The sequence below is a fragment of the Marivirga aurantiaca genome (assembly GCF_016679925.1).
Lineage (GTDB): Bacteria > Bacteroidota > Bacteroidia > Cytophagales > Cyclobacteriaceae > Marivirga > Marivirga aurantiaca.
Window position 1 is genome coordinate 173,015 of the sequence record NZ_JAEQBW010000001.1, and the last position, 115,343, is coordinate 288,357.

The 115,343-nt window shown below is 36.3% G+C and carries 109 protein-coding genes, 2 other RNA genes, 1 CRISPR repeat array and 1 riboswitch (2 of these 113 running past the window's edge); of the genes, 53 read left to right on the forward strand and 58 right to left on the reverse strand.

All coding sequences use genetic code 11. From position 1 onward, the window contains the following. Window positions 1-72, forward strand: the end of a protein-coding gene (gene aceA / locus JKA74_RS00695) for an isocitrate lyase (protein WP_201429229.1). Its footprint begins 1,203 nt before the window's first position; the window shows 72 of its 1,275 coding nt (coding positions 1,204-1,275); its start codon lies off the left edge, out of view; its stop codon occupies window positions 70-72. Between the two features lie 326 nt (window positions 73-398). Here aceA and JKA74_RS00700 read toward each other — a convergent pair whose 3' ends face one another. From JKA74_RS00700 to JKA74_RS00775, 17 genes are all read right to left on the reverse strand, one after another. Beyond that, entirely contained in the window at window positions 399-1,763 is a 1,365-nt protein-coding gene (locus JKA74_RS00700; RefSeq protein WP_201429230.1) for an MBL fold metallo-hydrolase, read from the reverse strand. Window positions 1,764-2,014: 251 nt separating this feature from the next. Further along, window positions 2,015-4,249, reverse strand: a complete 2,235-nt coding sequence (gene katG / locus JKA74_RS00705; RefSeq protein ID WP_407659035.1) for a catalase/peroxidase HPI — start codon at window positions 4,247-4,249, stop codon at window positions 2,015-2,017. Between the two features lie 387 nt (window positions 4,250-4,636). Beyond that, complete coding sequence (locus tag JKA74_RS00710) at window positions 4,637-4,849, reverse strand: hypothetical protein (protein WP_201429232.1); 213 nt, start codon at window positions 4,847-4,849, stop codon at window positions 4,637-4,639. Then, a complete protein-coding gene (locus JKA74_RS00715; protein WP_201429233.1) occupies window positions 4,846-5,160 on the reverse strand; it encodes a rhodanese-like domain-containing protein in 315 nt (104 codons plus the stop codon). The genes JKA74_RS00710 and JKA74_RS00715 overlap by 4 nt, the downstream gene beginning before the upstream one ends. Continuing rightward, window positions 5,157-5,423, reverse strand: coding sequence for a rhodanese-like domain-containing protein (locus JKA74_RS00720; protein ID WP_201429234.1), 267 nt, complete (start codon window positions 5,421-5,423; stop codon window positions 5,157-5,159). The genes JKA74_RS00715 and JKA74_RS00720 overlap by 4 nt, the downstream gene beginning before the upstream one ends. An 88-nt stretch (window positions 5,424-5,511) precedes the next feature. Continuing rightward, the gene (locus JKA74_RS00725; RefSeq protein WP_201429235.1) at window positions 5,512-5,718 is read right to left on the reverse strand and encodes a YgaP family membrane protein; all 207 of its coding nucleotides are present in this window, start codon (window positions 5,716-5,718) and stop codon (window positions 5,512-5,514) included. Between the two features lie 168 nt (window positions 5,719-5,886). After that, window positions 5,887-6,474 (reverse strand): TlpA family protein disulfide reductase, encoded by a 588-nt coding sequence (locus JKA74_RS00730; protein WP_201429236.1) that lies wholly within the window; start codon window positions 6,472-6,474, stop codon window positions 5,887-5,889. A 230-nt stretch (window positions 6,475-6,704) separates the two neighbouring features. Next, a complete protein-coding gene (locus JKA74_RS00735) occupies window positions 6,705-8,348 on the reverse strand; it encodes a bifunctional metallophosphatase/5'-nucleotidase (protein ID WP_201429237.1) in 1,644 nt (547 codons plus the stop codon). A 23-nt stretch (window positions 8,349-8,371) separates the two neighbouring features. Beyond that, complete coding sequence (locus tag JKA74_RS00740; RefSeq protein ID WP_201429238.1) at window positions 8,372-8,788, reverse strand: DsrE family protein; 417 nt, start codon at window positions 8,786-8,788, stop codon at window positions 8,372-8,374. A 127-nt stretch (window positions 8,789-8,915) separates the two neighbouring features. Continuing rightward, window positions 8,916-9,311 (reverse strand): DoxX family protein, encoded by a 396-nt coding sequence (locus JKA74_RS00745; RefSeq protein ID WP_201429239.1) that lies wholly within the window; start codon window positions 9,309-9,311, stop codon window positions 8,916-8,918. A 154-nt stretch (window positions 9,312-9,465) separates the two neighbouring features. Continuing rightward, the gene (locus tag JKA74_RS20685) at window positions 9,466-9,774 is read right to left on the reverse strand and encodes a hypothetical protein (RefSeq protein WP_236587468.1); all 309 of its coding nucleotides are present in this window, start codon (window positions 9,772-9,774) and stop codon (window positions 9,466-9,468) included. Window positions 9,775-9,968: 194 nt separating this feature from the next. Further along, entirely contained in the window at window positions 9,969-10,382 is a 414-nt protein-coding gene (locus tag JKA74_RS00750) for a YeeE/YedE family protein (RefSeq protein ID WP_201429240.1), read from the reverse strand. A 27-nt stretch (window positions 10,383-10,409) separates the two neighbouring features. Next, window positions 10,410-10,985: a YeeE/YedE family protein gene (locus tag JKA74_RS00755; protein ID WP_201429241.1), complete on the reverse strand. Its 576-nt coding sequence runs from the start codon at window positions 10,983-10,985 to the stop codon at window positions 10,410-10,412. Between the two features lie 173 nt (window positions 10,986-11,158). After that, on the reverse strand, window positions 11,159-12,361 hold the full coding sequence (locus JKA74_RS00760; protein WP_201429242.1) for an MFS transporter: 1,203 nt from the start codon (window positions 12,359-12,361) through the stop codon (window positions 11,159-11,161). Between the two features lie 224 nt (window positions 12,362-12,585). Beyond that, window positions 12,586-13,959, reverse strand: a complete 1,374-nt coding sequence (locus JKA74_RS00765; RefSeq protein ID WP_201429243.1) for an OprD family outer membrane porin — start codon at window positions 13,957-13,959, stop codon at window positions 12,586-12,588. A 53-nt stretch (window positions 13,960-14,012) separates the two neighbouring features. Next, window positions 14,013-15,428, reverse strand: coding sequence for an MBL fold metallo-hydrolase (locus JKA74_RS00770; protein ID WP_201429244.1), 1,416 nt, complete (start codon window positions 15,426-15,428; stop codon window positions 14,013-14,015). Window positions 15,429-15,601: 173 nt separating this feature from the next. Next, the gene (locus JKA74_RS00775; protein ID WP_236587469.1) at window positions 15,602-16,519 is read right to left on the reverse strand and encodes a DUF58 domain-containing protein; all 918 of its coding nucleotides are present in this window, start codon (window positions 16,517-16,519) and stop codon (window positions 15,602-15,604) included. Between the two features lie 125 nt (window positions 16,520-16,644). On the opposite strand from JKA74_RS00775, the gene JKA74_RS00780 reads away from it, so the two are divergent. From JKA74_RS00780 to cas6 (JKA74_RS00795), 4 genes are all read left to right on the forward strand, one after another. Next, complete coding sequence (locus JKA74_RS00780) at window positions 16,645-16,989, forward strand: DUF3276 family protein (RefSeq protein WP_201429245.1); 345 nt, start codon at window positions 16,645-16,647, stop codon at window positions 16,987-16,989. Window positions 16,990-17,055: 66 nt separating this feature from the next. Beyond that, on the forward strand, window positions 17,056-18,147 hold the full coding sequence (locus JKA74_RS00785; RefSeq protein ID WP_201429246.1) for an AI-2E family transporter: 1,092 nt from the start codon (window positions 17,056-17,058) through the stop codon (window positions 18,145-18,147). Between the two features lie 12 nt (window positions 18,148-18,159). Continuing rightward, window positions 18,160-19,257: a redox-regulated ATPase YchF gene (gene ychF, locus JKA74_RS00790; RefSeq protein WP_201429247.1), complete on the forward strand. Its 1,098-nt coding sequence runs from the start codon at window positions 18,160-18,162 to the stop codon at window positions 19,255-19,257. Between the two features lie 278 nt (window positions 19,258-19,535). Further along, window positions 19,536-20,324, forward strand: coding sequence for a CRISPR-associated endoribonuclease Cas6 (cas6, locus tag JKA74_RS00795; RefSeq protein ID WP_201429248.1), 789 nt, complete (start codon window positions 19,536-19,538; stop codon window positions 20,322-20,324). On the opposite strand, the gene JKA74_RS00800 is transcribed toward cas6 (JKA74_RS00795), so the two are convergent. After that, window positions 20,302-21,624: a type IX secretion system plug protein gene (locus JKA74_RS00800; RefSeq protein WP_201429249.1), complete on the reverse strand. Its 1,323-nt coding sequence runs from the start codon at window positions 21,622-21,624 to the stop codon at window positions 20,302-20,304. The two genes, cas6 (JKA74_RS00795) and JKA74_RS00800, sit on opposite strands and share 23 nt — an antisense overlap. 48 nt (window positions 21,625-21,672) lie before the next feature. On the opposite strand from JKA74_RS00800, the gene JKA74_RS00805 reads away from it, so the two are divergent. After that, window positions 21,673-22,221, forward strand: coding sequence for an RNA polymerase sigma factor (locus JKA74_RS00805; protein ID WP_201429250.1), 549 nt, complete (start codon window positions 21,673-21,675; stop codon window positions 22,219-22,221). Then, complete coding sequence (locus JKA74_RS00810) at window positions 22,205-23,710, forward strand: hypothetical protein (RefSeq protein WP_201429251.1); 1,506 nt, start codon at window positions 22,205-22,207, stop codon at window positions 23,708-23,710. Before JKA74_RS00805 ends, JKA74_RS00810 begins: the two co-directional genes overlap by 17 nt. Window positions 23,711-23,783: 73 nt before the next feature. On the opposite strand, the gene JKA74_RS00815 is transcribed toward JKA74_RS00810, so the two are convergent. The 9 genes from JKA74_RS00815 to JKA74_RS00855 form a co-directional block, all read right to left on the reverse strand. Then, entirely contained in the window at window positions 23,784-24,209 is a 426-nt protein-coding gene (locus tag JKA74_RS00815; protein ID WP_201429252.1) for an arsenate reductase family protein, read from the reverse strand. A gap of 77 nt (window positions 24,210-24,286) precedes the next feature. Then, window positions 24,287-24,976, reverse strand: a complete 690-nt coding sequence (locus tag JKA74_RS00820; protein WP_201429253.1) for a DUF6048 family protein — start codon at window positions 24,974-24,976, stop codon at window positions 24,287-24,289. Continuing rightward, on the reverse strand, window positions 24,963-25,601 hold the full coding sequence (locus JKA74_RS00825) for a hypothetical protein (RefSeq protein WP_201429254.1): 639 nt from the start codon (window positions 25,599-25,601) through the stop codon (window positions 24,963-24,965). Before JKA74_RS00825 ends, JKA74_RS00820 begins: the two co-directional genes overlap by 14 nt. 89 nt (window positions 25,602-25,690) lie before the next feature. Continuing rightward, window positions 25,691-26,317, reverse strand: a complete 627-nt coding sequence (locus tag JKA74_RS00830; protein ID WP_201430158.1) for a DUF4159 domain-containing protein — start codon at window positions 26,315-26,317, stop codon at window positions 25,691-25,693. Window positions 26,318-26,351: 34 nt separating this feature from the next. Beyond that, a complete protein-coding gene (locus tag JKA74_RS00835) occupies window positions 26,352-26,999 on the reverse strand; it encodes an HAD family hydrolase (protein ID WP_201429255.1) in 648 nt (215 codons plus the stop codon). Window positions 27,000-27,064: 65 nt separating this feature from the next. Then, window positions 27,065-28,171 (reverse strand): DNA-processing protein DprA, encoded by a 1,107-nt coding sequence (gene dprA, locus JKA74_RS00840; protein ID WP_201429256.1) that lies wholly within the window; start codon window positions 28,169-28,171, stop codon window positions 27,065-27,067. 3 nt (window positions 28,172-28,174) lie between these two features. Then, window positions 28,175-28,513, reverse strand: coding sequence for a MerR family transcriptional regulator (locus JKA74_RS00845; protein WP_201429257.1), 339 nt, complete (start codon window positions 28,511-28,513; stop codon window positions 28,175-28,177). A 6-nt stretch (window positions 28,514-28,519) separates the two neighbouring features. Next, complete coding sequence (locus JKA74_RS00850) at window positions 28,520-29,725, reverse strand: CapA family protein (protein ID WP_201429258.1); 1,206 nt, start codon at window positions 29,723-29,725, stop codon at window positions 28,520-28,522. Window positions 29,726-29,795: 70 nt separating this feature from the next. After that, entirely contained in the window at window positions 29,796-30,773 is a 978-nt protein-coding gene (locus JKA74_RS00855) for a M23 family metallopeptidase (RefSeq protein ID WP_201429259.1), read from the reverse strand. A gap of 164 nt (window positions 30,774-30,937) precedes the next feature. On the opposite strand from JKA74_RS00855, the gene alaS reads away from it, so the two are divergent. The 3 genes from alaS to JKA74_RS00870 are packed head-to-tail and all read left to right on the forward strand — an operon-like array spanning window position 30,938 to window position 36,160. Continuing rightward, entirely contained in the window at window positions 30,938-33,571 is a 2,634-nt protein-coding gene (gene alaS / locus JKA74_RS00860) for an alanine--tRNA ligase (protein WP_201429260.1), read from the forward strand. 3 nt (window positions 33,572-33,574) lie between these two features. Beyond that, on the forward strand, window positions 33,575-35,035 hold the full coding sequence (gene gatB / locus JKA74_RS00865) for an Asp-tRNA(Asn)/Glu-tRNA(Gln) amidotransferase subunit GatB (RefSeq protein ID WP_201429261.1): 1,461 nt from the start codon (window positions 33,575-33,577) through the stop codon (window positions 35,033-35,035). A 12-nt stretch (window positions 35,036-35,047) separates the two neighbouring features. Further along, window positions 35,048-36,160: a TlpA family protein disulfide reductase gene (locus JKA74_RS00870; protein WP_201429262.1), complete on the forward strand. Its 1,113-nt coding sequence runs from the start codon at window positions 35,048-35,050 to the stop codon at window positions 36,158-36,160. A 143-nt stretch (window positions 36,161-36,303) separates the two neighbouring features. Here the strand turns inward: JKA74_RS00870 and JKA74_RS00875 are convergent, their stop codons facing one another. The 11 genes from JKA74_RS00875 to JKA74_RS00925 form a co-directional block, all read right to left on the reverse strand. Further along, window positions 36,304-36,954: a Crp/Fnr family transcriptional regulator gene (locus JKA74_RS00875; protein WP_201429263.1), complete on the reverse strand. Its 651-nt coding sequence runs from the start codon at window positions 36,952-36,954 to the stop codon at window positions 36,304-36,306. Window positions 36,955-36,972: 18 nt separating this feature from the next. Then, window positions 36,973-38,316: an alkaline phosphatase family protein gene (locus JKA74_RS00880; protein WP_201429264.1), complete on the reverse strand. Its 1,344-nt coding sequence runs from the start codon at window positions 38,314-38,316 to the stop codon at window positions 36,973-36,975. 91 nt (window positions 38,317-38,407) lie between these two features. Continuing rightward, entirely contained in the window at window positions 38,408-41,608 is a 3,201-nt protein-coding gene (locus JKA74_RS00885) for a TonB-dependent receptor (RefSeq protein ID WP_201429265.1), read from the reverse strand. A gap of 555 nt (window positions 41,609-42,163) precedes the next feature. After that, window positions 42,164-42,562, reverse strand: a complete 399-nt coding sequence (locus tag JKA74_RS00890) for a hypothetical protein (RefSeq protein WP_201429266.1) — start codon at window positions 42,560-42,562, stop codon at window positions 42,164-42,166. 149 nt (window positions 42,563-42,711) lie between these two features. Further along, complete coding sequence (locus JKA74_RS00895; RefSeq protein WP_201429267.1) at window positions 42,712-44,775, reverse strand: TonB-dependent receptor; 2,064 nt, start codon at window positions 44,773-44,775, stop codon at window positions 42,712-42,714. Between the two features lie 26 nt (window positions 44,776-44,801). After that, complete coding sequence (locus JKA74_RS00900) at window positions 44,802-45,515, reverse strand: tetratricopeptide repeat protein (RefSeq protein ID WP_201429268.1); 714 nt, start codon at window positions 45,513-45,515, stop codon at window positions 44,802-44,804. A gap of 67 nt (window positions 45,516-45,582) precedes the next feature. Next, window positions 45,583-46,095: a hypothetical protein gene (locus JKA74_RS00905; protein ID WP_201429269.1), complete on the reverse strand. Its 513-nt coding sequence runs from the start codon at window positions 46,093-46,095 to the stop codon at window positions 45,583-45,585. 54 nt (window positions 46,096-46,149) lie between these two features. Continuing rightward, window positions 46,150-46,437 carry a winged helix-turn-helix domain-containing protein gene (locus tag JKA74_RS00910; protein ID WP_201429270.1) on the reverse strand — a complete coding sequence of 96 codons (288 nt, stop codon included), beginning with the start codon at window positions 46,435-46,437 and terminating at the stop codon, window positions 46,150-46,152. A gap of 1 nt (window position 46,438) precedes the next feature. Beyond that, a complete protein-coding gene (locus JKA74_RS00915) occupies window positions 46,439-47,008 on the reverse strand; it encodes a hypothetical protein (RefSeq protein ID WP_201429271.1) in 570 nt (189 codons plus the stop codon). A 155-nt stretch (window positions 47,009-47,163) separates the two neighbouring features. Further along, window positions 47,164-47,670 (reverse strand): hypothetical protein, encoded by a 507-nt coding sequence (locus JKA74_RS00920; protein WP_201429272.1) that lies wholly within the window; start codon window positions 47,668-47,670, stop codon window positions 47,164-47,166. Then, entirely contained in the window at window positions 47,667-48,212 is a 546-nt protein-coding gene (locus JKA74_RS00925; protein WP_201429273.1) for an acyl-CoA thioesterase, read from the reverse strand. Before JKA74_RS00925 ends, JKA74_RS00920 begins: the two co-directional genes overlap by 4 nt. Window positions 48,213-48,420: 208 nt before the next feature. Here JKA74_RS00925 and JKA74_RS00930 point away from each other — a divergent pair, with 208 nt between their 5' ends. From JKA74_RS00930 to JKA74_RS00945, 4 genes are all read left to right on the forward strand, one after another. Next, the gene (locus JKA74_RS00930) at window positions 48,421-49,623 is read left to right on the forward strand and encodes a PAS domain S-box protein (protein ID WP_201429274.1); all 1,203 of its coding nucleotides are present in this window, start codon (window positions 48,421-48,423) and stop codon (window positions 49,621-49,623) included. Between the two features lie 55 nt (window positions 49,624-49,678). Then, the gene (locus JKA74_RS00935) at window positions 49,679-50,263 is read left to right on the forward strand and encodes a hypothetical protein (protein ID WP_236587471.1); all 585 of its coding nucleotides are present in this window, start codon (window positions 49,679-49,681) and stop codon (window positions 50,261-50,263) included. A 152-nt stretch (window positions 50,264-50,415) separates the two neighbouring features. Then, a complete protein-coding gene (locus JKA74_RS00940) occupies window positions 50,416-51,294 on the forward strand; it encodes a pirin family protein (protein WP_201429275.1) in 879 nt (292 codons plus the stop codon). A 54-nt stretch (window positions 51,295-51,348) separates the two neighbouring features. After that, the gene (locus JKA74_RS00945; RefSeq protein WP_201429276.1) at window positions 51,349-52,314 is read left to right on the forward strand and encodes a metallophosphoesterase; all 966 of its coding nucleotides are present in this window, start codon (window positions 51,349-51,351) and stop codon (window positions 52,312-52,314) included. Between the two features lie 105 nt (window positions 52,315-52,419). On the opposite strand, the gene JKA74_RS00950 is transcribed toward JKA74_RS00945, so the two are convergent. After that, the gene (locus JKA74_RS00950) at window positions 52,420-52,656 is read right to left on the reverse strand and encodes a GIY-YIG nuclease family protein (protein WP_201429277.1); all 237 of its coding nucleotides are present in this window, start codon (window positions 52,654-52,656) and stop codon (window positions 52,420-52,422) included. A gap of 637 nt (window positions 52,657-53,293) precedes the next feature. Next, window positions 53,294-53,702: a transfer-messenger RNA gene (gene ssrA / locus JKA74_RS00955) on the reverse strand. Window positions 53,703-54,461: 759 nt separating this feature from the next. Here ssrA and JKA74_RS00960 point away from each other — a divergent pair. The 12 genes from JKA74_RS00960 (at window position 54,462) to JKA74_RS01015 (ending at window position 66,329) form a co-directional block, all read left to right on the forward strand. After that, window positions 54,462-57,839 carry a GEVED domain-containing protein gene (locus JKA74_RS00960; RefSeq protein WP_201429278.1) on the forward strand — a complete coding sequence of 1,126 codons (3,378 nt, stop codon included), beginning with the start codon at window positions 54,462-54,464 and terminating at the stop codon, window positions 57,837-57,839. Window positions 57,840-58,145: 306 nt separating this feature from the next. Next, window positions 58,146-58,243, forward strand: an RNA gene (ffs, locus tag JKA74_RS00965) — signal recognition particle sRNA small type. A gap of 110 nt (window positions 58,244-58,353) precedes the next feature. Then, the gene (gene fsa / locus JKA74_RS00970) at window positions 58,354-59,010 is read left to right on the forward strand and encodes a fructose-6-phosphate aldolase (RefSeq protein ID WP_201429279.1); all 657 of its coding nucleotides are present in this window, start codon (window positions 58,354-58,356) and stop codon (window positions 59,008-59,010) included. A 72-nt stretch (window positions 59,011-59,082) separates the two neighbouring features. After that, window positions 59,083-59,286: a fructose-6-phosphate aldolase gene (locus JKA74_RS00975; RefSeq protein WP_201429280.1), complete on the forward strand. Its 204-nt coding sequence runs from the start codon at window positions 59,083-59,085 to the stop codon at window positions 59,284-59,286. A 2-nt stretch (window positions 59,287-59,288) separates the two neighbouring features. Next, window positions 59,289-60,005, forward strand: a complete 717-nt coding sequence (locus JKA74_RS00980) for a cell division ATP-binding protein FtsE (RefSeq protein WP_201429281.1) — start codon at window positions 59,289-59,291, stop codon at window positions 60,003-60,005. Between the two features lie 81 nt (window positions 60,006-60,086). Next, on the forward strand, window positions 60,087-60,557 hold the full coding sequence (locus JKA74_RS00985; protein ID WP_201429282.1) for a hypothetical protein: 471 nt from the start codon (window positions 60,087-60,089) through the stop codon (window positions 60,555-60,557). An 80-nt stretch (window positions 60,558-60,637) separates the two neighbouring features. Beyond that, window positions 60,638-60,862: riboswitch (cobalamin riboswitch) on the forward strand. A gap of 94 nt (window positions 60,863-60,956) precedes the next feature. After that, on the forward strand, window positions 60,957-62,852 hold the full coding sequence (locus JKA74_RS00990; RefSeq protein ID WP_201429283.1) for a TonB-dependent receptor plug domain-containing protein: 1,896 nt from the start codon (window positions 60,957-60,959) through the stop codon (window positions 62,850-62,852). Next, window positions 62,849-63,898 (forward strand): DUF5074 domain-containing protein, encoded by a 1,050-nt coding sequence (locus JKA74_RS00995; RefSeq protein WP_201429284.1) that lies wholly within the window; start codon window positions 62,849-62,851, stop codon window positions 63,896-63,898. The genes JKA74_RS00990 and JKA74_RS00995 overlap by 4 nt, the downstream gene beginning before the upstream one ends. Before the next feature lie 57 nt (window positions 63,899-63,955). Beyond that, the gene (locus JKA74_RS01000) at window positions 63,956-64,336 is read left to right on the forward strand and encodes an acyl-CoA thioesterase (protein ID WP_201429285.1); all 381 of its coding nucleotides are present in this window, start codon (window positions 63,956-63,958) and stop codon (window positions 64,334-64,336) included. Next, on the forward strand, window positions 64,333-64,503 hold the full coding sequence (locus JKA74_RS01005) for a DUF5522 domain-containing protein (RefSeq protein ID WP_201429286.1): 171 nt from the start codon (window positions 64,333-64,335) through the stop codon (window positions 64,501-64,503). The genes JKA74_RS01000 and JKA74_RS01005 overlap by 4 nt, the downstream gene beginning before the upstream one ends. A 62-nt stretch (window positions 64,504-64,565) precedes the next feature. Further along, the gene (locus JKA74_RS01010; protein ID WP_201429287.1) at window positions 64,566-65,597 is read left to right on the forward strand and encodes a DUF3667 domain-containing protein; all 1,032 of its coding nucleotides are present in this window, start codon (window positions 64,566-64,568) and stop codon (window positions 65,595-65,597) included. Window positions 65,598-65,615: 18 nt separating this feature from the next. After that, window positions 65,616-66,329 (forward strand): Dph6-related ATP pyrophosphatase, encoded by a 714-nt coding sequence (locus JKA74_RS01015; protein WP_201429288.1) that lies wholly within the window; start codon window positions 65,616-65,618, stop codon window positions 66,327-66,329. Between the two features lie 58 nt (window positions 66,330-66,387). On the opposite strand, the gene JKA74_RS01020 is transcribed toward JKA74_RS01015, so the two are convergent. Both JKA74_RS01020 and meaB read right to left on the reverse strand, forming a co-directional pair. After that, the gene (locus tag JKA74_RS01020) at window positions 66,388-68,361 is read right to left on the reverse strand and encodes a choice-of-anchor B family protein (RefSeq protein ID WP_201429289.1); all 1,974 of its coding nucleotides are present in this window, start codon (window positions 68,359-68,361) and stop codon (window positions 66,388-66,390) included. A 6-nt stretch (window positions 68,362-68,367) separates the two neighbouring features. Further along, complete coding sequence (meaB, locus tag JKA74_RS01025; protein ID WP_201429290.1) at window positions 68,368-69,360, reverse strand: methylmalonyl Co-A mutase-associated GTPase MeaB; 993 nt, start codon at window positions 69,358-69,360, stop codon at window positions 68,368-68,370. 139 nt (window positions 69,361-69,499) lie between these two features. On the opposite strand from meaB, the gene JKA74_RS01030 reads away from it, so the two are divergent. The 3 genes from JKA74_RS01030 (at window position 69,500) to JKA74_RS01040 (ending at window position 72,729) form a co-directional block, all read left to right on the forward strand. Continuing rightward, window positions 69,500-70,771, forward strand: a complete 1,272-nt coding sequence (locus JKA74_RS01030) for a CHASE2 domain-containing protein (protein ID WP_201429291.1) — start codon at window positions 69,500-69,502, stop codon at window positions 70,769-70,771. A 15-nt stretch (window positions 70,772-70,786) separates the two neighbouring features. Continuing rightward, window positions 70,787-71,719 (forward strand): hypothetical protein, encoded by a 933-nt coding sequence (locus JKA74_RS01035; RefSeq protein WP_201429292.1) that lies wholly within the window; start codon window positions 70,787-70,789, stop codon window positions 71,717-71,719. A gap of 254 nt (window positions 71,720-71,973) precedes the next feature. Further along, window positions 71,974-72,729 (forward strand): NYN domain-containing protein, encoded by a 756-nt coding sequence (locus tag JKA74_RS01040; protein ID WP_201429293.1) that lies wholly within the window; start codon window positions 71,974-71,976, stop codon window positions 72,727-72,729. Between the two features lie 156 nt (window positions 72,730-72,885). On the opposite strand, the gene JKA74_RS01045 is transcribed toward JKA74_RS01040, so the two are convergent. The 6 genes from JKA74_RS01045 to JKA74_RS01070 all read right to left on the reverse strand — a co-directional run bounded on the left by JKA74_RS01045 (window position 72,886) and on the right by JKA74_RS01070 (window position 79,471). After that, the gene (locus tag JKA74_RS01045) at window positions 72,886-73,590 is read right to left on the reverse strand and encodes a YARHG domain-containing protein (RefSeq protein ID WP_201429294.1); all 705 of its coding nucleotides are present in this window, start codon (window positions 73,588-73,590) and stop codon (window positions 72,886-72,888) included. A 77-nt stretch (window positions 73,591-73,667) separates the two neighbouring features. Beyond that, the gene (locus JKA74_RS01050) at window positions 73,668-74,279 is read right to left on the reverse strand and encodes a hypothetical protein (protein ID WP_201429295.1); all 612 of its coding nucleotides are present in this window, start codon (window positions 74,277-74,279) and stop codon (window positions 73,668-73,670) included. Beyond that, window positions 74,260-74,595 carry an STAS-like domain-containing protein gene (locus tag JKA74_RS01055; RefSeq protein ID WP_201429296.1) on the reverse strand — a complete coding sequence of 112 codons (336 nt, stop codon included), beginning with the start codon at window positions 74,593-74,595 and terminating at the stop codon, window positions 74,260-74,262. Before JKA74_RS01055 ends, JKA74_RS01050 begins: the two co-directional genes overlap by 20 nt. Continuing rightward, window positions 74,580-75,665: a hypothetical protein gene (locus JKA74_RS01060; RefSeq protein ID WP_201429297.1), complete on the reverse strand. Its 1,086-nt coding sequence runs from the start codon at window positions 75,663-75,665 to the stop codon at window positions 74,580-74,582. Before JKA74_RS01060 ends, JKA74_RS01055 begins: the two co-directional genes overlap by 16 nt. 93 nt (window positions 75,666-75,758) lie before the next feature. After that, window positions 75,759-77,123, reverse strand: coding sequence for a Shedu anti-phage system protein SduA domain-containing protein (locus tag JKA74_RS01065; protein ID WP_201429298.1), 1,365 nt, complete (start codon window positions 77,121-77,123; stop codon window positions 75,759-75,761). 1,667 nt (window positions 77,124-78,790) lie between these two features. Next, window positions 78,791-79,471 (reverse strand): Crp/Fnr family transcriptional regulator, encoded by a 681-nt coding sequence (locus JKA74_RS01070; protein ID WP_201429299.1) that lies wholly within the window; start codon window positions 79,469-79,471, stop codon window positions 78,791-78,793. Window positions 79,472-79,689: 218 nt separating this feature from the next. Between JKA74_RS01070 and JKA74_RS01075 the strand changes: the two genes are divergently transcribed. The 3 genes from JKA74_RS01075 (at window position 79,690) to JKA74_RS01085 (ending at window position 81,543) form a co-directional block, all read left to right on the forward strand. Beyond that, window positions 79,690-80,238, forward strand: a complete 549-nt coding sequence (locus JKA74_RS01075; RefSeq protein WP_236587472.1) for a CopD family protein — start codon at window positions 79,690-79,692, stop codon at window positions 80,236-80,238. A gap of 176 nt (window positions 80,239-80,414) precedes the next feature. Next, window positions 80,415-81,101 carry an SCO family protein gene (locus tag JKA74_RS01080; RefSeq protein WP_201429300.1) on the forward strand — a complete coding sequence of 229 codons (687 nt, stop codon included), beginning with the start codon at window positions 80,415-80,417 and terminating at the stop codon, window positions 81,099-81,101. Next, window positions 81,076-81,543, forward strand: coding sequence for a c-type cytochrome (locus JKA74_RS01085; RefSeq protein ID WP_236587473.1), 468 nt, complete (start codon window positions 81,076-81,078; stop codon window positions 81,541-81,543). The genes JKA74_RS01080 and JKA74_RS01085 overlap by 26 nt, the downstream gene beginning before the upstream one ends. Before the next feature lie 572 nt (window positions 81,544-82,115). On the opposite strand, the gene JKA74_RS01090 is transcribed toward JKA74_RS01085, so the two are convergent. Both JKA74_RS01090 and recA read right to left on the reverse strand, forming a co-directional pair. Beyond that, window positions 82,116-82,541 (reverse strand): hypothetical protein, encoded by a 426-nt coding sequence (locus tag JKA74_RS01090; RefSeq protein ID WP_201429301.1) that lies wholly within the window; start codon window positions 82,539-82,541, stop codon window positions 82,116-82,118. A gap of 155 nt (window positions 82,542-82,696) precedes the next feature. Then, on the reverse strand, window positions 82,697-83,740 hold the full coding sequence (recA, locus tag JKA74_RS01095) for a recombinase RecA (protein WP_201429302.1): 1,044 nt from the start codon (window positions 83,738-83,740) through the stop codon (window positions 82,697-82,699). 103 nt (window positions 83,741-83,843) lie between these two features. Between recA and JKA74_RS01100 the strand changes: the two genes are divergently transcribed. The 9 genes from JKA74_RS01100 (at window position 83,844) to tsf (ending at window position 91,649) form a co-directional block, all read left to right on the forward strand. Beyond that, a complete protein-coding gene (locus JKA74_RS01100; RefSeq protein ID WP_201429303.1) occupies window positions 83,844-84,971 on the forward strand; it encodes a hypothetical protein in 1,128 nt (375 codons plus the stop codon). A 53-nt stretch (window positions 84,972-85,024) separates the two neighbouring features. After that, a complete protein-coding gene (locus JKA74_RS01105) occupies window positions 85,025-86,014 on the forward strand; it encodes an aminopeptidase (protein WP_201429304.1) in 990 nt (329 codons plus the stop codon). Between the two features lie 110 nt (window positions 86,015-86,124). Beyond that, window positions 86,125-86,814 carry a response regulator gene (locus tag JKA74_RS01110; RefSeq protein WP_201429305.1) on the forward strand — a complete coding sequence of 230 codons (690 nt, stop codon included), beginning with the start codon at window positions 86,125-86,127 and terminating at the stop codon, window positions 86,812-86,814. Window positions 86,815-86,925: 111 nt separating this feature from the next. Next, window positions 86,926-88,008, forward strand: a complete 1,083-nt coding sequence (locus JKA74_RS01115) for a sensor histidine kinase (protein ID WP_201429306.1) — start codon at window positions 86,926-86,928, stop codon at window positions 88,006-88,008. Window positions 88,009-88,037: 29 nt separating this feature from the next. Continuing rightward, window positions 88,038-88,754: an RluA family pseudouridine synthase gene (locus JKA74_RS01120; RefSeq protein WP_201429307.1), complete on the forward strand. Its 717-nt coding sequence runs from the start codon at window positions 88,038-88,040 to the stop codon at window positions 88,752-88,754. Window positions 88,755-89,036: 282 nt separating this feature from the next. Then, window positions 89,037-89,480, forward strand: coding sequence for a 50S ribosomal protein L13 (gene rplM, locus JKA74_RS01125; protein WP_317193560.1), 444 nt, complete (start codon window positions 89,037-89,039; stop codon window positions 89,478-89,480). A gap of 11 nt (window positions 89,481-89,491) precedes the next feature. Beyond that, the gene (gene rpsI, locus JKA74_RS01130) at window positions 89,492-89,878 is read left to right on the forward strand and encodes a 30S ribosomal protein S9 (RefSeq protein WP_201429309.1); all 387 of its coding nucleotides are present in this window, start codon (window positions 89,492-89,494) and stop codon (window positions 89,876-89,878) included. Between the two features lie 30 nt (window positions 89,879-89,908). Continuing rightward, complete coding sequence (rpsB, locus tag JKA74_RS01135) at window positions 89,909-90,685, forward strand: 30S ribosomal protein S2 (protein ID WP_201429310.1); 777 nt, start codon at window positions 89,909-89,911, stop codon at window positions 90,683-90,685. A 133-nt stretch (window positions 90,686-90,818) separates the two neighbouring features. After that, on the forward strand, window positions 90,819-91,649 hold the full coding sequence (gene tsf / locus JKA74_RS01140) for a translation elongation factor Ts (protein WP_201429311.1): 831 nt from the start codon (window positions 90,819-90,821) through the stop codon (window positions 91,647-91,649). A gap of 589 nt (window positions 91,650-92,238) precedes the next feature. Here the strand turns inward: tsf and JKA74_RS01145 are convergent. From JKA74_RS01145 to JKA74_RS01165, 5 genes are read right to left on the reverse strand one after another with little or no spacing between them, the layout of a single operon-like run. Then, window positions 92,239-92,859, reverse strand: coding sequence for a TIGR04282 family arsenosugar biosynthesis glycosyltransferase (locus JKA74_RS01145; protein ID WP_201429312.1), 621 nt, complete (start codon window positions 92,857-92,859; stop codon window positions 92,239-92,241). Beyond that, window positions 92,852-93,358: a rhodanese-like domain-containing protein gene (locus JKA74_RS01150; protein ID WP_201429313.1), complete on the reverse strand. Its 507-nt coding sequence runs from the start codon at window positions 93,356-93,358 to the stop codon at window positions 92,852-92,854. The genes JKA74_RS01145 and JKA74_RS01150 overlap by 8 nt, the downstream gene beginning before the upstream one ends. Continuing rightward, window positions 93,355-94,659, reverse strand: a complete 1,305-nt coding sequence (locus tag JKA74_RS01155) for a glycosyltransferase 87 family protein (protein ID WP_201429314.1) — start codon at window positions 94,657-94,659, stop codon at window positions 93,355-93,357. Before JKA74_RS01155 ends, JKA74_RS01150 begins: the two co-directional genes overlap by 4 nt. A gap of 6 nt (window positions 94,660-94,665) precedes the next feature. After that, window positions 94,666-96,141, reverse strand: a complete 1,476-nt coding sequence (locus JKA74_RS01160) for a cellulose synthase family protein (protein WP_201429315.1) — start codon at window positions 96,139-96,141, stop codon at window positions 94,666-94,668. Between the two features lie 2 nt (window positions 96,142-96,143). Then, complete coding sequence (locus tag JKA74_RS01165) at window positions 96,144-96,836, reverse strand: glycosyltransferase family 2 protein (protein WP_201429316.1); 693 nt, start codon at window positions 96,834-96,836, stop codon at window positions 96,144-96,146. Between the two features lie 284 nt (window positions 96,837-97,120). On the opposite strand from JKA74_RS01165, the gene JKA74_RS01170 reads away from it, so the two are divergent. Beyond that, window positions 97,121-97,516 (forward strand): Hsp20 family protein, encoded by a 396-nt coding sequence (locus JKA74_RS01170; RefSeq protein WP_201429317.1) that lies wholly within the window; start codon window positions 97,121-97,123, stop codon window positions 97,514-97,516. A 142-nt stretch (window positions 97,517-97,658) separates the two neighbouring features. Here the strand turns inward: JKA74_RS01170 and JKA74_RS01175 are convergent, their stop codons facing one another. Next, entirely contained in the window at window positions 97,659-97,982 is a 324-nt protein-coding gene (locus tag JKA74_RS01175; RefSeq protein ID WP_201429318.1) for a hypothetical protein, read from the reverse strand. Window positions 97,983-98,162: 180 nt separating this feature from the next. Here JKA74_RS01175 and JKA74_RS01180 point away from each other — a divergent pair, with 180 nt between their 5' ends. The 3 genes from JKA74_RS01180 to cas6 (JKA74_RS01190) all read left to right on the forward strand — a co-directional run bounded on the left by JKA74_RS01180 (window position 98,163) and on the right by cas6 (JKA74_RS01190) (window position 101,123). Then, window positions 98,163-99,029, forward strand: coding sequence for a sterol desaturase family protein (locus JKA74_RS01180; protein WP_201429319.1), 867 nt, complete (start codon window positions 98,163-98,165; stop codon window positions 99,027-99,029). Between the two features lie 151 nt (window positions 99,030-99,180). Beyond that, window positions 99,181-100,140 carry a helix-turn-helix transcriptional regulator gene (locus JKA74_RS01185; RefSeq protein ID WP_201429320.1) on the forward strand — a complete coding sequence of 320 codons (960 nt, stop codon included), beginning with the start codon at window positions 99,181-99,183 and terminating at the stop codon, window positions 100,138-100,140. A 194-nt stretch (window positions 100,141-100,334) separates the two neighbouring features. Then, on the forward strand, window positions 100,335-101,123 hold the full coding sequence (gene cas6, locus JKA74_RS01190) for a CRISPR-associated endoribonuclease Cas6 (RefSeq protein WP_201429321.1): 789 nt from the start codon (window positions 100,335-100,337) through the stop codon (window positions 101,121-101,123). A gap of 16 nt (window positions 101,124-101,139) precedes the next feature. On the opposite strand, the gene JKA74_RS01195 is transcribed toward cas6 (JKA74_RS01190), so the two are convergent. After that, window positions 101,140-101,325, reverse strand: a complete 186-nt coding sequence (locus JKA74_RS01195) for a hypothetical protein (protein ID WP_201429322.1) — start codon at window positions 101,323-101,325, stop codon at window positions 101,140-101,142. After that, on the reverse strand, window positions 101,294-101,722 hold the full coding sequence (locus JKA74_RS01200; protein ID WP_201429323.1) for a hypothetical protein: 429 nt from the start codon (window positions 101,720-101,722) through the stop codon (window positions 101,294-101,296). The genes JKA74_RS01195 and JKA74_RS01200 overlap by 32 nt, the downstream gene beginning before the upstream one ends. 388 nt (window positions 101,723-102,110) lie before the next feature. On the opposite strand from JKA74_RS01200, the gene cas6 (JKA74_RS01205) reads away from it, so the two are divergent. The 8 genes from cas6 (JKA74_RS01205) (at window position 102,111) to cas2 (ending at window position 109,944) form a co-directional block, all read left to right on the forward strand. Next, the gene (cas6, locus tag JKA74_RS01205) at window positions 102,111-102,767 is read left to right on the forward strand and encodes a CRISPR-associated endoribonuclease Cas6 (protein ID WP_201429324.1); all 657 of its coding nucleotides are present in this window, start codon (window positions 102,111-102,113) and stop codon (window positions 102,765-102,767) included. Window positions 102,768-102,822: 55 nt separating this feature from the next. Beyond that, a complete protein-coding gene (locus tag JKA74_RS01210; RefSeq protein ID WP_201429325.1) occupies window positions 102,823-103,407 on the forward strand; it encodes a hypothetical protein in 585 nt (194 codons plus the stop codon). Continuing rightward, complete coding sequence (gene cas3 / locus JKA74_RS01215) at window positions 103,408-105,555, forward strand: CRISPR-associated helicase Cas3' (RefSeq protein WP_201429326.1); 2,148 nt, start codon at window positions 103,408-103,410, stop codon at window positions 105,553-105,555. It begins immediately after the preceding gene. Then, window positions 105,552-106,868, forward strand: coding sequence for a hypothetical protein (locus JKA74_RS01220; RefSeq protein WP_201429327.1), 1,317 nt, complete (start codon window positions 105,552-105,554; stop codon window positions 106,866-106,868). The genes cas3 and JKA74_RS01220 overlap by 4 nt, the downstream gene beginning before the upstream one ends. 61 nt (window positions 106,869-106,929) lie before the next feature. Next, window positions 106,930-108,009 carry a CRISPR-associated protein Cas7 gene (locus tag JKA74_RS01225; protein ID WP_201429328.1) on the forward strand — a complete coding sequence of 360 codons (1,080 nt, stop codon included), beginning with the start codon at window positions 106,930-106,932 and terminating at the stop codon, window positions 108,007-108,009. Window positions 108,010-108,073: 64 nt separating this feature from the next. Further along, complete coding sequence (gene cas4 / locus JKA74_RS01230) at window positions 108,074-108,586, forward strand: CRISPR-associated protein Cas4 (protein ID WP_201429329.1); 513 nt, start codon at window positions 108,074-108,076, stop codon at window positions 108,584-108,586. 23 nt (window positions 108,587-108,609) lie between these two features. Next, window positions 108,610-109,614 (forward strand): type I-B CRISPR-associated endonuclease Cas1b, encoded by a 1,005-nt coding sequence (gene cas1b / locus JKA74_RS01235; protein WP_201429330.1) that lies wholly within the window; start codon window positions 108,610-108,612, stop codon window positions 109,612-109,614. A gap of 66 nt (window positions 109,615-109,680) precedes the next feature. Next, entirely contained in the window at window positions 109,681-109,944 is a 264-nt protein-coding gene (cas2, locus tag JKA74_RS01240; RefSeq protein ID WP_201429331.1) for a CRISPR-associated endonuclease Cas2, read from the forward strand. A 212-nt stretch (window positions 109,945-110,156) separates the two neighbouring features. Next, a CRISPR array of direct repeats spans window positions 110,157-115,343; the repeat unit is 30 nt; unit sequence CTCTTAATCGCACCATACTGGAATTGAAAT (it continues 13 nt past the right edge of the window).

Below are 115,343 nucleotides of genomic sequence, written 5' to 3' on the forward strand. Positions count from 1 at the left end.
CAGAGCGCCTGTACGCAAGGGAAATCTTCTACTCAGGCCTTAAAAGGATCAACTGAAGAAGCACAGTTTTAATTTTAAACTTAATTCTATAAACCTTTTTATATTGTTCTATTTCAGTATAATAAAAAAGGATGCTGAACGGGCATCCTTTTATTTTTTTGGAGCAAATATCAACTCTTGAGATAATCTAATAATGCCTTATCAAGCATTTGGATGGTTTAATGGCAAAGCTATCAGATTGCACTCATTAACACTTTCTACGCCAGCGTTTGTGTCTCACAAATGCTCTCAGAGGAGTTTGAAATTCATCCCGTTTTGATACATATCCGCATATCCTATCCCGTGTGCTATGACGCACAGTACACAGGATAGGGATATGCTTAGCAGGTTTTAGGTTATTACGAATTTGAAGAAGTGGTTGTCAATTGTTTAAATTCCTTAACAGCATCACTTAAATCATACACTTTGGCATTAGGTAATAAACTTTTTACTATGCTGAAACCTGCAGCAGACCTATAGCCACCGGCACAATGAACAACAACAGGTTTTTGTGTATTAATTTCCGAAGCCCTCTCTCTTAATTCAGGTAAAGGTATATTTTTGGCAGAATCAAAGAATTTGCCATCTGCTACCTCAGATTGATTCCTAATATCGATGATAGTATAAGCATCCGGATTATTTTTAAAATCATCCAAATTTACCTGCGGATCTGTTACGGTTTCACCTTTTGGGTTAGTAACAGCGGCCACTAAATTGTTTTCATAGCCGATTTTTGCAGCACGATAAATAGCGAAATTTAAAGCTTCATCATTATCAGCAATCAGGTAATACTTTTCATCCGGTGCGACTATGGAACCCAGCCAGGTCTCAAATTTGTCATCTTCCTTATTTTGAATGTTGATAGCACCTTTTAAATGACCTTTTTTAAAATCTTCTTTTGCTCTGGTATCAATAATAATTGATCCTTTCGGAATTTCCAGTCCATCTTTCTTTTCAGCATTTTTAACGGCCTCATCTAAAGCTTTAGCCCCCTTTCTATTGACTTCCACGCTATTGGGAAAGTATTTCGGAATAAACGATTGACCTTCCAAAAACGCATCCACAAATTTACCTTTATCCTTTATTTGGAATGCCCAGTTATTGGCTTTTTCATTGGCGATGGTGCTTGATAAATCACTGCTCATATTTTTACCACAAAGTGAGCCGGCACCATGAGCAGGGTAAACAATGGTATCATCAGACAAATCTGCGAAAACATCATTTACAGTATCATACATCATGCCCGCCAGTTCTTTTCTGCTTACTTGTATGTTGCCAGCTCCTTCTCTTAAGTCCGGCCGGCCTACATCTCCAACAAATAAAGAATCACCGGTGAAAACTGCTTTTTGCTCTCTGTTTTCATCTAGTAAAAGATAAGAATTATGGTCAGGTGAATGGCCGGGAGTAAATAGTGCTTTAAAAGTTACCTGGCCGATTTTCACTTCGTCTCCATGCCCCATATGTGTATAGTCATAGCTTACTCCTACCTTCTCATTCACATAAATGGTGGCGCCAAATCTCTTTTGAATTTCCAGGTGGCTACTAATAAAATCAGCATGAGGATGAGTTTCAAAAACTGCAACAATCTTTGCATTATGCTCTTCCGAAAACTTGACAAACGGTTCAATATCTCGATATGGATCTACTAAAGCCACTTTACCTTCACTTTCTATAGCAAAAGAGCCTTGTGCAAGGGCTTCATCATAAAAATGTTTAATATTCATAGGTTGTTCATTTTATATTGAAAATAAGATTTAATTGTTAAAACTATTAACGGGGATGTAAACCGATGGATAGTAACATTTGTTACAATTTGAAAGTGAAGGAAGGGATTTTAATTAAAGCTTAACTTAATAGCATTGACAGAAAAGGGGGCAGGGGGTGTATGCTAACTGAAATGGAGCAAATACAGAATTCATAAAAAAAAGCCGGACTTTTCAGACCGGCTTTTAGTATTAATGAGTGAAGATTTAATTTATTGATAAATTAAATCAAACCTATCCAGCTTCATTACTTTGTCCCATGCGGCCACGAAGTTTTTCACAAACATTTCTTTTGAATCAGCTTGAGCATAAACTTCAGCCAATGCTCTCAATTCAGAATGAGAACCGAAAACCAAATCTGCTCTGGTAGCAGTATATTTATCTTCCCCTGAGCTTCTGTCTTTTCCTATAAACTGCTCTTTAGTATCGTCAGTTGGCTCCCATACAGTACTCATATCCAAAAGGTTAACAAAGAAATCATTGGTTAACTGGTCTTTTTTATCAGTGAATATTCCATGATTAGAACCATCATAATTAGCTCCTAAAGCTCTCATTCCACCTATTAAAACAGTCATTTCAGGTGGAGTTAATGTTAAGAGTTGTGCTTTGTCCACCAATAATTCTTCAGTAGAAATAGAGTATCGGGTTTTTAAATAATTTCTGAATCCATCAGCCATTGGCTCTAACAAATTCATAGATTCAATATCCACTTGCTCTTGCTTAGCGTCCATACGACCAGGAATGAAGGGAACATTTACATGGTACCCGGCATTAGCAGCGGCTTTCTCAATACCAGCAGCGCCAGCCAATACAATTAAATCAGCCATTGATACTTTTGTAGCACCTGAAGTTTTATGAAAATCTTTCTGTATACCTTCCAAAGTGCTCAACACTTTTTGTAATTGCTCCGGATTATTCACTTCCCAATCTTTCATAGGCGCTAATCTGATATGTGCACCATTCGCTCCTCCTCTTCTGTCCGAATTTCTGTAAGTAGAAGCAGAAGCCCAGGCAGTACTTACCATCTCACTAATGCTTAATCCTGAATTTAAAATTTGAGTCTTTAGCTTTGCTATATCATTTGCATTGATTAAAGGATGATCAACTGCGGGGATAGGATCCTGCCAGATGAAATTTTCTTTTGGTGCTTCCGGGCCTAAGTAAGTTGTGTTAGGTCCCATATCTCTATGAGTAAGCTTAAACCATGCTTTTGCAAATGCTTCATTAAATAATCCTGGATTGTCAAGGAATTTCTTTGAGATAATCGCATAGGCAGAATCAAAACGTAATGATAAATCTGTAGTCAGCATAGTAGGTTTATGCTTTTTTGTACTATCAAAAGCGTCAGGAACCATAACTTTTGGATCCTTGGCCACCCACTGATGAGCTCCGGCCGGACTTTTTGTCAATTCCCATTCATTTTCAAATAAACTCATAAAGAAGCCATGACTCCATTTGGCAGGAGTTGTAGTCCAGGTCACCTCTAAGCCGGAAGTAATGGCATCTTTGCCTTTTCCCGATTTGTAGGAGCTTTTCCAGCCAAACCCTTGCTCTTCCATGCTGGCTCCTGCCGGTGATTCACCCACATGAGAGGCATCTCCTGCTCCATGGGTCTTACCCAAAGTATGACCACCTGCAATTAAAGCAACAGTTTCTTCATCATTCATTCCCATTCTTCCAAATGTTTGCCTGATGTCATAAGCTGCTAAAACAGGATCAGGATTTCCATTAGGCCCTTCAGGATTTACGTAGATCAATCCCATTTGCACAGCTGCTAAAGGATCTTCTAATTCTCTATCTCCTGAGTAACGGTTTTCATCACCTAACCATTTTCCTTCAGAACCCCAGTAAACATCCAATTCCGGTTCATAAACATCTTCTCTACCGCCAGCAAAACCAATGGTTTGGAAGCCCATGTCTTCCAAAGCTACATTCCCTGTTAAAACTATTAAATCCGCCCAGGAAATTTTATTGCCATATTTCTGCTTGATGGGCCATAGTAACCTTCTGGCTTTATCTAAATTGGCATTATCAGGCCAACTATCTAGTGGCGAAAATCTTTGTTGACCCGAACGTGATCCACCTCTTCCATCACCAGTTCTGTAAGTACCGGCACTGTGCCATGCCATACGAATCATAAAAGGACCATAGTGTCCATAATCCGCAGGCCACCAATCTTGTGAGTCTGTCAAAACATTTCTTATGTCCTCTTTCAAGGCCGCATAATCTACGCTTCTAAATGCTTCTTTATAATCGAAATCCTTATTCAATGGATTGGATAACTCAGAATTTTGCCTAAGAATGCTTAAATCTAATCTATTAGGCCACCATTCACTCAGTTGGCTTGCCTTCATAGTAGAGCTACTTTTCTTGGTCGCTCCGGAATAGCCGTCTGCTTCCACTGTCTTTTTACCATCATTTTTACATGATGTAATCATTAGTCCCATGATGAGAACTAGAAATATTGTAGGTAGTTTTTTCATATATCATTCATTTAAATATGTAACTCATACAAAAATAAGCTATTAATTAGAGGTTCTAACTATTGATATCAATGATTTTATCTATGTTAATATAGATTTTATCTATCAATAAATAAGACATAAAACAGGACTTAATAACTTGAGTTCCACTGTAAATGATAACGTCTTCCTTTACGGGTGTAGGCTATGCCGCAAAATTAAGACTTACTTTATTAAAAAGTCTTAATTTATGCGGTATCTCAACCAATTATCAGAAAGTCAGAAGTTAAACAAAAACCAACTGTAGGTTTGCATTCTGCTATGAGATCTCTACTTTTCTTCAACTTCTTTTTCGACTCCCTGCTCTTGGCACTATTTTTTATTTCTTGGAACTTCGCAGTTTCCACTGGCGCAGTTTCCGCCTCCACAACCTTGATTGAACAAGGCTAAAAAGGTGAAAAGTGTGCCAATTCCTCCTGCTAACAAATCCGAATTCATTAAACCAATAAATACTAAATAAAAGCCTACGGCTAATCTGAGCCATCTCATAATGGTCCAGGGCGTATATAAAATAGTTTTAATCATATTAACTTTCTATCGAGCGAAACCCAGGCCCCGCCATTATAAACCTTTTCATAACCTTTTGCCTTTAATATGCTTTTAGCACGACCGCTTCTCATGCCTGAAGCACAACAGGTGATGATGGCTTGATCCTTATTCTTCAGTTTGGATAAATTAGAAACAAGACTTTCTACAGGAATATTCATGGCATTTTTAATGTGTCCACCTTGAAATTCTCCCTTGGTACGCACATCCAAAATAATAGCTCCTTCCGCAGTTAATTGTTTAAAATCAGCAGCCGGGCCCAGTCCGAATAATTTTCTTAAAAAACTCATAATGATAATGCATAATTTTCAGCCTCATACCAGGAACCACCATTGTGACAAATAATGCCCTTTGCTTGTAAAATCTGCTGAGCCATTCCGCTTCTGTTTCCTGATGCACAGCATAAAATGATTTCTCCTTCCATTTTGCTGATTTCGTCAATTTTATCATCAATTTCGTGCAATGGAATGTTGATTGAATCTTGCGCATGTCCCGATTCAAATTCCCCGGCTGACCTTACGTCAATAATTGTTTTATTACTTGATTTTCTCATTTTATTTTTTGTTTAATGTTACTAACAAAGTAACGGACTTTTGCTACATAGTTTGGTAACAGATGTTACCAAATAAGGCTAATAACCATCAGGTATTTCTCCTCCGGGAGGAAATCCCGAATGGTAAATAAAGCGGACAGAAACTGATGAAACTTGTAACTATAAAAACCAGTGCCAGAATGCCTAAAATTATTGCCAGGGTTCCGCTGATAACACCTAAGTAATACAATACTCCTATTGTAATGGCTAATAAAGTCCTTATGGTTTTATCAGCAGTTCCCATATTTGCTTTCATAATCTTTTTGAATTTGTTTAGGTGAAATATAGCTTATAATTTGGTATGGTATTGTAACATTTGTTACTGATAAAACCATTTCGTTTAGTTTTCTCACGAGTCTGCTTTTTTCTGATAATCAATATTAAAAAAGCCAGTATCCTGCTCTTTTTGTTTACCACCTATCTGTCATTCAAGCTCTTTTAGATAAGCTTTAAAATCTGATGTGTTAAAATCTCCCATGCCTGAATGTGTGAGAGCCAGGTTTCCTTTTGCATCAATTACATAAGTAGTAGGAATACTTTGTGAGTAATACATAGAAGGAAGTCCTTTTGGAGCCTGATAAATTTCAAAATCAAAATTCTTTTTTTGGTGAAATTTCATAGCTCTCGTAAAATCATCGTCAACAGATAACATAATAAATGCTACTTTATCCTTATCTACATCCTTATAGAGCTTATTAATTCCCGGCATTTCAGCTAAACATGGCGGGCACCAGCTGGCCCAAATATTGAGAAAAATCACTTTGCCCCTTAATGATTCCATATCCAATTTTTCTCCATTGGAACTAATCAGTTTCATGGAAAAATCAGCTTGTGGGTAGCTTTCATTCTCAGCGAATTCTTTTTCTGTATCCGGATCCATTAAGCCTGTTACCAATACCCCTCGTTGTACAAAACCTAGTACCTCCGTGTGTAAGCCAGTTATATACAAGGTTCCAATAATGCCAAATATGATACTATATTCGATTAAGTTTTTTTTCGTACTTTTCTTCATGTTTCTAATCTTCTAATCTTCTAATTCAATTTAGTGGCACATCTTGGTAATGATTTTTGTGTTCTTAGTTGCAAAATTAACTTACCCACTTAAATAAAGCTGTAACTTTTATTACAGCTTTATTCTTTTAAAGAGGAAACAAAAATTTAACTATCAATGGCCCCTGTTTTTCTATAATCAAGAAATATCATTTTCTATTTTTCCTATTTCTGGAAATTAAACTGATTGTTTTACTCAAACACATAATTTGTTCCAGGAATGGTTGAAAATGAATATTTACCTAAATCATCACTGTAGGACCTTCCGTCAATAGTAGGTGAAATAGGGGAGTGCTTTCCAAGGTATTCTATTACTGCATCGTGAATTGTATAATCCTTTACAATAACATCCTGAAGATTTTCCATTCTGCATAAATTATCAAGTGGATCGCCAGGCCTTACACATGCAGAAATAGTGTAAAGGGTAGATTCTTCCATGGGATTTCCATTTACGGTTATTGATTGAACCCTTTCTCCTTTTTCTTTTTGAACATCAAACTCTACCCTCATTCCTGAAAACCTGACCATCCAACCTCCAAACCGCTCGTTAGCATTGGGAGAAAAAGCATTGTGAATCTCTTTTTCCAGCCAGTCTTTTATTTGCCTGCCGGAGGCTTTTCCTGTTTTAATGTTTTCATTAATAGGCAGAATATCCCATAAATTAGCCTTAGTAATGGGGGCATTTTCACCTTTTTCAGGTACAATCGGATTACCGAAGCGGAAACCATTAGAAATTGAAATATCAGCACCTGTTTTCCATTTCGCAGCATCTGTTATCATATTATCCATTGGGTTTTCCACTGTGAGGTATCTGTACAGAGGGGTTGTTGTATAACCAATTACAGTTTCTAAATTGTCCTTATATGGCTTTTTTGCTTCATCGATCATCTTTTGTAAGGGCTCATTTGCGGGGTAAGTGGCAGGATCCACATCTATAAGTTCATATTCATCTCCCACTCTTTTACCATCTAAAAAATGAAGCGTTAATTTCCCGACAAAGGAGCCGAAAGCTCCCGGCTCAGCAACTTTTGCATATTTGCCCACTATAAGGTCTCGAATTCTTTCGTGCGTATCGTTACCTAAAATGTAATCTACATTTTCAGCTATCTCATTACTGGCTAAATCGATTTGTTTGAATGCTCCAATATGGGTTATTAAAAACAATACATCTACCTTTTCTTCCTGCTTAACTTTATCTATCAATTCTTTAAGATGATGGTCAATCCCACTAAATGTGACTCCTTTGCTGAATATAGGATTTTGTCGGATAGGTACAGCTGGATCATTTAACCCAATGAAACCAATTCTAATTCCCTCAATTTCTTTTATCCAATAAGGAGGGAATAAGTTTTCTTTGTCCAAATCATGTTGCATATTTTGGGCAATTACATGGGTTTCATACCCTTTCATCACCTTTAACATTATGTCCTTTCCATACACCACTTCCCAATTGCCCGGAATGATCACATCATAGCCCATTTGCTTTACAATTTCTGGAAAAATGGCACCTTCTGAAAGTGCAGCATAACCACTTCCCTGAATTAAATCTCCACCATCCAGTATAACTGTACGGTGAGGATTTTTTTCGCGCTCTTGTTCAAAAAGAGTTTTTATGTTAGCTAACCCACCTCTTTGCTTAAACTTAATTTCACCATTTTCCCAAAATAATTCAGGATGGGAATCAAGCTGCCCGTGTATATCTGCTGTTTGAAGTATGGTAATACTAATTGTATCATTTGTTGTTTTATATGCAGTGTTATTCATTGTTGCAGGCTGATTACAAGAGCTTAATAATGTGATGCTTATTGTACTTAGCAATAAAAATATATATTTCATTTTTCGTTTTTTTAAAGTGCTTATTAGAGACTTAAACTAAAATATCCCTTCTTTTGAAGCTGAAAATCATATAATATGCCATTTTCAACAATTTCAATTTCTTCAGGCACTTTTGATTGATCAACATTAAATTTTGATAGTGAAAAACCACAAGCAACAATTCTAACATTTGCTGTTTTTGCCATTTCAATAAAAGCATCGATTTTCTTTGGGTCTGTTATATCCCCAATTGCTTTTCCGCAAAAAATTACTACAAATTCTCCAAATTGGTTTTTATTTTCATTCTGAAGCTCAATGGCACTTAAAATAATTGGTTTTAATTGTTGCACCTTTTTTGTAAGTACTACATAATTATCAGTTGCCTCTTTGTTTTGCGCTTGCGTTTGAAAGCTTAAAAGCAAGAGAATAATTGTTAAAGAATTTATTATTAAAGTTTTCATGTGTATATAATTGATTTTTAGTTGTCACATGGAATAGCTCAGCCACCTGCAATCTCAATAACCGCCATTTTTACACCTAATATTCATGCTCGGTTAGTATGCTTCGGTTTATGGCTATTTCATATATTTATTTTTTTGTTTGAGTTGTGTCATTTAAAATAAAGAAAAGGAGTCCTCCCAAAATGGCTATGTTCTTAAACAAAGGCCCCATAGTTTCTAATTGACCTACTTGTACAGTAAGAGTAATAGGGATAAGCACTGCAATAAGTATAATGGCAGCCCATCTGGTTTTAAGCCCTAAAAGAAAACTTATACCTGCTATTATCATTACAATCCCGGAAGAAATAATTAGCCATTTTGGATCAACCATGCCACTTATGATTTCAATAAAGTTGGCATTAGCTAGCCTAGAAGCTATTTTTTCAATATTGAACAGATGATTAAAACCTGCTACTATGAAAATTCCACTCAGGAAGATCCTCAAAACCCTTACCGAAAATCGGCTGATTAAGATATCGTTCATTGGAGAAAATTTTAAATGGAGTAACTATTAATAAGTTACTTTGAAAACGTTAGAAATGGTATATTCAATTGGCCGAGTGATTATCGGTACTGTAAAAAAGGTTAATCGAAATCCTACTTTTTTTACCCTATTGAATATATAATTTGAAAATGAATTAAGCTTTGGGGGGTGGGGAGAGGCAGTTAAGATACCTGGAGCTTAGGCTAGTGAAAAAGAATCCTGTAAATTCTGAAGTGGTCAATATTTCTTTGCTTTCCCACTTAAATAAACTAATTTCTGTATTATTATTACAAAAATCATCAATAGCCAATAAATGGATTTCTTTAGCGGTTAATTGTGTTTGGGTGTTTTCTGAAATGGACGCAATTGTCTTTTTTTTACAATGTGGTTTTGTTAGAATTATTTTATCTGATATTGAAAGTTTTGTAAAACCACGAGCATCAATAGCTATCAATTTTGTCAAAAACAAAATGATAAGTATAACAGATATGAGGTTCCTTGAGTACATTTTTCAAATGTAGATATTTAAGTGTTAACGAAATGTAACTTTTGTTACTCAGCTTTTTATTGATAGAGATTGTTTTCTGAAAAATGCCCCTGCAAAAAGAAACAGGGGCTATTAACACCACTAACACAGTAACTTATTTCCGAATTGTTTTAATGAGGCAATTTATGTCTGAGTTTCCCATAAACATAAGTACCCAACATTGCCGAAGCAATAACCACTAAAATTACGCCTACGCCATTGCCCAAAAGAATGAACATTGGCCCGGGGCAAGCTCCGGTTAATGCCCAACCGAGGCCGAAAATTGTCCCGCCTATTAAATAGCGTGCCCAGCTAAACTTTTTTGGAACTATCATAATAGGTTCTCCATCTATGGATTTTATTTTTTTCCTTTTAATCAGCTGAATCACTATTATGCCAATAAGAATTGCAGACCCTATTACGCCATACATATGAAAGGACTGAAACTTAAACATCTCATAAATTCTAAACCATGAAATAACTTCTGCTTTTGCTAATGTTATTCCGAAAATTGCACCAATAAATAAATATCTAAAAAATTTCATGTTTCTAATTTTTTCTAATTTTTTTGATTAAAGCGCCAGCAGGTAGGGTAGAACAAAATAAGTGACTGTAAGTCCTCCTATAAAAAAACCGATTACTGCCAATAGCGATGCAGGCTGTAAATCACTAAGGCCTGAAATAGCATGGCCTGAGGTACAGCCTCCGGCATAGCGCGTGCCAAAACCTACCAAAAAACCTCCTACTACTATAAATATAATCCCTTTAAGAGTTAATAAGGATTCCCAGTTAAATATTTCTGTTGGTACAACTGTTTTACCAGGATCAGCAATACCATAAGCTTGTAATTCTGTAATAGTTGTGGCAGAAATATGCGCGGCTCTATCATGTCCTAAATAGAGGTAAGCTATTAACCCTCCTAAAACCAACCCTCCTGCAAATACCAGGTTCCAGGCCTGCTCCCTCCAGCTAATAGCAAAAAAATCGCATGATTTTCCTGCGCCTAATAATGAGCACATTGTTCTTAAATTGGAAGAAATTCCAAAGAATTTTCCGAAGAACAACATTGAAAACATCACCAGGGCAATTATTGGGCCTGCAACATACCAGGGCCATGGCTGGCTAATCCATTCTAATAATTGATTCATAATTAATTGTTGAGTTTAAATTCTATATGGAATATAGATTCTACTTATTTGTTTTTATAAGTAGACGCAATTTAGTGTAGCTACATTTATTGGGATGTAACAAAGGTTACTAATAAATGACTTTTGTCATATTATTTAAATAAAAAAAAGCCTTTGTTTTCAATATGATAGCATCACTTTTTATTTTTCATCCTAATCATGATGATAAATCCTGAAGTGAGTGTTAGTAAGCTGATGGTGAGTAACGAGATGTCTTCGCTAAAGTAATCAACTAAAATACCGGTAAGCAGAGCTCCAACGGCATATCCCATATCACGCCAAAGTCTGAAAACCCCAATGGCATTAGCTCTTTGAATCGGATTGGAATAATCGGCTATTGCCGCCATAAAAGTAGGGTAAACAAGAGCGGTTCCTAAACCTAAAAGAAAAGAAAGACCGGCAAAAGCCCAAAATGTTTCAACATACAAAAAGGCTAAAATGCTTAGTCCTTGTAGGAACATCCCTGTATATAACATGGGCTTTTTGGGTAAAATATCTGAAAGTTTTCCGGTGAAAAGCTGTCCCAATCCCCATACTATAGGATATATGCCTACAATTTTACCTACATCTGCTAGTTCAAAACCCTTGCCTAATAAAAATACGGGTAACAAGCCCCACATCATGCCATCATTCAGGTTGTTTATTAAGCCTGCCTGAGTAACAGATCCAAGGTTTTTGTCTTTCCATGTGGTGTTCCAAAAAACACTACTGTTTTTAATCAAGGCTTCATTTTTTCCGGATTTGGCTTCTTTTACTACATGATGATGAGTGTCTTTTACAAACACTATACTCAAGAGCAAACCAATAATGGCAAAAGCAATACCCATATAAAAAGGGTAGGGCCGTACCCCATAATCTCCGGCAATTTCAGCAGTGAAATAGGCTACTAAACCAACGGCTAAATAACCGGCCGATTCATTCAAGCCCATGGCCAATCCGCGATTTTTTTGGCCGGCAAGGTCTATTTTCATTACCACCGTGCTACTCCAGGCTAAGCCTTGGTTTATTCCTAATAATATATTGGCAAATATAATCCAGCTCCAGTCATTGGCATATATTAAAATAAAGGGAAAAGGAAGAGCAAACAGCCAACCAATAATCAATAGATTTCTTCTCCCGATTTTATTTGCAAATGCCCCTGCAAAATAGTTAGTAAGTGCTTTTGTTATACCGAATACGATGATAAAGGAAAATATAGCCGTGTTTGCCTTAATTCCGAATTCACTTTCTGCCAATTCAGGAAGTATGGTTCTTTCAAGGCCTATCATTGCGCCTACAAAAGCATTTACAATAACAAGCAAGCTAAATTGGCGCCAATTTTTTTTGAGTTCTGTCATGGTTTCTGAAATATGTACTTCAGCAGTATTTAATTTACAAATTGTTTTTTTTTATTTAGAAAGCCCTTAGCATCATTCTCTCAATACAGAATTCAAATTTAGCTTGTTATATCTAGATTAGTGCAGAAAAAATTATGGACTCATGATATTTGTCAGCTATGGCTACTATTACTAATTCATAAATTTCCTGATTTTGAATGTATAGGATAATTATTTACAACTGCTTAAAAATTATAATTCACAATTAGCTGTGAATGAAAAATTTCTTCTTTTAGAAAGGGATTAATCACTTTTCCCTTAGCAATAAGGATAGTATTTAAAAACCTAAAACTAAGGTTTTCCCAATGCTTGGAAAAATGAGCTTGCATGTCCAGGCTAAGCTGGTTTAAATAACTGTCGGTGCTGTTATTTAATAAAACATCTACCTCTTCATAAGCCGTTCTAATTCCATAAACGCCTAAATTAAAATCTTTCCAATTGTTGAAAGGCTGTAAATTGAGTTTAATAGAATGGCTATTTACTCCATTCAATCCTTCAATTCTATGTCTGCTTATATAGGTGTAAAATGGGTCGTTCCCCCATTCTTTAGAAAAGATAAAGGGAGTATCAGATAAACCCTGCGTAATATTATAAGAGATCTGCCACTTTGGGGCTATCCATTTTACTTGACCTGACATTATACTGGTGTTTTGCTTAGCTGGCATTTTTGAGAATAGTTGTCGTTTATCCAGACCTTTCTGAAAAACATACTGAATACCAATTTGGATGGGTGATTTTCGCCATTCTAGCTGATTGAAGTTGACATAACTGAATTGGCTTATATAATATTGCCAATTGTGGTAATTCATATTTGAATTAATTTTATAATGTGCTCCTAATATCCATAGATTGATATTTTCGTGAATTGGAGAAGAGGTATCTCCCTTTTGATATCTTTCATAGAGGCCAATGCTTTCGGAAATACCGATCCATTCGGTGGTGGATCTTGGTGAAACTTTATTAAAAATTCCTCCATTAAGTTCCAATCGATGCCCCTCATTCCAATCGATCCATAGTCCTTGAAAGGCAGAAGGTTTCATGCGCGAATCCTGTGGGTTAACAAAAGGGGTTTCAACCAACATTTTTCCTAATTTAATATAAGAGTCTTTGTGTCTGTATTTTACAAACAACTCTTCCAGCCTGTCTAAATCGTGCTTATTTACAGGGTCTTGTAAATCAAATAATTGTCGCTCCCATTTAGGTGCAAACATATAATTATTAGACGCAAGGTTTGTTGAGGCGACATTATATGTAAATAATCCTCCTACACCTAATTTCAAGCCTTTCCAATAGGAGGTGTGATAATATAAACGCCCACCTAAAGCTAAAGCTCCGTTATAAGTTTCAGCTTTCGGACGGAGAGTATGCATCATATTAGCTCTTATTATTCCGCTTGTATGTCCTTTCTGAAACCATTCCTTGAATGAATGCGCTTCATTCGGATTAAAAGATTCAAGATTTACGGAATCAATTGATTGTAACTGCTGATTATTATTTTGAGAGTTTCCAAAAATTGGGCATAAGAGTAGCAGACCCAAAAAAATGATGTGGGATTTCATGCTAGTAATTAAAAGTTAGGTAGAACTTTTCTACCTAACTTAATGGTTTGAATTTATTTTAAAGTTGAAGGGCACACATATTCAGTAGTAGGTAATCCTGTTGCTTTAATTCCCTTAATTCCCCCTTCAACATTTACTACCTCATGAAAACCTCTTGATTTATAAATGGAAGAAGCAATGACTGATCTGTATCCGCTCTGGCAATGAATATGGTAATTTTTGCCTTTTTGCAATTCCTTAAAATTCTCATTGATAAAATCCAATGGAAGGTTACCTGCCTTTTCCAGGTGTTCTGCTTCATATTCTGTAGGCTTCCGAACATCTAAAACATTCAAATTAGCTTTCTTGTATTGGTTGGCGAAATCTTCGGGAGAAATAGAATTAACTTCATCAGTTTCCCTTCCTGAAGCTTTCCATGCCTCAATTCCACCTTTGAGGTAACCTAAAGTATTATCGTAGCCAACTCTTGAAAGGCGTGTCACTATTTCTTCTTCCCGGCCTTCATCAGCAATAAAAATGATGGGCTGCTGTAAGTCCGGAATTAATGCTCCAACCCATGGAGCAAAGCTGCCATCAATGCCAATAAATATGGAGTTGGGAATATGTGCTTTTACAAATTCATTTTGATGGCGTGTATCCAATACCAACGCACCTTCATGATTGGCAATTGATTCAAATGTTTCTACATCAAGTGCGATATTTCCTTTTTTCAAAATGCTATCTAGTCCGCTGGTACTGGCGGATTTGTTCATGGCTACATTTTGAGCAAAGTATTGCGGAGGAGGAAGTAAACCATCTGTTACCTCTTTAATAAATTCTTCTTTGGTCATATCGGCACGCAAAGCATAATTGGTTCTCTTTTGATTGCCCAACAAATCAGTTGTTTCTTTACTCATGTTTTTACCACATGCAGAACCTGCGCCATGAGCAGGGTAAACGATTACGTCATCCGGCAATACCATGATTTTATTTCTCAGGCTGTCATACAACATGCCCGCCAGGTCTTCCTGAGTAATACTGCCAGCTTTTTGTGCCAAATCAGGCCGGCCTACATCACCAATAAATAAAGTATCACCACTAAAAATGGCTTTTTCTTTGCCTTCAGCATCTAATAAAAGGAAAGTCGAACTTTCCATTGTATGGCCCGGGGTGTGCAAAACCTTGATTTTTGCTTCACCTATTTCAAATATTTCACCGTCTTTGGCTTCGTGTAGTTCAAAATCAGTCTTAGCTCCTGGTCCGTAAACTATTGTGGCTCCGGTTTTCTGTGCTAAATCCACATGCCCGGAAACAAAGTCAGCATGAAAATGCGTTTCAAAAATATATTTAATTTTAGCCCCTCTTTTTTCTGCTTTCTCAATATATGGAGCAGATTCTCTCAATGGATCAATTACAGCAGCTTCGCCATTGCTTTCTATATAATAAGCGCCTTGCGCTAAACATCCTGTATAAATTTGTTCTATGTGCATCTCTTAATGATTTCAATTCTTAATAATATTCAAATATACGGACCACAAAGTAGGGGGAATGTAACCAAAGTTACAAATTAAGAAACAGTTTCAACTGCTGCTTGATTATCTGTTTTAATATTCTGCTCTTCCGACTTCCCACTTTACTTCTGACTATACTTCCGACTTCTCCACTACCTCATCTTCCCTCTTTTAATTAAAAAGCTTGCCAGTACCTTTTGGATATCATCATTAATATCAATTTTGGTTAAATCTATTTTATACTGATGACATTTCATGGCTATTTCCTGATAGTAGGCCTCTGTTTTTTCTTTGTACCAGTCTTTCACCTGGTGAGGGTTCAACTTCATCTCTTCACCACTTTCCAAATCCTGTAATAAATAAGGTCTGTCTTCCAATTCAAACTCCAATTCGGTGGAGGGGTCATTCACCTGGAAAAACAATACTTCATGTTTATTGTGTTTGATGTGTTGAATGGACTTAAAAAAATCTTCCAGCTGATCAGCTTGGGTCATCAAGTCACTGAAAATAATTACCAATGATCTTTTATGGATTTTCTGAGCTACTAAATGCAAAGTAGAACTTAAATCTGTAGATTCATTTTTAGGTTCTTCCTTTAATAAAGTTTGCAGCTGTACAAAAATATTCTGAAGGTGTGCCCTGGTGGATTTCACCTCTGTAAACGTATTTATTTTGTCGGAAAAGGTAATCAGACCTATAGCATCACGTTGTTTATGAAGCAAGTAGGCCAGGGATGCCACGGCCAAAATACTAAAGCGTATTTTCCCGTAATTCTTTTCCGGGTAATACATGGAAGAACTGCTGTCCAAAAGGATATAGGCCCTTAAGTTGGTTTCTTCATCGTATCTTTTGGTATACAATCTGTCTGTTTTGGCATATACTTTCCAATCGATATGGCGGGTACTCTCACCTGTATTGTATAGCCTGTGTTCAGCAAACTCTACAGAAAAACCATGAAAAGGTGATTTATGGAGCCCGGTGATAAAGCCTTCCACCAATTGCCTTGCCAATAAATCCAGCGCAGGTATTTGGGGCAATTTCTCCAACGATATATCCATCTCTTTGCTCATGATTTTTAATTAACTTAAAGTTATGTTTTAGCAAATTACCGAATACAATTTGCAAATATGAAATTGATTATACTATATTTAAATTCATTTATGAAGAAACAATCAATTTATCAGTCTAAGAGAAAGTGAAAGAGCATATGGAAAGAGAACAAGAAGAAATTTTTTCAAAGAGAGTAAGAGCAGGGAAAAGGACGTATTTTTTTGATGTAAAAACCACTCGGTCAAATGATTACTACCTAACTATTACCGAAAGCAAAAGAAAATATAAAGAAGATGGTTTTTCTTATGAAAAGCATAAGATTTTTCTTTATAAAGAAGATTTCAACAAGTTCATGGGCGCATTAACAGAAAGTGTAGACCACATTAAAACAGAATTAATGCCGGAATTTGACTTCACTCAGTTCGACAGAGAATATAATGAAAATGGTGAAGACAGCGAGGATGATTCAGACGAACTATCCTGGAAATAATGTATAAATAATGCTCCTTTGTTTAAAGGAGGCATTATTTATCTTCTTTTATATTAACTTAGCGCTGTGAACAGACTAAGACCCATTTTTTATCTTCTTGGCGGATTATTTATTCTCTACATAGTAGGGTTGCTATTTGCGGATATCCTTATTTATATAGTGATATCATTGATTGTGGCTACTATTCTAAGGCCATTGACCAATTACCTCAATAGCCTTTACTTTTATGGCTATAAGCTTCCCAAAGCACTTACTATCATCATTTCCTTTGGTATTCTGATAAGTTTTATTGCCTTATTTGTTGGCCTTTTTGTTCCTTTGGTTTCTGAACAAATTCAAATACTCAGTAAATTGGATTATGATGTTTTATATGAAAAAATATCTGAACCTATACATTCCCTGGAAGTTTTCCTGATCTATTCCTTACCTAACCTAAGTGAAAATGGGTTTATCATTGACAGACTTCGTGAAAGCATCCTGAATTTTGTACAATCTGTTGATGTCAGTACTTTAATCAACAACCTTATTTCATTTACCGGGAGCTTTTTTGTGGGAGTTTTAGCTGTTTCTTTTATTACATTCTTTATGCTTTACGAAAAAGGTTTGGTGCGTAGAAAATTTATCTCCCTCATTCCTAATAAATATTTTGAAGTATCTATTGGTGCGCTCTATAAAATTGAAAGTTTGCTTTCCAATTATCTGCTCGGTTTACTTTTTCAAATGGTGGCAATCTTTACTATTGCCTCTGTGGGTTTGAGTATATTTGGAATTAAATATGCAGTAACTATTGCCGTATTTGCAGCTGTAGCCAACTTAATTCCTTATGCAGGACCTATTTTAGGGGCGACATTTGGAATTATAGTGGGAGTAACTACAGGTGGAATATTTGAATTCAACAATGATTTATTGATACTTATTGTGAAAATTGTTTCGGTTTTTTCAATAGTTCAGATTACAGATAACATTCTCCTCCAACCACTCATTTTTTCAAAAAGCGTAAAAGCACACCCATTAGAAATATTTGTTATTATCTTTGCGGGAGCATCCTTGGCAGGTGTGGTAGGAATGATTGCCGCCATACCTGTTTATACAATCATTCGGGTGGTAATGATTGAGTTATACAAGGGATACAAACAGTATAAGATTTTTCAAAACTAAATATTATTATTCATGGGTTTAAGATGTGGTATCGTTGGTTTACCTAATGTGGGTAAATCCACTTTATTCAATGCATTATCTAATGCCAAAGCTGAAGCAGCTAATTTTCCATTTTGTACAATTGAGCCTAATGTAGGAGTGATTAGCGTACCCGATGAGCGATTGCACATTTTGGAGAAATTGGTAAAGCCAAACAAAGTAGTGCCTACCATTATAGAATTTGTGGATATTGCCGGTTTGGTAGAAGGAGCAAGTAAAGGTGAGGGATTAGGAAATAAATTTTTGGCTAACATCAGAGAGGTAGATGCCATTATTCACGTAGTTCGTTGTTTTGAAGACGACAATGTTACCCATGTAGCTGGCAGGGTAAATCCTATAGCGGATAAGGATATTATTGATACGGAACTGCAACTGAAGGATTTGGAATCTGTTGAAAAGAAAATTCAGAAAGTGGAGAAAATTGCCAAAACAGGTGATTCGAAGGCCAAAAACGAGCTAAATATCCTTAATAAATACAAAGAAGTACTTCAGAATGGTAAAAATGCCAGAACACTGGATCTTACCAAAGATGAAAAAGAACCCATCAGGGATTTATTATTATTAACTGATAAACCTGTTATTTATGCCGCTAATGTGGAGGAATCAGCTGCCGTAACCGGCAATGAATGGGTTGATAAATTCAAAGAGTATGTAAAAGATGAGGGGGCTGAAGTGATTATAGTAAGTGCGGCAATTGAAGCACAAATAGCTGAGTTTGATGAGCCGGAGGAAAAAGAAATGTTTCTTTCTGAATACGGACTGAAGGAATCAGGATTAAATAAGCTTATAAGTGCCTCGTATCATATCCTGGATTTAATCACCTATTTCACCGCTGGTGTGCAGGAAGTGCGTGCATGGACTATTAAAAGAGGGTGGAAGGCCCCGGCAGCTGCAGGAGTTATTCATACTGATTTTGAAAAAGGTTTTATTAAGGCAGAAGTGATAAAGTTGGAAGAATTTCAAAAATATGGCACAGAACTAGCTTGTAAAGAAGCAGGTAAAATGGCTATTGAAGGAAAGGAATATGTGGTAAAAGATGGGGACATCATGCATTTCCGATTTAACGTTTAATCTCCTGTACATGATTTCTTAAGAATTCCACTATACTAAGAGGATTTATTGGTGAACAATTGCTTTTATGTCACTTTTAAATTCTCTTTCTTTGTTCATATATTTGAAAAAGTAAAATTTTATATTTAAATTTTTATATCATTTGAATCAACCAAAAAAACTAAAATAGGCCGATAGGGGTTCCAGACACATTTTTTTTTAATGTATTAACAAATATTCCTCTAACTGTTAAACATTATTGTTTACTGATAGTCTCTTATATTTAACCATACAAAATTGTGAGAGTACGTTTAATTTTTACAAATAAGGATAAAGGAGCATCAATTCCCTTTCATCACCAGTATTATTTGTTCAGATTCTTTAAAGGATTGATAAAGAAATGCAGAGATGAAAACCTGGGTGAATTTGATCACCATAACTTTAATTTTTCCGGGCTGAAAGGACAAACTACAGTAAGCAAAGCTGGGTTACATTTTTACAGCTCAAAAATTACAGTTGTCTTTTCCTGCCAGGACAAAAAATTTATAGATGCTATTATTGAAGCATTGTTTACTCTACCTGAGATTAAATTGAATGGTTTAACAATGATTCCTTTTTCAGTGGAACTGGAACCGGAAATAGATATCATAGAGGAAATGAAGTACATCTGTATTTCTCCCATATTGTTGTTAAAGCCGGAATTTTCGGATGAAACTGCTAAAAGATTTATCCACCCTTTGTCAGAGGAGTTTAAAACTTTATTAGTAGATGCTATTTGTCAGAAAACTGATTTGTTAAAAAATACAGATGATATAGATTTCATTCCGGATGAGAATTATATCAAAAAACTGGAAGATGCAGGAAAAAAATATTCTCGTGTATATCCTTTATTTGATCAGGATGTGCCCTATGAAGTAAGAGGATATACTTTTCCTTTTACTTTAAAAGCTCCCGTTGAAGTGCATAAATTCTTGTTTGAATGTGGGATAGGCCTTTATAATGAAAAGGGATTTGGAATGCTTGATCTGGCAACGGTTATACCGGGTAGTAAAACTACCCCTTATTTTACCGGGCAGCTCGCGAGTTAAACCTAACATAACCAATTAACTGGTCATAGCGTAATTGAGGATTGGCGTAGTATACAGAGATGTCGTACTCATTTTCTGTATCTACATAATTCCCTTCCAGTTCATAGTGGGGACTATTTGCAGTGTAGTACAAATATTCATAATAACCCTGTTTAAGAAGATAGCTGTTCGTATATCTGCCTTTGGTAGGATCGAATTTCATTCTGCTTTTGTGATTTATTTCCCAGTTATTAAATTCACCTACAATATAAATATCTTCCTGTTGTTGGGGTGCTTCCAGTTGGAAAGTAGTTTCAAAATAATCAGTTACTAACTCATTGGTTTGCCTTTCCCTATTCCCAATGATGAAAGCACCATTTCTATCATTCCATTCCCTATAGGCCTGATGGGAGCGGTTCTTGTCCACTCCTGCCAAAGCAGTTATTGGTTTAGCATCTTTGTTAATATTGATTACATTGGATCCTTTAAAATTCACTGTAGTCAAATCAATAAACCTGAATTCATTGACTCCGGGGAAGTTCAATTCCCCATTATAAAATTCATAAACCAATTTCTGGTTTTGATCAGTAATACGCATGGGTTCTTTTGGCTGAATAGCATGTAACCAATTACTGTTTTGCCTGATTACGGGGTAAATGTCAGAGCCTGCATTAAGTATATTCACCCTATTAAGCAGTACTTCAAACCGCAATTCCTGATGCGTTCTTCGTTGGCTAACAACATTGGAGGGTACAATCTCATAAGCAATACCTGCTTTGTCCTCATACACCATAAATCTTTCACTTAAAACAATGTCATCTTCATTGTTGCCCCTATACACTACAAGCAGGTAGTTGCCGGAAATTTTCACAGGTGGCACCTCCAGCGTATAATGTACATAAGGCATTTTTGTATCAAAGGAGTATTCAAAATCCCTTATGCTAAATTGATTGTAGTCGGATAAGAAATCCATGGGCAATAAATTGCTCTTTTGAGTCCAGTCCTTGTTAAGGTGAAATATTTTTGCCTGATATAATTGTTGTTGACTTGTTATATCATCAAAGCTTAATTGCAATGATTCGTTTTTATCCAGTCCGATCACTGCATTTTTGGAAGAAATGAACTGACCATTTTTGAAACTGGCCAATTGAACAGTTCCTATGTTTCCACTATAGGTTGTATTGATGAATTTTAATGTAGGGAAATTTTGAGCAACAGAGCCGGAACCTGTGGTAGGTTGTAAAGGAACACATGCCTTTGCAGCCAGTAAAATGAAAGATATTAAAATTATTTGCTTTATTTTTTTCTGTATTCCAACCATTAGTTTGTAATTTGAGTCTAAATATAACAGAATCCCCTGGGTTTCGATATGCCAACAACCATAGAACTCATAAAAGGTTGCCAAAAAGGTGACAGAAAGAGTCAATACCAGCTCTACCAACAATTTGCCTCAGGCATGATGGCTGTTGCTATGCGCTATTCAAAGTCAACGCAAGAGTCTGAGGATATATTACAAGAGGGATTTATTAAAGTGTTTCAAAATATTAAAAATTTTAGGCAAGATTCAAGTCTTGGCTATTGGATCAAGCGAATTATCATCAATACTGCTTTAAACCATCAGCGAAATAAACTTTACCTCTACCCAATGGTAGATGTAGATGAGTTGAAGGATGGTTTAAGTTCTGTATCTGTGGAAAACATGGCAGTTGATGATTTAATGGACTTAGTACAAAAATTACCAACAGGATGCCAGGTAATATTTAATTTGTATGCTGTAGAAGGTTATCAACATAAGGAAATCGCTAAAATGTTATCCATAAGTGAAGGTACATCGAAGTCGCAATATTCCAGGGCAAGAAATTTATTAATGGATTTATTAGAAAAGCAAAGTAAGTGGGGGAATGAAAGAGTTCGATAAAGATAAAGATTTATTCAATACTTCTGTCAGAAGGAAGTTCAATGAGGCAAAAGTTGAACCTTCTTCTAATGTATGGGAGGGAATTGAAGCGGAGTTGCTTAAGCATGACAATGTGAAAATGCAAAGAAAGGCCGTTTTTTATAGAAATGTGGCCGCAGCAGTTTTACTAATTGCAGTAGTTTCTATTTATTTTAACCTACAGGGAGTAAAATTCCAGGGGCAGGAAAGTAAAATAGAAACCATAGATCTTTCCAATTCATTGGTGCAATGGGAAAATAATGGTTCCGATATATTGGCAGAGATAAAAAGTCCTAAAGCACTATCTGAATCTCAAACAGAAAGCGATAACGGTATAGGAATAGCTGGGCAAAATGAAGTTACGAGGGGTAGGGCTACTAAGTTGGAAAAGAAAGATGTTCTTGATGTTTCTGGCGGAAGTGATGAGAATTTTATCAGTAATAACAGAAAGGATGCAGGTTCATCTTCTTTTGCTATAGCGGGTAACGAATCCGGTAATCAGGTAGGTGTTTATGAAATTAATAAAGCTACTTCGCCTCCTATTAATCAAGATCAGAATGGCTTGAGTAGGCTAACCGCTCTTTCTCCTTCCGCGCTTGAAATCAATGAGCTGAAGTTAGCAGATGTGGATATAAAAGATGTTTCTTATTTTGCTGTCAGCAGTCTTGATAAGGATAAAAACAATTCTAACATTGCTTTTCAGTCAGCTTTTAACCTGGGCTCCAGTAGTTTTAACCCTAATACCAATATTACTTCAGGACCACTTCAGTCTTCCTTTTCAGCTCTCAATACACCCGGTACTTCAGGCAGGTCATTAACAGGGAGTGATGTACAATATAGTAAAGAAAGAGAATTGGTTGAAAGCCTGAGCTCAGCTCCCATCAATAGTAACTTATCAATGACTTTTGGTGTGCATGCAGGTCTTAGTATCAATGAAAGGTGGAAAATAAAAAGTGGGTTGCAATATGGTAACTACCGAACTTCTTCTCAGAGTAGCGCGGTAGTAAGAGATGTTAACAGTGATGAGCTTTACCCTTATCATGGAGCTAGTAGCTCAACAGAATTGTCGGATGGTAAAATAATCAATGTTACATCTGAATATGACTTGTATAATGATTTTCAGATCCTTTCCGTGCCCTTATTGGTTTCCTATAAGTTTATAGACCGGAAATTTGGAATTGGCCTGGTTGGAGGAGCCAGTGCTGATTTTCTCCTTAAGAACACGATTCGAGGGGGGAGCGATCAGATTTCTGACATTTCCTTTGATCAAAATGATAGAAAGTCCTATAAGAATTCTTTTTATAGTGCCTTGGCAGGTGTTGAATTTAGCTATTCTTTTTCAAAGAATTATGCCATCAGTTTAACTCCAACCTATAAAAAAGCTTTAACAAATATCACCAATGATGGCGCAAGTTTTAACAGTACTCCTGATTTTATTAGCCTGGATATGAGTATCCAATATATGTTTTAAGCTATGTGATTATTGGATTTGGCTTTTCTTTCCCTGAAGGGATAGGCAGCATGAAACGGTGAACAATGTGTTTTTAATTATCTTTTTCATCTCTATTGGAAAGTTCATCTTTATTGGACTCAAATTCTAAGTCGATATTGTTAAAATCGTAGGCTGAACCCACAAAATCAGCTGATTTACCATATTCTACAATAGGAGTCTTCAAAATATCAGGGTTGTTTTTTATCAATACGAGGATGTCGTTGGTTTCCAATTGGGAATCTGTTAAGTTATCTTTATAGAATTCACTTTCTTCATCTAGTAGTTCTCCAACATGTACATTTAATTTCCCGGCTAGTTCGGCCAATTGCCTTTCTGTGAGGGTTTGTTTATATATGTCTACTTCGTTAATGTAGTGCTTGTCTAAAGATTTAATATAAGCTAAAGTCTTTCTTTCCTTAATTTGGTTACTATTATAAATGAACCTGACTTCCATATGTTTCTTTTTGTTTAGTGCCATACAAGTATATTAACTAAAAAAAAGAACTGAGGTTTCAAAGAATGATTTTCTGTAAAAGGAAATTAAAAGAGGAAGGATTAAAATATATTCAACCTGAATTTTAAATACAAATTTATTTCCGGATTAAGGGAGGTGTTCGTCATACCATAACCCGGGATTCTTTTTGTGTCTATTTTTTCGAAATCTTCATATTCCAAAAAGCTTTTTAGCCGAAGCCTAAAACCTATAGACATGAAATCTTTTATATCTTTCCCAAAAACCCTTTTAACTTCTTTCTCGGAGTTGATCACGAATTCAAACCACTGAGCAGATAAATTTGTTCTGTCTACTTCATCATTTTCATTGGGGAAAATAGGGTTTTCAATGCTGAAATGGATAGACTCGTCAAATTGAGCCTGTGAATAGCGAATTCCCAGAAGTAAGTAATTTCCTGGTGTTACAGTAAGATGGTAGTCAGTACCTATTCTAAAATAATCTCCTTTTGAGCTATAATCAGCATTTTTATAAGCATCATCAGGAGTAAGTGTGGCCAGTCCATATTCACCAACGAGTGATACCCTCTCATAGAATTTAAAATTGACAGCAGCTTCCCATTTTTCGCTTTCATCCAATAATAGCGTATGGAGCTTTAAGTAGTCTAAAGACAGGCCTAATGCTAACTTATTGACTTTTTCTGGCATAGCTTCTTCTTCCGTTTGTCCATATGAAGTAAGCGGATGTGCCAATAAGGCAATAGCTATTAAAATAATATAGTTATATCTCAACATAAATTTGTAGTTCGTTACTGCTGCATTCAATAATAGGAGTACAGCCTCTGGGAGATATTAAGGACTCGAATTCATGAGTGATAACCTGAAGGTTAGAAGCCTTTTTAGTGATTTTGCTATTGAGTACTGTGTCACTTAACTCGTAGGAGATTTTTAGATAATTTTCAAAATTGGCACCTTCAATTTGTATTTGATATTCCGACTCATTGGTATTGGTATTAATTGGGATTTTGAACCGGGTCAAACTATCTCCACCATTTTGGTTGATGAACAAGCCTTCTTCCCCATTGATAGAGTGAATACTGATTAACCTGTTTTTTGTAGTAGTAATAAGGTTCTTTATATAGGTAAGAGACTGCTGACTAGCAGTTTTTTCACTGTTCAATGAATCGATGATAGGTGCATTGGCAGGATCTTTTATTAAATTGTCTATTGCTTTTATTTCAGCCACCAGTGCACTGCTATCTGTTCTTAGCGTGTCCAGAGAGGTTTTATTGAGGATACTTAAATTGAAGTAAGGGTAAGCATTCTCCGGTCCGCAGTCATAGCAAGGTTCGCAGGCAGTAAATAGAATAGCAGCCAGGGCGGTAATTTTAAGAAAGCTTAATGGGGTGTTGAATTTCATATGCACGAAATTACATTTTCTATTTTATTATTCCTTTTATGAACTGTTGATTTTTATAGCATTACAAAAATTGCGCCTGATTTTCAATACTACTTTTGAAGGAAAGCAAAGCTGATAATGTTGGCACCCATTTGAAGTGCCTTTAATCTCACACTTTCCGGATCATTATGAATGCTTCTGTCTTCCCATCCATTTCCTAAGTCACTTTCATAGGAATAAAAGCATACAAGTCTGCCTTCATATACTATTCCAAACCCTTGGGCCGGCTTGCCATCATGTTCATGAATTTTTGGTAATCCGTTATCAAACTTAAATTTTTGATGATAAATAGGATGATCAAACGGAATTTCCACAAATTCCAGATCCGGAAATACTTTTTTCATTTCAATTCGGATGAATTGATCCAAACCATAGTTATCATCAATATGCAGGAAGCCTCCTGCTATTAGGTAGTTTCGTAAATTTTCCGCTTCTGTATCAGAAAAAACCACATTCCCATGGCCCGTCATGTAGATGAGAGGATATTGATAAAGTTCCTTACTGCCTACCTCAACCACAAAGTCCTTGTTGTTAATTGTAGTGTTTAATTTTTCATTACAGAAGCTGATAAGGTTTGGCAAGGCAGTTTTATTGGCGTACCAATCACCACCTCCATTATATTTCAGCTTCGCTATTTTTAAATTTTGTGCATTTAAGGAAAAGACAAAAAATAACATTAAGCTAAAGAGGAAACTTATTTTTTGTATTGTATTACTCACAGATTTCTTCAAAGTTTTTTATCTTTAATAATATGTCGTTAGGTAATTCTTCTTCTTTCAAGGAAGTGTATAGGCCTACTACATCCATACCTGCAGCTTTTGCAGATTTAATACCTGCCAACGCATCCTCAAATACAACGCAATCCTTAGGAGAAATATTCAATAAATTGGAGGCTTTCAAATAAATTTGTGGATCAGGCTTGCCTTTTATCACCATTGTGCTGTCAACTATCGCATCAAAGTAATGGCGGATGTTCAGGCCATCCAGGGTGAAATCTGCATTGGCTGTAATAGCTGAGGTAGCAACAGCCATTTTCATACCGCTCTTCTTGGCTAATTGAAGAAAATCAGACAATCCCTGTGTGGGTGTAATATGGGCTGCATAGAGGTTACGATAAATTTGTTCCTTTTCTTCAGATAAAGCCATTATCTCAGCTTTTGAGGCACCAGGCTTTAGTTCCATCACTAATTCTTGTATGGTTCTGCCATTCAAGTGGGTTTGAAAATATTCAGTAGTGATTTCTTTTCCGAATTGCTTTAAAAATTCTTTTAAAGCATCAATATGATAGGAAATGTTGTCTACTATAACACCATCCATATCGAATATGAATGCTTTTTTATTTTTTAATAATGGATGCATTTAAAAATGTGGTTAAAATATTTAAAGTGAATATAGAGTCAATAAATTGAAAAGCAATGATGAACTTAGACCATCTGATATCTTTTTCCCGGCAGGGATTTAATAATTCCCTGAAACTCCAATGTGAGCAAAACAGAAGCAAGTCGGTTTAAATTCACCTGACTTTTGATACTTAGAATGTCCAAAGGTAGCACACGATTGTTTTGAAGCAAGGTATTTATTACGTTTTGCTCTTCTTCATTAAAAGAAGAAAGGTCAATTACTTTTTGTTTGATTGCTGCCTGGTTTTCCAACTCCCAATTCATAAGATAAAGCACATCTTCTGCTGTCTCCACTAAATGTGCTTTATTTTTTTTAATTAATTTATTGCAGCCTTCCGAATAGGTATCATTTACCCTGCCCGGGAAAGCCGCTACTTCACGATCGTATGAGTTGGCCAATTCAGCGGTAATAAGTGCCCCGCCTTTTTTTGCAGCTTCCACCACCACAACCAGATCTGCCATGCCTGCAATAATCCTGTTTCTTGCAGGAAAATTAAAAGCATCTGGTTTTGAGCCAAAAGCCTGCTCGGTTATGAGACCTCCTTTTCCCATCATTTCCTCGGAAGTAGTGCGGTGCGCAGCAGGATAGACTACGTCTATGCCTGATCCCATCACTGCAAAGGTGGTTAAATTATTTTTTAAGGCATTTCTATGAGCATGAATGTCTATGCCGTAAGCCAGTCCGCTAAGGATTACAGGATCCAAAGGAGATAGCCCAGCAATAATATCTTCTGTGAGTTTTTTACCATATTCTGTGGCATTCCTTGTACCTATTACAGCAATGGTGGGTTTCTTTTCCTCCGGGGGAAATTTCCCTTTCGTATAAATTAAAGGAGGTGCATCAGGTATTTGCTTTAGCCGATAGGGATAGTCTTTTTCCAGATAACTAACTATCTTAACGTTGGCTTTTCTGGCTTTCTCAAATTCCTGGTTTGCCTTTTCCGAGATTTCCCTGCTTAGTATGTTATTTACGGTGTGGTTGCCTATGCCAGGTATTTTTAATAATTTGGACTTGGGCCACTGCAAGACTGCCTGGGCTGAACCAGCATAGCTCACAAGGTTTTTTATAATTACATTTCCTATTTTGGGAATGAGGTGTAGTGTAAGCAAAGCATGTTTCTCTGCCTCCATTGGTTATTGCAATTTCTCTCTTACTTCTGTTAAAAAATTTTTGATATTACGCAATGAGTCCAACATCTCCATTTTATCTTTCACCGCATGGACATCATTTTTTAACATGTCCTTGGCACCTTGCAGGGTAAACCCTTTTTCTTTCACTAAATGATATATCAACTTCACATTTTCAATGTCCTGCTTAGTGAATTGACGGTTCCCTTTTCTGTTTTTCTTGGGTTTGATAATGTCAAATTCACCCTCCCAAAATCGAATAAGCGATGTGGCTACGTCAAATTTTTCTGCTACTTCACCAATGGTGTAGTATTTTTTTTCTATTTCTTTTTCTATGTAAGGCACGTTATATCAATATTGGTCATGAAGATAGCGAATATTCCCTTCCAGGTCAATTAAAATTTTCGATTCCGGAAAATCACTTTCTGTTAATTCTTTTATTTTTAAGGCTGCACGATGCTGAGGGTCAATTGTTGGTATTCCTCCACCTACCTGAATAGCTGAAATTATTTTTCCTTCTATAAAAACCCCTTTACTATCTACCTGTATTTTCACAATAGGAGCTAAACCACTTTCTCCACTCAGGTTAAACCTGCCATAAGTAGCAAAGTTGCCTAAACTATAGGCTATAAAGCGGTTTTTATAAACCTCTATTGCTCTGGCTACATGAGGGCCGTGCCCAAACACTATGTCTGCTCCCGCATCTATCACTTCATGAGAGAATTTATAAACATTCCCTCTGTTTTCACCATAAAACTCTTCTGTTTCGCGTGTCACATGTTGAAATTTCTTTCCTTCTGCTCCTCCATGAAATGATACTATCACTATATCGGATAAGCTGTCTAAATGTTTCACAATTCCAACTGCTTCCGGTATATTATTGATACTTTGTGTGCCGTAATTGGGAGAAAAACTAACAAAACCATAAGTGATGTTTTCTTTTTCAAAAATAGTGAAAGGATGGGTTAGTTGGCCCGAATGATGAATACCTAAGCTGTCCAGTACCCGCATAGTGTTTTTTCTGCCTTCGTCTCCAAAATCTCCCGCATGGTTATTGGCAAGGCTCATCAGGTCGAAACCAGCGTCTACATAATGTTGTACTAAATACTCCGGGCTTCTGAATAGATAGCAAAGGTCAGGGTTGGAACAATTCTTTTGAGTACCTCCTTCATTCAAAATCACACCTTCCTGGTTGCCGAAAGTAAGATCTGCATCCAATAAAACCGGTTTTACATCAGCCAGCATGTGTTTGCCGGAGTCAATTGGCAAATAAGAACTATTAGGGAAATTTGTACCTATCATGATGTCACCAACGCCAATAATATGTAAGGTGTCTTTCTTTACAGGATGCATACTTATTTTTACTGAATCCTGTAGTAGGGAACTGTCCACTGCAATAAGTGTACTGTCCGTTTGGGTTGATGATAAGCTGTCATTTTTTTGATGCTCAGTCGCTGCAGTTGCTGACTGATCATCTGTCTGAGAGCTTTTCTGGACTGTTTTACAAGCTACAAATGAGATACTAATAACAAGAAAGGTGAAAAAATTTCTTAACATTTTAAAACAGGTAAAAAAAAAGCAGCCAGAAGACTGCTTTTATTATTATAAATTTTATTTCATCAAATGATTAACCTAGTGACTGATTTTCAACAGCGGCCAGTTCTAATAATTTCTCATATTCTCCGTCAGTTACGTCCTGATAGAAATAATGTACCGGATTGATTGGTTTACCATCTTTATGAATCTCGTAATGCAAATGTGGAGCGGTGGAGGTACCTGTGCTTCCTACGAAACCGATGCAATCACCTCTTTTTACTTTATCTCCTTTTTTCACATTGAAAGATGACATATGCGCATATTTGGTAATAAAACCATAGCCGTGATCCACTACTATTAATTTTCCGAAGCCTCCAAAGGTACTTTGTACCCTTACTACTTCCCCGTCTCCTGTAGCGTAAATCGGAGTGCCTCTTGGAGCAGAAAAATCACAACCTTCATGAGGCCGTACCACTTTTAGGATAGGGTGCATACGCATACCAAATCCCGATGCCAGTCTTTTTAATTCTTTGTTTTGGATAGGCTGTATGGCAGGAATGGAAGCCAACATTTTTTCCTTGTTTTTTGCCATCTCCAATATTTCATCATAGGATTTGGTTTGAATGTACATTTGCTTTTTCACTTTGTCAACATCGGAAATCATGTCCAGTATTAACTTTTCGCGCTCCAAATCACTCTCAATGATATTTTTGTATCGTTCGGTACCACCTACACCTGCTTGTCGGATACTTGATGGAATAGGTTCTGCTCCCATTATGCTCCTGTAAACTTCGTCATCCCTTTCCTGAAGTGAAGATAGTACCTTTTGTACGTTCTTTACTTCTTTCTCCATCATATCATAATAAAACTGAAGTTCTTTGTTTTCTTTTTTGAGGTGAGCTTCTTTAGGAGAATCGAAATAGGCATTGAAAATGAAGATTATTCCAATAGCTAAAATCAATGATACAGATAAGAAACCTAATAAATTCAGGAATATATCCCATTTTGATACTTTTACTCGTTCATATCTACAAGTTTCTGTATCATAGTAATATTTAATTCTTGCCATCCTGTTTTAGACTAGTTAAAAACTTCTAATTTTGTGATCTGAATATAAGTCACAAAATTGCATAAACGTTCAACAAAAGTCAAATTTTTTGTTTGAACATCTATTTGAGACAAATATATAAAAAATCTTTTAAAGTAAAACATTAATCACAAACATATTACTCAATGACTTCTAGCGAGATACGAAAAAAATTCCTGAATTTTTTTAAAAATAAACAACATAAAATTGTTGCCTCAGCACCGATGGTGATCAAAAATGACCCCACATTAATGTTCACAAATGCTGGAATGAATCAGTTTAAGGATTATTTTTTGGGTAATCAGGAGGTAGCGTATCCCCGTGTGACAGATACGCAAAAATGTTTACGGGTTTCCGGAAAACATAACGATCTGGAAGAAGTGGGACATGATACCTATCATCATACCATGTTTGAAATGCTGGGTAACTGGTCTTTTGGGGATTATTTTAAATTAGAAGCCATAGAGTGGGCCTGGGAATTGTTGACAGTGGAATTTAAATTACCTAAAGACAGATTATATGTTTCTGTTTTTGAAGGAGATCCATCAGAAAATCTTGCTTTTGATCAGGAGGCTTTTGATATCTGGAAAAAACTGGTGCCTGAGGAACGTATTATCAATGGTAATAAGAAAGATAATTTTTGGGAAATGGGAGAGTCAGGACCCTGCGGGCCTTGCTCGGAAATCCACATTGATTTGAGGTCAGATGAGGAAATTCAACAAATACCTGGCAAGGATTTAGTGAATAACGATCATCCTCTGGTAGTGGAAATCTGGAACCTGGTGTTTATGCAATATAATCGTTTGGCGGATGGGAGTCTAAAAAACCTGCCTGCTAAACATGTGGATACGGGTATGGGTTTTGAGAGACTTTGTATGGCAATTCAGGGCAAAAAATCTAACTATGACACTGATGTTTTTACTCCATTGCTTGATGAATTAGGAGCTGTATCCGGTAAAAAATATGGCAAGTTGTTGAAAGAAGATATCGCTTTTCGGGTAATTGTAGATCATATAAGAGCAATAGCCTTATCTGTTTCCGATGGACAGCTTCCTTCCAACAATAAAGCCGGCTATGTAATTCGTAGAATATTAAGAAGGGCTGTGAGGTATGGTTATACATTCCTGGATTTAAAAGAGCCTTTTCTTTATAAATTGGTTAAAATTTTAGCTAAGCAGTTTGAAGAGGTGTTCCCTGAATTGATAGCTCAACAGGATCTGGTGGAAAAAGTGATAAAGGAAGAAGAAACTGCTTTTTTACGCACTTTAGAAAATGGTTTGAAGCGTTTGGAAGCCATTAAAGCTGATTTGAGCCGGAAAAAGGAAACAGTAATTTCAGGAGCAGTAGCTTTTGAATTGTACGATACTTATGGCTTTCCATTGGATTTGACTGCTTTGATCGCCAGGGAAAATGGTTTAAGTATTGATGAAGCAGGTTTTCAACAGGAAATGGCGAGGCAAAAAGACCGCTCCAAGTCTGCAGCTAAAATGGAGACCGGTGATTGGGAAATTGTACAGGAGGGCGCTGATGTAGAATTTATTGGTTACGAGCAATTAGAAGCAGAAGCAAAAATTTTACGGTACCGTAATGTGAAAAGCAAAAATAAGAATCAGGTACAGTTAGTATTGGACCGTACTCCATTTTATGCTGAAAGTGGTGGACAGGTAGGAGATACCGGAGTTTTGAAAGTAGGAGAGGAGTCAATAAAAGTTTTAGATACCAAAAAAGAAAATGATTTAATTGTACACCTTGTTGATAAGGTGCCACAGGATTTAAAAGCCTCTGTAATAGCTTCTATTGATATTGAAAGAAGAAATAAAATCACTTATAATCATTCTGCGACCCACCTTTTGCATGCCGCTTTGCGACAGGTTTTGGGCGATCATGTTCAGCAGAAAGGATCTTTGGTTTCTGACAAAATTCTGCGGTTTGATTTTTCTCATTTTTCAAAAATGACTGATAAAGAAATATTGAAAGTGGAGAAGATGGTGAATGAAAAGATAAGGCAGAATATAATCAAACAGGAAGACAGGAACGTTCCTATAGAAGAAGCAAAAGCCAAGGGTGCCCAGGCTCTTTTTGGAGAAAAATATGGGGATTTTGTTAGGGTGATTACATTTGACTCTGATTATTCTGTTGAGCTTTGTGGAGGTGTTCATGTTCCTGCTACAGGAAATATAGGACTTTTTAAGATTGTAGCAGAGTCATCTGTAGCAGCGGGTATTAGAAGGATAGAAGCGTATACAGCTGAAAAAGCGGAGGATTATATTCTGGAGCAGGAAAATACTTTGAAAGAAGTGAATGATCTGCTTAAAAACCCTGCTGATTTAAAAATAGCGGTTGAGCAATTGATTAAAGAGAAAGCTGCATTGCAGAAAGCTTTGGAAAAAGAGCAATCTAAAAGTTCAGGCCAATTAAAAGAAGATTTAATTAAGAAGGCTACGCTTATAAATGGGGTGAATGTAATTATCGATTCCATTCAGTTGCCTAATGCGGAAGCTTTGAAAAAACTCTCTTTTGAACTTAAAAACGAAATAAATCCATTATTTGCAGTTTTAGCTTGCGATATTGAGGGAAAACCACAAATTTCGGTTGTAGTTTCGGAGGAACTTACTACATCAGGAAACCTGAATGCCGGAAATATTGTACGGGATTTGGCTAAGAACATACAAGGAGGAGGGGGAGGACAGGCCTTTTTTGCCACTGCCGGAGGAAAAAAACTGGAGGGGTTACCGGATGTGGTGAAGCAAGCCAATGAAATGATAAAAGACATTTTATAACTTATGTTAGATCCAATAATCAGAGATAAATATACAGTTGTAATAGGATTGGAGGTCCATGCGCAGCTCCTGACAGAAAGTAAAATCTTTTCTTCAGATTCAACAGCCTATGGTAATTCACCCAATACAAATATTAGTGTAATTACTTTGGCACATCCTGGTACTTTGCCTAAAGCAAATAAAAAAGTGGTAGATTTTGCTATTAAGATGGGCTTGGCGTGTGAGTGCGATATTACCGAGGTAAATATTTTCGCCCGAAAGAACTATTTCTATCCTGATTCACCCAAAGGTTACCAAATTACCCAAGACAAAGCCCCCATTTGTACCAATGGTCATGTTTGGATTAAACCCCTTGATGCTACAGAAGAAAAGCCCATCAAATTAACCCGCATCCATATGGAAGAAGATGCGGGTAAGTCTATTCATCTTGAGGGTGAAACCGAGACTTTGGTGGATTTTAATCGATCAGGAGTACCTTTGATAGAGATAGTGACGGAGCCGGATTTAAGAACTTCTGATGAAGCCTATGCTTTTTTAACTGAGGTAAGAAGGTTGGTAAGATACCTCGAAATTTGTGATGGTAATATGGAAGAAGGATCCTTTAGGTGTGATGCCAACGTATCTGTAATGCTAAATAATGCCAGTGAATATGGTAGCAAGGTGGAGGTTAAGAATATGAACTCTATCAGAAATGTGAAGCGCGCAATTGACCATGAGGTGGAGAGACAAATTTTGCTTGTTGAAAAAGGCGAAAAAATCTCATCCGAAACCAGGGATTTTGATGCAGCTACTGGTACAACTTCCAGTTTGAGGACCAAAGAAGATTTAAATGATTATCGTTATTTCCCTGAGCCGGATTTATCCCCACTTATTGTAGATGATGCCTGGATAGCCCGGATCAAAGCTGAAATGCCAGGTTTACCACGTGAATTAGTATCGAAATTCACCAAAAAATATGGTTTGCCTGAGTATGACGCACTGGTATTGACGGATACCAGGGAAATAGCATTATATTTCGATGAACTTTGTGGGGAAATAGACAATTATAAATTAGCCTCTAACTGGGTGATGGGCACTGTAAAATCTTATTTGAATGAACTAAACCTTGATATAAAAGATTTTCCTGTAAGACCAAAAAAATTAGCAGGTCTGATTCAGTTGATAGATGAGGGGAAAGTAGGTAATTCTATTGCTACAAAAGAGATTCTCTCGGAGATGCTAAAGCACCCGAAGAAAGAAGCAGCTGATATTGCTAAAGAGAGGAACCTGATCCAGGATAGTTCATCTGATAATATTCAACCTATTATTGATGAAGTGTTGAAAGAGTTTGGTGTGAAAGTAGCAGAATACAAATCAGGTAAAAAGGGATTACTCGGACTTTTCATGGGAGAGGTAATAAAAAGGAGCAAGGGTAAGGCTGACCCAAAAGTTACCAGTCAATTATTAAAAGAAACCTTAGACTAAAATAATAAAGAGATGTTAAAAAAAGGAATAGTGGCAGTACTGGCCATTTTAATAGTATTTGCATGTGACACCAAAGAAAAAGAAGCTGGTGTAAGTATAAAGGGTCATGTAGATAACCCAAAAGAAAGTGGTATTATCACTTTGAACAAAATAACCGGACAGAGCAAAGAAGTGGTTGACACCATTCAATTGGATGATAAGAATTCATTTGAGGTAAAAGTGCAAACTTCAGCTCCTGAATTTTATCAAATTAATTTTTACAATACCCAATTAGCTACTTTAATAGTAGGTGATTCTGACTTGAAAGTAGAAGTTGATGGAACTGATAAGAAGGGAAAAATGGAGATTAGCGGCTCTAAAGATGTGGAGAATATGACTGCTATTCAACAAATGATGAAAGAGCAAAATGAGGAAGTCCAAAAAATCAATGCTGAATTTATAAAAGCCAGGGATGCTGAGAATGAAGAAGCTATGAAAAATATTCAGGATGACTTTATTCTGATGCAGGAAAGAAAAAAGGAGCAGATCAAAAGTAAAGTTGAAAGCATGTTGCCATCAATTGCGGTAATACAGGCAATGAATTTTTTCAACCCCAATGATGATTTCCCTTTTATGCAGTCTGTAGCTCAGAAATTATATGATGCCCATCCTGAATCGGAGATGGTGAAATTCTATAAAGATCAAATGGATGATATGGCCAAATTAGCCGTAGGCTCTGAAGCTCCTAATTTCTCTATGCCAACACCTGAGGGAGACACAGTTAGTCTGAAAGATTTCAGAGGAGGATATGTACTAATAGATTTTTGGGCCGCATGGTGCAAGCCTTGCAGACAGGAAAACCCTAATATAGTGGCTGCTTATCAGAAACATAAAGATAATGGATTTGAGATCCTGGGCGTTTCTCTAGATAGAAAAAGAGAAGATTGGCTGAAAGCTATTGAGGTTGACAACTTAGAGTGGACTCAGGTTTCGGAACTGAAATACTGGCAAACTCCTATTGTACAGGAATATAAAATTACGGGTATTCCTTTTTCCTTACTGATAGGGCCTGATGGTAAAATAGTAGCCAAAAACCTGAGAGGAGAAAAACTGCATGAAAAACTAGATGAGATTTATGGTGGTTGATTAATTCAGCTAGACTTATGGAATCTGTTTGAAAAGACCAAATTGTTTATAAATATTATTTTTTCAATAGTGCCCATTCTTAAGCGGTAGGAGTTTTTATAAAAAAAAGGCTTGTTTTTGACGACAAGCCTTTTTTTGTCTTCTTAGGGTAACTTTACGGTATCCATTTTAGAGTAAAGTAAATCCGGATTTTTATGAATTTTCTTAAAAACCTGTGCAATACTTTGCCTGGTAGTACCTGTTAAATCTGCTATGTCTTTTTGTGTGAATGTTTCAAAAATGTTGACTGATTTACCTTTGGCATCAAATATTTCTTTATTGAATTCACGATAAAGCCTTTGCACCCTGGTAAGTATATCTTCCGAAATTATAGTGAAGAACCGTGTTTCAGATCTGCACCATCTTCTCACTATGTATTGATTGAACCATTCTGAAATATCATGATCTTCTACCACAATACGCTTATAAAAAACCAGGTCATATAATCTTAATTCTACATTTGATAAGCATTTGGCAAACTCCTGAAAATTTCCATCCAGGTAATGTAAATTACCGAAGATATCCCCAGGTTTAAGGATTTCGAAAGTGCATTCAGTACCATCTTTAGCATAGCTTCCTATTTTTAAAGTACCTTTTACTACTTCATAAGCTGTGTATAATTCTTCTGATGGCTTATACACATAATCTCCTTTTTTGAGCTCAAGTATACTTACCCTATCCTCTAAAGATTGTTTGTATTTATTCGAATGAGTAAGATGATCATAGAGTTTGAAATATGTTGCCTGACAATCCATAATTTGGTTGATTATTATTTATTCGATAATTCCCGGATAAAAAATACCTTCTGTTTCTGTTTCGGGAAGTTTCAGCAGCTTAATAATGAGAGGGGCGATATCCACTAAGGACATTTCTTTCAATACCACACCTTTTTTAATACTGGCACCATACGCCACAAAGCCTGTATAAATATTACTGTTGTCAGGATAAAATCCATGAGTGCCACCACTGCCTTTTTTGAGTGCCTCCCCGGTAACTGAAGAACTCATTGCAATTCCTTCAATTGGTGCTAAACCTACGAATGCATTAGGGTCTGCACCAACTTCAGCCATTTCATTTTTATCTAAAACCCTGAAAAGCTTTTTATAGTTAGCAGGTAAATCATTTAAAATCTGATTTACCTTTTCAACTGATTTTTTGTCTTTTGGATCATTAAGATGTAAAAATGCAGCTGCACCGGAGGTATGAAATTTAGCTTTAAAAGGAGCTCCTTTTTCTTCACCACTGATTAAACCAGCCTCTTTTAGCCAAACATTGGGTGATAGTACCGAATGAATATCCACAAAACCATGATCACCTGAAATAATAAAGGTAGTTTGTTCCATCATTCCCAACCTTTCCACAGTTTCTACAATTTGACCTATCGCAACATCTACAGCACTCACAGCTCTTTCTACCATATAGCCTTCCCTTCCATCAGTGTGCTGGAAATGATCAGCTGCAATCAAATGAACTGCCAATAAATCCGGTTGATAGGTCTCAAAAATATAGGAGGCTGCAGCTGCAAATTTTTGTTCTCTTGCAAAGTAGCCATCATTACCAAAATTATTATTGTTGATTTTGCCAATGGCTTTCGTTTCTATCTCTTCCACAAAACCTTTTGGTGTAGCAAATTTCCGTAAAGGAGCAAATCTGTCTTCATTTTTATCCAATGACCAAATTTCCGGTAAATTGTAGTCGATGGGTGCCCCCACTGTAACCGGCCAGGAAATAGCGCCACTTTTTAAGCCTGCTTCTTTTACAAGAGAAAATAGAGTGGGAGATTGGATACTTTCATATTCCCAATACCATTCACCCGTAGCGCCTTGGGGTTCAAATGGTGCATTATAATATATACCATGTTTAGCGGGAGAATTGCCTGTAACCATGGTGGTATGAGAAGGATAGGTTACAGAAGGGAATATGCCTTTTACAGCTTCAGCGTGACTACCTACCTCGGCCATATGCTGAAGGATAGGGGCAGGCCATTTTTTATCCAGATAGAAGTCAGGACGTAAGCCATCAATTGAAATGAGGATAACATGTTGTTTCTTGCTTTCCTGCGCAATAGAAGTGAAAAAGCATAGGATTAAAAGACATATAAGCGTTAAATTTTTCATATATAAAATTATTGATTTAAGATGAGTAAAAAGTTAAGGGAACATTAAAATTATGTTCCCTTATGAATTGAGATTGAATGAAAACAAAAACTTAGAAAGAATATCTCAATCCTAATTGAATACGCCATGGCGTACCATTTATAGGCAAAGCACCTACATTACTTTCAACATCGTATGTATAATTTTGAGTGTTTTGATCAAATCCTGTTACTCTCAAGAGGTTACGTCCGTTAAAAGTATTGTAATCGTTATTATTACCCCATTCAGAGTTAAGTAAATTAGCAAAATTGAAAATATCTGCAGATAGCTCAAAATTATGTTTGTTACCTATATTTATTTTTTTGAGCATACGTAAATCCAACAATGAAGAAAAAGGATTAACACCACCATTTCTTTCAGCCACGCGTCCTAAGTTACTGTTAATATAGTCTTTTACGCTCTGTGAGGTCTCTGGATCGTCCAATATGCCTTGCATGCCTTCTCTTATATTAGCAGGAGTATTAGGATCGTTGGGATCGAAAATAAAAGCCAGATCATTGCTTAGATTGAAATCTCCATTGATACTACCGTTTGTTACTTTAAGCGAATAACGGGTGCCACCGATACCTGAGAACGTAAAACCTACATTAAATCCGTAAAAAGTTGGAGAAATACCATTGATAACTATTTTATCTGTAAAATGGTTATCAGAATAACCTGGACTTAAAGACCTGGGATCATCTACTACTGGTAAAAATGTGGAGGTGTTAGCCACGCAGCAGTTATAAGAGGAATTATCCTGTGCATCATTTCTTGTATAGCTTACATTGATGTTACCGTCCTTACCAATTCGTAAAGAGGCATCAATTACGGCTGCCACTTGAGTAAGCTCTCCATCAGAAGTTAATAATAATGTTCTGCCAACATCCATCGATTTTCTTGAATCTAGCCAATCGGGCTGGCCATTAGTACCAATTGTATTAGCAGGAACAAAAACGCCTCTGTCATTTTCATTACTCAATCTAAAATAAGGCTGATCCACTAAATTCGCCTCCTGATAAACGTAATTATTATAAGTTCTACTAAATAATCCATTGATGCCTACTCGTAATCTATCTCCTAAAAACCAGTTATAAGACAAATTCGCTTTGAATGTATTAGGAACCTTGAAATCCTCACTTACAGCATTGATGGTAGAAATACCGACTTCAGCACCTTCAGGAATACCTGGGGCTGTGGATGGATCTTCCCTGTAACTGTTAAATTCAGGACTTGGAATTAAGTTAGGATCGCGTACATCCACAGCTGCTAACATTTGTCCACTATTTTGGATATTGTTTACCTGGGCATAATAATGTGGTTGAGCTGAAAACAATCCACCTCCAAATTTAATTACATGCTCATTTTCTCCTTTTACGTTCCATATCGCCTGGAATCTCGGTTGCAAATTGGCATAGTCAGCAGGTTTGTTATCTGTTCTGATACCTAACTCCTGATCTACAGTTGGATTATACTGGGCAGCGTCCATAAAAATGGTGGCATCGTAACGCAAGCCAAAAGTGGTTCTGAAATTTTCAAACATTTCAAACTCAAGCTGACCAAATAAAGACAAATCCATCACTGTTTGCGTCACAAGAGGCAAGCCCTGAGTAGGTACTTCTCTTACATAACGGGAAGGTATTTGATTTTCATAATCCTGCATATTATCGAAAAAGAACCTGCCATTTTGTTCATTAGAAAGCAAGGTTTCCAGGTAAGTGATCATATTATCTGTACCAAAGGAAAAAGTATATTTTCCTCTTGTTAAGTAAGTGGTATTTACCAGATGAACTTGTCGTTCCAAATTGGTCTCTGGGGTAAATCTTTGACCTCCAAATTGCAAAGTTCTTGATTGTGTTGCATTTGGATTGCTTTCCGTGGGGAATGGACTTGTTATTCTTACAATAGCTCTTGGAATATTGGAGGCAGGCAGCTGGCTGCTCGGGACAAATGCTCTTTCCGCATGCTGAAGCTGCACTTTTAATTCATTAGTGAGTGAAGGGGAGGCTGCGGTACGAAGAGAGAGCAATAAACTGTTTTCTCTTGAGGAGAAGTCTGACCAGCTTTCTGCAAGAACTATATTAGAATTGTCATTTACACTGAAAGGGTTGTCCCAATCTGTATAATTATTTCTGATAGTTAATCTGTTTCTATCGTTCAATTGCCAATCGATTCTTGTAAAAAGGGTATTGGCTACAGTAGTTCTGTCAAACTGGCCTACTTGCTGTTCATCTCCTACACCGTAAATATTTCTGGCGATTGAGATGGCCTTATCTAAGGTATCTTTTCTGATTCCTAATCGTCTTTCATCACCTTCATTATTTATATCTGCAATAAATTCAGGCTCTCCAGCATCTTGTCTGTCGTAAGCCACAAAAAAATGCATTTTATCCTTAATAATTGGGCCCCCTAAACTAAAACCCCATTGGTAGTTGTAGAAATCCTGGGTTCTCTCGTTCCCTCTTATGTCCAAATTACTGGAAAGTGCATCGTTTCTATGATACACAAAAGCAGCACCTTCAAAGGTATTGGTTCCTGATTTGGTCACTGCATTTAATGCGCCACCAGCCTGTCTGCCTTGGGTTACATCGTATGAATTGGTTACTACTTCAAATTCGCGTATGGCTTCCATTGAAATTGTATAAGGTCCGCGACCTATTTCACCGGCAGTTAATTGGTTTCTGGCATTTACACCATCTACTGTCACGTTGGTGGAGGTTCTTCTTTGTCCACCTAAATTGATAGACCCGGCACCTTGCAGGGGAGATAAAGCGGCTAAGTTGGAAAAATTTCTTCCTTCATTAGGTAAATTCTTCATCTCTTTGGCATTTATGGCAATACCGGAACCTATCCGATCTACTCTTTTGCTCAAATTATTGCCACTTACCACTACCTCCTGTAATTGTTCAGTTGAAGTAGACATGGAGATGTCAAAAGTTATTTTATCACCTTGGTTTACCTTAATGTCAGTTTTAACCTGCGTTTGATAGCCTATAAAACTAATGGTTAAGGTGTAGGGGCCTCCGAGAGGCAGTTGGCGAAATTGAAATTCACCATCTACTTCAGTAATGGTGGCGGTTTCAAAACCGGTAGATTCATTTCTTAATTGTACAGTAGCTCCGGGCAATTCTCCATCTTCCGGGGTGATGACTTTACCACTTATAGTGGCGTCAGTTGATTGTGCGAGTACTTCACTTGTACCTAGCAATGTAAGCAATGAAATCCCAAATAATATTAAGGATTTAAGCTTTAAGGAAGTAATTCTTTTTTTCATGTTTTCTAATTTTTAAGGTGTTTGATACCATCAAAATTAGATGCTGTAAATGAGCAACAGATGTTAAAATTTAACATCTACAGTGAACTTAAAAAATTGTTAATAATGGATTAATTTTTAAGAAATATGACGATAAGTCCAGCTGGTTAAATGATACTTTAAAACCTCATTAATCCTTGAAAATCAGCTGTTTTGACCAGTAAAAACTTTTTCTTGTTATTTTACTATTCTTTTTTGCTTAATGTTATTTCAAAAGAACTCAAGACTGGTACCTCAATTTATCAATTAGCTGGAAAAGGATCAAGCAGTATCAGGTTAAGTCAAAGATCGCAAATACCATCATTGGGTATATTTACTATTGCTAAAGAGAGAGAGAGAGAAAGTACCAATCATTTTCATGACGCGAAATCATATTTTGATTTTGGCCAAAGACTGGAATATAACAAAAAAACTGTTTAAATATGAAACAGGTTTTTTGTTATTATTTGATCTCAATTTCGATTGATAGTGAATTAATATTTATCATTCGACTGGGAGATATAAGTTTTTTGATGGTTATACAAATAAGCCCACCAAAATAGCAATAATCAGAAAAATGATAAATATCCAAAAGAATAGGCCTAGAGCAACAACTTCTTCCTCTTCATCATCCACTCTTTCTCTCCTGGGCCTGGTAGGCTGATGCGCTATATCATTATGTCGGGCAGAAGGAGTAGCCGCTCCCAAAAGTGCTGCTATTAGTAAAATAAAGAAGACAATAGGAATCCAGGCAAAACCCCAATAAACGGGGCCTGTAGGTGTAATCCAAAGCATTCCCGCCCAGCCTGCTAAAAGCAATACTAACATGAAGGCCCAAATAGACCCCCAAGGGCCACGTGATTTAAAGCCGTAAGAAAAAATAGACCCAATTACTAAAACGATAAATAGCAAAATTAAAAAGTCGACAACGTCCATAGTTTCTTTATTTAAGATGAAAAAACACTATTTAATTATCTACGAATGGATGTAATGTAAGTTATTGTATCAGACTTGATATTAAATTTCTGAAAAGTAAAATCAGAGATTGCGATTTTTTATTGATTATCAATCGGTTACACCTGACATTAATTGATGAAATTTAAAACGATTCCTGCATAAATGCTTCGTCTGGATAAGTAGTTTCTGTCATATGCTGTATAATCAAAATTGTAGGTGAGACTATGGCTATTTTTCACATCAAACAAATTAGCCATGGAAAGAAAAATTATTCCATTGGCTTTTTCTCCTAAAGAAAACAATCTATTAACTCCCATTGAAAAATTATGATATGGATTAAACGCAAGGGAAGTTTTCGGATTGGCGGGATTGAATACATTTAAATCATTATTGAATAATGCTGAAGTAATAAGGCTCACTTCATCCCCTCTAAAGGATTGATAAGAAGCATTGACAGACCAACTTTCGAAAGGTTTATAGATGAGAAAGGATCTTGTAAACCACTGATTGGTCTTGTGGAGGCCTGAGATCAGGGAAAAGGACTGGTCAATTTGTAATTGAGTATTTGGATGGTAGCTAAAAGTAGTTTCCAATCCTTTTGTGTTTGCGGTTGAACCTCTAAAATTATAATAGAAGCTTTGGTCAATGGCTATTTTATTTTGTTTGAAACTGACATCAATGCTGCTCTGATGGGCAATAATGAGCCTGTTGTTCTCTGTATTCCGAAGCTGATAATACCTGCCTACACCTGCTTTTATCTTGATTTGAGGGTGAAATTTCCATAAATAATTGAGCTGATAGCTGTAAAGTTCCTCTTCAATCTCAGGACTATAACCCAGCCTGATCCCGGCTCCAAAAGAATGGTTTTGGAGTTTTTTTCTGTAAAATGAATAGGCTTCATGAATAGCCAGCTGTTGATTTCCAGTTAATGTTACAGAGGGGTGTTCCGGAGCTAAAGCATAGTCGTAATTGGGGAAACCACCGGACAAACTCTTTTTCTGAAACCAATAGGAGTAGCCGATTTTTAATAAATTATTACCTTTTAGCTGTGTGAGATGTACTGCTCCGTAAGGATCCAGGTTTGTTTCTTTATAATTGAGGTTACCAAAGTTAAATTGATTGTTGGTAAAGGAATTTCCCAGAACTGCTGTTATTTGCCAATCAGCAACTTCCCGTATCCATTGCAAGGTGGAAATACTTCTTACAGCTTCCTGTAGAAATCCACTTTGATAACTCGGGTGCCTGAATTGGAAATTATATTGATCCCACAGCCCATATTGGTAAAATTTGACAGACCCTTTTTTCTGATGAGAACTCAACATTATGGCACCATCAAATGATTTGAAAGCATTTATGTTTTCGAAGTTTTTAGGGTTTACCGCCTTTATTGCTTTATCGAACTGATAATTGGCAAACAGACCTAGAAAAGTTCTTTTTCCCAGTGGTCCTCTGAGGGAATAACCTGTATTGGCCATTGATACACTTGCTGTGTGTTGCCAATAATCTGGAAACCGATCTGCCATTTCCAGCACGATAGTACCGGAAGTGGATTGACCATATTCCAGTGGTGGATTTCCCGGAAAAACAGTGACGCTCTTGAGGAAATCCGTGTTAAATATACTTAATGTGCCTGTATTAGTGAGTTGAGCATACTTTACCGGGTTTTTCAAGGGTACTCCATTTAGCACGTAGCCTGTTTGGTTGGGAGAAGCCCCTCTAAAGGAAACTGCGGCATTTTCATCTTTGGTAGTAGAAGAAACACTTGTGTTTACCGCTACCAATGGATCGGCTTTAGAATTAGGATTTTGGTAAATGTTAATAGGTTTCAATTTAATGAAAGAAAAGTTTTCAGCTCCCAACACAGAGGCTCGCACGCTGACTTCTTTAAGCTTTAAGTGCTTGGGAGCTAACATTAGTTTCCGAGGAACTTCTTTGGCTTTTACCTGTACAATCTTTTCAGTATATCCTGTATAGGAGATAATAAGTGTATCTCCTTCTTTCATGTTTGCAATTTTAAAGAAGCCTGTTTCGTCACTTATGGTGCTTTGATCGATAGAAGCCGGGAATATAATATGAGCCCCAATTAGAGGTTCCTTGCTATGCGCATCTGTTACATGCCCCGAAAAGGTAAATTGTGCTACTGATGCTGCAACTTGCACAAGTGACAGCAAAGTGAATAATAAAAATCTCATGGTCAAATAAGAAAATTCAAAGAATATTATTTACTGGCTTTTAGGAGCAGCACTTTTGAAACCCAGGTAAATTCAGGTTCTATAGCAAGCGCTTTGTTGTAGGTGGCAATTGCTTCTTTTTTCTTTTCATTGGCTAAGTAAGTTTGCCCCAATCCTGCCAAAGTATTTAAGTAAAGCCAATTAGAGATAGTGTCACCTTTCATTTCAAAAGTGCTGATACTTTTTTCAAAGGCTTTTTCTGCTTGCAATTTATTGCCTCCAAAAGCCTCCGGAGTATAAAGTAAGGAGAAGGCTTTTACCATCCAGACAATTCCTGATTCCTTATCCAACTTCAAAGCACCTTCTATTGCGCTTCCACTTTTAGGGCCGTAGTACATTCCTTTCCAGGGAGAAAACCCCATGATAAAACCGTATAGAGAAGAGCGTAATGCCATGGCTTCTGCTTTATGGGTATTTTGCTCTTCCAGCTTTTCCAAGTATTCAATAGCTTTATCTATATGAAAATCAAATAGTTCTTCATTTTTTGAAGCCATTGCATTATTTAACAATCCGTAATAAGCATGAGCCAGTTGTTCAGGATTATTACCTGAAGAAGCTTGGTTAAATGCTTGTTTCCATAAAGCTTCACTGTTGGTTAAATAGGCTTTATACATGGTAGTTTTAACTTGTGCTTTTACTCCTGTCAGTATCATGTTAAATACTACCAGCATTAGTGCGAATTTTAAAATATTATTTTTCATTGTAGATAAGTTTGTTTTGTAAACTAAATTTTGATTAAAAAAGACCGAAAGCACGGTCTGGATTTTTTTATTCTTTAGTTAAAGTCATTTCAAAAAACTGGTACCAATTACCTCCTTTATTGATTTCCCCAATCTCAAACCATTGTCCCTCATCATTTAAATATATTATATAGCGGATATTGTCATTAGGGTACCAGTAAAGTTTTTCTTCGATTAATTCAGCCTTATAAACCCCTGACCTTCCATCTCTCAGGTACGATCTAAAATTATAGTGCCTGTTGTCTTTATCATAGTTGACAATTGCCACTGCATCATGTATAATTTTACCATTGCTTGTACCCTTTCCTTCAATCAGCATGATAGTGTGATCAAGTTTGAAACTTATTTTCTCAGTTTGCTGGAAACTATGTTTCTCTCGATCGGCTCCCATCATCCAACCGGAACCTTTCCAGTTTCCTTCAAGGAAATTAAGTTTTATCATTTCAGCCTTTGCCAATGAGTCTGCTTGTACCTCCTGGCCGTAAGCAATGTTAGTGCACATTACTATGTAGATAATTAAAAATAGATTGATTGTTTTCATGATTTTTTATTTTAGTAAAGTAATTTATAAAGTAAACCGATTTTGTAAATTTTTTTATGTTGGTTTGATATAAGATCTTAAGGCATTTAAATATGCTTCAAAAGCATTTATGCCTGTTTCAGTGATTTTGCATGTAGTGAGCGGATAGTTGTCTTTATAACTTTTTTCAACAGCAATATATCCTGCATCCTTCAACTTATTTACCTGCACGCTAAGGTTTCCGGCAGTTGCATTGGTTTTTTCTTTTATATAGTTAAATTCTGCTACTTCTACGTTCATTAAAAGGCTCATCACTGCCAATCGTAATTGAGAATGTAACAAAGGATCTAAAGGCTCAAACATATTAGTTGGCATTTTTTAATAGGTGACCGGGAATCACAAAGCTACAGATAATAGCCATACTCAATAATAATAATTGATATTCAAATGCAAGATAGGCGGCAATGATTCCGCAGCATATACTAATCACGCCCCCAATTGCAAGTGGCTTGAATTTTATGACACCTGCTGTTGAAATAGTAGCTATTCCGTAAAGAAACATGAAAACAGGATACACACCACCCCAGCTTATTTGCGGACTTATTATCAGCAACGAAATTAAGACAAGCACAAATCCCAACCAAATATAACTTAATGCTCTATTGACATAAGTATGCACTCTTTTTCTCTTTTTCTTTTTGGCAAAGTAAATAGTCTGGATGATACCTAATACAGGCATGCTGAACCAAACATAATAGGCTTCTTTAATACCTAGCTGGAATTGTAAAATATAATGGATTATTGCAGAGATAGCTACTGCATAGCCCCACATTAGATAAATAATTCTATCTTCTGCCAGATTATATCTACTGGCTGTTATCATCTCTGAAATAATATTCAGACTTTGATTCACTTCTAATTTTTCCTGTTCCATTTTCTCGTCATTTAGTAATGGCTATTTTTATTCCTTAACTTCTACAAACATAGTATAGTTTATAATGTAAACCAAATTATTTTGTAGATAATGATTTGTTGATTGTGAAAAATAGTGATATGAGATTTTTTTTATAATTGAATTTTAGTGAATGTTTATTTCTTCACCATGGATTTTAAGAGATTCCAAAGCATCAGCTTCTTTTGCTGGTCTCTGTTAAGCTCAGTCAGGTTATGTGCATAAATTATTTTGGTGGTATTAATAGTATGGAGTGTGTATTGGTCTTCTTTTACGAAATCTTTATGAAAGGAAAGGAAGAGTTTAAGTGTTCCCAACTCTTTAAGGCTTTCAGGATGGGAACGTACAATTTCATAATGAACTGCTTTTACCTGAATAGCAGATAGTAGTTTTTGAAGCGTTTCATCTTCCGCTGCACTAAAATCTTCATCTACCAATATAAGCACCGGCTTGGAAGCTTTTGTCGGAACTGCCGGGCTCTTTGTACCAGTTTTAAGAGAAGGGGCAGGTTCCGCCACTTGTGAGGGTGTCTTTTCTTCAACTAATTCCTGTTGCTCGTAAGTGGGTACTTCTGACTCATCTTTTACTGAGTAGATGAGGTCATTCTCAAATATGAGTGGCAGAAATTCCTTTTCTATTTTCATTCTTTCTCCCCTTTATCGATTGTATCCAATTTGAAAATGGATTTTAACTCGGTGGCATCTTCAGGTTTCATTCTCTTGGCTAGCACCAGTCGTAACTGTCTTCTGCGTAATGCTCCATCAAAAAGTTCTTTTTCTCCCTCAGTTTCAGGTATCAGTTCAGGCACATCAATTGGCCTGCCAGATTGGTCTACTGCAACAAAAGTAAAAAAGGCAGAATTGGAAGCGTATTTTTTACCGGAAGGGATATTTTCTCCTTTTACTACAATATGTACTTCTACAGACGAATTGAAAGCCCTGGTCACTTTGGCTTCTAAAGTAACTACATCCCCCAGAGCGATAGGGTGTTCAAATGAAATATTATCCACAGAAGCTGTTACTACTATCCTGTTGCAATGTTTTTGGGCAGTAATGGCTGAAACAATATCCATCCAATGCATTAATCTGCCCCCCATTAAATTATTAAGAGGATTAGTGTCATTGGGCAATACCAACTCTGTCATAATTGTATAAGAACCCTGCGGGTTTTTTACCTGTTTCGCCATTTTTATGAATTTTCTACAAAGATAGAATTTTGTTCACAAAGCAAAGTATCTTTTTACAAATATTGGAGCACCTGCTTTTCTATATGTAGATACACCGGATTGATAATGGTTTACTTCTGCAGTACGTTAATGGATAATAGAAATGCTGAATTGCTTATGTTTTATCAGATTTTAGTAAATTGAAACATATCAACCGAAACTAATGAATATGAAGCTATCTGAAAAGGATTGGTTTATCCCCTTAATTTATCTTGTATTAGGTTTTTTCTGGATTGCCCTAAGTGATAAATTGCTTTTTTACTTAGAACGTGTGGCTGTGGTCCCTGCAACTTTAATTTATTTGATTGGATCTTTAAAGGGAGTTATATACGTGGCCATTACAGCTGTTCTTCTTTATTATCTTATCAGGCGAAGAACGAAATCACTATTGCTTATCAAAAATGATTTTGAGCGCTTGTTCGAGAACAATCCCAATCCTATGTGGATTTATGAGCTCAGCACCTACAAAATCCTGCTTGCCAACAGAGCTGCTTCTTATCAATATGGCCATAGCCCCTCAGAGTTTAAAAATTTGACATTATATGATTTAAGGCCTTCTTCGGAACATGCCAAACTAGATCATTCATTACGCACAGAATATAGTAAGTTTGGGGATAGTGGTGAATGGATGCACCTTAACCGAAGTGGAGAGTTGTTTTATGTGAATGTTTTTTCTCATCAAACAGAATATGAAGGCATGAAGTGCAGATTGGTTACAGCCATTAATGTAAATAAAAAGGTGATGGCCGAGGTTGAACGGGAAAATATTCAAAAGTCGTTGGATAAAGCAGCACTTGTTTCTATTACCGGCACAGACGGAAGGATTCAGGAAGTAAATGATTTGTTTTGCGAAGTAAGCGGCTTTAGCAAGGCAGAGTTGGTAGGACAACCTGTTAAAATGTTGGAAACAGACTATCATGATGAAGCTTTTTGGGAAGGTGTAAATGAGCAGATAAGTAAAGGTGAATTGTGGCGTGGTGATGTACAGTATAAAACTAAGGCAGGAGATTTGTTTTGGGTGGATATGATTATTAGTCCTATTAAAAACCATTCGGGGGAAGTGTATAAATATATGTCTGTTAACTATGATATTACTGAGCGTAAAGCACTGGAAATTAATCAGCAAGCACTTTTAGATGATTTTGCCGATTATGCTTTCCAAACGTCCCACAAACTACGCGGCCCTTTAAGCAGTATGTTGGGTTTGATCTCTATTTTTAAGAAATATGAAGATCCGGGTTATTTAATTGATAAAATGAAAGAAACCTCTGAAAGGATGGACCTTGTGATTAGGGAAATGAATGACAGCTTGAGTAGAAATGCTTTTACTCTCATTACTACAAAGAGGAATAAAGATAAAAACAGAATATGAACCGATTAATTTAGGTAGTTTTAAATCATAACTAGTTTAAAATAAAATTGAGCATATGTTGAAAAACCTGTTTTTTGTTATCCTAAGCTTATTTGCAGCAACATCCTATGCGCAGGAAATTCAGGAGAAAAAAGAAAATCCACAGCTACAGTTTTGGAATGAGCTCAGCAAACATTGTGGAAAAGCCTTTGCTGGCAAAATCATAACTGAGCCTGTACCAAAAGATTTTCAGGATCAGGAATTGAAAATGCACGTGATTGCCTGCTCAGATAATCAGATTAAAATCCCTTTTGTAGTGGGGGAGAATCGTTCAAGAACCTGGGTTTTTACCCGGCAGGAAAGTGGTATCCAACTCAAACATGACCACAGACATGAGGACGGTAGTCCTGATAAAGTAACCATGTATGGTGGAACAAGCTCGAACACCGGTTTTAAAAACTTACAATATTTTCCCGCTGATCAGGAAACCGCTGATCTGATTCCCTACGCAGCGGGTAATGTTTGGTGGGTAACAGTGAGTGATTCTACTTTTACCTATAATCTCAGGAGGGTGAATAATGACAGCCATATTACAGTAGAATTTGACTTAACAAAAGAGATTGAAGCTCCCGAGATACCCTGGGGTTGGGGGGAAGAGTAATTGCTTTTATTCTTCAAAAATCAGATGAGTGTAGAAAACATAACATCCTATCACTTAGTTAAGGTGATTCTTCTTTTTGGAGAATGGGAGGATAAAAAATTAGGTTAAAATAAAGGATTAACTAAACGAGATTAAATATAATAGTCACTTCTATGTCGAATATTTCGCTAATAATAGAGGAACGTGCCGCCAATATTGGTAATTTTATGGTAGGCAGGTTATTGCCATTTAAGCAAAAAAGGGCTGTAGGTCCATTTGTTTTTATTGATCATATGGGACCTGCCAAATTGAAAGATCATGAAAACCTTGATGTACCTCCGCATCCGCATATTGGTTTATCAACCCTCACTTATTTGTTTGAAGGGGCTATTATGCATAAGGATAGTATGGGAACTGAAATGGAAATTCAACCCGGAGCAGTCAACTGGATGACTGCAGGAAAAGGAGTGGTGCATTCTGAGCGCACTCCTGAATACTTAAGGAATTCTGATAAAAGTTTACATGGATTACAGATTTGGGTAGCACTACCAAAAGATTTAGAGGAATCCAATCCTTCTTTCACTCATATAGAGGCTGATAAAATCCCGAAATGGGAGCAAGATGGGCTGCAGATCAAGCTAATTGCCGGTAAAGCTTTTGGAAAACAATCACCTGTACCGGTGCATAGTCACTTATATTTTATTGAAATTAAAAGTACCAAAAGTCAGCGGCTGAATTTAGGTAACGACTTATTTGGCGAAAGTGCTTTATATATTTTAGAAGGCAATATAAAAAGCGAGGGTCATAGCTATGGACCAAAACAAATCCTCATTGCAAAAGATAGTACCCTTTGTGAGTTCGAAATAGGGGAGAACACTACCGTTTATATTTTTGGTGGGGAGCCTTTTCCTGAAGAGAGGTATATTAACTGGAATTTTGTCTCGTCTGATAAAGAAAGATTACAAAAAGCCCGAAAAGACTGGATCAATCAGGAGTTCCCCAAGGTGCCAGGAGAAAATGATTTTGTTCCGTATCCTGCATTGAAAAAGTAATGATTCCTTTCAAATTTCAGATTAAATATCCGAATAGTTGAATTTTCTAATTGGTTGAAGGTTGAATCAATCCTTTGCATTGATCTGAACTATTCAATGATGTTTCTGATGTTGCTTTGGCAGAAACACAGATTGCCCCAAGGTCGGCCTATCTGCAAAGGGACTATCATTATGTGGGGCTTTTTTGAAAGTAACTTAATCCGGTTACTGTATTTATCCGTAACAAGTGTAAATGATTTTATTATTATAGAGGCTAATGTTATGTTGAAAGTACAGTATTGCTCCGATTTGCATCTGGAATTTCCTGAAAATAAATCTTTCCTTGACGAACATCCGATTCAGGCTAATGGTGATGTTTTATTGATGGCTGGCGATATTGTCCCCTTTGCCGAAATGCATAAATTTGAAAGCTTTTTTGATAAGCTGTCCGATCAGTTTAAAAAAGTATATTGGATTCCCGGAAACCATGAATATTATCAAAGAGATATTAAAGATCGATCAGGAAGTTTTATAGAAGAAATAAGAAAGAATGTGTATCTTCTGAATAATAAAGAGATTGAACTGGAAGGATTTCGATTGATATTTACCTCATTATGGTCGAAATTATCAGAAGAAAATTTTGATGTTTTTACTCAGCAATGGCCTGATTTTAATTGGATTAAAAATGGTGATGGGAATTTTACTCCTGATGATTATAATCAACTCTATGATGAAGATATTTCATTTCTTAAAAATGCAATGAGCAGAGAAAAAGAGGATGTCACTACTATAGTTATTACACATCATGTTCCTACTTTTAAAAATTTCCCGGAGAAGCATAAAGGAAGCAAACTGAATGAAGCCTTTGCCACAGAGCTTTCCGATTTAATAAAAGATAGTGCTGTGGATTACTGGATACACGGCCACAATCACAGCAATACAGATCCTTTCAAAATAGGGGAAACTGTTATGCTGACCAACCAATTGGGCTATGTGAAAATGGGAGAGCATGAACGGTTTTCTCAGTCAAAGACAATTTAAGTTAAAGATATAGCATCATTTTTTATTTGAAGGGTCGCGAATTAGAGAGGAGGTGCTTTAAACCTAAATTAAATTAGGTTAAGAATAAATTGACTAAAGATTCTTTTACAAGAATCTTTTCTGAGAGAAAGCCTTACCTGAACCAGATTTTAAATATTTTTCAAATGCCCAGGCTTTGTATTCATCTTTGAATGCGATATAAACTTCTAATTCTAATGGTCTTCTGGTTGAAGTAAATTTAACTTTTCCATCCTGATGAGCTTTGTATCTTTTCTTTAAATCTCCTGTGCAACCAGTATATATTTTATCATCACAGCATCTGATTAGGTAAACATAATGCATAATTCTATCTATTAATTTTGGTTGGCAATAAATTTAATAGAAGAAATCGCAAAAGGAAAGTACAAATGGATTAATTGTCCTCCTACGTTAAAACTTCGGAGGACATGGTTGTGGAGCTTCTCCACCGAAGCATTAAGATAGATATGGCTAGAATAACTTGAGTGGGTAAATTAAAAAGCCCCCCCTTCGCTAAAGCTTTGGAGGACGAATATGTGGAGCTTCTCCACCGAAGCCCTAATTGCAATGAAAGATGTAACTTGATTAATTTGGCAATATGCTAATAAAGCCCCCCCTTCGCTAAAGCTTTGGAGGACGAATATGTGGAGCTTCTCCACCGAAGCCCTAATTGCAATGAAAGATGTAACTTGATTAATTTGGCAATATGCTAATAAAGCCCCCCTTCGCTAAAGCTTTGGAGGACGAATATGTGGAGCTTCTCCACCGAAGCCCTAATTGCAATGAAAGATGTAACTTGATTAATTTGGCAATATGCTAATAAAGCCCCCCTTCGCTAAAGCTTTGGAGGACGAATATGTGGAGCTTCTCCACCGAAGCCCTAATTGCAATGAAAGATGTAACTTGATTAATTTGGCAATATGCTAATAAAGCCCCCCTTCGCTAAAGCTTCGGGGGGCGGAGGTGGAGTTGGAGGGAGTCGAACCCTCGTCCGGATAAGGAAACAATGCATCCTCTACATGCTTAGTTACCAATTTAATTTTCGTCTCTGCTATGGAAGGTAACAATCCTTGTACAGAGCTTATCTATTTGAGTTTCGCAACTACTTAATAGCATCATAGCTGCTAGTTTCTCCTAGTCGACACCCCTGATTCAGCCCCGGAAAAACGAAGCGCTGAGGGATGTGGCCGGGGAGTTCTTGTAGGAACTCAACCCTTTAAGCCCTACTCTCTGTAATTAAACGGAGATTAGGCAGCCATGGCGTAAGTATTTTCGCCAATTATAGTTGGAGTGAATTACTTGCGGATGTACACTCTCCACCCGACATGCTGATACACAATTCACACTTACCGTCAATACCGGTCAACCCCATATGTTAAAGAACTAATTTCCTCCCCTTAAAGAGGAGTGCAAGATTACAATAATTAAATCACTTGTAAAAATTATCGTAAAACTCATTTACAGTTTTATTAACAAATATGCCTGTTTTAAGTTCGGCTGACCTCATTTCTTTTTATAGAAATCATGGAACTTACACCATGTAATGAATTTCAAAAATGTTGAATAAAACTATGATTTCTTTAAAAGTGCTTGTTATTAAATAAGGAGTTTCATTGATTGGTTAACCCTATTTTTTTTATCTAAACTGTTAATTTATATAAAGATACTCTGGTATTAAAAATATAACAAAAACAATAAGTATTGTTATTTTAATGTTTCATTTAAAGACTAAATATTACATGATATTATTCTAATAATACGCTTTATACAGATTTAAATAGCGGTTTATAGTCGAATAGCGAAATTAAAAGTATAAATTATAAAAAAATACGATGTAATATTTTTGTTCCAAATTAAATTTGTATATTTGTGATAATAGGAGATATTTAATATCTCGTTTCGACCAAAACCCAATATAGTATGAGTGCATTTAAAAGAATTTTGCAACAATATTATAATATGAATTACATAAGGCAGCTATTGTATTATTTCGGTTATTTTAATTCGATGGAATATAGCTGACCTCAATCTCTCAAAGTCTTTATACAACCTATAACTATAAAGTAAACCAGTAATTTTTATCTGCATCCGGATCAGGATGCAGTATTTTCTAACCTAAAACAAAATTTATGAAACGCAATTTTACCAATTGGAAAATGCTAATGATCATTTTCTGTTTACCAATGAGTATCTCCTTTGCTCAAACAAAGCAAGAGATTACTAAACTCACAAAAGATTATAATAAAGGAAAGCTTAGCACAATGGAAAGCCAGTTTGCTGGTAAAGCTATTCGTGAAAAGCAGGAAGCCCTTGATATGGCCCAAAGAATGGGATGGGATGTGAAAATCACCATGGAAGATGGTACTTATGCAGAACTACAAAAACTGACTGCGGATGGGCAACCTATCTATTATACTACTTATAATGTGGATGCAGCTAAATCAACCAGGGCAGATCATTTGAATTCAGGAGGTTCATTAGGGCTCAGCCTCAATGGCCAGAATATGACTGCTTATGTTTGGGATGGCGGATTGGCCAGAGGAACACATCAGGAGTATGATGGAGCAGGAGGAAGTAACAGATTTTCAATTGGTGATGGATCTTCTACTTTGAATTTTCACGCTGCTCACGTTACAGGAACCATTATCGCTTCAGGAGTAGATGCCGATGCTAAAGGTATGGCTCCACATGCCAAAGCAATTGGTAGCGACTGGAACAGTGATATTGCAGAGGCTACTAGCGCTGCATCAAATGGCATGTTGCTTTCAAACCATTCCTATGGCTATCGTTCTGACCTGGTGCCTGACTGGTACTTTGGAGCTTATATAGATGACTCCAGGGATTGGGATGATTTGATGCATAATTCTCCATACTATTTAATGGTTGTTGCAGCAGGAAATGATGGTAGTACTAACTATAACGGATCTCCTCTTGGTGGTAATTCAGCATATGATAAATTGACCGGACATGCTACTTCTAAAAATAATATGGTAGTGGCTAATGCCAATGATGCTAATATAGCTTCTGATGGAACCCTTAATTCTGTTTCAATAAACAGTTCAAGTAGTGAAGGCCCAACAGATGATTTAAGGATCAAGCCTGATATTACGGGGAACGGAACAGGTGTTTACTCTACTTATGAAAGCAGCAATACAGCATATGCTTCTATTACAGGTACTTCAATGGCTTCACCAAATGTTACTGGTACTTTGTTGTTATTACAACAACATGCCTCTGATGTTACAGGAAGTTATATGAAAGCAGCTACATTAAAAGGTTTGGCTTTACATACCGCTGATGATGCAGGTATTACCGGTCCTGATGCCATTTTTGGATGGGGATTATTGAATGCCAAAGCAGCAGCCACTGCTATTACTGAAAATGGTAATGCTTCCAAAATTGAAGAATTGAGTTTAAATTCAGGTCAATCTTACAGCGTTACTGTAGAGTCGGACGGAACAAGTCCGTTATTAGCTTCCATTTCATGGACTGACCTTGCAGGTACTGCAAATACGGGAACTACTAATGATAACACGCCAGTTTTGGTGAATGATCTTGATATTCGTGTAACTCAGGGAGGATCAACATTTTCTCCTTACAAATTGACAAGTGTTAGTTCAAATACTCAAGGTGACAATAATGTAGATCCTTATGAAAGAATAGATGTTAACAATGCTTCAGGAACTTATACAATTACAGTAACTCATAAAGGGAGTTTATCAGGTGGAAGCCAGGATTTCTCTTTAATTGTAACAGGTATATCAGGTGATCCTGTAGCTTGTGAAGTAAGCACACCTAATAATTTAAATGCTTCAAATGTAGGGTCTTCTACAGCAACTTTAGGATGGGATCAGGTATCAGGTACTTCTTATGATGTTAGATACAAAGCTACCTCAAGTAGCTCATGGACTACTGTTGCAGTATCAGGAACTTCTACCAGCCTTTCAGGTCTTTCAGCTTCTACACAATATGAAGCTCAGGTAAGAAGCAAATGTAGTGATGGTACAACTTCTTCATACAGTGGTTCAGTAACATTTACTACAACTGAAGTACAAATCACTTATTGTGATTCCAATGGAAATAGCGTAGCTGATGAGTATATTGGAAAAGTAGCTGTTGCAGGTATCAGCAATACAACTGGTGCCAGTAGTAGCGGATATGCGGATTACACCAATTTATCCACTGACTTAAACCAGGACGAAGCTTATACAATTACTATTACCCCGGAATGGACAGGTACTGTGTATGCAGAAGGGTATAGTGTTTGGATCGATTATAATAAAGATGGTGATTTCACTGATGCCGGAGAGCAAGTATGGACACAATCAGCCACACAAAACACTCCTGTAAGTGGAAGTTTTACAGTTCCTGCAGGTGCTTCAACAGGAGAAACTACCATGCGGGTATCCATGAAATATAATGGTATACCTACTTCATGTGAGTCGTTTAGCTATGGAGAAGTAGAAGATTATACGGTTAACATTACTGAAGGAACAGGCGTGGTATGTACTGTACCAGGGTCACTTTCAGCTTCAAATATTGGAGAAACTACAGCAACACTTAACTGGTCAAATGAATCAGCTGATAGTTATGGTCTTAGAGTAAGAGCAAGCGGTTCTTCTTCATGGAGTAATTTAACAGCTAGTAGTAATTCCCAGGCAGTTAGCGGCCTTTCTGCTGATACGCAATATGAATTTCAGGTAAGAAGTGTATGTGGTGGAACTACAAGTAATTATTCCTCATCAGCTACTTTCACAACTGATGCACCTGTTCAGATTACTTATTGTGATTCCGAAGGTAACAACTCAAGCTATGAGTGGATCAGAAGAGTAGTTTTAGGCTCTATTGACAATACAAGTGGTGATAATGGTGGATATGGTGATTTTACTTCTCAGGAAGCTTCTGTAGCCCGTGGTGGTTCAACCTCTATGAATGTACAGGCCGGATTTAGTGGTAGCAGTTATAATGAATATTGGAGTGTATGGGTTGATTTAAATCAGGATGGCGTATTCAGTAGCACCGAAAGATTGGTGAATGGTTCTTCAAGTAGCAGTAATTTATTAAGTGCTACGTTGAACATACCATCAAGTGCTCTTTTAGGAAAAACTCGTATGCGTGTAACTATGAAATATAATTCCCAGGGTACTCCTTGCGAAACTTTTGCTTATGGAGAAGTTGAGGATTATACAGTTAACATTGTGAACAGTACTTCTTCCATGGTTGCAATGACTGAGGACAATAGCAGCGATATCTTAGGAAATGAAGCCAATAGCAGAGGTTATCAGTTGTTCCCTAACCCTGCCAATGATGCTATCAATTTCAATGTCAAAAATATTGACACTAATGAACCTGTTAGAATTTATACCAATACAGGCTCTTTGGTGAAAGAAATCATGGTAAAAGATGATTATTCTAAAATTGATGTGAGCGATTTGGCTAAAGGAATGTATATCATAAAAGCAAAAACCATTAAAGAGGTGGTTAATACCAACTTTGTGATTAACTAAATCTCTTTTTTTAACTAATGTAAAAAGGCCTCGGATGTATTCATTCGGGGCTTTTTTTTGCCTGATACTTAAAGTTGCAGGAGCGGATAATAGCCCTAAGCCTTCTTTACTTTAGGTTAAATTAAATAGAGTCTCTTCGGTAATTACTTGTGAGCTGCGTAATGTTACTTTATTCAAGCTATAATCCTGATGAGAGTTTAATTTCAGGGCTCAAATTTTTTAAGCTGATTATCAATCGTTTAACATATTTAGCTAAATATTTTCAAACTCGGGTTTACATTATCATAACATTTATCTATCTTTGCAACGGCAAATCGGCACGACCAGCTCCTGCTGAACTCCCCCAGGACCGGAAGGTAGCAAGGGTAGGCGGTCGTAGCGGTGCGATGTTGGTTTGCCACTTTTTATTCCCCTCTATTTTCTCAGTCTCTTTCTTCCAACATTCTAGGCAAAATTTAAGATTAAAATCCTAACTTTGCAGCAGAAATAAAATTCTTAAAACAGACTGACTACTATGAAATTTTTTATTGATACCGCCAACCTGAACGAAATTAAAGAAGCTTATGATTTGGGCGTTTTGGATGGTGTAACCACCAACCCTAGCTTAATGGCCAAAGAAGGCATCAAAGGTGATGAAAACATTCGTGCACATTATAAAGCTATATGCGATATAGTAGATAACAATGTAAGTGCTGAAGTAATTGCTACTGATTTTGATACAATTATCAAAGAAGGAAGGGAATTGGCTAAAATTGATGATAAAATTGTGGTGAAAGTACCCATGATCAAAGACGGTATCAAAGCCATTAAATATTTTTCTGCAATGGATATCCGAACCAATTGTACATTGGTGTTTTCATCGGGTCAGGCTTTATTGGCAGCCAAAGCAGGAGCTTCCTATGTTTCTCCTTTTATTGGCAGATTGGATGATATTTCAACGGATGGTTTGACTTTAATTGAAGATATTATTCGTATTTATGATAATTATGGCTATGAAACAGAAGTTTTGGCAGCTTCAGTACGTCATACCATGCACTTAATTGAATGTGCTAATATGGGGGCAGATGTAGTGACATGCCCACTTAACGTAATTACTGCTTTGTTGAACCACCCATTAACCGATAGTGGCCTGGCTAAATTTTTGGCGGATCATAAAAAATCAAACGCTTAATAGGAATGCCGGAACTTTTCCAAACTTTTAAACTTTGGAAAAGTTCTTCTTTATCCCTTATATTGAAAACTTATGTACATCATTAAAGTAAAAGGAAAAGCAAAAATTCCTGATTATATTCAATTAAGAGATGAGAATTTCGTTTTGATAGCCTACTTCAGAGCTGACAGGCCACTTAAGAATATTGAGAAGTATGGTTTAGAAGGCAAGGAGGAAGCTCTTGAAAAATTAATTAATGAATTGCCTTTTGGCAAAATTCAAGCATTAGATATTTAAATATGGCAGCATCTTTCTCAAATGATCCGGTTGTGCGAATAGAAAATGCTACTATTTTCCAGGAGGATGTAGCAGTATTGAGTGATATTAATCTTTCTATGGAAAAAGGGGAGTTTGCCTACCTCATTGGACGAACCGGTAGTGGAAAAAGTTCATTGCTTAAAACCTTGTATGCGGATTTAGAGCTTCGCTTAGGCGCCATGGAAGTAGCCGGATTTAAAATCAATGGTATTTCTGCTAAGAAAATTGCCCAGCTAAGAAGAAAGATTGGTATTGTTTTTCAGGATTTCCAGTTGTTGCCAGACAGGACGGTAGCTGAGAATCTGATGTTCGTAATGAAAGCTACCGGCTGGAAAGAACGTTCTAAAATGAAAACTCGCATGGCTGATGTGCTCATGCAGGTAGGTCTGGGCTCCGTGGATTCTAAAATGCCCCATCAACTTTCAGGAGGAGAACAGCAGCGTGTAGTAATTGCCCGTGCTTTATTGAATGAACCCGTTTTACTGATTGCCGATGAACCTACCGGAAACTTGGATCCCGAAGTTTCAGATGGAGTTTTTAAACTCTTTACAGATATCAATAAAAGTGGTACAGCTATTTTAATGGGAACCCACGACCATGGCTTTTTAGAAAAACATCCCGCCCGTGTGCTCAAATGCTTTCAGGGTAAATTGCTCGATTCCAAAAAAGAAGAATTTGATTTAAGGAGCAATTATTAAAGCCTCACATTCCAACTTTATTCTTTCAGATAGTGTCAGTAGATTAGTATAATTATTAATCCGTATTTAAATTCATTTCTCATGATAAAACTATCTTATTTACTAGCATTAATAATGGTGGTTTGTCTCCAATCTTGTAATATATTTGGAGATAATTGTGAAGATTACGCTTGCTTCACGCCACCTCAGTCCTTTCATTTCGAATTGATCAATTCCCAGGAGGAAAATGCTCTTTCAGATCCTGCTTTTGACACTAATAAGCTCAAAGTAATCCGTTTGGAAGATGAGCAAAGTCTTAATTTTGACATTGAAACAATTAATGAAATTGAAATTATTCAAGTGCAGCAAATAGGCTGGGAAGAAGGCTTAAAGAATTACCAGTTTTTATATGAAGATAATGCACTTTTTGTGATAAGAGTAGATGCAGAAAGTGTGTCAGAAGATTGTTGCTCTTTTACTCAATACAATGAAAAATCCCTTTTAAATGCTGAACATACTATAGTGACCAATCAGGCTATAGATAACCATTACAGAGTAACAGTTGATTATTAAAGTCAATGGCTAAACTACATTTAACCTTCCTGATTTATTATAACAACTCATTTTTGTTTGTTATAATAAATCTTCTCTCTACATTTGCATTGAATTATGGTTTCTGAAACATCTGCGATGGTTCGGAATTAAAAGGGAATCCGGTGCTTAAATAAGTAATTATTTATTATTCCGGAACTGTCCCCGCAACTGTAAGTCCAATTTTAACAGATGTGCACACCTTTGCCACTGTTCCGGGAAACCGGGATGGGAAGGCCGCCACATCAGGGACGAGTCAGGAGACCTGCCACAATTCTTAACAATTTTAGACTTTCGGGTGAAAGGTCATGAATGTACGAAAGCTATAAGCATACTTTTTTACATCTGATTTTACATCTGTCGCATTTTTAATTTTTTTATATGCGATTAGGTATAGTAATTCTATTTTGGGTTTTAACCCTGAATATTTATGCACAAATCCCTGTTGATTCTGCAATTGCTTTGCAGGAAGTGACTGTTATGGGCAATTTTGAAAAGCAATTCCTTCCAGGAAATGGTATTATTATACCTAAGGAAAAAACGCTTACATTTTATCAGTCAGATAATATTAGTGAAGTATTAAGACAGCAAAGCAGTATTCACATAAAGGAATATGGTAATGGAATGTTGAGTACCATTGCTTTTCGTGGTACGAATGCCAGCCAAACCTCAGTACTTTGGAATAATTTTAACATCAACAGCTTCACATTAGGGATGACTGATTTTTCTCTTATTCCCACACAGGCAATTGGTGAAATTACTATCATTCCGGGAAGCGGTAGCAGCACTGGTGGGAATGGAGCATTTGGAGGTAGTGTTTTATTACAAAATGATGTAGACTTTAACGCTATTCCAGCTATTGTGCTAAGCCAGCAAGTAGGGAGTTTCGGACAATATAGCACCAGTATAAATGCGAAAAGCTCTTTTGATAATTGGGCTTTTGATACCCGACTGTATTGGGGCAAATCTGATAATGATTTCGAAGTACTGCCCACTGGACAAAAGCAAAATAATGCTTATTTTGAGCGCAAAGGAATCAATCAAACGATAGGTTATCAAATTGATAACAGGAGCAGTTTAAAAGCAGCTATTTGGTACAATGATAATTTTAGGGAAATCCAACCTGTTATAAGCAACAATAATAATAGGATAATAAATAATCAGGAGGACAAAAATTTCAGATCTATCCTCAACTACGAGTACGCAGATAATAGTGGTAAATTATCAATGGGATCCGGTTTGTTTCAGGATGAAATGACTTATCGTCAGGATCATAGCATATCCTATCTTAAAGTCCAAAGAATCGAAAGCTTTGCAGATTATAAATATTATTTATCTAATCAACATCAAGTTAAATTTTCAGCTCGTCATAATTATATTCAGGCACAAAATGAATCTTATCAGGAGGGTGGGGGCAAAGAGCAACGCTATAACTTGGGCGTGCAATTAAAAGGCGAAATTTCAGAAGGCATTGATTACGCAGTGCATTTACAGCAACAATTGATGAATGGTGTTAAAATACCCCTATCACCTTACCTTGGTTTTTCTTATGAAATGTGGAGGAATCAGCAACATCAAATCCATATAAAGGCTAATACCTCATTTAATTACCGGCTGCCAACACTTAATGACCGCTATTGGAATGAGGTTGGCAATCCCGTGCTTAATGCTGAAACAGGATGGAATAAGGAAATCTCATTGACGTCACAACATCAATGGGATATGCTGAAACTACGATCATCTGTGACAGCTTTCCATAATCAGGTGGAGAACTGGATCCAATGGGCACCAGATTCCAACAATCAATGGAGGCCAAGGAATATAAAAGAAGTAATTGCGAAAGGGCTGGAAATGAACCTTTCAGCCAATTTTCCTTTGGGGAATGAGGTAAATATAGAATCAGGAGTTCAATACAGTTACATCAAGTCAACTGTTATTCAGTCTGAGGTCAATCAAAATGAAGTAGGCAAACAGCTTATATATACACCATTTCATAAGGGAAACGGTACCATTTCTGTAGGATGGAGGCAGTTTTCATTGGACACTTTCCATCAATTGACAGGTAAAGTGTACACTACTAATAACAATTCCGAAACTTTTGCTTTAGAATCATTTTTAATTTCTGATTTGGGAATAGGCTGGAAGTCAAAACCCTGGCAGTTGGCAGGGAGAGTAAAAAACATTTTTAATAAAGAGTATCAGGTGTATTCAGGCTATGCCATGCCGGGAAGGAATTACCAATTATCAATTCAATATCAAATAAACTTTAACAAATGATGAGATTTAATCTACTTAACAAATCCTTTTTTGTCTTATTGGCAATGATTTTCATTTTTTCATCTTGTGATGATGATGAAAAAACTCCATCGGTAACAACTAATGTCATGGTATTTCATGAAGGTGGATTTACCAAAAACAATGCCACTGTCGCAAGTTATAACCAGGAGAGTATGGAGTATGAAGCATTAGCCTATAATAATGCGAATGGATCATTTATAGGTGATGTTCAACAAAGTGCTACTCAACATAATGGCAAAATATATAGCGTTTTGAATGGGAGTAATTCTATACAAATTTTTGACTCAGAGACTATGCTGTCTGCAGGAAATATCACCAGTGAAAGAATGGATATGCCAAGATATTTGGCCATTTCCGGAAATACTGGCTATTTAAGTAATTGGGGACCTTATGATGAAAATTATAATTTAACAGATAGTAATATTTTAAAAATTGATCTTCAAAATAATGAAGTAACTGAGGTGATTGAATCAGGTGATTATGTGGAAAATGTTTTCTTACAGAATGACAAGCTGTTAGTAAGCCGTGCGAAATGGGATGGCAGTATAAAACATCTTACAGTAATAAATACTGACTCCAAACAAATAATTGAAGATATAGAGCTACCGGTTGGCCCTGCTGAAATAATATCGGATGATAATGGCAGTATATGGGTGATTTGTACTAGTGGAAAGCTTGTAAAGCTTAATTCGGATGTTACTGCTATTGAAGAAACTGTTGATTTGGGTGATGGAGCATTAGAGGATATTGATTTATTCGAAAATGAGATTTATTTTTATCAGAAGAGTACTAGTAGTGTTAAGAAATATATCATAAGTAGTTCATCTATTATGAATGTACTTTCTAATGTAACGTTGGAGTTACCTTATGCATTAGGTGTTGATCCTAATAGTGGTGAAATTTATCTTGCTGATGGTGTGGATTATGCCGGAGAAGGGAAAGTAATACGCTATTCGGCCGAGGGTGAAATAATTGACGAAATAACTGAATCAGGTGTGTTGCCTACTCAATTTATATTCAATTGAGGAATTGATTTGTGATTAACTTTCACTAGTATAATAAGTGGAATACTAATAAATAAAATGAAAGCGGATAAAATTCAAGCGTCTATTACAAAAGTGACCAAAGCTGTATTCCCAAATACCACCAATCATTACGATACATTGTTTGGCGGAACTGCTTTGCAGTGGATGGATGAAGTGGCTTTTATTACGGCTACCAGGTATTCACGACAGAAAATGGTGACAGTAAGTAGTGATAAAATTGATTTTAATACAGCTATCCCTGCCGGCACCATAGTAGAGCTGGTAGGCACAGTCATTCGTGTGGGAAACACCAGTATGGATGTGCAGGTAGATGTGTTCACCGAGGAAATGTATTCTGAAAGTCGGGAAAAATCAATTTCCGGTCGTTTTACCATGGTAGCAATTGACGATAATAAAAATCCGGTAGCTATTTTATGAAAAAAGATAAAAATCAGCCGTTCTCCATAGAAAAAGATGATTTCTATATGGAGAACGGGTTTTTCGTTTTTACCGAAAAATACCATTTGAAAAGAGGTTATTGTTGTGGGAATAAGTGCAGACATTGCCCATACAATTTTGAGAATGTAAGGGATAAAAAATCATGAGGATAGATTTTTTAATCTACTGTTCTATATGTACTTTTCCTCATTAAATCTTTTAAAGAAAATTGAAAAGTACAAGAAAACAAGAAAGTTGCCTGAACTGTGGACAGGCTCTTCCAAATGCAGAGAACTATTGTCCTGAATGTGGACAGAAGAATTTAGATCAAAGGGTTTCTATTTTAGTATTTATTCAGGATTTTTTTTCTAACTACCTGAGCTTTGATACCACATTATTCAGAACGATGAAGCCTTTCTTGCTCAACCCGGGTAAGCTAACTTTAGAATTCAATAAGGGGAGAAGGAATTACTATATTCACCCTATCCGGCTTTATCTTATTTTTTCTTTATTCTACTTTTTTATAGTAAGTGCTAATGTGCCGGCTAATGCTACAGATACTTTAATGAATAAAATTTATTCTTCATCAGATAATAAAGCAAGTCTGGCTGCAATGGATTCTACCGATAGGAGGGAGATTGAAGAAGCAATAGGTAAGAATGGGTTGATAGGTATTATAAATGACAAGGAAGACTCTGTTTCAGTCCCATCAGATTCATCTCGAAGGCGTATGAAGTGGCCTCAGTTGAAAGCCTATGCTATTGATGATGAAATTACTGATTCAGCATTTAGTAAAATATTGGATCGCGAATTCTTTAACTCTAATTTGGAAGTAGAACAACAAAGGGCATTTATTGCTAACTCTAATTTATACCTCATTAATTCCCTGCGGAATTTACCCATCATGATGTTTATTCTTTTGCCTTTGTTTGGTTTGTTTTTAATGTTACTGCATCTAAAGAGTAAGAAATTTTATGTTGAACACCTTATTCACGCCATACACTTACATGCATTTGCTTACTTTTTATATGGCATAGGAATCGTGCTAATTTTTAACATAAATATGGGAGAGATGCAGGGCTGGATATTTTTTATATGTTTCGTTGCGGTTAGCCTATATGCGTTTTTATCTGTTAAGAAAATGTATAAAAATGGGTTGGTAAAAGCTTTTGTGAAATTTTGTGTATTGGGGCTCTTCTACTTTCTTTTGTTAATGTCAGCAGTAGCTTTGGAGCTCTATGTTTCCCTGCTAATGTTATAGCAATAAAATCAATATACCATGTCAAAAAATAAAATAGCCATCAGTTGGAGTGGAGGTAAAGATGCAATGATGGCTTTGCATCTTCTAAAGCAATCTGGTAAATACGAAATTGATCATTTACATACCGTAATAGGAGAAGAAACACAAAGAGTGGGCATGCACGGGATTCATAGGGAGTTGATGGAAGCTCAGGCGGAATCCCTGGAGATACCTATTGTCTTTAGCGTTTTGCCTGTAGACCAAAGCCACAGTTCCTATGAGGATTTAATGCGGAAATATTGTGAAAGCTGTATCCTGAAAGGAATTAAAGCCATAGCTTTTGGGGATATATTTTTAGAAGATTTAAAAGAATATCGGGAAAACCAGCTGGCTGACACAGGGCTTGCTGCTATTTTTCCTCTCTGGAAAAACAATACCAGGCAGCAAATAGAAAATTTTATTCAACTTGGATATAAAACAAAAATTTGTGCGGGTGATGCTCAATATTTCATAAAGGATCAGGTCGGAAAAACACTTAACCAGGAATTACTTGATAATTTACCTCCGGAAGTGGATCCTTGCGGAGAAAATGGAGAGTTTCATACTTTTGTCTATGATGGGCCACTTTTCCAAAAGCCTGTTAACGTAGTCTTACATGAGGTAGCCAGCCATTTCTATGAATTCAAAGTGGAAGTGGAAGACAAGCTAGAAGAAAGAAAAAAAGAGTTTTACTTTGCTGATTTTTATTTATAAAAAAAGGAACATGAACCTAATCATGCTCCTTTTCATTATAAAATTCTCAAAGAATCTATTATTTTAAAACTTTTCTTAGGTGTTTTTCCCCTTTGTTATTAGTAAAAATTATAAAATAGATTCCTTTCTCCCAATTGCTGGTATTGATTGTGTTTTTACTACCATTATTTAATGTGGAAAGGCTATGAATAACTTTCCCCTTTAAATCAATTACCTCAATACTACTTAATTCTTTTTCGTCACTGATAAGATATAATTTGTTCTGAACAGGATTGGGGTAAAGCGTAATTTCGAAATTTGATTTTTGTAGGTTACTTAATACGAAAAAGCCCACATCCTCTGTTTTTAAAGCTTCGCCACATTCATTAATAGCTGTTAATGAAACTTCATAAGTTCCGTCTTCCTCATAAGTATGTACCGGGTTTTCCTCTGTAGAAACTTCAGAACCATCTCCAAAATCCCATATCCAGGAAGTTGCATCTACTGATTTACTAAAAAAGTTTACTTCTTTGTTTGAGTTTGAGATTGAATAGGTGAAATCAGACTTAGGTAGACTTCCAGCTTCATTTGAGGTGTAAGAATAAGCTATACTACCATCAGTCAATGTGACTTTAACCCGGTAAGTAAGCCCGCTCAAATCCATCTCTTCAGAGTTTACTGTAAGCGTGGCAGTATTTACTCCGGAAAAAGAGGAAGAATTGCTAAGATCTGAAGGTTTTCCTTCATCTATAACCTGCCACTGATAACTTTCAGCAGTAAACCCATTATTTAATGTTATGCTGATGTCTTGAATAAATTCGCAACTCGTAAACTTAGGATGGTCCAATACAATGTCATTAATATTCGGTTTTAATATGAATAAGCCGTTATTAATATCACTTACAATTACAATTCCACTTTCAAAAAAAGGATAATTACTCCATGCGCCATTAAAAGCTGTATTCTGACCTTGTGGATAAGTATCAAAAAAAGCAAGTTCTCTTAAGTTTCCTTCTCCAGCTTTTTCAGCATCTAATATGATCAATCCGTTTTCATAATTTGATTGAAAAATTTGATTGTCTTTTACATATAAATTATGATCTATGGCTTTTCTCTCTGAAAAATATTGATTGATCAATTGAGGATTGTCCAAATCCTGCACATCCCAAATCAATGTTCTGGTATTAATGCCGCTATTGCTTTCATCCAGCTCATCATTGGATATAAAATATTTATGGTCTTCTGTAAGCCAACCTTGATGTGAGTAAGCTGACTGAGGGTAACCTTCTTTACTGATTAAAAGTGTATTGCTTTTGGTGGTAACATCAGCTATTGTAATAGTATTTTCATTGGCATTAAAACAAATCTCTTTGTCTTGATAATCAGTATCTGGCCCATTGTAAATTACACACTGGGCATCGTGGGTATAGCCATCAGCATCAAAACATCCTGCATAAACCGGATTTTTAGGATCGTTGATGTCCACAATATGCAAGCCACCTTGTCCACAATTATTTCCGGCACCTCTGGCTCCTACTATATAGGCAAAACCTGTTTCCTCGTTTATAACCACATTGTGTGCACTTCCTACACCATCATAATGACCATCATTATCAAAAGTGGCTGGAGCATTTGCAACGTTTCTAAGTCGGGTAAGGTCAAATACCTGCATGCCATGCCCTGAATTATTGTCAGCTACAATAAAAGCATGATTGTTAAACACTTTAATATCTCTCCAAAGACTTGAGTTTCCTGTATGGCTCGCTAACCGGCCTACAATTTCCGGTTGAGAAGGATTACTTACGTCCACGAACACAGTTCCATTTGTTATTCCTACCAATGCATATTCCTTTCCGGTTTCCGGATCAGTCCATCCCCAAATATCATTTAAATCTAAGCTGGATCCCCCGGTAAGTTCACTATTGCTTAAGCGGGCATAAAAATCCACTTGATTACAAGGGTAACCATTTACTGTCCCATTGTCACAAGGTGTTTGGCTAAACAGGCTCACGGGTAATGTGATTAGGAGCCATAATAAGTATTGTTTCTTCATGCGTTTTTAATTATTAACTTGAAAAGATAGTAATTCCCTTGCGGCCTGTACGGAATGTTTTTTACCGGAACGTACCGCGTCTTCAAATGTCGCTAATTTTTCTATAATTTCTGGACGATTATAAAAGTTTCTTTTAAGGTAAAGGTTAATTGTTTGGTGCATCCAATGAACTGACTGCTCTTTTCTGTTAAAATCGAAAAAACCATTTTGCTTCATTTTAAAGTAGTAATCTGTCAATATTTTCCAGGTATCCTCTAATCCTTTATTTTGTAAGGCAGAGCACAACAGAACTTGCGGGTTCCATCCATTTTCATTCGAAGGGAAAAGATGTAATGCATTTTGATATTCTTTCTTAGCTTGCCTGGAAGCATCCAAATTATTTCCATCTGCTTTGGTAATGGCAATGCTGTCCGCCATTTCCATAATCCCCTTTTTTATTCCCTGTAATTCATCTCCTGCTCCTGCTAACATTAGCAGCAGGAAAAAATCGACCATGTTTTTAACAGCAGTTTCTGATTGCCCTACGCCTACAGTTTCAATAAAAATCACATCATATCCTGCTGCTTCGCACAATAACATGGTTTCCCGGGTTTTATGGGCTACACCTCCCAAAGCATCTCCCGCGGGAGAAGGCCTTATAAAGGCATGAGAAGAAACACTCAATTTTTCCATACGGGTTTTGTCTCCCAAAATACTACCCCCACTTTTTTGACTTGAAGGATCTATAGTCAGGACTGCTAATTTTTTATTTTGCTCAATTAAATAAGCTCCAAATGATTCTATAAAAGTACTTTTTCCTACTCCCGGCACACCAGTAATTCCAATGCGGTAGGAGTTTCCTGTATAAGGATATATTTCATTGATAAGTTTTGCAGCCAATTCATTGTCATCATCCAATGCGCTTTCCACTAAAGTGATGGCCCTACTGAGTATTACGCGGTTACCCGAAAGAATACCATCCTTATATTCCTGAATACTTAGTCTGTTTTTTCTTTTCAATGCTTTTTTGTATGATTGAAGATGAAATTTACTACAGGGAGCACTGATAAAACAAGTTTTTATCAGTATTAATTGGTATTTAGTAATTTTTAATATAATTTTAATATTCAGTTAAAAAAATGCACTATTTCAATATATTATGAAAGTAAAGATAATCGGCAACATTTGGCTGGATTCTGTAATGGCTACAGGGTTCATTTTCTTAATCATTTATGCCTTATCTTCTCTCTTAAATACACTTGAGGCCATAGACCCTGTAGGTGAAGCTTTGGAAGATGTTGAGTTTACTGATTTGGTGTATTCCAACTTAAGAGAGGCTCCGCCTGCTGAAGAAAATGTAGTTTTAGTGAACATAGGCAGGCTTCCCAGAGCCGGAGTGGCTGAACAAATCAGAATTATAAATAAATACAATCCGAAAGTGATAGGAGTGGATTCGTTTTTTCCTTATCCTAAAGATCCCGTGACTGATAGCATATTGGCTCAGGCTTTATCCGAAGTAGATAATTTGGTGATGGCTTCCAAACTTTTAAATTTAAAAGAGGAAGAAAATTATTTTGATTCTATGAAAATATCAGCGGATCCGTTCAGAGCCAATGCGGATTTTGCTTTTGCCAATCTGGTTACTGAGGAAGGAGTTTCTCAGGAAGATGTGAAAACCTGTCGTACTTTTACACCTCAGTTAAATTATAAAGGAGATCCGCAAATGGCTTTTGCAGTGAGATTAGCCAATTATTATGCTCCTGAAAAGGTTGAAAAATTCCTTGAAAGAAATAAAGAAGTTGAGTATATCAATTTTAAAGGAAATTCAATGGGGTCTGAATCTAATTTTGCCACTACATTTTATGCCCTGGACATAGAAGATGTGTTCAATGAGAATTTTATGCCGGAAGTAATAGAAAATAAGATCGTTATTTTTGGTTTTATGGGGGACTACTTTGGTGACCCTTATAATGTGGAGGATAAATATTTCACCCCTTTAAATGTAAAGTATGCAGGAAGAGGGGCTCCTGATATGTATGGGGCAGTTATTCATGCCAATATTATCTCAATGATTTTGGATGAAGATTATGTATATCAACTGGAAGAAAAATATCAACTTTTAATTGCTGTTATTTTATGTTATATTAATGTAGTAGCTTTTATGTGGGTTTATTATAGCTTACCTAAATGGTATGATGGTATTACGAAAATCACTCAATTAATAGAATTGTTGTTAATCATTGGATTTGTAATATATGCCTATCATTGGTTTGATTGGAATTTGGAATTAACATTAGCTATGGGTGTGGTGGCAGCCGTAGGTGATTCTCTTGAAGTATATAATGGAGTAGTGAAAAACATGTTTACCTCAGAGGGTAGAAAAGAACTGTTTAGTGTCAAAAGAAAGACTAAAAAGGTGGTAATAAATTAAACAATAGAAAAAGTTATGAAAAGCGTTATTAAAATTTTTGTAGTTGTTATTTGGCTGGGGAGCTTCAGTGCAAATGCGCAAGAGTATGTATTTAAGGTCTTGGCTAATAAGGGAGATAATTCTGTAAAGCTAAAGGGCAATGATTGGGCACCACTTAAAACGGGTCAGTCTTTAAATTCAGGTGATGAGCTGAAATTATCAAATGAGGCTTATTTAGGGCTTATGCATAATTCAGGAAAAACATTGGAAGTAAAAACATCTGGTGAGTACAATGTTAATACACTCGCGGATAATTTAAAAGGAAAAAATTCCAGTGTGGCAAGTAAATATGCTGATTTTGTAATGAACAGAATGAGTGATGAAGAGGGTGCCGGGGATTACAGAAAAAGCCTGGGAGCTACCGGGGCGGTTGACCGCGCATTGGCTAGTGGTGCCAAAATAAAAGTGATGGCACATAGCTCTACTGATATTATCAATCCTGAAGTAATCATCAGGTGGAGTGAGCCTCAGCAAACTGGCGAAATTGAAGAATTGAGCTACGAGGTAGTCTATAGTAATCTTTTTGATGAAGTGATTAAAACAGAGGAAACTGATAAAACGGCTACTACACTTAATATGGCTTCATCACCTTTCAATAATTTAGAAAATAAATTTGTGAAAGTGAAAGTAAGCGTGAAAGGAAAAGATTTGAATTCTGAAGAATATGCTATCATTATTAAGCCTGAAGATGAGTCAGCAGAGATTAAGAAGATGTTGAATGAATTGAAATCTGAGGTGCAGGAAGAAACCGCTTTGGATAATATGGTAATGGCCGCCTTTTATGAAGATAATAACTTATTGTTGGATGCATTGACTTCCTATGAGAAAGCTATTCAAATTGCTCCTGAGGTAGAGATCTATCAGAAGGCTTACGAGGATTTTATCATAAGAAATGGTTTCGCTAACTGATAATAATTAAAATTTAAGATATTTAAAAAGCACCTTTCCGGTGCTTTTTTTATGTTCAAAATCTGGCACTTTCAATTAATCCCTTCTGAGAATTAACAAAACCTGACTATATGTATTTGTGTATTGAATTCAAAAGAATTTGTATTATTGTACAATGCTCCTGTAGCGACCAAAAATGGATAAGAATCTACAGTTTATTAATCCTTTTATCGACAGTAAGTACACAAGCCATTTATATTTTTTAACTTTAGAACATGAGTGAGAAAAAGGATTTACGATTGGCTGTATTAATAGATGCTGACAATATTCCCTATTCAAATATTAAGGGAATGCTGGATGAAATATCGAAATTGGGAGTGCCGTCCATCAAAAGAATTTATGGAGATTGGACCAAACCAACTGTTGCGGGTTGGAAGCCTGCTTTATTATTGCATGCCATCACTCCAATTCAGCAGTATAGTTACACTACAGGCAAAAATGCCACTGATTCAGCTATGATTATTGATGCAATGGATATATTGCATAGTGAGAAAGTGGATGGGTTTTGCCTTGTTTCCAGCGACAGTGATTTTACAAGGTTGGCGACAAGGCTTCGGGAATCGGGCATGTTGGTTATAGGAATAGGGGAGAAGAAAACCCCCAATCCTTTTATTGTGGCATGTGACAAATTTATTTATATCGAAATCATTGGTCCCAAGAAAAGCACGAAAAATGTTTCAAAAACATCAGTGCCTTCACCGGAAGCAGAAAACCAGGTAGATCCTATTGATAATAGTTTTATTCAACTACTTAAAAGTTCAGTTGAAGACCTGGCTGATGATGATGGCTGGGCATTTTTGGCAGAAGTGGGTGGACTTATTATTAAAAAGAAACCTGACTTTGACCCCAGGAACTATGGCTTTTCAAAGCTAACCCCTTTGATTAAATCTTTGAAAAAGCATTTTGAAGTGGATGAAAGAGAGTCTGGAAAAACACATATCAAACACATTTATGTAAAAATAAAAGAGTAGTAATCTAGTAGCTTCGACATTCCGGTCAGTTGAGCGAGTTGGGGTGAAAGCAAATGTGCTGTATTGATGCCCAAGTAGAATCGAGGTATAGTTGGAGTAAAGAGCGGCTATATTATGCGTGGCTTATGGCTCACGGCAGTCTATTAGCATCTGTACTCATTCAATTGTTCTTATACTTTCGATATTCCTTATCTCGATGTTAGTGAGATAAGATTCGACCTCTTCATTTGTCTTAGGGTTTTGATGATACCAGGTTTGCCGATTAAAATAGTCAGCTAACTGCGGTGATTTAAAAGTATAACCGTATCGCGCAAAAATTTCATTACGCATTAGCCGTAATTCTTCTTTGGAATAGATTTTCAATTCTTCAATCGGAATTACTCTGATGGATGCTTCTGGACATTTACCACTAATAATAATTTTTAGATTATCAGGATTAAATTCTGGTTTATCCACTGGTTTAAATAATTCAGGATTATTTTGAACATTCCAGAAGAAGTAGAGTTCGTTACGATTTATAACAATTTTTGCTGATTTATTAATTTCGTTAATGGTCGGAACACTCTTGGTATATGATGAATAGTCTGTTGACGAGACCGGATTAATGTTGCCAATACCTCTCATGCCTTTGTAATGAGTGAAGGAAATTAAAATGGTATCTTCATTCAAGTGCCAAGTACCTTCATAATAATTAAGAAAATCTAAGCTGTATATAACCTTATTAGTTTTGAAAATAAGATGGTTATCCGGTCCAGAAGGAGGTTCAAATAGCCAATACGTATTATTGAGTTCCATCTGTTGCCCAAATACTGGTAAACCAAGGAAGAAAGCTGAAAGAACTATGAATATTTGTTTTAACATGAATAAATGATAACGGTTAATGTATAGTGTATAGCATCCCGCAGGGTGCTATGCACTATAAACCTTGTTAGCCACATTTATTTATTATTAATTTTCATTGTAATCTTGAAAATTAGCCGTTCAATATCTATTAATGCAGCTTCAACTTTGTTTACCTGTTCAAGTCTAATTCTCTCAATACCATCTTTAACTGTTTTACTTGCTCTGCTGGTTACTTTTTCAGGACAATCAGTTAAAAGCTCCCATATATCTCTTACTTTGTTGTTAAGTTCAGTAGCAAGCGTGTCATTTTCTTCAATGAATTTGTATTCCTTGGCTAGCTCGATAATTGAATTAATCTTTTTGCGTAATATTTTCATATCCGATTTGGTTTCGGGTGTATCAAAATTATCATTGAGTAATAATTTAGATATTTTAGAATTACAAAGCAACTTGAATTCGCTTAGATAATTAATTAATAAATCCTTTTCGTTTTTTTCCAAATCATTTTTTTTGGAAAGAGTTCGAGTAACATATATAGCTAGCATTACAGTAATGCCTAGTGTTAAGATTTCTAGTGGATTAATTTCAATATTTACTTGATTGTTAACGCTCAATACTGTCCATTTTTTAATTAATAGACATGAGTAGAACCCCACTAAGTAGAATACACCTCCTATAATTAATGGTTTAGTTATTTTTTTCAGCATGTTCTATGTAGTGTTTTATGTCATCAATTAAATAGGGTTCTTCCTCTGATATAAATTCTAGAATTGAATTCACTTGGTTTTTTCCGAAATTACGTGCTAACCCACCAAAGACTTCTTCAAGCCATGAAGTACCATAACCTATTGTTCCATCTAAGTTTACAGTCAGCTTTTTTTTGTCTTTTATCGCTTCTTTAAATTTTGGAATCAAATAATCTTCCCTAAACTCTTCACCAGAGTGAGCATTTTTACCTTCATCTTTTTTGCGAGTACCGGGTACAATAGAGAAATCTTTTACCCTAATTATGATATTATCCATTCTGAATTTATGTTATCCTTGTTTAATTCCCAGAAAGCAAATGTGCCACTGAAATTTTTATTTAATTTTTTATAATTGTCATTCTCTACATCTGAGAACACATCATTACTTATAATATGAAGATTACTGATTTGATTTCTATCTTGAACTTCTTTTATTCCTGGCAATCCTTTTCCTCTAAAATGCTCTCCAGTAACAGTCATATGAACATCTCCGTTGAGAAGAAGTTTTAAAATATCATTATTAGAACCGTATTTAAACCTATTTGATATTTTCTCTATTGCTCCAGCCCATTTACTATTATTTGGTTTGTTTTTTAAGCTTTCAAAAATACCTACGCCATAATCAATAAAGACAAAAGATACTTTTTGCTCTTTTTTGTTGTGGTTGACAGAAAGCCACCAATGTTTGACTCCTTTGCCTCCAGTATCTGCATGATTATTAGTGTTATGCATTAATTCAAGCAATACGCGTTGTAATCCTTTGCAAGTGCGTTTTTTACCCCAAATAGTTTCACTTACCTCTTCCATTACAACTAATCCTAATTCAGAATTGACCTCTTTATTTGCTCTTGTAAATATTTGATTTGGTTTACCTACGTTATATTCGAGTTTGTTTCCTACAGGTCTATTTAAATATTTAAAGAAATCAGAATCGATTAAAAGTTTTTTTAGGTCTGGATTCTCAGGAAATGAGCCATTAAAATCAATATTTCTAGATTTAAATGTAAACATAACTGAAACTAAAATTGAGATAGCCGAATAATCTAATTCCTCAATTAAAGAAAGGTCAACAAATACTTTCTTTCTATTTTGATATTGTCGTTCTAGTTTGTGAATGAATTTGATTGTTTCTTCAGGATATTTAATGAACGAAAATTTGTTTGGTGCAGAAATTTTTATGTACCTTTTTAATAAATCCTCTTTTTTAAGTTGCTCTACACTTTTACCTTGTTTGTCTCTTAATTTTTTTTTCTTCTTTTCTTTACTAACGAGTTTTCTTTTATGAGACTTTACAGCTCGCCTTTTGTTAGCTTTTTTATATTCTGACGTACTGTAATACTTTTTCATTTTTCGTAATACATGTTTTCTTAAATGTAATCATTTTCAAATTTAGCACTAACTGCCCAATGACCTATATTTAGTGTTGTGTGTAGTTTTCACTTACTCTTTCGCTAATTCTAATCTAGTTCTAGCATGTTCTAATAGTTCCGAATAATTAAGAATTTTAATGTTTTTGTACGAGCCTTTTATTTCTCTAAAAGCTCTCAATCCATTTTCATTGTAGTCTGCTTTTTTTAGCTTCTTTTTTGTCTCTGCGGATAACTTGTTGTAGTCTTTGGTTAGTGTTTCCCAAGAACCTATAAGGATTAATGCTGTTGGTCTAATCGTTTCAATAAAGGTTGTTCCTCCAACTAGGTCATTTACATATTCCCTTATTTTCTTCCCATCAATTTTGTATTCTTCATCATTATCCTTCGTGACAGCAGTTATATATCGTTCTGCTTGAGCTACAGCAATTGACAGACTTTTTGACGGGTAAAATTTTCCTCTACTGCTATCATAATCTAAGATTGTTTCATCTGTTCTTTTTAATTCAACAACTTCAATATCACCTAAATGAGTAATCAAAATCAGGTCGAATTGTGACCTTGATTGTGAGTCCGTAGTTAGCACGTATTTATCTGTGTTCAATAAAGCTGGAACTCCAAAAAGAGTGAATTGTCCATAATCACTTAATATCCTTTCTATTAAATGTTCAGGACCTGTTATACTTGCTTTGCTATACCCAAATTCGTCACTTCCAAATTGCTTCGCCTTAGATGCATTTAAGTCCGTATCCTCTAATAATTTTTCAATTGTTTCTATCAGCCATTTAACTTGTTTGTTTACCTGCTTCTCAATTATAACTTGATTGGTATCTCCTGAATCAAGGTTGTTGGATAATAAAATTAAATCCGCTTTAGTAAGTTCCCCACTTGCAATCATTTCTTGCAATAAGAGGGAGTAATTTCTTGTGACATCAGCGACATCCACATTTAGGTTATAATCAGACTTTAAGAAAGGGGCAATGCGACTTGTGAATCTTGCTTTGCGATCTTTCCCTTCTTCCTTATCAATTTTTAAAATAGTGTCGTATAACTCTTTTGTTATAGATATTGATTTCCCAGCTACTTTACTTTCAGTTGCTCCAATGGTAATTGAATCAAAAAGTGTGGAGCTAACATTTCTGAAAAGGTCAACAATTTTTCTTGCACCAAAAGGTGGGTTTATTGGATTAGAACCCAAAAGATTTAAGTTGTCGTGATTTAAAGGAATTCTTACTATAAAATATTCTTCAATCAAGTCTTCTATTTTACTAGGGTAATATCTACACTTCGTGTATTTGATTAGTTTAGAAGAATATTCAAGTAGGATTTTATTTCTAACCTTAATTTTTTTGTTTTCTTCTTTAACTTCTGGCTCAGAAGTCAGCTTATTCAGTTTTGTCTGAAGTTTCTCTAAAGGTGACTTTTTATATCGAGCCATAATTCATTATTTAATTCAGATTAACTTTTTTTTAAAGTACTGCAAGTCAATTATTTAATTTTTATTAATTCTTTCAATTTCTCTGCCATCCCTTTAGCACGCGGAGTCAATGCCTTTGCTATAGGAGGACTTAAGGCAAACAATAACACAAAAGTTGTCATTATATCCGCTATATTTTTAATTAACCGACATCAAACGAGTGTAAACGCTTACTGTCATTTATACACAGCTTTATGCCGGTTACTGTATTCAAAGTGATGAACATAAACCATTACTTTATCTAATCCTAATAGCTCATCGAATAGCATAGCAAAATACCACATGTAGGTAGTGCTTCTTACACTAAAATGATGGAAAGTGTCAAAAAAAACAATTTCCCCTCACAACTAAACAATGTCTTCTTACAGTCGTGCAAGGCCTTCTTACACTCGTGCAAAGCCTTCTCACAGTCATGCAAGAGCATATTACACTCGTGCAAGGGCATCTTACAGCCATGCAAGGTCTTCTTACAGTCATGCAAGACCTTCTTGCAGTCATGCAAAGCCATCTTACACTCGTGCAAATCCTTTTTTATCAACTAAATGCTATTGCTTTTGTAAGAAAATCAATTCACTAACATTGAGTGCTAATTGGCATCTAAATGTCTGACATTGAGTGAAGCACTGCGCTAGTTTTAGCTGTAAGGTTCAATCTTAATTCTTGATTAGCTAATTCAGTAAAAGCCAATGTCTGACATTGGTAACAGAAACTAATAAAGTTCCCAGACAATCTCAAATGGAGGGATGCGGGAGGCTTACGCTAGCTTATCCATATCCCTGATCAGGATTTTTCTTCTATCAAAATTTCACTAACAATTGAGTGCTATTAGTGGCGAGCCTCAACAATACTTTATTGTCAGCGTGCAGGCCACGCAATCTTTTTCCGGATTAATGGAGGTTTCAAAATACCCACTCAAGCTCGGGATGAGCTTCTTCTTAATAGGGTTGGGTTTTGCCTCAGGCCAGCTCCGTAGGAGCGACATGCTCTCAATATTGAAAATCCGTAGAGTCCTGCGGAACTCTACGGATAGGTGAACTCTACGGATAGGTGAATAGACGAGCGAGTGTTTCATCGGTCGGTACGGCTATAAGCCGTCAGACCGTTAGTTTCCATTCTTTCTAAATCGTTGGCTGAGGTTTCTATATCTGTAGCTTGTTATTGAGGCTTTAAGCAACCTCCGGTACTGACCTGTGGTCTGACCTAACGATTTGCTCGCTGCCATCACCGGTCAGTCTTCCACATTTTCCTTGAGGAGGATTAGCCTTGATCTAAAAAATAAAAGTATATGATTTCGAATATACATCCCAGCTCCAGAGGAGCTTCATCTTAATAGGGCTGGTTTTCGCATCGGACTAACTCCAGAGGAGCGACATACTGCTCGCTCGTGAAGACACAAGTCGAGGGCGGGGAGAGAATGTTGGCCATCATCGGGCGGTTAGATGGATCAATAATTCTCGAGAGTGGTATTTGAAGCGTTACAGAAAGCCCGAGTCAAAGACTCTCAATTATTGAAAATCCGTAGAGTCCTGCGGAACTCTACGGATAGGTGAGTAAAAGCCAATGTCTGACATTGGTAACAGAAACGAATAAAGATCCCAGACAATCTCAAATGGAGGGATGCGGGAGGCTTATGCCAACTTATCCATATCCCTGATCAGGATTTTTCTTCTGTCAAAATTAATGAGGTTTTTATCTCTTAGCTCATTCAGCACAGTAGTGACTGTTTGGCGTGAAGTCCCTGTGAGCGAAGCTATATCTTTATGGGTCAAATAGCTGGGTATCATCGTTTCATAACCTACTTTTTGTCCCTTTTCTTCAGCCTGATCCCTCAGGAAATCCACAATTCTGGTGCGGGCATCTTTAAAAACCAACGATTCGAGTCTGCGTTCTACTTTGCGCAAGCGTAAGCCAATAATTTTAAGCAACTTAAAACTCAGAGGTTTATTGTTGGCCATGAGCTCGTTCATATCATCCAAACTCATTATGCATACAGTAGTATTATTGTCCATTGATTGTGCAAAGTCCGATCTTTTATCTTCACCTGCCAATGCCATTTCTCCAAATAATTCCCCTTTTCCTAATATGGCTTTCACTATTTCCTTTCCGTCATCTGTATAGGAGCCAATTTTTACTCTCCCTTCGGCTATCATATAAATATGCTGGGAATTTTCTTCAGGGAAGTAAATGAATTGATCTTTCTTAAATAAATTAGGAATGTGTTTTTCATCCATTCCTTTTACCTTATGTGGGCATAAAACATTGAACAAGTCCACATTTTCAAAGTACCAAAGATTAGATGTTTCAGACATAAAAAGCTAATTATTAAAATAATGACCAATATACTATAAAACGATTTAAACTTTTCAGTTTTTCATCTATCTATGTTTTACTGATAGAATTAATTCTTATTTATTACTTTTGCGAAGCTTCATTTTATTGAGAGGGGAAGCAAACTACAATTATACTATTTTAAATAGATCCTACTTGAGAAAGGCTATTGTTGAACGATTGACATTTTAACTTTATAATGTATCTATATCTAAAATCGCTGCATATTATTTTTATAGTTACCTGGTTTGCGGGGCTTTTTTATATTGTGCGATTGTTTATCTATCAAACAGAAGCACTGCAAAAAACGGAACCTGAGAAATCAATTTTACATAAGCAGCTAAGTAAAATGTCCCGATTGTTATGGTATGTCATTACCTGGCCATCCGCCATTATTACCCTGGTGTTGGCAACCTCTTTATTGGTATTGCAACCCGACTGGCTTAAAATGCCTTTTATGCATATCAAGCTGTCGTTTGTGTTTTTGCTGTATTTATATCATTTTTCTTGTCATTATATTTTTAAAAAATTACAGAATGCCGAACTAAAATATACTTCCACGCAATTACGTATTTGGAACGAGGTAGCTACACTCTTTTTAGTGGCAATAGTATTCCTTATTGTGTTGAAAAATCAAGTGAACTGGATTTGGGGTACCTTAGGCTTTATTGCATTTGGAGTGCTCCTAATGGTAGCTGTTAAAATTTATAAAGCTATTCGGGAAGGTAACTCTAAAAGGAAAGCATAATTCGGATTGAAATTGAGTAGGTAAATTTTATAAATCATTAATTCATGAAATGAGCATGATTGAGAAACATCAATTGAGGATGAATGTCAATTTCGCGAATTCTCCCGAAGGGATCCCTTTGGGACATAGCCTGCCCCGGCTAATCGGGGTGGTAACATAAAAACGAATTTAAACATATGAAATTAATAAAAAGCATTATATTTTTAAGCATTGCCAGCTTTTTGCTGTTAGCATGTGGCAATTCCAACGAATCTAAAAAGACAAAAGCAGAAGAGGAATTTCCGATATTAGGAAGGAAGCAATTTGTTGAACGTCAGGTGAATGGTAAAACTGTTACCGATACACTTGATCATACTGTTCCTGATTTCAGATTGGTTAATCAGGACAGTGTTTGGGTTACTCCGGAAACTTTTTCAGGGAAAGTCTATATCGCTGATTTCTTTTTTACTTCCTGCCCCACTATTTGTCCAACAATGAAAAAAGAAATGCTCCGGGTTTATGAAGCCTACAAGGACAATGATGAGGTAGCTATTATTTCCCATACTATTGATCCGGAATATGACACAGTTGCATTGTTAAAGGATTTTGCAGAAAGACTGGATGTAGAAGCTCCTAAATGGCATTTTGTAACAGGTGAGAAAGAGGAGATTTACGAATTAGGACAGAAAGGCTATATGGTTACAGCCCTCGAAGATGAAAATGAGGAAGGTGGATTTATACACAGTGGGGCGTTTATCCTGGTGGATAAGGAGCGAAAAATCAGAGGTGTTTATGACGGAACTCAATCTTCTGATGTAGATCAGTTAATAAAGGATATTCAAAGACTTTTGGCTACTTATGATGCACCAACCACTGGTATTTAGGCTCCTGTTAATATTTATTGTTTTAATATTGAATGCCTGTGGCACTTCTACAGAGTTTGATAACCAGGCAACAGAAGGCTATTCCAATGCTGAAAAGCAGAAATTTGCCAAATACATGATTCAAGGCAAAAGCTTGTATACTACCTATTGCAGCAATTGCCATCAGACTGATGGGGAAGGTTTGGGTAAATTATATCCCCCATTGGCTCAATCAGATTATATGTTGGCCGATAAAGAGAGAACAATCTGTCTCATTAAAAAAGGGTTAACGGGAGAAATTGAAGTAAATGGTATTAGTTATGAACAAGCAATGCCCGGATTGAAGAATTTGTCAAACCTGGAAATAGCTGAGATTACTACTTATGTCTATAATTCATGGGGTCATGAAACAGGTTTTGTCAGGGTGGAAGAGGTTGAGAAAGCACTTAGAAATTGTGAATAAGTAGCGTACTCTTAATAAATACTCCAATGTTTGAAAACCAAATAAACTCCAGAATACGGGACAAGTTTTGCTCGAGAAAGCGGGTGGGAGGACAAAAGAGATAACTTGAACCTAATCAGCAATTTCTTACTTTAGCGTTTGAACTCATCCCGATCCCGATTACTCGGGACCACCCTTCTCTTCCCAAAAGAGAAGGGAATATTGACTTCAGCCTTTTTTGAATAAAGAATCTTTGTGCTTCTAACAAATATTAAGGGGAGTGTTAATTTATACGAGATTTCTCCCCTCTTTCCTTGGGAGAGAGGGGACAGATTTGTCGAAGACGAATCAGGGGTGAGTTCTGAAAAAGGTGGATTGGCAACTAGCCAACAGAGCTAGTTATATAGTAGATAAAAGATTAAAAATAATTTTGTTTAATAATGCTTGAAACTTAAGTGAAACCTCAATGTTCAATGAATTCCTGTTTTTTGGAGGTTTAGTACTTAGATTTAAATTTTATAACCATTAATAAAGGCAAGGATACTCAGTTTATTGGTAAAATTCATTTTTCAAGAGTGCCCTAAGTAGGGTTTTCACTCAGCTTTTTCCTGGTTCAAATAAGTTTTTGCTTCGGTAATGGAGCTCATCATTAACTGTTTCACCATTTGAATGGCTACTTTCTCATTTTTCAAGTACTCAATTTTTTCTTCATCAGTCATGTTTTCCATGCTGGCATTATAGTTCCTCATCCAGTTCATCATCTCTTCATCAGCCTCGTCAAGGTGCAGTATATGGTTATGGATTGCAGTCATTTCTTCTGTTTGAGATGAATCCAATACACTTTCCCTTTCCTTCAATGCTTTTTTTAGTTGCATAATCTCGTCCATTTTTGGCATTACTTCATCATGGATTCTTATTACTTCTTCCTTGAGGGAATTGACTTCTTTTTCCGAATCGGTACATGAAATGAAAGCTGTGGAAATAAGACACAAAAACATTAATTGATATAGTTTGACCATTTGAAGAAGTATTTAAGGTTTTAATGGCATTAAGGTAATAATTATTTTTTTTAATTATAATGAGTTGAATAATATTATTTTGTTATTGATTTTTAGACATTAAAAAAGCCCGGAGAATTAGTACCGGGCTTCTATTTCTATCATTAAGAGAGTGCTTATTTTTTAACAGCTTCTTTCTTTACTTTTTCTTTTTCAGCAGGTGAATCACCACTAATGATTTTCCTGATCTTGGTTTCCAGTTCTTCCATCAATTCAGGATTGTCTAAGATTAATGTTTTTACAGCATCTCTGCCTTGGCCTAATTTATTGTCCATATAAGAGAACCATGAACCTGCTTTTTTGATTACATCAAGTTCTACGCCTAAGTCAATAATTTCACCAACTTTGGAAATACCTTGTCCGTACATGATGTCAAACTCTACTACCTTAAAAGGTGGGGCTACTTTATTTTTCACCACTTTCACTTTCACTCTGTTACCTGTGATATTATCCGGCCCTTCTTTGATACTACCAATTCTTCGAATATCTAATCTGACAGAAGCATAGAATTTTAAGGCATTACCACCAGTGGTGGTTTCCGGATTACCGAACATCACACCAATTTTTTCCCTTAGCTGATTAATAAAAATGCAGGAACAACCTGTTTTGCTAATAGCTCCAGTTAATTTTCTAAGCGCCTGTGACATTAGTCTGGCTTGTAATCCCATTTTGCTGTCACCCATTTCCCCCTCCAGTTCACCACGAGGCACCAGGGCAGCTACTGAATCTATTACTACTACATCAAGCGCGCCAGATCTAATCAAATGTTCAGCAATTTCCAAAGCCTGTTCACCATTGTCAGGCTGCGAGATCAAGAGGTTTTCAATATCTATTCCCAGTTTCTCTGCATAGGATTTATCAAAAGCATGTTCGGCATCTATAAAGGCGGCCATCCCACCCTTTTTTTGTGCTTCAGCAATGCAATGCATGGCTAAAGTTGTCTTTCCGGAAGATTCCGGGCCATAAATTTCAATTACTCTTCCGCGCGGTATACCACCTACCCCTAAGGCAATGTCCAAACCCAATGAGCCGGTAGGAATAGCAGGGATGTCAATTACTTTCTCATCACTGAGCCTCATCACAGAACCTTTTCCGTATGTTTTATCTAATTTATCAATCGTAAGCTGTAAAGCTTTTAATTTTTCGTTTTTTTCGCTCATAATATTTTATCTGTAGACCTAATTTGTAAATTGCCGAATCGAATTTAGCAGTATTTGTGGCAATTGCCAAATGCTTTATATTTGCTTTTTAATTTAGCCATCAATGCACGTTAAAAAATCAATTATTTTAGGAGTATTTATTTTTTTAATTCCTTCTTTAAGGCTGTTCGCTCAGCTGGACAATACAGGCTTGGAACAGCCCATCGTAAAAGATACTACTCCCGAAACACCATTTAGCTTCACTTTGCGTGCTTTGGCATTCAATAAAAATAATGAATATTTCAACAAAATAGTAGAGGGATATACACTTTTTGGTTATAGGGTAACACCTGCTATCGGTTGGCAACTGCATGAACAGGTAAAAGTGGAAGGAGGAATGTTTTTACAAAAGGATTTTGGCAACAATAAACTTACCTACGCAATTCCATACTTTTCCATTTTATATGATTGGAATGATAGCCAGTTGTTGCTCGGCAATATCAACGGTTCTATTCACCACAGGCAGATTGAGCCACTGGAAGATTTTGAAAGACTGATGTATGATGTGCCGGAAAGTGGCATTCAATACAAATTTAATCGCCCTAAACTATTTTTGGATGCCTGGGTAAATTGGGAACGAATGATTTATAACAATTCACCTTTTGAGGAACAACTTTCCGGAGGGCTGGTGAGTATTTATGAATTATATAATATGGAAAGAAAAGCCTTTAAATTACATTACCAATTTAAAGGCTATCATAAAGCAGGACAGATTGATACCATTACTACAGATCCATTGATTATTAGATATAATAATTCTTTTGGAATGTCATTTGATGAAAAGTGGCAGCATCCTTTTTTTCATGGATACGAATTGGAAGGACATTTCCTACATTTTTTCGATGATTCAAAAGCGTTTGAATTACCTTACAAACAAGGTTATGGTTACTATTTAAATGGAATGATTGAAACCAAAATAGGGGATTTTATGCTGAGTTATTGGTATGGCGACCATTTTCATTCCTACAAAGGAGGAAGGATTTATCAATCTTTCACTACCAACAACGGCTCCAGGAGGTTTGAGGATGTGAGGCAATTACTTATACTACGCGTGATGAATGAATTCAATATTGGGAAATCATCCACGTTATTATTGAGGTTTGAACCTTATTGGGATATAGAAAACCGTCAATTTGAATTCTCTCACGCCATTTATTTTAATATTTTCAAGACTATTCCTATCACAAAATAAGAAGGTTGATGAAGACGAAGTTTAGATATATTTTGGGCATTTTTCTTTTAATCATGACCTTAGTAATAATAGCTAAATGGGATTTAATAGCTTATGGGTTGATGCAGGCTAAAGGGCAGTGGAAAGTGATCAATGAAGCTGAACCATTAAACTTTTACCTGAATGACAAAGCTGTTCCTGATTCAGTTAAATATAAGATTCACTTAGTAAATGATATAAAAAACTATGCTAAACAATACCTGGAAATGCCTGTTGAGGGTCAATATGATAAAATGTTTGATCAGAAGGGGAAGGATATTCTTTGGGTAATTACAGCTTCCCTACCTTATAAGCTTGAAAGCTATCATTGGGAATTTCCTTTTCTGGGTAAGGTGGAGTATAAAGGGTTCTTTGATGAAGCAAAAGCCCTTCATTTAAAAAAAGAGTTACAAGCCAAAGGTTATGATGTAAGGATGAGACCAGTTTCCGCATGGTCTACATTAGGCTGGTTAAACGATCCTTTATTAAGTAAGGTGCTGGAAAGCCCTGAAGGGAGGTTAGCAGAACTCATTATACATGAACTTACACATGATGTGGTTTATATAAAGGATAGTGTGGACTTCAATGAAAATCTGGCCACCTTTATTGGCAGAAAAGGTGCGGAAGGATTTTTACAACATCATTTCCCTAATGATAGTAGTTATCTGTTAAAGTACAAAAAGAGATCAGCCGATAAACTATTATTGGATAATTTTGTAAGGGATTGGCTACCCAAATTCAGAAAAATTTATCAGGAGATTAAACATGTACCTACTGTTCAAAAGGAGCAACTCAAATATGAAATATTTGAAAAATTCAAGAATGACTTAAAACAAATTAATTTTTCCAATCCCAACTATGCTACATCGATTGTAAATAATAATGAGCTCAATAATGCTCATTTATTATCCTATAAAAGGTACACTGGCACCCAGGCGGTATTGGAGATCGAATTTGAAGAGAAGCATCATTCCGACCTTAAAACCATGCTTAATTATTATAAAAACAACTTTAAATCACTTTAAGCTTGTTGTTAAAATATTTCCTTCATATTAATAAATTGTTAATAAGGAATTTATGGCTTAAATTATAAATATTTTTAGCGAGTTTTATGCTAACAAAACTGAAGATAACTATGGGAAACAAGCAGAATCTGAAAGTGCTTGTCGTGGATGATGAAGCTGATATTCTGGAACTACTGGAATATAACCTTCAAAAAGAAGGTTATGAAGTGAAAACAGCAAATGACGGCAGAAAAGGAGTTGAAATAGCCAGGGATTTTCAGCCACAATTAGTGCTTCTGGACATTATGATGCCTAATCAGGACGGAGTGGAAACTTGTCGTCAATTACGTGACTTGCCTGAAACGGCCAATTCTTTTATTATTTTCCTTACAGCTCGTTCTGAGGAATATTCTGAAGTAGCTGCTTTTGAAAATGGTGCGGATGATTATATTACCAAGCCCATTAAGCCACGAGCCTTAATGAGTCGCATCAATGCTTTTTTCAGAAGAGATGTGAAAAAGAAAAAGGACAACAATAAAATTTCGGTTGGCAGCCTTACCATTGACAGAACTAGTTACACCGTGACCATAGATGGAAAGCAGATCACATTGCCCAAAAAAGAGTTTGAACTTTTGTTTTTTCTTGCCCAGAATCCTAATAAGGTATTCAATAGGGATGATTTGTTGCAAAATATCTGGGGATCAGATGTATATGTTTTAGCCCGTACGGTGGATGTGCATGTGAGAAAAGTAAGGGAGAAAGTTGGGGAAGGTTATATTACTACGGTGAAAGGAGTTGGCTATAAATTCGATTTGCTTTAATTATATTTGCACTCAAAGTTTGGCTGGTAATATTTTGTTCAGTTCCGAAAACACTTTTCCGGGTACTGATAACTTGCCATTACTAATCGACCTTAGGTTCATATAAGTATTATGTTTTTTAATTCAAGGGGCGTTTCCGTATTACTGGCACTGTCGATTTCCATCGTCACAACTGCTTTTTTGAGCTTGTTGGAAAATATCTCCGATGTTGCCCTTTTGCTTACTTTTATCCTTTCAGGTACTAGTTCTTATTTGTTGATTTCAATTGTTTTGGAATTTATCTTCTTTAAGGAAATCAATAGGATCTATGATGTGTTCAACAAGTTGGGCGAGAAGGACTATTCGTTTGTGGAGGAACTGGAAGAGAAAAAGACATTGAATCCCCTGAAAAAAATCAATCAGGAGATATTTTCCTATGCCGCCATAAAACAGCAGGAAATAGAAGAACTTAAAAGAATGGCCGCTTACAGAAGGGAATTCCTGGCGGATGTCTCGCATGAATTAAAAACCCCTATCTTTGCAGCTCAGGGATTTGTGTATACTTTGCTTGATGGCGCAGTGAAAGACAAAGCAGTGAGGGGGAAGTTCTTGAAAAAGGCAGCTAAAAGCCTTGATGGCTTGGAAATGCTGGTGAATGATTTGCTTACCCTCTCTCATATTGAGGCAGGAGAAATCAAAATGCATTTTGAATCATTTAGCCTGATGGATTTAATGCAGGATGTTTTCGAGCAGTTTGAAGGAAAGGCAGATAAGAAAAGCATCGATTTACAATTTGATAAAACCTATGAGGATGAAATTAAAGTATATGCTGACTATCACAGGATTTATCAGGTAATGTTGAATTTGATTTCCAATGCTATCAAGTACTCCGAGGAAAATACCAAAGTAGTTGTAGGTTTTGAAATCAGGAGCAATGAAGTAGAGGTTTCGGTACGCGATCATGGTACTGGCATTTCACCCGATCATATTAAAAGAATATTTGAAAGGTTTTATAGAATTGACAAAAGCAGATCTAAAGATAGGGGAGGTACAGGTTTAGGTTTGGCAATTGTAAAACATATCATTGAAGCCCATGGCTCATCCGTTTCAGTGACGAGTTCATTGGGAAAAGGCTCTACATTTAGTTTTAAACTTCCAAGGAAGATGCAAGGAAAAAACAAACCACTACCATCCGTTAGTAAGCCTTTAGCGTAAGTGTTAATAAAAAGGAATTCAATAACAACATGTACATTAATACATTAAAAAGCCTGATTCTGGATGAATCAGAAGATTACATTTTCATTAATAAACCACCGTTCTTTTCCACCCTATCCGATAGGTACGATTCGATTACCATATTATCGCTTACAAAAGAATATTGTTCTGATGCTCAAATTTGCCACAGACTGGATAAAGAGACATCCGGGATATTATTAATTGCCAAAAATCCTGAGGCTTACAGAAATGCAGCTATACAGTTTGAGAAAAGGAAGATTACCAAAAAATACCACGCTATTGCTGATGGAATCCATGATTTTAAGGAAGAAATAGTTGATTTGCCATTACACCTTACTTCATCGGGCTTTGTAAAAGTTTCTCATAAAAAGGGTAAAACAGCGAAGACTATTTTTAACACAGTGGAAGCATATAAAAAGCACACTTTGGTAGAATGCTTGCCCGAATCCGGCAGAATGCATCAAATAAGAGTGCATTTAGCTGCTTTAAAAGCCTCTATTTCAGGCGATGAAGCCTATGGAGGAAAGCCACTGATGCTTTCCGAATTCAAGAAAAAATACCACACCAGCAAAGATGAGGAAGAGCAACCTATCATGAAGCGTTTTGCACTACATGCCTTGCAGTTGGGATTGACAGACCTTTCGGGAAATTTTATTGTTCGGGATGCTCCTTACCCTAAAGACTTTGCAGTGGCGGTGAAGCAACTGGAGAAAAACAAAAGTTAGGAAGCAGAATTTAAGAAGGTGAAGCTTTTATTTTATGGACCCATAAGATAATCAGCAATTGTCCTTTGTTTTTAATGAGGTGGGAGCAGAGAGCTTCAATCGGGAGCTCGTGAGTTTGAATTGTTGATATTTAACACTCTTTTTTCTAAAGAGTGTTGCATTTAAATTATTAAGAATCTATCTTTGTGTCCCATTTAGAGGGAAGTATGCCTTGTTGAATATTGCATGCAGTTCTAAATGGCTTATTTACAAGAAGTTAAGAACAATCAAAAAGAAAAAATAGTGGATACGCTTAGTTACAAAACCATCTCGGCAAATAACGCTACTGTAAACAAAGACTGGATTGTAGTAGATGCAGCTGGAAAAGTTTTAGGTAGATTTGCAAGTGATGTAGCAAAATTAATCCGAGGAAAACATAAGCCCGGCTATACTCCTAATGTAGATTGCGGGGATAATGTGATTATCATCAATGCTGATAAGATCATTTTGACCGGTAAGAAATGGGATGACCGTGTTTACCAAAGATATACAGGCTATCCGGGTGGACAGCGTGATACGACTCCTCGTCAGTTGAAAGCAAAATCTTCTACTTTATTGGTAGAAAGATCTGTAAGAGGTATGTTACCTAAAAACAGATTAGGTAGGGAATTATTCAGAAACCTTTATGTATATGAAGGCGCTGAGCACCAACACGAAGCACAAAAACCAACAATTAAAGAAATCTAAAAATATAATAGATGGAAGTTATAAATACCATTGGTAGAAGAAAAACATCTGTTGCTCGTTTGTTTTTACAGGCAGGCAAAGGAAATATCACAGTCAACACTAAAGACTTCAAAGTTTATTTCCCTACTGAAATTTTACAAGCAATTGTACAACAACCTTTAGTAACATCTGGAACTGAAGGAACTTTTGATTTAAAAATCAATGTAGATGGTGGTGGTACTGCCGGACAAGCTGAAGCTATTCGTTTGGCTATCTCTCGCGCTTTGTGTGAGGTTGATCCTGAAAACCGACCTGCCTTGAAAAAAGAAGGATTCCTTACAAGAGATCCAAGAATGGTGGAACGTAAGAAATACGGTAGAAGAAAAGCGAGGAAGAAATTCCAGTTTAGTAAACGTTAATCAATATATATCTTTTAAATATAAATTTCTATGGCAAAGCTGGAGTATAAAGACTTACTGGAGGCTGGTGTGCATTTCGGACACTTAACAAGAAAATGGGATCCAAAAATGGCCCCATACATTTTCATGGAGCGTAATGGCATCCATATTATTGACCTGAACAAAACCCTCGCTGCATTGGATGAGGCTTGTCATGCCATCAAACAGCATGTGAGATCAGGTAAAAAGGTAATGTTTGTAGCCACTAAAAAACAAGCACAGGATATCGTGCAGGAAGAGGCTAAAAGATTGAATATGCCTTATGTGACTGACAGATGGTTAGGCGGAATGATGACTAACTTCGCTACTATTCGTAAGTCATTGAAAAAATTGTCTGGTATTGATAAGCTTATGAAAGAAGAAGCATATCTTAACCTGGCAAAAAGGGAGCGTTTAATGATTCAGCGTGAGCGTGAAAAATTAGAGCGTATCCTTGGTGGTATTACTGAGTTAAATCGTTTACCATCAGCATTATTTGTTGTGGATATTAAAAGAGAGCACATTGCTATCAAAGAAGCGCAAAAATTGAACATACCTGTTTTTGCAATGGTGGATACCAATTCTGATCCTACACAAGTTGATTATCCTATTCCAGCCAATGATGATGCATGGAAATCTATCAGCATTATCTTGAAAACTTTCGGTAAAGCAATTGAAGAAGGTTTGATGGAAAGAAAAGCGGAGAAAGACGATGCTAAAATGAAACAAGCAGAAGATGAGAAGAAGGCAGTAGACACTAAAGAGGAGTCCAAAGCATCTGCTGAATAATTATCTCATAATTTTTAATATTGAGTATAATAAAAATTGAACATTGGGCTAGCTTCGATGTTCAATTTTTTTTTACACACAACCTTTTCAAGAGTATTTAATCAAAATATTTAACCATTAAAATTTATCAAGCATGGCTATTACAGCACAAGAAGTAAATAAGCTTAGAAAAATGACAGGTGCCGGAATGATGGACTGTAAAAAGGCACTTGTTGAAGCCGATGGTGACTTCGACAAAGCAATTGAGAACCTTAGAAAAAAAGGACAAAAACTATCTGAGAAGAGAGCCGATAGAGAAACTACTGAAGGAACTATCTTTATCAAAACCAACGCAGACGAAACTGAAGCGTTCCTGATCTCTCTTACTTGCGAAACAGATTTCGTAGCTAAGAATGAAGATTTCCAGAAAATGGGAAATACTATCATTAATTTAGTAACTGAACATAAACCTGCTGATTTGGATGCTTTAAAAGCATTGCCATTGGACGGACTTACTGTTCAGGAAAAATTAGTTGAGTTGATTGGTAAAATAGGTGAGAAATTAGAGATCAGCGATTATGAAAAAATCTCTGGAGAAAAAGTGGTTTCTTATGTACATGCAGGGAGCAAACTAGGTGTATTAGTAGCCTTGAAAAACACTGGTTCTTCTGATGCAAATGCTGTGGGCCGTGATGTTGCTATGCAAATTGCTGCTATGAATCCTGTAGCTTTGGATAAAGATGGTGTTGATTCTTCCATCATTGAAAAAGAAATTGAAATAGGCAAGGAAACGGCTCGTCAGGAAGGTAAACCTGAAGAAATGTTGGAAAAAATTGCTCAGGGTAAATTGAACAAATTCTTCAAAGAAAATACTTTATTGAGCCAGGCATTTGTTAAAGACAATAAGTTAACCATTGCGCAATATCTTGATAGCGCCAACAAAGGTATGACAGTTTCTGAATTTAAAAGAGTAGCCATTGGTTAATTTTTATTTATAATAGTTTGTTAAAGGCTCCAAATGGAGCCTTTTTTTATGCGTTTTGTTTTTCTCATTTAAAATTTATTCTTTGTTTAGCTTTATTGCTATTACTGGTCATTGCGAGCATGCTATTCCGTGCTAGCGGAATTCATGTGAAGCAATCTGTCGGCTATAGACAACATCCTTAGACTAGTCCAACGGAAACCCATTTAAAATTTAATAGTTAGGTGTGGGGCAGGCCATAGTTGAGATCTCTCGCATTGGAAGCTCATTTCCATTCAGTTGCCTATGTTTTCAATTATCAGCTAAGTATCATCTTCGTTACCCTTCATAAGATTGCTTCAGCGCTTTATTGTTTATACTGGGCTATAGAATTTAGAGTAAGTGGCTTCGTAATAACCATTATAATAGTATCAGTTTTATTTTTATCAGTTTTAATTATATCAGCATATATGCCCCACCCAATCCTCCCCGAAGGAGAGGGGATTCGCTCTCGGGAAACTATAATTTTTTAGGTCAAAAGATTGATTAAAATGATTGCAGTATTATAAAATCCAGCTAATGCCTTTAGATCCACAGTTCCGTACTGAAGCAATCACTTTACCCTCATGAGTTTCAACTTATCTTCAGGAATAGTTTTTAAATCCTCTTCTGTATCTATGTCGGTAAGAACTTTTAGCTTTGAGTAGCTAATATTCAGTTGTTCAAAATCATTCAGGGTTTCAGCACTCACAGTTGCTGTACTCCATTCCTTGTTTTCAAATACTCCAGGAATCAGTTGATTCATTCCCAATAGATAATATCCACCATCAGTACTGGGGCCAATTACAGCTTGCTTGTTTTCAAGCACTTTAAAGGCTTCATTAATTGTTTTGGTATCCAGTTCATAGCAGTCGCTCCCGATAATGCAGACAGACGTATAGCCAGCTTTAAAAGAGTTCTCAAATGCCTGGGACATCTTAATGCCCAACTCTCCTTTTATTTGTAAGTGTTTTGAAAAAACCTCATTGGGCCATAGGTCATTTTCATCAATAAAAGAGGAATAATAGACTGCCTTTTGGGAATTGGCAGAAGTGGCCACTTCCTTTGTTCTCTCCAGCATTTGTTGGTAAAACTGTAAAGCTTTTTCATCTCCAATAGTGGCAGCCAGGCGCGTTTTGCATTTGCCCAATTCAGGATTCTTTACAAAAATAATGAGCAGTCTATTGTTATTCATAAACTTTTATGGCTTTATCTTCCTCCAACCACTTCCCCCATTGCTTGTTATAGGTGTGTACACTATCGGTTTTTTCATTTTGCTGATTGATGACAGGCTTCCCTTCGTTTTTCCATTGGAAAATGCCTCCGTATAGGTTTTGCACATTCCTGAATCCTGCCTTCTGTAATTTTTCCCCTATGCGCTCACTGCGGTAGCCTACGGAACAATATACCACGATAGGTTGGCTTTTGTCTATTTCATTATACTTTGAAATATCGAATCTGGCGTAATCCTCAAATTCCGCACCTTCCAGGTGGCTAATGCTAAATTCCTTTGCTGACCTTGTGTCCAAAATTAACACCTTGCTCTGTTTTCTGAGCATATCCAATTCATGAGGGCTGATGGTGGGGACTGTGTTTTTATAAAGGGAGGAGAGTTTTTGTTCGTAACTCTGCTGTCCACAGGCCATGAGCGATTGTAAAAAAGAAAAAACCAGTATTTTCAAGAAAGTTTTCATTTAGAATTAGGTGTAAATTTTGAACCTCTTCTGCCTATTATCTCAAATACGACAAAAGTAAATAACAGGATGTATTCCATAAGAGTGATCCATAGGTTTTCCTGAAATCCCGATTCCGTATATCCAATATAAGTGAAGAAAATCAGAAAAGTCCAGAGGATGGGGAATTTATAATGCGTTAACAGCCCGAAAGCCAACAAAGGCAGGCAATACCAGGGATGCAAAGTGGTTGCAAACAGGCAATATAAAAACCATGTCCACATAAACTTTTCAGCTATACTGACTGATTTCTTAACCATTATATTATAAACCAGTATACTTATGAAACTCAAAATCCCCATCAATGGCCCCGTAGTTGCAATAATGTTATAATTTTTCCACCAATAGCCGAAAGCCCTTGACAAGTAGTAAATGCTACCGTTGAATTCGAAACTTTTAAAATACAAAGAGGAACTTTCTATCATGCCTTTGAAGCCATTTGAGAACAAAACAGGAGCTATACTAATAGCAAAAACCAATCCGGCTATCAGGCAATACTGAAACCATTTTTTGAAAGATAATTTTTTGAATACCGCAGCTAAAAGAATCACTGGTATTAGTTTGAAAGCGATGGCAAAGCCCATCCAAATGGCACTTTTCTTCCATTTTCCTTTTTTATAGTGATAGCAGGCAAGTACTGCAAAGAAAATGATAAAGGCCTCAAAATGCAGGCTTCCTGTCAATTCCAGGATTACCAGGGGGTTGAGAGCGTACCAAATAACATTTTTGGCTGAATGGCCGAATTGTACTAAGGCTTTAGGTAAAATAATTAAAGTGCCAATTTCTGCTGCCAATACAAATAATCTGATAATGACAATGCTGAATGTGGTATTTTCTGCCAATGCAGCTATGTAAAAAAGTAATTGATTAATGGGTGGGTAGATGGAGTAATAAGCAGGTGAGTTAAGGCTGTTGAATAGTGAAGGGGAAAGATGCTGTAACTCTTGGTTAGTGGCTTCCGAAGGAAGAACAGTATAAGCATTCAATCCATTTAACCACATTTTTCCGTCCCAGATAAATCGAAATACATCTTCGGATAAATTGGGTATTAAAAACAAAAGTAATAAACGAAATAGTAGAGCAAATCCTGTTATTTCAGCCAAACTGATTTTATCCCTGGTGGCGGCTAAGTACAGATAAAGACCAAAAAGTACTGTGAATTGAGAGAGTAGTAAAAATGAATCAGACCTGCCGGTAAAATAGGATATGCTTAAAAGTATAAGACCGAATAATGCGATTGCTATTTTTTGTGGCAACTTCATGAGTTACTATTTCATACCTGGTTTCACGGAATGAAAGAACACCATCATGAAACCCATCATAAGCATAAAATGGAAAATTATCAACCCGTAATCTTTTAGATGGAAACCCAGGAAAATACCAAAAGCAAAGTATACAGCCAGTAAAGCTTCCAGCATGCTAAGCCAGCTGAATTGGAGTTTAATGTATTTATTGGTTTTCCAGCTTTCTCCTTTTTGCGATAGATTGAATTTCGGAGTGCGGATAAAATCTGATTTAAAGCCTAGTAAACCTTCTGCCACAGCCAATGCATTGTGTAATGACAAGCCCATGGAAACCGTGATGAAAACGGGGAATGTGCGTATAAAATACCAGCCATGCTTTTCAGGTATGAGGTATTTATTGGCCACCCAATAGAAAATAGCTATTGAGAAAAAACCTACTAAAAAAACACTTCCAATTTGGAATAAAACGAGTAATTCAGGATGGATACTTTTGATGTATAGCATCGGAATGCTCAATAGTGCTGTAATTAAAATAGCAATAAAAATAGAACTATTGAAAAGATGAAAGAAGGCATGTATTTTATTAGAGAGACCAATGTTTGACCTCAATACTTTACCAAAGTTTTTTCGTGCTGTTTCCGCCCCGCCTTTGTTCCAACGGAACTGCTGGGATTTTATGGCAGGCATAATAATGGGTAGTTCAGCAGGTGATTCCACATCTTCTCGATACAAGAACTTCCAGCCTTTCAGTTGTGCTCTGTAGCTGAGATCCAGATCTTCTGTAAGTGTGTCAGCCGACCAGCCACCAGCATCAATAATAGTTTCCTTTCTCCAGACACCCGCTGTGCCATTAAAGTTGATAAAAGAGCCTGCATGGCTTCTGCCTACTTGTTCAATGGTAAAATGTGCATCCAATCCGAAAGCCTGCAATTTTGTGAGCAATGAGTAATCTTTATTCACATGTCCCCACCTTGTTTGTACCACACCAACACCTGGGTGTTGAAATTGTGGGATAGTGGTTTTAAGAAAGTTGGAATCCGGTAAGAAATCAGCGTCAAAAATAGCTATGAATTCAGCATCACTCGCCTCCATCCCATATTGCAAAGCTCCGGCTTTAAAACCTTTTCTGTCGGGCCTTCTTATGAGTTCAATGTTTACTCCTTTGGCTTTCCAGGAATTGATTTTTTCTGTTAAAATTTCTGTGGTATCATCAGTGGAATCATCTAAAACCTGGATTTGCAATAAATCCGAGGGATAATCTAACTGGCACACTTTATCTACCAAGCCACTTACTACATAGCGCTCATTGTAAACCGGTAACTGTACACATACTTTTGGCCAGTTGTCCGGAATTTTTGCTTTGGGATCAATATGTTCATTTTTAGCCTGTTTTTTAGCGCGTAAATAGTGCCATGTTAGGTGTAGCTGTCCCAAACTAAAAAAGAATATGAAGAGCAGGCTTATGCTGTAAACTGCTATGATAATCCACTCCCAATTCATTATTATAAATATTTAAAAATTGTATATAAAATCTTATAGCCTGCTGAAACAGCTCCTTTCACTGTCCCTGATACTTTGGACGTCCCTATTCTGTTCCTGTAATTTACAGGAACTTCGGTGCATACCAGCTTGTGTTTCGCAGCCTTTACCTGCATCTCTACTGTCCATCCATAGGTTTTGTCCACCATATTGATGGCAATTAACTGTTCATACTTAATAGCCCGAAATGGCCCCAGATCCGTAAAAGTATAATTGTAAAATAATTTTAGCAGTCGTGTTGCCAGCCAATTACCAAATATTTGCGGAAATGTCATGGAGCCATTGTCCCTATTTCCTAAAGCTCTTGAGCCAATGACCATATCAACATTATCTTCTATGATTGGTTTCACCAAAAGAGGCAGTTCCTCCGGATAATCTGAATAATCTGCATCAAGAAAAACAATAATATCGGGCTTTTCGCTCATATTATTTACATATTCTATGCCCTTCAAACAGGCATTGCCATAACCTTTTGCAGGCTGATCAATTACTATCGCCCCCTCTTTTTCAGCAGAACGCCTGGTGTCATCCGTAGAAGCATTGTTCACCACAATGACATGATCCACCCATTCACTGGGAATGGCTTTTACCACAAGCCCTACGGCATTTTCTTCATTAAATGCCGGGATAATTACTGAAATTTTTGGACGTTTCATTTTCTTAAGACCGCAAAGGTACTAATTAGTGGATTTTATAATGTCTTAATGTTGACAAATTATAGGAGATAGTAAAATGATAAAGGGAAATTACTACTTCCTTGAATGCTGATATCAAAGAGGGGATACATCTTGCACTTGCTGAAGAAGAAAATCCATGTAAAAACATTGATCCTGTAAAATTGACAGATAAAATGGCTTTTGCTGTCAATTTGGCTAGTTAGCACTTGTTTTTAATTTTGGAATGCGATTTGCTTATTTAGAGATAAACAACGAAAGGCAAGATGAATTTACTAAATAATAAATTGTTGCTAAGAAATTTATTATTTCAAGGTGACCAACTTAATACATTGAGTGGCGGAGTAACACAAGTGACAATGGATGTGAAGAATCAGGAAAATGGTTCTCTTATTAATATACATGCGCCTGGTATTTCAGCAGAAAGTTTAAAAGTTATTTATGAAAAAAATGCACTGCATATTTATGCAACGCTCAATTATCAAAATAACGATAAAGCACCAGCTTTGATCCCGATTTTTTATCGCAAGCTGGATTTGCCAACCTTTGCTGATAACAATGCTATAGAAGCCCAGTACCATGAAAACAAACTGGAAGTTTTCGTGCCTATTGGAAGTAGCAATACAGGCAATAAGAAAGAGATTGAAATTAAACAAATATAAATTGCGCATGATTGGCGCCAGGGCTTCAAAGGTCAATCATGTTGTTTTCTGCCCATGACTTTATGAAAAATCACTCTTTGTTAAAATAAGGAGTGATTTTTTTATTTGTTCAAAAGAGGATTAAAGTCATTTAAATATTATTTTAACGATCTTTTTCACCTTCCCATTTCATTTTTTTTAAGAGCTTTCCCTGATCGTCATATCGGTATTGGTACTTTTCTTTACCCTCTTTAATGATAAAAGTATATACATAAACACCATTCTTTTTTTCTCTTGAGGAATGCTTCAAATTTTTTACAAGAATGGCTTCTTTCATGACAGAAGCCTTTACTTTGAGAGGGATATCTTCAATCTTTATTTCTTCAGAATTGGTTTTTTTATTAGTTGTATTGTTTACTACAGTTTGCGCAAGCGAAATACCTACTATAAATAAACTAGCTACTATGCTCAAAAAAACTTTTTTCATCACGCATAATTTAAGGTTGGATCACTTGATAAAAACGCTTTTATGATATCAATGGTTAGGCTGATAGTTCAATTTAATTAATTGCTCTGGTGGTGCTACACCTGTAGTATGACCAACTGTAACTTTTGTTACCAACTTTTCCATAAAATTTCTGTTCTTTGCAAGTAGCTAAAATTGAAAATGCAATACTTCGAACTTTTTAAAACCTCATTTACTGATTATGCCCGCTATGTGGGAAATGAAATTCTGCACCCGCATTGGGGCAACTATTTCTATTGGTTGATTGGGATCTCTGTTTTCTTTTTTGCCCTGGAGCTTCTTTTTCCCTGGAGAAAAAATCAGCCTAAAATCAGGAAAGACTTTTGGCTGGATGCCTTTTATATGTTTTTCAACTTTTTCCTGTTTTCATTGGTAGGCTATTATGCTTTCTCCAATGTGTTGGTTCATTTATTCAACGATTTTCTGGGATTATTTGGCTTAGAAAATATTGTAGCTTTCGAAATCCAATCCTGGCCTGTTTGGGCGCAGCTACTTACTTTATTTATTCTTCGGGATTTTATTCATTGGAATGTTCACAGGCTTCTGCATCGCGTGCCATGGCTTTGGGAGTTTCATAAAGTGCACCATTCTGTGGAGCAAATGGGATTTGCTGCACACCTGCGGTTTCACTGGATGGAAACAGTGGTCTACCGAACCATTGAATATATTCCTTTGGCCATGATAGGTTTTGGTATTCAGGAATTTTTGTTGGTTCATTTATTTACACTTTCTGTCGGACACTTTAATCATTCTAATATCAGTGTACCTCTTGGGCCACTAAAATATATTTTCAATAATCCACAGATGCACATCTGGCATCATGCCAAAAAGCTGCCTGTTAAAAACGGTGTCAACTATGGAATTACCCTAAGCATTTGGGATTATATTTTTGGCACCCATTATATCCCTAAAGACGGCAGGGATGAACCATTAGGCTTTGAGAATTTGGAAGAATTCCCTCAAACCTTGCCCAGGCAGTTATTATACGGGTTTAGGAGGAGGAAGTGATTTTATTTAAGCCTTAATAAGTCCACATCCCCGGAGCGTCAGCACGGGTCATATCTTTTTCAGCAGCTAAAATCCATTGTTTGTCGAAATAAATTAATATCTCAACATTTAATTATTATATTGATGAATTATTAATATAACCAAAGCCGGAATGACTGCTCAACCTAAGCTCTTTAGATTATTAAAAATCATCAGTTTGCTTTCTTCCAAACAACGCTACACTATACAGAAGTTGGCGGTAATGATGGAATTGTCAGAAAGAAGTATGTACCGCTATCTTGAATTATTAGAAGAATCCGGATTTGTCATTGACAAGGATTTTTATGGTAATTATTTCATGCACCAAAATCTGGAGGCTAAAATTAACCCTGTTTTTACTGCCGATGAACTGGCATTCATGCGACAACTGGCAAGTCTGAATAAACATCCTTTAATGGACAGCATGTTGCAGAAGCTATATGTAAGTTCTGAACTACCTCCTGTGAAAGAATTGATTGTAAAAGCCAGGTTAAGTCAACTGGTTGAGAAACTCAAAGTAAGCATAGCTGAAAAAAAACAGGTGGTAATTAAGCATTATCATTCTGCGGAAAGCGGCCGGATAGGCGACCGACTGATTGAGCCTTTGTCCGTAGAAAATGATTTTTTTACCATATTGGCCTTTGATGTAAATGCCCGGCAAACGAAGTTTTTTAAGTTGGAAAGAATGGGTGATGTGATCGTGTTGGATCAGGCGTGGAAGTTTGAAGAGGAGCATGAAAACCTGGATAGGGACTTTTTTGGGATGTCCGGCACAGCTTCTGTCTGGATAAAACTTGAATTGAGTTTGCGCGCCTATAATTTAATGAGGGAAGAATTCCCTGCCACCATCGATTATTTAATTAAGGAGGACGAGAGTTACTTCTTTTATGGCCCCATTAGAGGATACGAGGGTATTGGCCGATTTATTTTAGGGCTGCCAGGCGAAGTGCGCCACATTAATAATAAAGGATTGATTGACTACCTGAACAATAAAATGGAGGCTTTCTTACACCCGCGAGCCTTTCAAAATTTTGCAGCATTGGGAAAGCAGAAAGTGGATTTGGCAAACCAAATGGAAGTAGTAGGAAAATAGAATTGAGAGAAAGCGCAAAAGAATCTATATTTCTAATGAACGATTTTGGAGCTTTTGATGGATGAACCTGTTTCAGTCAAAGATTGGAGAGGCTATCATTAGAAAAAAAAGAGCTGATTTGAGTTTCTGACACAAGTTGTCAAAACAGGAATGTACCTTGGGCATTGAAAGAAAGAAAAACCATAAAATAATATATGATGAGGTTTAAAATTCATTTAGAGAGAATTAATGGAGATAAGTTCCTGCCGATCAATTATCAGTATGAATTGTCATCGGTGATTTATAAAATCATTCATACAGCTGACAGCGATTTTGCCCGCTTTTTGCATGATCAGGGATATATTACCGGACAAAAAACCTTCAGACTTTTTACCTTTTCACATCTGGTATTAGATAAATCAAAAGTGATTCCCGAAGCTGGCAGACTAGAGCATGTGGGTAATAAATCTTCATTTCAATTTAGCTGTTTGGTGGACAGGACCGCAGAAGAGTTCATCAAAGGCATTTTCATGAACCAGGAATTTACTTTGGGGGATAAGATTACTCAAGTAAGCTATACGGTTTCTCATATTGAAGCCCTGGAACCTCCGGTGTTTATGGAGAAGATGACTTACCGATGCCTATCGCCAATATTTATCAGAAACAAAAGGCCTGATGGCGGAGAGGATTATCTTCAACCAAAAGATGAAGATTACGCAAAGCTTGTGCTTTCAAATTTGGTTTCTAAAGCACAGGCGCTTGCTGTGGCAGGTACTTATGCAGACTTTTCTGAAGGTGAAACAGTTTTAAAATTGAATTCCATTGGCAAAATTTATAAAAAGGGTATTACCATTAAACAAAACACACTGCAATCCTCTAAATTGATTGGCTATAGTTATGAATTTGAATTAACTGCTCCGGTAGAACTACAGGAAATTGGCTATTATGCGGGTTTTGGCAATTTAGGCAGTCAGGGATTTGGTTGTGTAGGGGTGAAAAACTGATAGCTATGTTAAGCAATTATTTTATATCGATGTGCTCACCATTTTTTGTTAAGCTTAGTTCTACTTCTTTTGAAAGTTTACTTTTTAGTTTTTCAACTTCAGAAGCATATTTAGCATCAATACTTAATAACTTTTCTTTGCTAATATTATTATTAGGCAATTCTCTATCATCAAATATTTTTGGAGTGTTCCTTTCTTTCATAGTCTATTTTGTAATAATCAAAAAAGAATATCCAAATATAGTGAAATATTATTGCTTCTTTATCATTCACACCAATCTCAAATTGCGAAATCATTTTATCTACTACTTCATTAGCAATACTTTTAGATTTACTCAGCACAATATTAGTTGTTCTATCCTCAATGTCAATTGGCCATATGCCAGGTCGTTTAATCGAATAACTAAAATCTTTAGTGATCACGTACATTTCTTTCACATTATGAAAAATTGCCATTCTAATATCTTCAATAGAAAAGGTGTTGTTAGATGGGTGGTTATGGATCAATTGAGCGTCTTTAAACTCAAAAAGATATTGCGGAGGTATATTTATAAAATTCGATTCTCCAACAAATTTTCTGATTTGCCGACCGTCTTTCATTATATAAAGATGTTCGATAGGATGATATCGAAGTTTACTTATAGCTTCTTTAAGAGACTTTACTTTATCTCTTGGTACGGGAAAGTGATACTTTTCTTTCATGAAATGCTCTGTATTGAAGTAAAAAAACCGGAGACTATAAAAATCTCCGGGAAATCCATAATGGTGCGATTAAGCTTCTTTTTAAGAATAAAGAGTTATTTTTCAATGCCGTCAATGGATTTCATAACAAAGATATAATAAATTACTATAAGATTAAAGAGTTATTGGTATAGCTGATTTATTTATTAACTTGTAACCTTAATATAAACATGTGTAAAATAAATAACTCTATCAAAAAAACGGAAGGCTAGAAAACCATGCGGATTGAGGGAAAGAAAATAAGAATATGAGATTGATTTTAAAAATTTCGGCTAATAAAAGCGCAGTACCCTTTGACTACCAAAAATATCTGGTAGGAGCCTTTCATAAATGGCTTGGAAAGAATGAAGTACATGATGATGTTTCACTTTATTCATTGTCCTGGTTGCAGGGAGGTCAGAGGATTAAGGATGGATTAAATTTTAGAAATGGCGCAGAATGGGCGATTAGTACTTATGATGTGGGATTGCTTAAAAGGTTGATCCAAAACATTCAAGATGATCCGGAAATCAATTTTGGAATGAAAGTGGAAGGAGTAACTATTTGCCAGGAACCAAAATTTGAAGAAAAACACAGGTTTTTACTCTCCAGCCCAGTCTTTATTAAAAGACAAGAAGGAGAAAGAACAAAGTTTTATCTCTTTTCAGATAAAGAAAGTGGAGAGCTTATGACTTCTACTTTAAAGAATAAACTCAAAAAGGCAGGTCTTAATCAAGAAGGCTTAAAAGTATATTTTGATCCTAATTATCAGAACCCTAAAACAAAAATGATCACTTTTAATGGCATTGATTGTAGGGCAAGTATGTGCCCTGTCATTATAGAAGGAAGTCCGGAACAATTGGCATTTGCGTGGAATGTTGGAATTGGAAATTCAACGGGGATAGGATTTGGTGCTTTAAAATAGAAATTAACAGACCCGTAATGTTTTCAAAACCTTGCGGGTTTAAAACACAGATAATATGAACTATTATGTAGTTAAATATTCAGGGCCATTTGGTTTTATTAAACCATGGACGGCAGTAAGGGATAGTGAAACTTTCAGTCAGCAGTTTTTGACGCCCTCCATAGTAGAGGGTATTGAAAAGAAGTTGTTTCCTGAAACACTCGCGATTTCGGGTATTACTAAAATTGCAGGGCATCGCATTTCTTATGATCAGGTATCCGGACAACAAGAAGTTATTCAAACCCGTGGTTGGAACTCTACAAAAAAAGGCAAGGAATTCCTTTTTGACCGTCCCAAGGCTATTTTAATTAGAGGAGTACTTCAAAACCCAATTCTTCACCTTGCATTTTTGAATAAAGAAGATGCAATAAATGCTGCAAAACAACATGTGTGCCTATGTCGAAATGAAGACTTGTTATTCCCTGAATTAGTTTCAGAGAGTACAAAAGAAGAGTTTGAAACAAATGATAAAAGATATGCCGGATTTGAGCTTGTATTTGAGAAAAATGAGAAATCTTTTTTAGTGGGTTATCATAGAGTAAGTAATGAACCTATGCATGGATGGATACGCGTAGTTGGACAACCTGTAAATGCGTTATAAATGAATAGACTACTAGCAAAATCAGCCCCTGAATGGACTTCACTAAAAAATCATTTGCTCCATGTTTCTTACGCAGCTAAGTCATTTGCTTCCTATCTGAACATGGATGAAGAATTAGCTTACAATGGTGCTATTCTTCACGATATAGGCAAGTCGCATACTGAATTTCAAAAAAGATTGACGTCTTCAAGCAGAAATTCGAAGGTATTGAGGCATGAAATAAGTTCTCTGCTATTTCTTTCTGTATTTCCAGTTGAGCAAAAATCTCAATTAATAGAAATGGTTGCAGGGCATCATAAATCTATAAAGAATGATGCAGGTGATAAAGGATTGCTGGATTTGGAAGACGGCTATGATTATGAAGATTATCACATAGGTAAATGGAAAGAATGGAGTCCTGCTGCATTTGAACTTCTAAATGACTTAGGAATCAGTTGCGAGCCTTTTTCAGAAGATGTGGCAAGAGAAAACTTATCCATTGCAGTAAATTATTGCCAGAAAAAATCTAAGGAAAGAGGCTATTCAGAATGGAGGGGTCTACTCATGGGCGCTGACCATTATGCATCAGCCTTGATTGATGAAACACAAAATAAATTAGAAAAGGCTTTTAAAGTTCCTAATCTGACTTTCTTCAACCGAACGCATAAGCTATATCCTTTATCGTTAAAAGATACCAATTCTCCTAAAAAACACACTATTGTAGTTGCAAGTACCGGAGCGGGAAAAACAGACTTTCTGTTTAAAAGAACAAAAGGAAGAGTTTTTTACACACTTCCTTTTCAAGCTTCTATCAATGCAATGTTTAAGCGTCTTGCACAAGATTTAGAACCAACTAATCCTGATCTGGATATCCGTGTATTGCACTCGGCTTCAATGGTAGTTAAAAGGAAAGGAGCTGAGGAAGAAACTGCACTGCAATCACTTTTTGGTTCATCTATTAAAATTTTAACACCGCACCAGTTAGCTTCAATTGCCTTTGGAATGAGAGGGTTTGAAGCATTGATATTGGATTTAAAAGGCTGTGATATTATTCTGGATGAGATTCACACCTATACAGGTGTTTCACAGGCTATCGTATTAAAGTTGGTACAGATACTAAATCAACTGGATTGTGGCATCCATATCGGAACTGCCACTATGCCTACTGAATTATATGCCAAAATTTTGGAAGTGTTGGGGGATGATGTTTTAGAGATCAAGTTAAGTGATGAAGAGATGGATCAATTTGATCGACATGAAATTCATAAAATTAAATCATTCAATGATGCTACTGAACGAATTGATCAGGCTATTGTAAAAAATGAAAAGACACTAATTGTATTTAATAGAGTAGCAAGAGCACAGGAAGCGTATTTGTCATTAAAAAATGAATATCCGGATGTTCCTATTTTACTACTTCATAGTAGATTCAAACGTGGAGATCGCAATGAAAAGGAAAAAGTATTAATGGGGTTGGATGAGGAAGGAAAATCTCTTGAGGAATTCAATACCTCATCCAAAGCTTGTATAGTTGTGTCCACTCAAATTGTTGAAGTTAGTTTAGATATTAGCTTCGATTTAATGATTACTGAAACAGCACCTATTGATGCACTTATTCAGAGGTTTGGCAGAGTAAACAGGAAAAGAACAGCCGCTACAATTGGTAAAACTAAGCCTGTTTATGTGATTCCGCCACCTGAGAATAAAAATGACGCTCTGCCTTACGATGTAGAGGTTTTAAAAAGATCATTTGAAATTTTGCCTGACAAACAAGTATTGAAGGAAAGGGAATTACAGACGAAAATCGATTATGTATTTCCTAGTATAGATTTTCTAAATATAGAAGAGCATGCTGTTTTTAAAGCAGATGGAAAGATTTCTATTGATCAGTTAACTCACAGAAGTAAATCAATACTTTTTGAATTGTTAGAAATTGATTCCGTTTCCTGCATTTGTGAAGGGGATTTAGATGAATATGAAAATTCCTATTTTGAGAGGAGGTTGGAATTAGAAATACCTATTAGATATTATGCTGTACGCAATTTGAATCAGGCACAAAAAGGGAATAAACCTTTTGTTATACCGGATAAAGCCTATGAGTACCATTCCGGTTTGGATGTGAGAAAGATTTCAGAGAATAATTTTGACGTAAACAATCAACTACTATGATACCATCAGTAATTGGCAAGACCTTTTTGAAGACGTACAATGAGAAGTACAATAAACAATTTTCTCCAAAAGAATTCTTTGAGAAAGAATATTGGGAATTGTTCTATAACCATCCTAAATATCTCCAATGGGTAACAAACTCTCCTTTTGTTCAAATGAAGAAGGGACAAAAGCCTCATCTATTGACAGAAATTGACAGAAAGGAAAAATTGGAAAATTTATTTGAGAAGGCAGAGAATGAAATTCCTGATGCCAGCTTTGCTTTAGGATTTCCTGCGTCTGAATCCAAAGAATTTGCCAGCACATCAGGTTTGGTAAGTGAAGTGTTGATTCCTGTGGATGAAGATGAAGTTTACCTATCATGGATTGGAAGCAGTTTGGGAATAGGTGTAGCAGGTGGATTTACCATCCTTTTTGATGACCCTGTCATTACATTACAAACTTATGAAGGTTGGAAGGTTTATCGTAAGTATTTGAATGATCCTGTACTGGAAAAATTGAGAGGAAACCAGATTAATACATGGAATGGCCAATGGCTAACCTATTCACTCAACCCAGAGGATTATAGAGAAGATTTTGATTTTTCAACGCTTTATAATCACAAGATTTTTAAAGTGGATACATCCTTGACGGAGGTAAATACAGTACAATGGTCTCGCCTATTTTTTAGTCTGTCACTCCAGTTTTCTCAAGAAGAGATGATGGGATATGTTTACGGGTTTGGACAAACCAATAAAACTATTGGCTTTATTCCTTTCCAATTCAAATCTGGAAATCAGATCAAAGATGTTTATAAGCAATTATTTGGTGGGATTTATTCCAACCCTAAAGATTTTGAGAGCCTATTTGGTATGCACATCAAAAGAGCTTGTGAATTAGGTAGTATTGGATTGCAGGCATTAAGGCCCGATGGCCTTAAAAAATATATGAAGGAAGATAAAAATCTAACCTTTAAAAAAGAAGAAGACACAATAAATTATCAAGCATATAAAACCTGGTTAGTAGCTATGTTAACAAAAAACAAAGAAGAAATCACAGATTATACTATGGATTTAGCTAAGATTATCCAAAAGTATAGAGCAGGCGGGACGAAATTGGATCGAAAAACCCTCATTGAAAAAGAACTATTTGCCTCTCCTTCCAAAAAGGGCTTTATAGAAGCACTTACGAAGATGATTAAAGATTTAGATGGTGGAGATCTCCTTAACATTAAACAGCTTAAAGATGAAGTACATCTTATGACAAATGAAGAGTATGGATATTTCTGTACACTACTCAAATTTGACTATGCTTTTGTCGAACGACAAGCTTAATATTCTTTCCAAGTATTCAAAGTAGAAATATTATCAACAAGAACATTTAAAAAATATTATTATGAACACAATATATATAAGAACATTAAAAAGAGCGGAGCATACAGTTTTCAATGTATCAGATGGACAAAAATATTATTATGATGCTCAATTTAATAAAAGAATACCTTTTTCCAGTGGTCAGCAAGTTAAAAGATCTTTAGTTGATACACTTTGTGAAGCCATTAACCAGACTCCATCTCCCACTACCTTTCTATTTGATGTTAACAAGCAGAAAGAGCTTACAGAAGGAGAAGTATATGGGACATGTGATCCTACATACGCTGATCAATTGTTCGGTGGGTGGATGAAGGCATCTAAAAAAGATAAATCTGGATTGGTCAAACAAGAAAGAACTTTAAAAAGAAGGAGTCCTTTATCAATTTCAGCGATGAGGGCGTTACATCCACTTTTAGCAGGATTAGATAGTGAAAATGCTTCTTTTGATAGAAGTGATCGCCCGAATAATAAGGTAATAGTTCGAGACGAGAAAAATAATGAACTTAATGAAGAAGAAATAGTAACTCTACTGGAAGGAAAAGACAGAAGTCTTAGCCGAAAATGGATACCAAATAACAGCAGAGCAACAGGATTATTTGTATTTGATATTGCAATTGATTTAAGACGTCTTTTTACCGTCAGCACCAATCAGTTAGAGCCTGAAATGTCCGATGAGACTATTGAAAAGCTAAAAGCAGAGGGTTGGATTGAATCGGAAAATGTGTTTGGTAAATGTCTGGTAGCACCGAAGGATTTGCGTGAAAAGTGGATTCCTGGTTTAGCTAAAGCGATCATAAACTGGAGAATTACCTCTAATCAATCGCGTACTTTTAGTTTGATGGATACTCTAGCTCTTTCCATAAGCGATAATGCTAATTTAATTGCAGGAAGTATACGTTCTAAACTTTCGGAAGAGGATTCAAGGAAAGCCGACCCTATTGTTGATGAAAGCATCAATGGGGTAGACACTTTTGTGACTCTTCAGGCTGGTGCATATATTCATACTAAAAGTGAGAAAGTTGATGCATTGGAGTCGGCAGAAAAAACGCTTGTAGCGCTAATGAAAGCATTCGACTACGAAAATCAACTAGAAAGAGAATGAAATTCATATGATTACCCCAAAAACCCGCAAGGTTCCCAAAACCTTGCGGGTTTAAAAGAAAAAAATGCCCATCACTGGAACCCATATCGCCTACCTCCACACCTGCCATCGAAAGCTATGGCTTTTTGCTCATAGCATACAAATGGAGCATACTTCTCAGGTAGTGGCAGAAGGAAAATTGATAGGTGAAACTTCTTATGCTGAAAGGGCTCAAAAATATACTGAACTAGCCATTGACGGCATTAAAATAGATTTTTACGATGCAAAAAATAAAGTAGTACATGAAGTAAAAAAATCCGACAAGGTGGAAAAAGCTCATATAGCACAGGTAAAGTATTACCTGTATATACTGGCTAAAAATGGGATGCCGCATGCTTCAGCTATAATTGAATATCCTAAAATGAGGCAAAAAGAAATTGTGGAATGGCAAGAGGAAGACCAATCGGAAGTAGAGGAATGGATAAAAGGCGTAGAAGAAATCATGCATCAAAACGAATGTCCACCATTAGTGAAATTAAAAATATGTAAAAAATGCAGCTATTATGATTTTTGCTATTCCGGTGAGCTAACGGAATAAGAAGTACACATAAAATTCTGTCAATGAAGAAAACCTACTACTTATTTAACCCAGGTCGTTTGAGCCGCAAAGACAACACCTTAAAGTTCACGCCTGTTGATGAAAATGGAAAGGAAGAAAAACCGAAATACATTCCAGTTGAAGGGGTATCTGATTTATATTGTTTTGGTTCCTTAGACACCAACAGTGCGATGTACAATTTCTTGGGCAAACAAGGCATCAGCATCCACTTTTTTGATTATTATGAACATTACACCGGTAGTTTTCAGCCCAAGGAATATTTATTGGCAGGTAAAATGCAAATAGAGCAAACTTCCCATTATTTAGACACCTATAAGCGACAATTAATTGCCAAAAGATTTATAGAGGGCGCATCATTTAATATCACGAAAAACCTTAGGTATTATCTTAAAAGAGACCGAGAGGTAAATGATCATCTTGAACGTATTCTGGAATTTAGCCAGCAAATTGAAAATACTACCGAAATCCCTAACCTTATGGGAATAGAAGGTAATATCAGGCAGGTTTATTATGATTCTTTTAACATTATTGTTAAAGATCATGCTATGGAGGGAAGAAGTAAACAACCTCCAATGAATGAAATTAACGCACTTATTTCATTTGGAAATATGATGTGTTATACCTTGTGCCTGGACCAGATTTATCATACTCAGCTAAACCCCACCATCAGTTTTTTACATGAGCCCGGCTACAGGCGCTACTCTTTGGCGCTGGATTTAGCAGAAATTTTTAAACCTATTTTAGTGGACAGAACAATTTTTCGTGTTCTAAATAAAAAGGAAGTACAATCAAAGGATTTTGATTTCCATGTGAATAAAGTAGTATTAAAGGAGTCGGGGAAGAAAGCTTTTATAAGGGCTTTTGAAGAGCGGCTGAATGAAACCATAAAACACAGAACGCTAAACAAGAGTGTAAGCTATAAGCATTTGGTAAAGTTGGAATGTTATAAATTGAGTAAGCACTTGTTAGGTATTGAAACTTATAAACCTTTTAAAATTTGGTGGTAGAGCAGTTTGTAAACCCGCAAGGTTTCCAAAACCTTGCGGGTTTTTTAAGAGAATAATTTTGAAACTATGTATGTGATTTTAGTTTATGATATGGGAGAAAAGCGTGTAGCAAAAATGTTAAAGCTATGTAGAAAGTATTTGAATTGGATCCAGAACTCTGTTTTTGAAGGAGAAATTACAGAAGTAAAATTAAAAGAATTGCTAAGCCAGGCGAATATGTTTTTAAAACCTGAAAAAGATAGTATTATTATATTCAAGAGCAGGGAAGAGCGTTGGCTGGAAAAGGAGATAATAGGGAATGAGAAAAATAATCTAGACACCTTATTATAGCCGTTTTAGTTGTCAGAGGAGAGGAATTCTCAGAAGATTTATTTGACAAATCTCTATTTTTAAGTGAAACCTGCTTGTAGTGGGTTGAAATCAAGTTGTCGAAGCCCCGGCTAAAATCGCTTATTATAGGTAGACAACCTGAGCATCAGAAAAATTTAATTTGCTCATCGAATCTATTCAAAAAAAGCCTATTTTTGTGTAGGGCCTAACGGCTCTTAATCGCACCATACTGGAATTGAAATAAAAAGGCGATTTAGTGACTATTGAATTAGCCTACCTCTTAATCGCACCATACTGGAATTGAAATTTGTTAAGATTAATCAGATAGGGAAGTAATGTGTCCTCTTAATCGCACCATACTGGAATTGAAATGGAGAAAAGTTACACTGGGCCGAAGAATAGTTTAGCTCTTAATCGCACCATACTGGAATTGAAATAAAAATAAACCTTCCTCACCTAACGACTTAAGGCCTCTCTTAATCGCACCATACTGGAATTGAAATGACATTATAAAGGCATGTTTCGTGTCCGGCAAGATTCTCTTAATCGCACCATACTGGAATTGAAATTGCCTAAAGCAATATATACCACTACTGAAATAATCCTCTTAATCGCACCATACTGGAATTGAAATATGAGGCAATTCAGGAAGCAAGAAGAGATTACGCATCTCTTAATCGCACCATACTGGAATTGAAATTTAAGCAGGACATTAATAACCTGAAGACGGCTTTTTCTCTTAATCGCACCATACTGGAATTGAAATAGAGTACGCAGAAGATCAGGTAGATCACTTAATTACTCTTAATCGCACCATACTGGAATTGAAATGATGGACGTATTGAGGATATAGATTTAAATGTAGACTCTTAATCGCACCATACTGGAATTGAAATCGGCAGGCGTTAAGATTGCTAAGATTGCAAACAACTCTTAATCGCACCATACTGGAATTGAAATCTGACACATTAACAAAGATCTTTGTATGGATGGTACTCTTAATCGCACCATACTGGAATTGAAATCACAACGATCACTACAACGATTACAAACACTGTACTCTTAATCGCACCATACTGGAATTGAAATGATGTAACACCTTCATATTTTTGAATTAAAAACACTCTCTTAATCGCACCATACTGGAATTGAAATCTATTTGTTTCAATTGATCTTCATTGAATTTGTATTCTCTTAATCGCACCATACTGGAATTGAAATGTCTGTCCCGGAAAGCGGAGGGGGTGAAATGGACGCTCTTAATCGCACCATACTGGAATTGAAATGATGCTGTATTTGTGTCAGAATTAACCTCTCGCGTCTCTTAATCGCACCATACTGGAATTGAAATATGAGTAAAATGTTAAAAGATTTCGAGCAGTCTTTCTCTTAATCGCACCATACTGGAATTGAAATTAAGTAAATTCAAATGATTTATCTTGTGATCTTAACTCTTAATCGCACCATACTGGAATTGAAATAGGTTTAACATTCGAGTAAGCTTTTCTTCTTTCGTCTCTTAATCGCACCATACTGGAATTGAAATTTATTTAAGTGTTTGCCTCGGGTGAGGTTGTGAAACTCTTAATCGCACCATACTGGAATTGAAATGAGTGATGAGGAAGCAATTAAAATTGGATATGAAACTCTTAATCGCACCATACTGGAATTGAAATTTAAATGGTTATAACTGTCAATTGGCTGGTTGGTTGCTCTTAATCGCACCATACTGGAATTGAAATCGGTACAATAAAATTACATTGTCCGAAATACTGGACTCTTAATCGCACCATACTGGAATTGAAATAAACAGGCGCCCAGTTTTCAATCATCTTACTAGGCCCTCTTAATCGCACCATACTGGAATTGAAATTAATTTTGGAAACACTTCATTTGATCGATTGATAAACTCTTAATCGCACCATACTGGAATTGAAATTTGATTTAAAATCAAGAAGTTTTATCGTAGAGGTTCTCTTAATCGCACCATACTGGAATTGAAATTTTGCTTATTGACGAATGCAGAAATACAATCATCTTCTCTTAATCGCACCATACTGGAATTGAAATGAAACAAACCTTTCGTGGTTAGGGGTGTGGATTTTGCTCTTAATCGCACCATACTGGAATTGAAATCAACCTGATTAAATTTATTCCTATGCTCAAAGTAGCCTCTTAATCGCACCATACTGGAATTGAAATGGGGTATCATCAATAAACATTTTAGATGAAAATAAACTCTTAATCGCACCATACTGGAATTGAAATGTGTAGGTCAAAATCAAAGAAATGTAGGTAATTATGCTCTTAATCGCACCATACTGGAATTGAAATTACGCAATTGCATCAAATGTTTCTAATTGCTTATCGCTCTTAATCGCACCATACTGGAATTGAAATTAATATACTACAAATAAAAGCCTTGCATACATCAACCTCTTAATCGCACCATACTGGAATTGAAATAGAAAAAAGAAGTTAAAGGGAATACTTTCGACAATGCTCTTAATCGCACCATACTGGAATTGAAATATAGTTATAAGACAACCTATTTCCGGTAACTTCTGCTCTTAATCGCACCATACTGGAATTGAAATTATGGATTTACACCTTAAAGGTATTTGGAATAAGTCTCTTAATCGCACCATACTGGAATTGAAATTCGGCTAAAGAGTGAGGTAAATCATCTTCAAGATCCTCTTAATCGCACCATACTGGAATTGAAATACCCCTATTTACTTGCTCTTCTACGCTTAGACTATTCTCTTAATCGCACCATACTGGAATTGAAATTGGTTTAACATTCGAGTAAGCTTTTCTTCTTTCGTTCTCTTAATCGCACCATACTGGAATTGAAATAGGTATGGTTTTAATTTTAGCTACGGTGATCCGGAACTCTTAATCGCACCATACTGGAATTGAAATCAGCAGACACATACGGAATTAAAACGAACAAAGACTCTCTTAATCGCACCATACTGGAATTGAAATGGGAATATAGAGATAATGAGGTTTTTTTTATTGAAACTCTTAATCGCACCATACTGGAATTGAAATTTGTTTTTTGAATGCTGTCTTTTAGATTCCGTAAACTCTTAATCGCACCATACTGGAATTGAAATATGTAGCCAACCAAACAGGCCGTACTCCTTCGCAACTCTTAATCGCACCATACTGGAATTGAAATATTTGTAAGGCTTCAATTCTGCAATTTTGGCCTTACTCTTAATCGCACCATACTGGAATTGAAATAAGTTACCAGTAAGGCTATTTTTAATATGAATTACACTCTTAATCGCACCATACTGGAATTGAAATCTGCCTTCCTGGTGTTAATATCGTAACTGCTATCCGCTCTTAATCGCACCATACTGGAATTGAAATAAGCTTTTGTTTGTCTCGTTAATTTGCTTAGGGGCACTCTTAATCGCACCATACTGGAATTGAAATGCGTGAGTACTTTAACAACCCGGTGATTGAAGGTAACTCTTAATCGCACCATACTGGAATTGAAATCTGATTTGACAGGGTAATACAAGTGCATTGATAAGGCTCTTAATCGCACCATACTGGAATTGAAATATGCCTGTCAGGTCTACCACAACAATAAAGCCGGTACTCTTAATCGCACCATACTGGAATTGAAATTGGTTTGAAATGGGCGGTTCGTCCGGTTTTCGGTACTCTTAATCGCACCATACTGGAATTGAAATCTCTCAGTCTCGTATACTCTTACGATAGGTGTGGTACTCTTAATCGCACCATACTGGAATTGAAATCTGCTGAGAGGAAAGAACCGGCAGGCCTTCCTAATCTCTTAATCGCACCATACTGGAATTGAAATACTTAGAAGCGCGCATGGCTGAATCATTTGACGTAGCTCTTAATCGCACCATACTGGAATTGAAATTGTATAAGAAAAGAAGTAAACCCGGTCTTCCACCCACTCTTAATCGCACCATACTGGAATTGAAATGTGTTTTGGAAAAAACAGACCCTGTAATTATGGACGCTCTTAATCGCACCATACTGGAATTGAAATAATCGTACACCCTTTGTTTCTTTTCTTCCAGGGAACTCTTAATCGCACCATACTGGAATTGAAATAAGACAATGCTTTTTCAAAGTTTGCAAAAACTCATTCTCTTAATCGCACCATACTGGAATTGAAATATTTTGTATAAGTGATGGAAAGCATGATCTCTGTTCTCTTAATCGCACCATACTGGAATTGAAATTCGTTTCATCTATTTCAAGGGGAATGCACAGGATACTCTTAATCGCACCATACTGGAATTGAAATTTAACGATGAGGGCAGCGGTGTCAATCAAAGTGGTCTCTTAATCGCACCATACTGGAATTGAAATCTGAAAATCATCAACTCTACTTTCAGTAGTATTATCTCTTAATCGCACCATACTGGAATTGAAATATATAACCTGCACCAGTAATTAAGATACTTCCCACTCTTAATCGCACCATACTGGAATTGAAATATGACTTTACGGGATATTCCTATGGGGGCCACTTTCCTCTTAATCGCACCATACTGGAATTGAAATGTGACGAATATCCAGTAGCAGCGGAATGTCAAGCCACTCTTAATCGCACCATACTGGAATTGAAATTCTTTAAATCCTTTATCATAAGCATTATCCACATCCTCTTAATCGCACCATACTGGAATTGAAATTTATTATTCCAGAGTTAATAGATTTATCCTCATTTCTCTTAATCGCACCATACTGGAATTGAAATCTTGATGGAACAACTACAGCTAAATTTGGTACTTCTCTTAATCGCACCATACTGGAATTGAAATCACGGTGGTAAGGCTTCATAGCCAATGAATCTACCCTCTTAATCGCACCATACTGGAATTGAAATAGATTTGGAAAAGTCAAGATGTACCCTAAAAAGGTACTCTTAATCGCACCATACTGGAATTGAAATGTGGTTTACGCCTACCGAAACATATTAGCAGCTGACTCTTAATCGCACCATACTGGAATTGAAATTTAAGGACTTTAAAAGGGATGAAAACGGGAATATCCTCTTAATCGCACCATACTGGAATTGAAATTACATTCCACTCATCAGGATTAAAATACCTGAAAAACTCTTAATCGCACCATACTGGAATTGAAATAAGGAAGCAGAAAAACTTAAGCCAATACTCAATAACTCTTAATCGCACCATACTGGAATTGAAATCAATCTGGCCATTGCGCACAAGGAAATATTGCACAACTCTTAATCGCACCATACTGGAATTGAAATTGAGCAAGGTGAGAAGGAGATATAATGACTATCAATCTCTTAATCGCACCATACTGGAATTGAAATCTAACTAAAAGAAGGCCCTGCAGTTGCGGGGCTTTCTCTTAATCGCACCATA

Bases quoted from the DNA above. Each gene is read 5' to 3' on its own strand.
- JKA74_RS00700 (WP_201429230.1), bottom strand. From the start codon at position 1,763: ATGAATATTAAACATTTTTATGATGAAGCCCTTGCACAAGGCTCTTTT.
- katG (WP_407659035.1), bottom strand. From the start codon at position 4,249: ATGGGACTAATGATTACATCATGTAAAAATGATGGTAAAAAGACAGTG.
- JKA74_RS00710 (WP_201429232.1), bottom strand. From the start codon at position 4,849: ATGATTAAAACTATTTTATATACGCCCTGGACCATTATGAGATGGCTC.
- JKA74_RS00715 (WP_201429233.1), bottom strand. From the start codon at position 5,160: ATGAGTTTTTTAAGAAAATTATTCGGACTGGGCCCGGCTGCTGATTTT.
- JKA74_RS00720 (WP_201429234.1), bottom strand. From the start codon at position 5,423: ATGAGAAAATCAAGTAATAAAACAATTATTGACGTAAGGTCAGCCGGG.
- JKA74_RS00725 (WP_201429235.1), bottom strand. From the start codon at position 5,718: ATGAAAGCAAATATGGGAACTGCTGATAAAACCATAAGGACTTTATTA.
- JKA74_RS00730 (WP_201429236.1), bottom strand. From the start codon at position 6,474: ATGAAGAAAAGTACGAAAAAAAACTTAATCGAATATAGTATCATATTT.
- JKA74_RS00735 (WP_201429237.1), bottom strand. From the start codon at position 8,348: ATGAAATATATATTTTTATTGCTAAGTACAATAAGCATCACATTATTA.
- JKA74_RS00740 (WP_201429238.1), bottom strand. From the start codon at position 8,788: ATGAAAACTTTAATAATAAATTCTTTAACAATTATTCTCTTGCTTTTA.
- JKA74_RS00745 (WP_201429239.1), bottom strand. From the start codon at position 9,311: ATGAACGATATCTTAATCAGCCGATTTTCGGTAAGGGTTTTGAGGATC.
- JKA74_RS00750 (WP_201429240.1), bottom strand. From the start codon at position 10,382: ATGAAATTTTTTAGATATTTATTTATTGGTGCAATTTTCGGAATAACA.
- JKA74_RS00755 (WP_201429241.1), bottom strand. From the start codon at position 10,985: ATGAATCAATTATTAGAATGGATTAGCCAGCCATGGCCCTGGTATGTT.
- JKA74_RS00760 (WP_201429242.1), bottom strand. From the start codon at position 12,361: ATGACAGAACTCAAAAAAAATTGGCGCCAATTTAGCTTGCTTGTTATT.
- JKA74_RS00765 (WP_201429243.1), bottom strand. From the start codon at position 13,959: ATGAAATCCCACATCATTTTTTTGGGTCTGCTACTCTTATGCCCAATT.
- JKA74_RS00770 (WP_201429244.1), bottom strand. From the start codon at position 15,428: ATGCACATAGAACAAATTTATACAGGATGTTTAGCGCAAGGCGCTTAT.
- JKA74_RS00775 (WP_236587469.1), bottom strand. From the start codon at position 16,519: ATGAGCAAAGAGATGGATATATCGTTGGAGAAATTGCCCCAAATACCT.
- ychF (WP_201429247.1), top strand. From the start codon at position 18,160: ATGGGTTTAAGATGTGGTATCGTTGGTTTACCTAATGTGGGTAAATCC.
- JKA74_RS00800 (WP_201429249.1), bottom strand. From the start codon at position 21,624: ATGGTTGGAATACAGAAAAAAATAAAGCAAATAATTTTAATATCTTTC.
- JKA74_RS00805 (WP_201429250.1), top strand. From the start codon at position 21,673: ATGCCAACAACCATAGAACTCATAAAAGGTTGCCAAAAAGGTGACAGA.
- JKA74_RS00810 (WP_201429251.1), top strand. From the start codon at position 22,205: ATGAAAGAGTTCGATAAAGATAAAGATTTATTCAATACTTCTGTCAGA.
- JKA74_RS00815 (WP_201429252.1), bottom strand. From the start codon at position 24,209: ATGGCACTAAACAAAAAGAAACATATGGAAGTCAGGTTCATTTATAAT.
- JKA74_RS00820 (WP_201429253.1), bottom strand. From the start codon at position 24,976: ATGTTGAGATATAACTATATTATTTTAATAGCTATTGCCTTATTGGCA.
- JKA74_RS00825 (WP_201429254.1), bottom strand. From the start codon at position 25,601: ATGAAATTCAACACCCCATTAAGCTTTCTTAAAATTACCGCCCTGGCT.
- JKA74_RS00830 (WP_201430158.1), bottom strand. From the start codon at position 26,317: ATGTTATTTTTTGTCTTTTCCTTAAATGCACAAAATTTAAAAATAGCG.
- JKA74_RS00835 (WP_201429255.1), bottom strand. From the start codon at position 26,999: ATGCATCCATTATTAAAAAATAAAAAAGCATTCATATTCGATATGGAT.
- dprA (WP_201429256.1), bottom strand. From the start codon at position 28,171: ATGGAGGCAGAGAAACATGCTTTGCTTACACTACACCTCATTCCCAAA.
- JKA74_RS00850 (WP_201429258.1), bottom strand. From the start codon at position 29,725: ATGTTAAGAAATTTTTTCACCTTTCTTGTTATTAGTATCTCATTTGTA.
- JKA74_RS00855 (WP_201429259.1), bottom strand. From the start codon at position 30,773: ATGGCAAGAATTAAATATTACTATGATACAGAAACTTGTAGATATGAA.
- alaS (WP_201429260.1), top strand. From the start codon at position 30,938: ATGACTTCTAGCGAGATACGAAAAAAATTCCTGAATTTTTTTAAAAAT.
- gatB (WP_201429261.1), top strand. From the start codon at position 33,575: ATGTTAGATCCAATAATCAGAGATAAATATACAGTTGTAATAGGATTG.
- JKA74_RS00870 (WP_201429262.1), top strand. From the start codon at position 35,048: ATGTTAAAAAAAGGAATAGTGGCAGTACTGGCCATTTTAATAGTATTT.
- JKA74_RS00875 (WP_201429263.1), bottom strand. From the start codon at position 36,954: ATGGATTGTCAGGCAACATATTTCAAACTCTATGATCATCTTACTCAT.
- JKA74_RS00880 (WP_201429264.1), bottom strand. From the start codon at position 38,316: ATGAAAAATTTAACGCTTATATGTCTTTTAATCCTATGCTTTTTCACT.
- JKA74_RS00885 (WP_201429265.1), bottom strand. From the start codon at position 41,608: ATGAAAAAAAGAATTACTTCCTTAAAGCTTAAATCCTTAATATTATTT.
- JKA74_RS00890 (WP_201429266.1), bottom strand. From the start codon at position 42,562: ATGGACGTTGTCGACTTTTTAATTTTGCTATTTATCGTTTTAGTAATT.
- JKA74_RS00895 (WP_201429267.1), bottom strand. From the start codon at position 44,775: ATGAGATTTTTATTATTCACTTTGCTGTCACTTGTGCAAGTTGCAGCA.
- JKA74_RS00900 (WP_201429268.1), bottom strand. From the start codon at position 45,515: ATGAAAAATAATATTTTAAAATTCGCACTAATGCTGGTAGTATTTAAC.
- JKA74_RS00905 (WP_201429269.1), bottom strand. From the start codon at position 46,095: ATGAAAACAATCAATCTATTTTTAATTATCTACATAGTAATGTGCACT.
- JKA74_RS00910 (WP_201429270.1), bottom strand. From the start codon at position 46,437: ATGTTTGAGCCTTTAGATCCTTTGTTACATTCTCAATTACGATTGGCA.
- JKA74_RS00915 (WP_201429271.1), bottom strand. From the start codon at position 47,008: ATGGAACAGGAAAAATTAGAAGTGAATCAAAGTCTGAATATTATTTCA.
- JKA74_RS00920 (WP_201429272.1), bottom strand. From the start codon at position 47,670: ATGAAAATAGAAAAGGAATTTCTGCCACTCATATTTGAGAATGACCTC.
- JKA74_RS00925 (WP_201429273.1), bottom strand. From the start codon at position 48,212: ATGGCGAAACAGGTAAAAAACCCGCAGGGTTCTTATACAATTATGACA.
- JKA74_RS00930 (WP_201429274.1), top strand. From the start codon at position 48,421: ATGAAGCTATCTGAAAAGGATTGGTTTATCCCCTTAATTTATCTTGTA.
- JKA74_RS00935 (WP_236587471.1), top strand. From the start codon at position 49,679: ATGTTGAAAAACCTGTTTTTTGTTATCCTAAGCTTATTTGCAGCAACA.
- JKA74_RS00940 (WP_201429275.1), top strand. From the start codon at position 50,416: ATGTCGAATATTTCGCTAATAATAGAGGAACGTGCCGCCAATATTGGT.
- JKA74_RS00950 (WP_201429277.1), bottom strand. From the start codon at position 52,656: ATGCATTATGTTTACCTAATCAGATGCTGTGATGATAAAATATATACT.
- JKA74_RS00960 (WP_201429278.1), top strand. From the start codon at position 54,462: ATGAAACGCAATTTTACCAATTGGAAAATGCTAATGATCATTTTCTGT.
- fsa (WP_201429279.1), top strand. From the start codon at position 58,354: ATGAAATTTTTTATTGATACCGCCAACCTGAACGAAATTAAAGAAGCT.
- JKA74_RS00975 (WP_201429280.1), top strand. From the start codon at position 59,083: ATGTACATCATTAAAGTAAAAGGAAAAGCAAAAATTCCTGATTATATT.
- JKA74_RS00980 (WP_201429281.1), top strand. From the start codon at position 59,289: ATGGCAGCATCTTTCTCAAATGATCCGGTTGTGCGAATAGAAAATGCT.
- JKA74_RS00985 (WP_201429282.1), top strand. From the start codon at position 60,087: ATGATAAAACTATCTTATTTACTAGCATTAATAATGGTGGTTTGTCTC.
- JKA74_RS00990 (WP_201429283.1), top strand. From the start codon at position 60,957: ATGCGATTAGGTATAGTAATTCTATTTTGGGTTTTAACCCTGAATATT.
- JKA74_RS00995 (WP_201429284.1), top strand. From the start codon at position 62,849: ATGATGAGATTTAATCTACTTAACAAATCCTTTTTTGTCTTATTGGCA.
- JKA74_RS01000 (WP_201429285.1), top strand. From the start codon at position 63,956: ATGAAAGCGGATAAAATTCAAGCGTCTATTACAAAAGTGACCAAAGCT.
- JKA74_RS01005 (WP_201429286.1), top strand. From the start codon at position 64,333: ATGAAAAAAGATAAAAATCAGCCGTTCTCCATAGAAAAAGATGATTTC.
- JKA74_RS01015 (WP_201429288.1), top strand. From the start codon at position 65,616: ATGTCAAAAAATAAAATAGCCATCAGTTGGAGTGGAGGTAAAGATGCA.
- JKA74_RS01020 (WP_201429289.1), bottom strand. From the start codon at position 68,361: ATGAAGAAACAATACTTATTATGGCTCCTAATCACATTACCCGTGAGC.
- JKA74_RS01030 (WP_201429291.1), top strand. From the start codon at position 69,500: ATGAAAGTAAAGATAATCGGCAACATTTGGCTGGATTCTGTAATGGCT.
- JKA74_RS01035 (WP_201429292.1), top strand. From the start codon at position 70,787: ATGAAAAGCGTTATTAAAATTTTTGTAGTTGTTATTTGGCTGGGGAGC.
- JKA74_RS01040 (WP_201429293.1), top strand. From the start codon at position 71,974: ATGAGTGAGAAAAAGGATTTACGATTGGCTGTATTAATAGATGCTGAC.
- JKA74_RS01045 (WP_201429294.1), bottom strand. From the start codon at position 73,590: ATGTTAAAACAAATATTCATAGTTCTTTCAGCTTTCTTCCTTGGTTTA.
- JKA74_RS01050 (WP_201429295.1), bottom strand. From the start codon at position 74,279: ATGCTGAAAAAAATAACTAAACCATTAATTATAGGAGGTGTATTCTAC.
- JKA74_RS01055 (WP_201429296.1), bottom strand. From the start codon at position 74,595: ATGGATAATATCATAATTAGGGTAAAAGATTTCTCTATTGTACCCGGT.
- JKA74_RS01060 (WP_201429297.1), bottom strand. From the start codon at position 75,665: ATGAAAAAGTATTACAGTACGTCAGAATATAAAAAAGCTAACAAAAGG.
- JKA74_RS01065 (WP_201429298.1), bottom strand. From the start codon at position 77,123: ATGGCTCGATATAAAAAGTCACCTTTAGAGAAACTTCAGACAAAACTG.
- JKA74_RS01070 (WP_201429299.1), bottom strand. From the start codon at position 79,471: ATGTCTGAAACATCTAATCTTTGGTACTTTGAAAATGTGGACTTGTTC.
- JKA74_RS01075 (WP_236587472.1), top strand. From the start codon at position 79,690: ATGTATCTATATCTAAAATCGCTGCATATTATTTTTATAGTTACCTGG.
- JKA74_RS01080 (WP_201429300.1), top strand. From the start codon at position 80,415: ATGAAATTAATAAAAAGCATTATATTTTTAAGCATTGCCAGCTTTTTG.
- JKA74_RS01085 (WP_236587473.1), top strand. From the start codon at position 81,076: ATGATGCACCAACCACTGGTATTTAGGCTCCTGTTAATATTTATTGTT.
- JKA74_RS01090 (WP_201429301.1), bottom strand. From the start codon at position 82,541: ATGGTCAAACTATATCAATTAATGTTTTTGTGTCTTATTTCCACAGCT.
- recA (WP_201429302.1), bottom strand. From the start codon at position 83,740: ATGAGCGAAAAAAACGAAAAATTAAAAGCTTTACAGCTTACGATTGAT.
- JKA74_RS01100 (WP_201429303.1), top strand. From the start codon at position 83,844: ATGCACGTTAAAAAATCAATTATTTTAGGAGTATTTATTTTTTTAATT.
- JKA74_RS01105 (WP_201429304.1), top strand. From the start codon at position 85,025: ATGACCTTAGTAATAATAGCTAAATGGGATTTAATAGCTTATGGGTTG.
- JKA74_RS01110 (WP_201429305.1), top strand. From the start codon at position 86,125: ATGGGAAACAAGCAGAATCTGAAAGTGCTTGTCGTGGATGATGAAGCT.
- JKA74_RS01115 (WP_201429306.1), top strand. From the start codon at position 86,926: ATGTTTTTTAATTCAAGGGGCGTTTCCGTATTACTGGCACTGTCGATT.
- JKA74_RS01120 (WP_201429307.1), top strand. From the start codon at position 88,038: ATGTACATTAATACATTAAAAAGCCTGATTCTGGATGAATCAGAAGAT.
- rpsI (WP_201429309.1), top strand. From the start codon at position 89,492: ATGGAAGTTATAAATACCATTGGTAGAAGAAAAACATCTGTTGCTCGT.
- rpsB (WP_201429310.1), top strand. From the start codon at position 89,909: ATGGCAAAGCTGGAGTATAAAGACTTACTGGAGGCTGGTGTGCATTTC.
- tsf (WP_201429311.1), top strand. From the start codon at position 90,819: ATGGCTATTACAGCACAAGAAGTAAATAAGCTTAGAAAAATGACAGGT.
- JKA74_RS01145 (WP_201429312.1), bottom strand. From the start codon at position 92,859: ATGAATAACAATAGACTGCTCATTATTTTTGTAAAGAATCCTGAATTG.
- JKA74_RS01150 (WP_201429313.1), bottom strand. From the start codon at position 93,358: ATGAAAACTTTCTTGAAAATACTGGTTTTTTCTTTTTTACAATCGCTC.
- JKA74_RS01155 (WP_201429314.1), bottom strand. From the start codon at position 94,659: ATGAAGTTGCCACAAAAAATAGCAATCGCATTATTCGGTCTTATACTT.
- JKA74_RS01160 (WP_201429315.1), bottom strand. From the start codon at position 96,141: ATGAATTGGGAGTGGATTATCATAGCAGTTTACAGCATAAGCCTGCTC.
- JKA74_RS01165 (WP_201429316.1), bottom strand. From the start codon at position 96,836: ATGAAACGTCCAAAAATTTCAGTAATTATCCCGGCATTTAATGAAGAA.
- JKA74_RS01170 (WP_201429317.1), top strand. From the start codon at position 97,121: ATGAATTTACTAAATAATAAATTGTTGCTAAGAAATTTATTATTTCAA.
- JKA74_RS01175 (WP_201429318.1), bottom strand. From the start codon at position 97,982: ATGAAAAAAGTTTTTTTGAGCATAGTAGCTAGTTTATTTATAGTAGGT.
- JKA74_RS01180 (WP_201429319.1), top strand. From the start codon at position 98,163: ATGCAATACTTCGAACTTTTTAAAACCTCATTTACTGATTATGCCCGC.
- JKA74_RS01185 (WP_201429320.1), top strand. From the start codon at position 99,181: ATGACTGCTCAACCTAAGCTCTTTAGATTATTAAAAATCATCAGTTTG.
- cas6 (WP_201429321.1), top strand. From the start codon at position 100,335: ATGATGAGGTTTAAAATTCATTTAGAGAGAATTAATGGAGATAAGTTC.
- JKA74_RS01195 (WP_201429322.1), bottom strand. From the start codon at position 101,325: ATGAAAGAAAGGAACACTCCAAAAATATTTGATGATAGAGAATTGCCT.
- JKA74_RS01200 (WP_201429323.1), bottom strand. From the start codon at position 101,722: ATGAAAGACGGTCGGCAAATCAGAAAATTTGTTGGAGAATCGAATTTT.
- cas6 (WP_201429324.1), top strand. From the start codon at position 102,111: ATGAGATTGATTTTAAAAATTTCGGCTAATAAAAGCGCAGTACCCTTT.
- JKA74_RS01210 (WP_201429325.1), top strand. From the start codon at position 102,823: ATGAACTATTATGTAGTTAAATATTCAGGGCCATTTGGTTTTATTAAA.
- cas3 (WP_201429326.1), top strand. From the start codon at position 103,408: ATGAATAGACTACTAGCAAAATCAGCCCCTGAATGGACTTCACTAAAA.
- JKA74_RS01220 (WP_201429327.1), top strand. From the start codon at position 105,552: ATGATACCATCAGTAATTGGCAAGACCTTTTTGAAGACGTACAATGAG.
- JKA74_RS01225 (WP_201429328.1), top strand. From the start codon at position 106,930: ATGAACACAATATATATAAGAACATTAAAAAGAGCGGAGCATACAGTT.
- cas4 (WP_201429329.1), top strand. From the start codon at position 108,074: ATGCCCATCACTGGAACCCATATCGCCTACCTCCACACCTGCCATCGA.
- cas1b (WP_201429330.1), top strand. From the start codon at position 108,610: ATGAAGAAAACCTACTACTTATTTAACCCAGGTCGTTTGAGCCGCAAA.
- cas2 (WP_201429331.1), top strand. From the start codon at position 109,681: ATGTATGTGATTTTAGTTTATGATATGGGAGAAAAGCGTGTAGCAAAA.